The organism is Saccharothrix sp. 6-C (genome assembly GCF_016695385.1).
GTDB classification, from domain to species: Bacteria; Actinomycetota; Actinomycetes; order Mycobacteriales; family Pseudonocardiaceae; genus Actinosynnema; species Actinosynnema texasense.
Window position 1 is genome coordinate 1,709,819 of the sequence record NZ_CP064192.1, and the last position, 115,343, is coordinate 1,825,161.

Annotated in this window: 103 protein-coding genes and 3 pseudogenes (2 of these 106 running past the window's edge); 64 read left to right on the top strand and 42 right to left on the bottom strand. The window is 72.3% G+C overall.

Annotated elements, in window-relative coordinates:
• Positions 1–112, top strand: the end of a protein-coding gene (locus tag IOD16_RS07950; protein WP_236594816.1) for an ABC transporter permease. 1,187 nt of this gene lie to the left of the window's left edge; the window shows 112 of its 1,299 coding nt (coding positions 1,188–1,299); its start codon lies beyond the left edge, outside the window; its stop codon occupies positions 110–112.
• Between the two features lie 39 nt (positions 113–151).
• On the opposite strand, the gene IOD16_RS39985 is transcribed toward IOD16_RS07950, so the two are convergent.
• Entirely contained in the window at positions 152–694 is a 543-nt protein-coding gene (locus IOD16_RS39985) for a DUF4232 domain-containing protein (RefSeq protein WP_236594817.1), read from the bottom strand.
• A gap of 409 nt (positions 695–1,103) precedes the next feature.
• On the opposite strand from IOD16_RS39985, the gene IOD16_RS07960 reads away from it, so the two are divergent.
• Both IOD16_RS07960 and IOD16_RS07965 read left to right on the top strand, forming a co-directional pair.
• Positions 1,104–1,916 carry a nitroreductase/quinone reductase family protein gene (locus tag IOD16_RS07960; protein WP_201439511.1) on the top strand — a complete coding sequence of 271 codons (813 nt, stop codon included), beginning with the start codon at positions 1,104–1,106 and terminating at the stop codon, positions 1,914–1,916.
• Positions 1,917–2,030: 114 nt separating this feature from the next.
• Positions 2,031–3,500: a hypothetical protein gene (locus IOD16_RS07965; protein ID WP_201439512.1), complete on the top strand. Its 1,470-nt coding sequence runs from the start codon at positions 2,031–2,033 to the stop codon at positions 3,498–3,500.
• Here IOD16_RS07965 and IOD16_RS07970 read toward each other — a convergent pair.
• A complete protein-coding gene (locus tag IOD16_RS07970; protein ID WP_236594818.1) occupies positions 3,481–4,404 on the bottom strand; it encodes a glycoside hydrolase family 16 protein in 924 nt (307 codons plus the stop codon). The two genes, IOD16_RS07965 and IOD16_RS07970, sit on opposite strands and share 20 nt — an antisense overlap.
• A 165-nt stretch (positions 4,405–4,569) precedes the next feature.
• Positions 4,570–5,142, bottom strand: a complete 573-nt coding sequence (locus IOD16_RS07975; RefSeq protein WP_236594819.1) for a TetR/AcrR family transcriptional regulator — start codon at positions 5,140–5,142, stop codon at positions 4,570–4,572.
• Between the two features lie 73 nt (positions 5,143–5,215).
• Between IOD16_RS07975 and IOD16_RS07980 the strand changes: the two genes are divergently transcribed.
• The 12 genes and pseudogenes from IOD16_RS07980 (at position 5,216) to IOD16_RS08030 (ending at position 16,938) form a co-directional block, all read left to right on the top strand.
• Positions 5,216–6,352: a hypothetical protein gene (locus IOD16_RS07980; protein ID WP_201439514.1), complete on the top strand. Its 1,137-nt coding sequence runs from the start codon at positions 5,216–5,218 to the stop codon at positions 6,350–6,352.
• Positions 6,353–6,538: 186 nt separating this feature from the next.
• Positions 6,539–7,339: pseudogene (locus tag IOD16_RS07985) on the top strand (S1 family peptidase); the annotation flags it as partial.
• 90 nt (positions 7,340–7,429) lie between these two features.
• Positions 7,430–7,702, top strand: a complete 273-nt coding sequence (locus IOD16_RS41395; RefSeq protein WP_425471340.1) for a proprotein convertase P-domain-containing protein — start codon at positions 7,430–7,432, stop codon at positions 7,700–7,702.
• Positions 7,703–7,819: 117 nt separating this feature from the next.
• On the top strand, positions 7,820–9,118 hold the full coding sequence (locus tag IOD16_RS07990; protein WP_201439515.1) for an FAD-dependent oxidoreductase: 1,299 nt from the start codon (positions 7,820–7,822) through the stop codon (positions 9,116–9,118).
• A 35-nt stretch (positions 9,119–9,153) separates the two neighbouring features.
• Positions 9,154–10,683 carry a sensor histidine kinase gene (locus tag IOD16_RS07995; protein WP_201439516.1) on the top strand — a complete coding sequence of 510 codons (1,530 nt, stop codon included), beginning with the start codon at positions 9,154–9,156 and terminating at the stop codon, positions 10,681–10,683.
• Positions 10,671–11,312 (top strand): response regulator transcription factor, encoded by a 642-nt coding sequence (locus tag IOD16_RS08000; RefSeq protein ID WP_201439517.1) that lies wholly within the window; start codon positions 10,671–10,673, stop codon positions 11,310–11,312. Before IOD16_RS07995 ends, IOD16_RS08000 begins: the two co-directional genes overlap by 13 nt.
• A gap of 76 nt (positions 11,313–11,388) precedes the next feature.
• Complete coding sequence (locus tag IOD16_RS08005) at positions 11,389–12,459, top strand: hypothetical protein (protein ID WP_236594821.1); 1,071 nt, start codon at positions 11,389–11,391, stop codon at positions 12,457–12,459.
• A complete protein-coding gene (locus IOD16_RS08010; RefSeq protein ID WP_201439518.1) occupies positions 12,456–13,253 on the top strand; it encodes a hypothetical protein in 798 nt (265 codons plus the stop codon). Before IOD16_RS08005 ends, IOD16_RS08010 begins: the two co-directional genes overlap by 4 nt.
• The gene (locus tag IOD16_RS08015) at positions 13,250–13,582 is read left to right on the top strand and encodes a hypothetical protein (protein WP_201439519.1); all 333 of its coding nucleotides are present in this window, start codon (positions 13,250–13,252) and stop codon (positions 13,580–13,582) included. Before IOD16_RS08010 ends, IOD16_RS08015 begins: the two co-directional genes overlap by 4 nt.
• The gene (locus IOD16_RS08020) at positions 13,579–14,670 is read left to right on the top strand and encodes a hypothetical protein (protein ID WP_201439520.1); all 1,092 of its coding nucleotides are present in this window, start codon (positions 13,579–13,581) and stop codon (positions 14,668–14,670) included. The genes IOD16_RS08015 and IOD16_RS08020 overlap by 4 nt, the downstream gene beginning before the upstream one ends.
• Positions 14,671–14,938: 268 nt before the next feature.
• The gene (locus tag IOD16_RS08025; protein WP_201439521.1) at positions 14,939–15,697 is read left to right on the top strand and encodes a bestrophin-like domain; all 759 of its coding nucleotides are present in this window, start codon (positions 14,939–14,941) and stop codon (positions 15,695–15,697) included.
• A complete protein-coding gene (locus IOD16_RS08030; protein WP_201439522.1) occupies positions 15,694–16,938 on the top strand; it encodes a hypothetical protein in 1,245 nt (414 codons plus the stop codon). The genes IOD16_RS08025 and IOD16_RS08030 overlap by 4 nt, the downstream gene beginning before the upstream one ends.
• A gap of 1 nt (position 16,939) precedes the next feature.
• Here IOD16_RS08030 and urtE read toward each other — a convergent pair whose 3' ends face one another.
• From urtE to urtA, 5 genes are read right to left on the bottom strand one after another with little or no spacing between them, the layout of a single operon-like run.
• Positions 16,940–17,635 carry an urea ABC transporter ATP-binding subunit UrtE gene (gene urtE, locus IOD16_RS08035; protein WP_123747942.1) on the bottom strand — a complete coding sequence of 232 codons (696 nt, stop codon included), beginning with the start codon at positions 17,633–17,635 and terminating at the stop codon, positions 16,940–16,942.
• Positions 17,635–18,384, bottom strand: a complete 750-nt coding sequence (urtD, locus tag IOD16_RS08040; protein ID WP_201439523.1) for an urea ABC transporter ATP-binding protein UrtD — start codon at positions 18,382–18,384, stop codon at positions 17,635–17,637. The genes urtE and urtD overlap by 1 nt, the downstream gene beginning before the upstream one ends.
• Positions 18,381–19,439 carry an urea ABC transporter permease subunit UrtC gene (gene urtC / locus IOD16_RS08045; RefSeq protein WP_201439524.1) on the bottom strand — a complete coding sequence of 353 codons (1,059 nt, stop codon included), beginning with the start codon at positions 19,437–19,439 and terminating at the stop codon, positions 18,381–18,383. The genes urtD and urtC overlap by 4 nt, the downstream gene beginning before the upstream one ends.
• Positions 19,436–20,311 carry an urea ABC transporter permease subunit UrtB gene (gene urtB / locus IOD16_RS08050; RefSeq protein WP_201439525.1) on the bottom strand — a complete coding sequence of 292 codons (876 nt, stop codon included), beginning with the start codon at positions 20,309–20,311 and terminating at the stop codon, positions 19,436–19,438. Before urtB ends, urtC begins: the two co-directional genes overlap by 4 nt.
• A 36-nt stretch (positions 20,312–20,347) precedes the next feature.
• A complete protein-coding gene (urtA, locus tag IOD16_RS08055; protein ID WP_201439526.1) occupies positions 20,348–21,565 on the bottom strand; it encodes an urea ABC transporter substrate-binding protein in 1,218 nt (405 codons plus the stop codon).
• Between the two features lie 260 nt (positions 21,566–21,825).
• Here urtA and IOD16_RS08060 point away from each other — a divergent pair, with 260 nt between their 5' ends.
• Together IOD16_RS08060 and IOD16_RS08065 are read left to right on the top strand one after the other, a co-directional pair.
• Positions 21,826–22,956: a DUF418 domain-containing protein gene (locus tag IOD16_RS08060; protein ID WP_201439527.1), complete on the top strand. Its 1,131-nt coding sequence runs from the start codon at positions 21,826–21,828 to the stop codon at positions 22,954–22,956.
• 72 nt (positions 22,957–23,028) lie between these two features.
• Positions 23,029–23,889, top strand: a complete 861-nt coding sequence (locus tag IOD16_RS08065) for a maleylpyruvate isomerase family mycothiol-dependent enzyme (RefSeq protein ID WP_201439528.1) — start codon at positions 23,029–23,031, stop codon at positions 23,887–23,889.
• Positions 23,890–24,089: 200 nt separating this feature from the next.
• On the opposite strand, the gene IOD16_RS08070 is transcribed toward IOD16_RS08065, so the two are convergent.
• Both IOD16_RS08070 and IOD16_RS08075 read right to left on the bottom strand, forming a co-directional pair.
• Entirely contained in the window at positions 24,090–26,294 is a 2,205-nt protein-coding gene (locus IOD16_RS08070; protein ID WP_201439529.1) for a discoidin domain-containing protein, read from the bottom strand.
• Positions 26,295–26,417: 123 nt separating this feature from the next.
• Positions 26,418–27,461 carry a LacI family DNA-binding transcriptional regulator gene (locus tag IOD16_RS08075; RefSeq protein WP_201439530.1) on the bottom strand — a complete coding sequence of 348 codons (1,044 nt, stop codon included), beginning with the start codon at positions 27,459–27,461 and terminating at the stop codon, positions 26,418–26,420.
• A gap of 416 nt (positions 27,462–27,877) precedes the next feature.
• On the opposite strand from IOD16_RS08075, the gene IOD16_RS08080 reads away from it, so the two are divergent.
• Positions 27,878–28,701, top strand: a protein-coding gene (locus IOD16_RS08080; RefSeq protein ID WP_201441186.1) for an IS5 family transposase whose coding sequence is annotated in 2 segments (ribosomal slippage) — positions 27,878–28,232 and positions 28,232–28,701 — 825 coding nt in all. Because the reading frame shifts where the segments join, the coding sequence is not laid out codon by codon here.
• Positions 28,702–28,773: 72 nt separating this feature from the next.
• Here IOD16_RS08080 and IOD16_RS08085 read toward each other — a convergent pair.
• Positions 28,774–31,140, bottom strand: coding sequence for a glycoside hydrolase family 3 C-terminal domain-containing protein (locus IOD16_RS08085; protein ID WP_201439531.1), 2,367 nt, complete (start codon positions 31,138–31,140; stop codon positions 28,774–28,776).
• Between the two features lie 158 nt (positions 31,141–31,298).
• Entirely contained in the window at positions 31,299–32,561 is a 1,263-nt protein-coding gene (locus IOD16_RS08090; RefSeq protein WP_123742822.1) for an ROK family transcriptional regulator, read from the bottom strand.
• A 187-nt stretch (positions 32,562–32,748) separates the two neighbouring features.
• On the opposite strand from IOD16_RS08090, the gene IOD16_RS08095 reads away from it, so the two are divergent.
• The 6 genes from IOD16_RS08095 to IOD16_RS08120 are packed head-to-tail and all read left to right on the top strand — an operon-like array spanning position 32,749 to position 39,940.
• Positions 32,749–34,407 carry an ABC transporter substrate-binding protein gene (locus tag IOD16_RS08095; RefSeq protein WP_123742821.1) on the top strand — a complete coding sequence of 553 codons (1,659 nt, stop codon included), beginning with the start codon at positions 32,749–32,751 and terminating at the stop codon, positions 34,405–34,407.
• A complete protein-coding gene (locus IOD16_RS41400; protein WP_201439532.1) occupies positions 34,404–35,486 on the top strand; it encodes an ABC transporter ATP-binding protein in 1,083 nt (360 codons plus the stop codon). Before IOD16_RS08095 ends, IOD16_RS41400 begins: the two co-directional genes overlap by 4 nt.
• On the top strand, positions 35,483–36,463 hold the full coding sequence (locus tag IOD16_RS08105; RefSeq protein WP_201439533.1) for an ABC transporter permease: 981 nt from the start codon (positions 35,483–35,485) through the stop codon (positions 36,461–36,463). The genes IOD16_RS41400 and IOD16_RS08105 overlap by 4 nt, the downstream gene beginning before the upstream one ends.
• A 3-nt stretch (positions 36,464–36,466) precedes the next feature.
• A complete protein-coding gene (locus IOD16_RS08110) occupies positions 36,467–37,459 on the top strand; it encodes an ABC transporter permease (RefSeq protein WP_123742818.1) in 993 nt (330 codons plus the stop codon).
• Entirely contained in the window at positions 37,456–38,481 is a 1,026-nt protein-coding gene (locus tag IOD16_RS08115; RefSeq protein WP_201439534.1) for an ABC transporter ATP-binding protein, read from the top strand. The genes IOD16_RS08110 and IOD16_RS08115 overlap by 4 nt, the downstream gene beginning before the upstream one ends.
• 46 nt (positions 38,482–38,527) lie before the next feature.
• On the top strand, positions 38,528–39,940 hold the full coding sequence (locus IOD16_RS08120) for a GH1 family beta-glucosidase (RefSeq protein ID WP_236594822.1): 1,413 nt from the start codon (positions 38,528–38,530) through the stop codon (positions 39,938–39,940).
• Between the two features lie 309 nt (positions 39,941–40,249).
• On the opposite strand, the gene IOD16_RS08125 is transcribed toward IOD16_RS08120, so the two are convergent.
• The gene (locus IOD16_RS08125) at positions 40,250–42,385 is read right to left on the bottom strand and encodes a discoidin domain-containing protein (protein ID WP_201439535.1); all 2,136 of its coding nucleotides are present in this window, start codon (positions 42,383–42,385) and stop codon (positions 40,250–40,252) included.
• 186 nt (positions 42,386–42,571) lie between these two features.
• On the opposite strand from IOD16_RS08125, the gene IOD16_RS08130 reads away from it, so the two are divergent.
• Entirely contained in the window at positions 42,572–43,486 is a 915-nt protein-coding gene (locus tag IOD16_RS08130) for a DUF1996 domain-containing protein (protein ID WP_123742814.1), read from the top strand.
• Positions 43,483–44,013, top strand: a complete 531-nt coding sequence (locus IOD16_RS08135; RefSeq protein WP_201439536.1) for a DUF305 domain-containing protein — start codon at positions 43,483–43,485, stop codon at positions 44,011–44,013. Before IOD16_RS08130 ends, IOD16_RS08135 begins: the two co-directional genes overlap by 4 nt.
• A gap of 3 nt (positions 44,014–44,016) precedes the next feature.
• Here IOD16_RS08135 and IOD16_RS08140 read toward each other — a convergent pair whose 3' ends face one another.
• The gene (locus IOD16_RS08140; protein WP_201439537.1) at positions 44,017–44,682 is read right to left on the bottom strand and encodes an HAD family hydrolase; all 666 of its coding nucleotides are present in this window, start codon (positions 44,680–44,682) and stop codon (positions 44,017–44,019) included.
• 184 nt (positions 44,683–44,866) lie between these two features.
• Here IOD16_RS08140 and IOD16_RS08145 point away from each other — a divergent pair, with 184 nt between their 5' ends.
• From IOD16_RS08145 to IOD16_RS08155, 3 genes are all read left to right on the top strand, one after another.
• Positions 44,867–45,619, top strand: a complete 753-nt coding sequence (locus IOD16_RS08145) for a DUF427 domain-containing protein (RefSeq protein ID WP_123742811.1) — start codon at positions 44,867–44,869, stop codon at positions 45,617–45,619.
• 136 nt (positions 45,620–45,755) lie between these two features.
• The gene (locus IOD16_RS08150; protein ID WP_170185026.1) at positions 45,756–46,298 is read left to right on the top strand and encodes a uracil-DNA glycosylase; all 543 of its coding nucleotides are present in this window, start codon (positions 45,756–45,758) and stop codon (positions 46,296–46,298) included.
• Between the two features lie 90 nt (positions 46,299–46,388).
• On the top strand, positions 46,389–46,862 hold the full coding sequence (locus IOD16_RS08155; protein ID WP_201439538.1) for a TspO/MBR family protein: 474 nt from the start codon (positions 46,389–46,391) through the stop codon (positions 46,860–46,862).
• On the opposite strand, the gene IOD16_RS08160 is transcribed toward IOD16_RS08155, so the two are convergent.
• Entirely contained in the window at positions 46,849–47,808 is a 960-nt protein-coding gene (locus IOD16_RS08160) for a helix-turn-helix transcriptional regulator (RefSeq protein ID WP_201439539.1), read from the bottom strand. The two genes, IOD16_RS08155 and IOD16_RS08160, sit on opposite strands and share 14 nt — an antisense overlap.
• 60 nt (positions 47,809–47,868) lie before the next feature.
• Positions 47,869–48,921: an ATP-dependent DNA ligase gene (locus tag IOD16_RS08165; protein ID WP_201439540.1), complete on the bottom strand. Its 1,053-nt coding sequence runs from the start codon at positions 48,919–48,921 to the stop codon at positions 47,869–47,871.
• 114 nt (positions 48,922–49,035) lie between these two features.
• On the opposite strand from IOD16_RS08165, the gene IOD16_RS08170 reads away from it, so the two are divergent.
• Positions 49,036–49,539, top strand: a complete 504-nt coding sequence (locus IOD16_RS08170) for a DinB family protein (RefSeq protein WP_123742808.1) — start codon at positions 49,036–49,038, stop codon at positions 49,537–49,539.
• A gap of 60 nt (positions 49,540–49,599) precedes the next feature.
• Here the strand turns inward: IOD16_RS08170 and IOD16_RS08175 are convergent, their stop codons facing one another.
• Together IOD16_RS08175 and IOD16_RS08180 are read right to left on the bottom strand one after the other, a co-directional pair.
• A complete protein-coding gene (locus IOD16_RS08175; protein ID WP_123742807.1) occupies positions 49,600–50,046 on the bottom strand; it encodes a cupin domain-containing protein in 447 nt (148 codons plus the stop codon).
• Complete coding sequence (locus IOD16_RS08180; protein WP_201439541.1) at positions 50,043–51,566, bottom strand: GGDEF domain-containing protein; 1,524 nt, start codon at positions 51,564–51,566, stop codon at positions 50,043–50,045. Before IOD16_RS08180 ends, IOD16_RS08175 begins: the two co-directional genes overlap by 4 nt.
• A 246-nt stretch (positions 51,567–51,812) precedes the next feature.
• Between IOD16_RS08180 and ruvC the strand changes: the two are divergent.
• The 7 genes and pseudogenes from ruvC to IOD16_RS08215 form a co-directional block, all read left to right on the top strand.
• A pseudogene (ruvC, locus tag IOD16_RS08185) lies at positions 51,813–52,391 on the top strand (crossover junction endodeoxyribonuclease RuvC); the annotation flags it as partial.
• 239 nt (positions 52,392–52,630) lie between these two features.
• On the top strand, positions 52,631–53,224 hold the full coding sequence (gene ruvA / locus IOD16_RS08190; protein ID WP_123742805.1) for a Holliday junction branch migration protein RuvA: 594 nt from the start codon (positions 52,631–52,633) through the stop codon (positions 53,222–53,224).
• Positions 53,221–54,276: a Holliday junction branch migration DNA helicase RuvB gene (gene ruvB, locus IOD16_RS08195; protein ID WP_201439542.1), complete on the top strand. Its 1,056-nt coding sequence runs from the start codon at positions 53,221–53,223 to the stop codon at positions 54,274–54,276. The genes ruvA and ruvB overlap by 4 nt, the downstream gene beginning before the upstream one ends.
• Positions 54,277–54,374: 98 nt before the next feature.
• Positions 54,375–54,740 carry a preprotein translocase subunit YajC gene (yajC, locus tag IOD16_RS08200; RefSeq protein WP_201439543.1) on the top strand — a complete coding sequence of 122 codons (366 nt, stop codon included), beginning with the start codon at positions 54,375–54,377 and terminating at the stop codon, positions 54,738–54,740.
• Positions 54,741–54,879: 139 nt separating this feature from the next.
• Positions 54,880–56,730, top strand: a complete 1,851-nt coding sequence (gene secD / locus IOD16_RS08205; RefSeq protein WP_201439544.1) for a protein translocase subunit SecD — start codon at positions 54,880–54,882, stop codon at positions 56,728–56,730.
• A gap of 1 nt (position 56,731) precedes the next feature.
• Complete coding sequence (gene secF / locus IOD16_RS08210; protein ID WP_201439545.1) at positions 56,732–57,928, top strand: protein translocase subunit SecF; 1,197 nt, start codon at positions 56,732–56,734, stop codon at positions 57,926–57,928.
• Positions 57,925–58,443, top strand: coding sequence for an adenine phosphoribosyltransferase (locus IOD16_RS08215; RefSeq protein WP_170185025.1), 519 nt, complete (start codon positions 57,925–57,927; stop codon positions 58,441–58,443). The genes secF and IOD16_RS08215 overlap by 4 nt, the downstream gene beginning before the upstream one ends.
• On the opposite strand, the gene IOD16_RS08220 is transcribed toward IOD16_RS08215, so the two are convergent.
• From IOD16_RS08220 to IOD16_RS08235, 4 genes are read right to left on the bottom strand one after another with little or no spacing between them, the layout of a single operon-like run.
• Complete coding sequence (locus IOD16_RS08220; RefSeq protein ID WP_201439546.1) at positions 58,421–59,299, bottom strand: methionyl-tRNA formyltransferase; 879 nt, start codon at positions 59,297–59,299, stop codon at positions 58,421–58,423. The two genes, IOD16_RS08215 and IOD16_RS08220, sit on opposite strands and share 23 nt — an antisense overlap.
• A gap of 24 nt (positions 59,300–59,323) precedes the next feature.
• Positions 59,324–61,729, bottom strand: a complete 2,406-nt coding sequence (locus tag IOD16_RS08225) for an ATP-binding protein (protein ID WP_201439547.1) — start codon at positions 61,727–61,729, stop codon at positions 59,324–59,326.
• Between the two features lie 9 nt (positions 61,730–61,738).
• Positions 61,739–62,341: a DUF6879 family protein gene (locus tag IOD16_RS08230; RefSeq protein ID WP_201439548.1), complete on the bottom strand. Its 603-nt coding sequence runs from the start codon at positions 62,339–62,341 to the stop codon at positions 61,739–61,741.
• 4 nt (positions 62,342–62,345) lie between these two features.
• A complete protein-coding gene (locus IOD16_RS08235; RefSeq protein ID WP_236594823.1) occupies positions 62,346–62,540 on the bottom strand; it encodes a hypothetical protein in 195 nt (64 codons plus the stop codon).
• 947 nt (positions 62,541–63,487) lie between these two features.
• Here IOD16_RS08235 and IOD16_RS08240 point away from each other — a divergent pair.
• The 3 genes from IOD16_RS08240 (at position 63,488) to IOD16_RS08250 (ending at position 67,549) form a co-directional block, all read left to right on the top strand.
• Positions 63,488–65,788, top strand: coding sequence for a RelA/SpoT family protein (locus tag IOD16_RS08240; protein WP_123742801.1), 2,301 nt, complete (start codon positions 63,488–63,490; stop codon positions 65,786–65,788).
• A 108-nt stretch (positions 65,789–65,896) separates the two neighbouring features.
• A complete protein-coding gene (locus IOD16_RS08245) occupies positions 65,897–66,331 on the top strand; it encodes a hypothetical protein (RefSeq protein ID WP_201439550.1) in 435 nt (144 codons plus the stop codon).
• Between the two features lie 423 nt (positions 66,332–66,754).
• Positions 66,755–67,549 carry a hypothetical protein gene (locus IOD16_RS08250; protein WP_201439551.1) on the top strand — a complete coding sequence of 265 codons (795 nt, stop codon included), beginning with the start codon at positions 66,755–66,757 and terminating at the stop codon, positions 67,547–67,549.
• 3 nt (positions 67,550–67,552) lie between these two features.
• Here the strand turns inward: IOD16_RS08250 and IOD16_RS08255 are convergent, their stop codons facing one another.
• The 3 genes from IOD16_RS08255 to IOD16_RS08265 are packed head-to-tail and all read right to left on the bottom strand — an operon-like array spanning position 67,553 to position 70,155.
• Positions 67,553–68,182, bottom strand: a complete 630-nt coding sequence (locus tag IOD16_RS08255; protein ID WP_201439552.1) for a hypothetical protein — start codon at positions 68,180–68,182, stop codon at positions 67,553–67,555.
• Complete coding sequence (gene hisS / locus IOD16_RS08260; RefSeq protein ID WP_201439553.1) at positions 68,179–69,444, bottom strand: histidine--tRNA ligase; 1,266 nt, start codon at positions 69,442–69,444, stop codon at positions 68,179–68,181. The genes IOD16_RS08255 and hisS overlap by 4 nt, the downstream gene beginning before the upstream one ends.
• Positions 69,445–69,450: 6 nt before the next feature.
• Positions 69,451–70,155, bottom strand: coding sequence for an MBL fold metallo-hydrolase (locus IOD16_RS08265; protein WP_201439554.1), 705 nt, complete (start codon positions 70,153–70,155; stop codon positions 69,451–69,453).
• Between the two features lie 145 nt (positions 70,156–70,300).
• On the opposite strand from IOD16_RS08265, the gene IOD16_RS08270 reads away from it, so the two are divergent.
• Positions 70,301–71,161 (top strand): peptidylprolyl isomerase, encoded by an 861-nt coding sequence (locus IOD16_RS08270; protein ID WP_201439555.1) that lies wholly within the window; start codon positions 70,301–70,303, stop codon positions 71,159–71,161.
• A gap of 527 nt (positions 71,162–71,688) precedes the next feature.
• Positions 71,689–71,928, top strand: a complete 240-nt coding sequence (locus IOD16_RS08275) for an SCO4402 family protein (protein ID WP_442978113.1) — start codon at positions 71,689–71,691, stop codon at positions 71,926–71,928.
• Positions 71,929–71,952: 24 nt separating this feature from the next.
• Here the strand turns inward: IOD16_RS08275 and IOD16_RS08280 are convergent, their stop codons facing one another.
• Positions 71,953–72,816, bottom strand: a complete 864-nt coding sequence (locus IOD16_RS08280; RefSeq protein ID WP_201439557.1) for a spermidine synthase — start codon at positions 72,814–72,816, stop codon at positions 71,953–71,955.
• A gap of 83 nt (positions 72,817–72,899) precedes the next feature.
• Between IOD16_RS08280 and IOD16_RS08285 the strand changes: the two genes are divergently transcribed.
• Complete coding sequence (locus IOD16_RS08285) at positions 72,900–73,262, top strand: DUF1304 domain-containing protein (RefSeq protein ID WP_201439558.1); 363 nt, start codon at positions 72,900–72,902, stop codon at positions 73,260–73,262.
• Here IOD16_RS08285 and IOD16_RS08290 read toward each other — a convergent pair.
• Positions 73,189–74,685 (bottom strand): YibE/F family protein, encoded by a 1,497-nt coding sequence (locus tag IOD16_RS08290; RefSeq protein ID WP_201439559.1) that lies wholly within the window; start codon positions 74,683–74,685, stop codon positions 73,189–73,191. The two genes, IOD16_RS08285 and IOD16_RS08290, sit on opposite strands and share 74 nt — an antisense overlap.
• 136 nt (positions 74,686–74,821) lie before the next feature.
• On the opposite strand from IOD16_RS08290, the gene IOD16_RS08295 reads away from it, so the two are divergent.
• Complete coding sequence (locus IOD16_RS08295; protein WP_236595134.1) at positions 74,822–75,448, top strand: nitroreductase family protein; 627 nt, start codon at positions 74,822–74,824, stop codon at positions 75,446–75,448.
• A 52-nt stretch (positions 75,449–75,500) separates the two neighbouring features.
• Here IOD16_RS08295 and IOD16_RS08300 read toward each other — a convergent pair whose 3' ends face one another.
• Together IOD16_RS08300 and pnuC are read right to left on the bottom strand one after the other, a co-directional pair.
• A complete protein-coding gene (locus tag IOD16_RS08300; RefSeq protein ID WP_201439561.1) occupies positions 75,501–76,586 on the bottom strand; it encodes an AAA family ATPase in 1,086 nt (361 codons plus the stop codon).
• Positions 76,583–77,224: a nicotinamide riboside transporter PnuC gene (gene pnuC, locus IOD16_RS08305; RefSeq protein WP_201439562.1), complete on the bottom strand. Its 642-nt coding sequence runs from the start codon at positions 77,222–77,224 to the stop codon at positions 76,583–76,585. Before pnuC ends, IOD16_RS08300 begins: the two co-directional genes overlap by 4 nt.
• Before the next feature lie 46 nt (positions 77,225–77,270).
• Between pnuC and IOD16_RS08310 the strand changes: the two genes are divergently transcribed.
• Positions 77,271–79,175 (top strand): intein-containing Rv2578c family radical SAM protein, encoded by a 1,905-nt coding sequence (locus tag IOD16_RS08310; RefSeq protein WP_201439563.1) that lies wholly within the window; start codon positions 77,271–77,273, stop codon positions 79,173–79,175.
• Positions 79,176–79,190: 15 nt separating this feature from the next.
• Positions 79,191–79,841: an epimerase gene (locus IOD16_RS08315; protein WP_236594824.1), complete on the top strand. Its 651-nt coding sequence runs from the start codon at positions 79,191–79,193 to the stop codon at positions 79,839–79,841.
• Here the strand turns inward: IOD16_RS08315 and IOD16_RS08320 are convergent.
• Positions 79,828–81,237, bottom strand: coding sequence for an FAD-binding oxidoreductase (locus IOD16_RS08320; protein WP_236594825.1), 1,410 nt, complete (start codon positions 81,235–81,237; stop codon positions 79,828–79,830). The two genes, IOD16_RS08315 and IOD16_RS08320, sit on opposite strands and share 14 nt — an antisense overlap.
• 153 nt (positions 81,238–81,390) lie before the next feature.
• Positions 81,391–82,176 (bottom strand): SDR family oxidoreductase, encoded by a 786-nt coding sequence (locus tag IOD16_RS08325; protein WP_201439564.1) that lies wholly within the window; start codon positions 82,174–82,176, stop codon positions 81,391–81,393.
• A 108-nt stretch (positions 82,177–82,284) separates the two neighbouring features.
• On the opposite strand from IOD16_RS08325, the gene IOD16_RS08330 reads away from it, so the two are divergent.
• From IOD16_RS08330 to IOD16_RS08370, 9 genes and pseudogenes are all read left to right on the top strand, one after another.
• Complete coding sequence (locus IOD16_RS08330; RefSeq protein ID WP_201439565.1) at positions 82,285–82,872, top strand: TetR/AcrR family transcriptional regulator; 588 nt, start codon at positions 82,285–82,287, stop codon at positions 82,870–82,872.
• A gap of 79 nt (positions 82,873–82,951) precedes the next feature.
• Entirely contained in the window at positions 82,952–83,353 is a 402-nt protein-coding gene (locus tag IOD16_RS08335; protein WP_201439566.1) for a nuclear transport factor 2 family protein, read from the top strand.
• Between the two features lie 117 nt (positions 83,354–83,470).
• Positions 83,471–84,085, top strand: a complete 615-nt coding sequence (locus tag IOD16_RS08340; RefSeq protein WP_123742787.1) for a TetR/AcrR family transcriptional regulator — start codon at positions 83,471–83,473, stop codon at positions 84,083–84,085.
• A complete protein-coding gene (locus tag IOD16_RS08345) occupies positions 84,082–84,834 on the top strand; it encodes a TIGR03084 family metal-binding protein (protein WP_201439567.1) in 753 nt (250 codons plus the stop codon). Before IOD16_RS08340 ends, IOD16_RS08345 begins: the two co-directional genes overlap by 4 nt.
• Before the next feature lie 56 nt (positions 84,835–84,890).
• Positions 84,891–86,419 (top strand): annotated as a pseudogene (locus IOD16_RS08350) (acyclic terpene utilization AtuA family protein).
• Positions 86,416–87,570, top strand: coding sequence for an acyl-CoA dehydrogenase family protein (locus tag IOD16_RS08355; RefSeq protein ID WP_201439568.1), 1,155 nt, complete (start codon positions 86,416–86,418; stop codon positions 87,568–87,570). The pseudogene IOD16_RS08350 and the gene IOD16_RS08355 overlap by 4 nt, the downstream one beginning before the upstream one ends.
• On the top strand, positions 87,567–89,162 hold the full coding sequence (locus IOD16_RS08360) for an acyl-CoA carboxylase subunit beta (protein WP_123742784.1): 1,596 nt from the start codon (positions 87,567–87,569) through the stop codon (positions 89,160–89,162). The genes IOD16_RS08355 and IOD16_RS08360 overlap by 4 nt, the downstream gene beginning before the upstream one ends.
• Before the next feature lie 8 nt (positions 89,163–89,170).
• Positions 89,171–91,072 (top strand): acetyl/propionyl/methylcrotonyl-CoA carboxylase subunit alpha, encoded by a 1,902-nt coding sequence (locus IOD16_RS08365; RefSeq protein ID WP_201439569.1) that lies wholly within the window; start codon positions 89,171–89,173, stop codon positions 91,070–91,072.
• Complete coding sequence (locus IOD16_RS08370; protein ID WP_201439570.1) at positions 91,069–92,232, top strand: acyl-CoA dehydrogenase family protein; 1,164 nt, start codon at positions 91,069–91,071, stop codon at positions 92,230–92,232. The genes IOD16_RS08365 and IOD16_RS08370 overlap by 4 nt, the downstream gene beginning before the upstream one ends.
• Position 92,233: 1 nt before the next feature.
• On the opposite strand, the gene IOD16_RS08375 is transcribed toward IOD16_RS08370, so the two are convergent.
• A complete protein-coding gene (locus tag IOD16_RS08375; protein WP_123742783.1) occupies positions 92,234–93,196 on the bottom strand; it encodes a hypothetical protein in 963 nt (320 codons plus the stop codon).
• A 393-nt stretch (positions 93,197–93,589) separates the two neighbouring features.
• Here IOD16_RS08375 and IOD16_RS08380 point away from each other — a divergent pair, with 393 nt between their 5' ends.
• From IOD16_RS08380 to IOD16_RS08390, 3 genes are all read left to right on the top strand, one after another.
• Positions 93,590–93,823: a hypothetical protein gene (locus tag IOD16_RS08380; RefSeq protein WP_201439571.1), complete on the top strand. Its 234-nt coding sequence runs from the start codon at positions 93,590–93,592 to the stop codon at positions 93,821–93,823.
• A 159-nt stretch (positions 93,824–93,982) separates the two neighbouring features.
• Entirely contained in the window at positions 93,983–95,107 is a 1,125-nt protein-coding gene (locus IOD16_RS08385) for a S8 family peptidase (RefSeq protein WP_201439572.1), read from the top strand.
• Positions 95,108–95,142: 35 nt separating this feature from the next.
• The gene (locus IOD16_RS08390; RefSeq protein ID WP_201439573.1) at positions 95,143–96,267 is read left to right on the top strand and encodes a S8 family peptidase; all 1,125 of its coding nucleotides are present in this window, start codon (positions 95,143–95,145) and stop codon (positions 96,265–96,267) included.
• A gap of 1 nt (position 96,268) precedes the next feature.
• Here the strand turns inward: IOD16_RS08390 and IOD16_RS08395 are convergent, their stop codons facing one another.
• Positions 96,269–96,733, bottom strand: coding sequence for a GNAT family N-acetyltransferase (locus IOD16_RS08395; RefSeq protein ID WP_201439574.1), 465 nt, complete (start codon positions 96,731–96,733; stop codon positions 96,269–96,271).
• A gap of 233 nt (positions 96,734–96,966) precedes the next feature.
• Between IOD16_RS08395 and IOD16_RS08400 the strand changes: the two genes are divergently transcribed.
• Positions 96,967–98,154, top strand: coding sequence for a S8 family peptidase (locus IOD16_RS08400; protein ID WP_123742779.1), 1,188 nt, complete (start codon positions 96,967–96,969; stop codon positions 98,152–98,154).
• Positions 98,155–98,221: 67 nt separating this feature from the next.
• Here the strand turns inward: IOD16_RS08400 and IOD16_RS08405 are convergent, their stop codons facing one another.
• The 5 genes from IOD16_RS08405 to IOD16_RS08425 form a co-directional block, all read right to left on the bottom strand.
• Positions 98,222–99,121 (bottom strand): decaprenyl-phosphate phosphoribosyltransferase, encoded by a 900-nt coding sequence (locus IOD16_RS08405; protein ID WP_201439575.1) that lies wholly within the window; start codon positions 99,119–99,121, stop codon positions 98,222–98,224.
• The gene (locus IOD16_RS08410; RefSeq protein WP_236594826.1) at positions 99,118–99,624 is read right to left on the bottom strand and encodes a phosphatase PAP2 family protein; all 507 of its coding nucleotides are present in this window, start codon (positions 99,622–99,624) and stop codon (positions 99,118–99,120) included. Before IOD16_RS08410 ends, IOD16_RS08405 begins: the two co-directional genes overlap by 4 nt.
• A 131-nt stretch (positions 99,625–99,755) precedes the next feature.
• Positions 99,756–101,456: a hypothetical protein gene (locus IOD16_RS08415; RefSeq protein ID WP_201439577.1), complete on the bottom strand. Its 1,701-nt coding sequence runs from the start codon at positions 101,454–101,456 to the stop codon at positions 99,756–99,758.
• Complete coding sequence (locus tag IOD16_RS08420) at positions 101,453–102,208, bottom strand: decaprenylphospho-beta-D-erythro-pentofuranosid-2-ulose 2-reductase (protein ID WP_201439578.1); 756 nt, start codon at positions 102,206–102,208, stop codon at positions 101,453–101,455. Before IOD16_RS08420 ends, IOD16_RS08415 begins: the two co-directional genes overlap by 4 nt.
• Positions 102,205–103,548: an FAD-binding oxidoreductase gene (locus tag IOD16_RS08425; protein ID WP_201439579.1), complete on the bottom strand. Its 1,344-nt coding sequence runs from the start codon at positions 103,546–103,548 to the stop codon at positions 102,205–102,207. Before IOD16_RS08425 ends, IOD16_RS08420 begins: the two co-directional genes overlap by 4 nt.
• Before the next feature lie 49 nt (positions 103,549–103,597).
• On the opposite strand from IOD16_RS08425, the gene IOD16_RS08430 reads away from it, so the two are divergent.
• The 5 genes from IOD16_RS08430 (at position 103,598) to IOD16_RS08450 (ending at position 109,099) form a co-directional block, all read left to right on the top strand.
• Entirely contained in the window at positions 103,598–104,029 is a 432-nt protein-coding gene (locus tag IOD16_RS08430) for a GtrA family protein (RefSeq protein ID WP_236594827.1), read from the top strand.
• A gap of 80 nt (positions 104,030–104,109) precedes the next feature.
• Positions 104,110–105,954, top strand: a complete 1,845-nt coding sequence (aspS, locus tag IOD16_RS08435) for an aspartate--tRNA ligase (protein ID WP_201439580.1) — start codon at positions 104,110–104,112, stop codon at positions 105,952–105,954.
• A gap of 4 nt (positions 105,955–105,958) precedes the next feature.
• A complete protein-coding gene (locus IOD16_RS08440) occupies positions 105,959–106,900 on the top strand; it encodes a DUF389 domain-containing protein (RefSeq protein ID WP_201439581.1) in 942 nt (313 codons plus the stop codon).
• Positions 106,901–107,011: 111 nt separating this feature from the next.
• Entirely contained in the window at positions 107,012–108,211 is a 1,200-nt protein-coding gene (locus IOD16_RS08445) for a hypothetical protein (RefSeq protein WP_201439582.1), read from the top strand.
• A gap of 51 nt (positions 108,212–108,262) precedes the next feature.
• A complete protein-coding gene (locus IOD16_RS08450) occupies positions 108,263–109,099 on the top strand; it encodes an SGNH/GDSL hydrolase family protein (RefSeq protein WP_201439583.1) in 837 nt (278 codons plus the stop codon).
• On the opposite strand, the gene IOD16_RS08455 is transcribed toward IOD16_RS08450, so the two are convergent.
• The 4 genes from IOD16_RS08455 to IOD16_RS08470 form a co-directional block, all read right to left on the bottom strand.
• Positions 109,084–110,883, bottom strand: coding sequence for an ArnT family glycosyltransferase (locus tag IOD16_RS08455; RefSeq protein WP_201439584.1), 1,800 nt, complete (start codon positions 110,881–110,883; stop codon positions 109,084–109,086). The two genes, IOD16_RS08450 and IOD16_RS08455, sit on opposite strands and share 16 nt — an antisense overlap.
• Positions 110,884–110,912: 29 nt before the next feature.
• A complete protein-coding gene (locus IOD16_RS08460; protein ID WP_201439585.1) occupies positions 110,913–112,163 on the bottom strand; it encodes a bifunctional glycosyltransferase family 2/GtrA family protein in 1,251 nt (416 codons plus the stop codon).
• Complete coding sequence (locus IOD16_RS08465) at positions 112,160–113,953, bottom strand: ArnT family glycosyltransferase (protein ID WP_201439586.1); 1,794 nt, start codon at positions 113,951–113,953, stop codon at positions 112,160–112,162. Before IOD16_RS08465 ends, IOD16_RS08460 begins: the two co-directional genes overlap by 4 nt.
• Positions 113,954–114,019: 66 nt before the next feature.
• Positions 114,020–115,343, bottom strand: partial view of a sensor histidine kinase gene (locus tag IOD16_RS08470; protein ID WP_442978097.1) — the 3' portion only. The gene runs 74 nt beyond the window's last position; the window shows 1,324 of its 1,398 coding nt (coding positions 75–1,398); its start codon lies beyond the right edge, outside the window; the stop codon is at positions 114,020–114,022.

Below are 115,343 nucleotides of genomic sequence, written 5' to 3' on the forward strand. Positions count from 1 at the left end.
GCAGGCCGGCGTGGCCGGTGTGATCGCGGGCCTGGTCGCCGGCGTCCTGGGCGGCCTGGTCCCCGCCCTGCGCGCCGCGCGAATCCCGATCTCCACCGTCATGCGGGCCTGACGCGGCGCTTCGGGAACTCGGGCGTTCGCACCGCGGAGGTCAGGGTGCGGCGGTCCAGGGGCGCAGGCCCAGTTCGCCCGTGCTGCCGAGGTCGATGGTGAGGGCGGTGCCGTCCCCTTCCCGGGTCGGGGTGAACACCTGTGACGGTCCGCCGGCGGTGAGGGCGAGTTCCAGGTGTTCGCCCACCACCGGCGGGGTGGAGGTGTCCGTGTAGGTGTTGCGCCACAGCAACCCGGTCACCGCCGACTCGCCGGGGCCCACCGTCACCGGCAGGGGGGTGGTGTCGAACGCTTCGACCGCGGAGATCCCGGACGACCCGTTGCCGACCGCGATCGGCAGCGGCGCGTGGTCGGCGTCCAGGACCGTGACGGACGGGTAGCCCTCCAGCTCCAACGCCTCCGTGCCGCAGTTCGTCAGCTCCAGCGTCAGCACCCGCAGGCCCGAGGCCGCGTCCTCACCCGCCACCGCGTACTCCACGCCGGTCGGGCAGGCGGACGGGGACGGGGACGGGGTCGGGGGAGCCGGCGGGGCGGCGGTGCACGCGGACACGACGAACAACAGCAGGAAAAGAAGTCGGGGCACGCCGCCGATCGTCGCACAATGCGGCCGGTTGCCCGACCGCGCATTCACGGGATAAGCTCGCACCCGTGACTGCCGGGTCGGCCTTGAGCCACGAGCGAGAGAGTCACCCGGCCAAGGTTTGACCGCCGGGTGGGCCAGAGGCCCGCCGCACGCCGGGGTTCCCCCGGGTTTCCGCGCACGTGGTTCCACGGAGCAGCGACGCACCCGGTTCCTCCTCGCACCAGCACATCCAGCGCATCGGCGCGTGCCTGCCCGCGGGCACGCACGCCGCCGCACGCGCGGAAGTGCTGCACACCTCATCGCGCGGGACGGCTGTGCCCGCGCGCCTCCACAAAACCTTCACCGAAAACCACGGCGCTATTCACCCGTGGTGATCCGGTCATGCCCAAAATCAGGAGACGAACCGCAGATGGATTTCAACCAGCAGGTGATCGACGAGTTCCGCGCCAACGCGGGCCGCGTCGGCGGACCCTTCGAAGGAGGCAGGCTCATCCTGCTGACCACCACCGGCGCGCGGACCGGCGCACGCCGCACGAACCCCGTCGGCTACCTGCCGGACGGCGACCGGATCGTCGTCATCGCGTCCGCCGGCGGCTCGCCGCGCCACCCCGACTGGTTCCACAACCTGGTGGCGAACCCCGTGGTGCAGGTCGAGGACGGCGTCTTCACCTACGACGCCAAGGCCACCGTCCTGGCCGGCCCGGAACGCGACGAGCTGTGGGCGCGGGCGGTCGAGACCGACCGGGGTTGGGCCGACTACCAGGCCAAGACGTCCCGACAGCTCCCCGTGGTGGCGTTGACGCAGGTCGCCGGCGGCCCGCCGAACGCGTCGAGCTGGGGCGCGGCGCTCAAGCTCGTGCACGGCGCGTTCCGCCGGGAGCTCGCCACCATCCGCCGCGAGGTCGCCGCGTCGAAGCCGACGCTGGGCGCGCAGCTCAAGGTCAACTGCCTGACCGCGTGCCAGGGCCTGAGCTTCCACCACACGTCGGAGGACAGCGGCATGTTCCCGATGCTGCGGGACCGGTTCCCGGAGCTCGCGCCGACCCTCGACCGGCTGGCCGAGGAGCACGGCGCCATCGCCGCGTTGCTGGCGCGGCTGCGGGAGACCCTCGACCGCGGCGACGTGGCGACCCTGCGCGGGGACGTCGACCAGCTGATCGGCGAGCTGGAAGCCCACCTGGACTACGAGGAGGAGCAGTTGATCCCCTTCCTCGACGTCTGACCGGGTTTCCCCGACTTCGTGGCTCGTCACGAGCCACGACCGGGCTTCACCGGGGTGGGCAGGTCCACGTCGGGTTGAATGCCCGTGTTCCCATCCACCGAGCAAGGAGATGTTGTGGGTAGAGCAAGGGGCTTGGGGGCCCTGTTCGCCTCGCTGGTCGTCGCGGCGACCGTGGTGAGCGCGACTGGAGGAGCCACCGCCGCGCCGTCGGCACGTGCCGCGCTGGACCCGGCGGTGGTCGCGGAGTCCGTGCGGTACCTCGTCGACAACTACGGCGTCAGCGAACGGGAGGCGCTGCGCCGGCTCGACCTCCAGCAGGAGTCGGTCCGCTTGGACGGCGTGCTGCGCCGGGAGAACCCGGCCGAGTACGGCGGCATGTGGCTCGACCAGACCTCCGGTGAGCTGGTGGTCGCCCTGACCGACCCGGCCGCCGCGAACCGGCGCCTGGCCGAGTCGCCGGACCGGGCGCGCGTCCGGACCCGGGTCGTGCGACACTCGTTGGCCGACCTGACCGCCGCCAAGGACCGGCTCGCCGCGAAGGTGGGCGCCGGGGCCGACGCGGTGTACCTGCCCGCGGTCGACGAGCGGGCCAACGAGGTCGTCCTGTGGGAGCGCGAGTGGGTTGCGCGTGAGAAGGCCTCCATCGGGGCCGCGGTCGCCCGGGAAGGCGACGTGGCACGACGGGCCGTGGCCGACGAGTCCGGCGTGACCGTGCGGACCAGGGTGCTGCCCAAGCCGAACCCGCTGGCGGCCACGTACCCCGACCAGGGCGTCTGCCACCCGCTCGCGTGCCAGGATTACGGGCCGATGCGCGGTGGTCTGCGGCTGGACATGAAGCGGGACGACGGCACGTGGGGCGGCTGCACGGCCGGCTTCAACCTGCGCTCCACCGGTGGCGGGCACCCCGGCAAGGCGTGGGTGCTGACCGCGGGGCACTGCATGGCGACCAAGACCAACAACACGCCGACGCAGCACAACGGCGTGCCCGTGCTCCAGCAGCACGGCATCGAGCGCAACGCCTACCCGTACGACTACGCGGCCCTGCTGTACGTCGACACCCCGACCCGCGAGACGTGGCTGGAGAACCACACGGGCCGCAACCGGGTCCTGAAGTACTGCCGCAACGGCGGCACGGACAGCAACTCCGACACGCCGTGCGGCGAGCAGGCCACGTCCGCTGACGAGCACATCACCGGCACCCACGCGTTGGCCCAGGTCAAGGCGGGCTGGGTGGTGTGCGCCACCGGTTCCGGCTCCAACGCGGCCGACGACCCGGGCGCGATCGACAGCGGAGCCGGGAAGGGCTACCTCGTGGGCACCCGCTGCGGCCGGGTCCTGTCCACCGACGTCGGCATCAACACCGACCTCTGCGCCCGCCCGGGTGACAGCGGCGGACCGCTGTTCAGCCAGGTCGACCACACCGCGCTGGGCATCCTGGAAGGCAACCAGCAGTCCCGCACGGGCGCCTGCGCCTCCGGCGAGCTGAACAACTACGTGCCGATCGACACCATCCTGACCGACATCCAGGCGCGCTACGCGAGCCTGCGGTCGACCTTCGCGGTGATCACCACCCCGAACGGCTGACCACCGGACCCGGCCCGTCTTCCCCGGCGCGGGGGAGGCGGGCCGGGCGCGCCGCCCACCTCATCCGGTCGCCGCGGGCGAGCGACCCGAGCCAGGCCCGGGTGCGGCCCACGTAGACGTCGCGGGCCCGGTAGTAGGTGTCGGTGGTCGGGCCGGAGGCGCCGGACGAACCCTCCGTCTGGAGGTTGATGATGATCCACATCGGTTTGCCGGCGAAGTTGGCGCCCCGGTGCTGCCCGACCCAGGTGCCGTCGAGGTAGTAGTGGATGTCCACGTCCGTCGCGCCGACCTTCGCGATCCACGCCTTGTAGGTGTGCCACGACCCGGGCGACGAGACCGACCGGATGGTGTTCGACCAGCCGCCCGAGGCGTTCTTGTAGGTGTTGAACCAGTTCCGCGCGTCACCCTTGTACTCCAGGATGTCGCTCTCCGGCGGCCACGAATTGACGCCCGTGAGCCAGAACGCGGGCCACGTGCCGCGTGCGGACGGGGCCTGGAAGTCGCCGCGCACCTCCCAGTTCGGGAACTGGTCGTCGACCAGCACCTGCTGCCGGGCGTGCACCGCGCCGGAGTGGTAGCGGATCGGCAGGTGCGGGTCGGCCGAGCTGGTGCCCTCGTCCCAGGTGATCCGGGTCGCCTTGACGACCAGCGTCGACCCTTCGAGGTAGACGTGGTTGTGGTCGGAGGGTCCGGCGTACATCCGGGCCGTGCCGTTGTGGTCCGAACCCCACGGGTAGCGGTAGTTCCAGGCCGATTCCAACGTGCTGTAGTTCGCGAACGAACCGTCGATGACGGTTTCCCAGGCGGCGGCCCGCCCGACCCCGGACGCGCGGAGGCCGGAGGTGCCGAGGGCGGCCAGGCCGGCGCCGCCGGCCACCAGGAGATCACGTCGACTCAGTGTCACGGAAAGCCCTTTCCTCGACGACGTTGACGAGGCGGTGTCGTTCCCGAACGTAGGGATGGCGGTCGTCCCGGTCAACGGTGGCGCGGGAGAAGGCCGCGGAAAGGGTGTCTGTTGTGGACGGTCAGGGCCCTGACTGGTCGATCGCACACCGGAGGGTGGAGCGGCTCAGTAGTGGCGGATGCCGTTCGACAGGGTCCGGGCCCACGGCGCGTCGACGTCGTCCGCGCGCGTCGCCATCACCAGGTGGCACAGCATGCCCGTGGCGAAGAACCGCTGCACCTGCTCCTCGCTGCCGCCCGACACCCCGCGCACGTACTCGACCGTCCGCGCGACCCCGCGCTGGAAGACCTCGCGCACGGACGGCTCGGAGATCGCCGCGCACTGGGCGTGCATCTGGACCAGCAGGAGCGTGCTCTCCTCGGAGATCAGGTGCGCGTAGGCGTCGCCCATCGCGGACAGGACGGCCTCGGGCGTGCTCCCCTTTGCCTCGGCGACCCCGTCCGCGAACCGTTCCCGGACCCGCGCGAAGCTGTGCTCCACCACGGCCAGGAACAGGGCCTCCTTGTCGGGGAACAACCGGTAGACGTAGGCCTGGGAGATGCCGGCCGACTTCGCGACCTCGCCGGTGGTGGTGCCGTAGTAGCCGCGGGCGGCGAACGCGCCGATGGCGGTGCGCAGGACCGTCTCGCGACGCTCCTCGGCGGTCGACAGTCGACGTTCGCTCGCTGCGGCTGGCACGAGTGTAATCAACCACTCACACCTGTCGGAAGTCAAGTCGGTCCCGGTGTCGGCGCACGTTAAGGTCGCCTCCATGTCCCGTGGTGTGTTAGTGCTGGTCTTCCTGCTGGCCGCGTGCACGTCGGCACCCCCGTTCGCCGCGTCGCCGAGCACCGATCCGCCCACCGCCACGTCACCGACGACCACCACGACGACGACCGCCGCCGTGACCACCACCGTCACCACCACGACCCGGTTCACGCCCCCGCCCGCCGGCAACCCGGACGGCGGCGTGCCGGTGCCGCCCGAGGCCGCGGCCGCGGACACGTCCCACCCCACCCGGGTGATCGGCGACGGCACACCGGCCGGGTGCACGTCCCAGGCCGTGGTCGCGGCGGTGGCGGCCGGCGGGGTCATCACCTTCGAGTGCGGCCCGGAGCCGGTCACCATCACCATGACCGTGACCGCGCAGGTCCGCAACGACGCCGTACCCGAAGTCGTGCTGGACGGCGGGGGACTGGTCACGCTCAGCGGCGCGGGACAGCGGCGGATCCTCTACCAGAACACGTGCGACGAGGCGTTGGGCATCACGACGTCCCACTGCCAGGACCAGGACCACCCCCGGCTGATCATCCAGAACCTCACGCTCGCGGACGGCAACGCGGCCGGCGCGGCGGAGGGCGGTGGCGCGGTGTTCGTGCGCGGCGGTCGGGTGAAGGTGGTGAACTCGACGTTCCTGCGCAACCGGTGCGGCGCGACCGGGCCGGACCTCGGCGGCGCGGGGCTGCGCGTGCTCAGCCAGTCGGCGGGCCGGCCGGTGTTCGTGGTCGGCAGCACGTTCGAGGGCGGCACGTGCGCCAACGGCGGCGCGTTGAGCAGCATCGGCGTGTCCTGGGTCGTGCTGAACAGCCTGCTGCGCAACAACTCCGCCACCGGCGACGGCGCGAACCCGGCCCGCCCCGGCACCCCGGGCGGTGGCAGCGGCGGCGCGGTCTACGCGGACGGCAACGCGTTCACCGTCCGCATCGCCGGCAGCGTCTTGGAGGACAACAAAGCCAACGAGGGCGGCGGCGCGGTCTTCTTCGTCAGCAACGACCGCTCCGGCACGCTGGCGGTCGAGTCCTCCACGCTGCGCCGCAACCCGAGCGCCGGCTTCGAGACGCCGGGCTACCGGGGCATCTTCTTCCTCGGCGCGGCCGAGCCGGTCGTCACCGGCTCCACCATCCGGTAGCGCGGCAGAACCACGCCTTACCACGGGCCACACCGCAAGAAGTCCCGTCGATCGACGGATTGTGAGCAGGCCGTCCGCCGCGCACGATGAGTCGCCGGCAGAGGGGCCGGCTGGATAGTTCCCTGCGATCTCGACGTCCGGCCACCCTGCGAGCACGACCCCGGCCGGGCGCGGGAAGGACCAACCGTGCGCGACACCTTGAGAAAGACGCTCGCCCTCGGCGTGGGCGTCGTCGCCGCCCTGGCCGCCTTCGGGGGCCAGGCGCTCGCCGCTCCACCGCAACCGGACACCGGCACACCCACGCCCATGGTCGTCGGCGGCACCCAGGCCGCCAAGGGCGAGTTCCCCTGGATGGTCCGCCTGTCCATGGGCTGCGGCGGCTCGATGCTGACCGACCAGCTGGTGCTGACGGCGGCGCACTGCGTCAGCCGCACCGGCAACAACACCTCCATCACCGCCACCTACGGCGTGGCGGACCTGCAGGACACGACCCGCGTCACCCGCACGTCCACCTACGTGCACCGCTCGGCCACCTACGACACGGCCACCGGCGGCGACTGGGCGATCATCAAGCTGGCCAGTCCCATCACCGGCGCGGCGCTGCTGCCCATCGCCACCACCGCCACCTACAACACCGGCGTGTTCACCGTGGCCGGCTGGGGCGCCACGCGGGAGGGCGGCGGCCAGTCCCGCTACCTGCTCAAGGCGAACGTCGACTACATCGACGACACCACGTGCAAGAACTCCGACCCGTACTACGCGGACCTGATCCCGGCCGCCGAGCTGTGCGCGGGCAAGCTCGCGGGCGGCGTCGACACCTGCCAGGGCGACTCGGGCGGCCCCATGTTCCGCCGCGACAACAACGGCGCGTGGGTGCAGGTCGGCATCGTCAGCCACGGCAACGGGTGCGCGCGGGCGGAGAACCCGGGCGTCTACACCGAGGTGAGCACGTTCGCGGCGGCCATCAACCAGGCGGCGGCCAACCTCGGCGGCACGCAGCCCCCCGGCAAGGTCTTCGAGAACCTCGACAACGTCACCATCCCCGACGCGGGCGCGGCGGTCTACAGCAACGTCACCGTGAGCGGCATCGCGGGCAACGCGCCGTCCACCCTCAAGGTCGGCGTGGACATCAAGCACAGCTACAGCGGCGACCTGGTGATCGACCTGGTCGCGCCGGACGGCTCCACCTACCGGGTCAAGAGCTCCAGCAGCTCCAGCACGCCCGACGTGGTCGCCACCTACACCGTGAACGCCTCGTCCGAGGTCGCCAACGGCACGTGGCGGCTCAAGGTCCAGGACGTCTACAGCGCGGACACCGGCTACGTGGACGCCTGGCGGCTCACCTTCTGACCGACCGCCGCACGACCCCGGCAGGCGGCCCCGCCCGGAGCACCCGGGCGGGGCCGCTCGTCGAGGTCCGCACAGCGGAAGAAGCCCCCGGGCGGCCGGCGCTGTCACAGTCGCCGGATGACGCATGCGGTGGTGTTGGGCGCGAGCATGGGCGGGCTGCTGGCAGCGCGCGCGTTGGTCGGCTCCTACGACCGGATCACGGTGGTCGACCGCGACCCGCTCCCGGAGGACGGCGGGCACCGGCGCGGTGTGCCGCAGGCCAAGCACTTCCACACGATCCTGTTGCGCGGCGAGCAGGCACTCGACGGGATGTTCCCCGGCCTGACCGACGAGCTGGTCGCCGCGGGAGCGCTGCGCGTCGGGTTCAACGTCGACGCGCGGTTCGTCCTCGCGGGCCACCCCATGGTGCGCGCGGACACCGGCGCGTCCGACATCCAGACGACCCGGCCCGTGCTGGAGGGCGCGGTCCGGGCGAAGGTCGCGCAGCACCCCGGCGTGCGGCTCCTGCCGGACCACGACGTGGTCGGCCCGGTGTTCGAGAACGGGCGGGTGGTCGGCGTGAAGGTCGCCCGGGACGGCGCGGAGGAGGTGCTGGCCGCCGACCTGGTGATCGACGCGATGGGCCGGTCGGGTCGGGCACGGGCCTGGTTGGCGTCCCTGGGCCTGCCGACGCCCGCCGAGGACCGGATCGAGGTCGACATGATGTACGCGAGCCGGCTGGTGCGCCCGCCCGTGCCGTTCCCGGACAAGCTGGTGCTCGTCGGCCCGGTGCCCGGCCGGCCGACCGGGTTCGCGTTCGCCGCGCAGGAGCACGGCCAGTGGATGGTCACCCAGGTCGGCATGGCCGGCGACCACCCGCCCACCGACGAGGCGGGTTTCCTGGCGTTCCTCGAGCGGTCCGCGCCGCCGGACGTGCTGGACGCCGTCGCCGCTTCGGCGCCGCTGACCGGGATCCGCACGCACCGGTTCCCGGCCAGCCTGCGCCGCCGGTACGAGCGGCTGCGGCAGTTCCCGCCCGGCCTGCTGGTCTTCGGTGACGCGATGTGCAGCTTCAACCCGATCTACGGCCAGGGCATGACCGTCGCGGCGATGGAGTCCGAGGCGCTGCGGAAGTGCCTGCGGGACGGCGAGGCGGACCTGGCGGGCCGGTTCTTCCGCGCCGCGGCCAAGATCATCGACCCGGTGTGGCAGCTCAACGCGCTCGGCGACCTGGCGCTGCCGGAGATCACCGGCCACCGGTCGCTGTCCACCAAGGCGCTGAACCGGTACGTCGCCCGGCTGCAACGCGTCGCCACGCACGACCCGGTGGCCGCCACCGCGTTCATCCGCACCATCGGGCTGCTCCAGCCGCCGTCGTCGATCCTGCGCCCGGACGTGCTGGCGCGCGTCGTGGTCGGGGGTGTGCGCCGGAGCTGAGCCGGCCGGTCCGCCGGCCCGGCTACCTTGGGCACATGCTGCTGCCGTTCGCGATGTTCGCGGTGAGCGCGGTCTACGTGATCGCGGGTGTGCTCAGCCGCCGTGCGCAGCCGCGCAACCGGATCGGGCTGCTGTTCGTGCTCGTCGGGGTCGGCTGGCTGCTCGACTACCTCGTCGGCGACGGTTCGATGCTGCTGATGCTGGCCGCCAAGGGGTGGCCCTCGCTGCTCGGGCACGCGCTGGTCGCGTTCCCGACGGGCAGGCTGCGCACGCTGCCGCGCCGGCTGGTCGTCGGCGCCGGGTACGCGGAGAGCGTGGTGCTGACCGTGGCCGCGGAGTACCAGAGCCGGCCGTGGGCCGCCGGGATCGTCGAGTCCGAGACGATGATGACCGGTGTCGTCGGCATCTCCATGCTGGTGCTGCAACTGCACCGCTGGCGGTGCAGCAGCATCGCGCAGCGGCGGACCCTGACCGCGATGCTCGGCGCGACCGCGGTCGCGATCCTCGCGTTCGTGGTGTGGGAGCCGGTGGAACGCGCCGGCCTCGAACCGCCGTACGTGGTGCTGACGCTGGCGCTGAGCGGCATCCCGTTCGCCTACCTGGCCGGGCTGCTGCGCCGCCGGATGGACCGCGGCGAGGTGGCCGACCTGGTGGTGCGGCTCAGCGGCGACAACCGGCGCGACGGCGTGCAGGAGGCGCTGGCCGCCACCCTGCACGACCCCGGCCTGCGCGTGGCGTACTGGGTGGCCGAGCAGGAGCGGTACGTGGACGTGGACGGGCGGCCGGTCGCGCCGGACTCCGCGCACACCAGGGTGGACCGGGCCGGCGCGCCGGTCGCCGTGCTGCTGCACGACCCGGTGCTGGACCTGGAGCTCGTGGACGCCGCGTGCGCCGCCGTCGGCCTGGCGCTGGAGAACGAGCGGCTCACCGCCGAGCTGCGGGCCAAGGTCCGGCAGCTGGCCGAGTCGCGCGCGAAGGTGCTGCGGGCGGTCGAGGACGGGCGCCGGCGGCTGGAGCGCGACCTGCACGACGGCGTCCAGCAGCGGCTGCTGTCGGCGGCGATGACGTTGGGGCTGGCCGAGACCGTGCCGCCGGAGCGCGCCAGGGCGCTCGCCGCCGAGGCCAAGCAGGCGGTGCTGGCGACCATCGACGACGTGCGCGCGGTGTGCCACGGCATCCACCCGCCGGTGCTGACCGAACGCGGCCTGCACGGCGCGGTGCGCGAGCTGACCGCGCTGGCCGACCCGCGGGTCGACCTGACCCTGGACCTGCCGGACACCGTGCCGCCGCTGGTGGAGACGACCGCGTACTACGTCGTCGCCGAGGCGTTGGCGAACATCGCCAAGCACGCCGAGGCGTCCCGGACGAAGGTCGTGATCAGCGGCGGGGGCGGGCGGCTGGTGGTGGAGGTCGACGACGACGGGCGCGGGGGAGCGGACCCGGTGCTCGGCTCGGGGCTGCGCGGCTTGAGCGAACGGGTGGAAGCGAACGGGGGCACGATGCGGGTGGTCAGCGCGGAGGCGACGGGCACGAGCCTGCGGGTGGTGCTGCCGTGCGGGTCGTGATCGCGGAGGACTCGACGTTGCTGCGCGAGGGGTTGGCGCGGCTGCTCGCCGAGGCCGGGTTCGACGTGGTGGCGGCGGTGGAGGACGCGCCGGCGCTGATGGCGGCGGTGGACGGGCACCGGCCGGACGTGGCCGTCGTGGACATCCGGATGCCGCCGACGCACACCGACGAAGGCCTGCGGGCGGCGGTGGCGCTGCGCCGCCGCTACCCCGGGACGGGCGTGCTCGTGCTGTCGCAGTACGTCCGGGTGAGCTACGCGGCCGAGCTGCTGGACGCGGGCGCGGACGGCGTCGGCTACCTGCTCAAGGACCGGGTGTCGGACCTCGCCGAGTTCGCCGCCGCGATCCGGCGGGTGGGCGCGGGCGGCTCGGCGTTCGACCCGGACGTGGTGAGCCGGTTGCTGGTGCGGCGGCGCGACGACAGCGACGACCGGCTCACCGACCGGGAACGGGCCGTGCTCGCGCTGATGGCGGAAGGGCGCACCAACCAGGCCATCGCGCAGCGGCTGTTCATCGCGGAGCGGACCGTGGAGAAGCACTGCACCGGCATCTTCACCAAGCTGGAGCTGACCGCGAGCCCGCACGACCACCGCCGCGTGCTCGCCGTCCTGCGCTACCTCAACGCCTGAAAGGTGCGGTTAGCCGCACCACGCGGTGGGGGTGGCACGATTCCGGGCAGACCCCCGGCGCGAGCAGGCTCGTCCCATGACACCGGGGCGCGAAGCAGAAGTTGACGAACCGGCGGGGAGCCTCACCACGAGCAGGCGTCCCCGCGCCGACTACCGCACGGACCTGGTCACGGTGCTGCTCGGCACCTGGTTCTCGATCGGGTTGTTCCTCGACGCGTGGGCGCACTCCAACGTGCCCGAGCTCGAGTCGTTCTTCACGCCGTGGCACGCGGTGTTCTACTCGGGGTTCGCGGCGACCGGCGCGTGGATCCTCTGGGTGCTGTGGCGCAACCACCAGCAGGGCCTGCGCGGCCTGGACGCGGTGCCGGTCGGCTACGGCCCGGCGGTGGTGGCGCTGCCGCTGTTCGCCGCGGCGGGTGTCGGCGACTACCTGTGGCACACGTTCATCGGTATCGAGCAGGGCATCGACATCCTGTTCAGCCCGACCCACCTGGTGCTGATCACGTCGATGGTGCTGATCCTGACCGCGCCGCTGCGCACGCTGTGGAGCGACCGGGACGTGGTGAGCCCGTCCCTGAAGCGGTTCCTGCCCGCCGGGCTGGCGCTGTCCTTCACCACCTCGCTGGTGCTGCTGTTCGCCGGGTACGCCGACGCGACCGTGTTCACCGGCGAGCAGGTGATCAGAGCGTTCAGCTTCGAGAAGGGCGCCAACGGCATCGGCCGGGCCGCCGAGCTGGCCGCCTCGGTCATGGTCACCAACCTGATCATGATCGTGCCGCTGCTGCTGGCCGTGCGCCGGTTCCGGCTGCCGTTCGGCGCGGCGACCCTGCTCGCGTTCGTGGTGATGCTGCTCAGCACCGCGGTGGCCGACTACGAGAACATCAGCACCGCGATCGGGTTCATCGTCTCCGGCGTCCTCATCGACGTGCTGGTGCTGAAGCTGCGCCCGTCGGAGGACCGGGTCAAGGAGTACCGGATCTTCGCCGGTGCGGCCTCCTTCGCCACGTGGGCGGTGTTCTTCGCGACGGCGATCATCGACCAGGGCACGACGCCGAGCGTCACCGAGATGTGGACCGGCGCGCCGGTCATGGCCGCGCTGCACGCCGTGCTGATGGCGGTGGTGCTCGTGCCGACCGCCCGTCGGTGAGGGCGCTGCTGGCGGCGCTCGTCCTGCTGACCGCCACCGCCGGCCCGGCTCACGCGCACGCGGGCGGCCTCACGCCGCAGGACCACCTGAGCCGGGTCACCGGGATCGCACCGCCGCTGCCCGGCGTCACGGCGGCGATGGTCAACCACGGCTCGCAGCTCGAAGTCCGCAACGGGGGCGACGTCCCGGTCACCGTCGGCGGCGGCGACCGGGCGGCCGACCACGTGATCGGGCCGGGCGAGACCTACCGCTTCCGCGACGAGCGCACCACCGCGTCGCGGTGGGAAGTGCCGCTCGACCGGTCGGTGATCGAGGGCCGGGTCGACGTCGCACCGGGGCCGAACCCGTTGTGGTGGCTGCTGATCACGGTCGCGCTCGCCGCGGGCGGCCACCTCCTGGGCCGCAGGCGGGCGCTGCTCGGCGCGGGCGTCGTCGTGGTGACGGCCGCGCACGCGTGGCACGCGGTCGGCTCGGCGCTCGCCGTGACGGGCGGGTCGTTCGTGCCGCTGCTGCTCGGCGCGAGCGGCGTCGGCCTGGTGGCGTGGCCGCTGAGCGCGGTCGCCGCGGTGGCGGCGGTGCGGCGCAGGCCCGCGACGGCGTTCGTGGCGGCCGTCGTGGGCGCGATGCTGGTGGTGGCGGGCATACCGGACTTCGACAGCTTCCGGTTCTCCCAGCTGCCGTTCGCCGGTCCGGCCGACCTGGACCGGTTGCTCGTGGCACTCACCCTGGGCGGCGGGCTCGGCCTCGCCGCCGGCGGGTTCGACTACCTGAGAAGGACTGGCCCGACCACATGAAGACCGTTCACGCCCTGGTGCTCGCGCTGCTCGTGCTGGCGGGCTGCTCGTCCGGGCCCGAAGCCGCACCGCCCGCCGCCGACCCGCTGGTGCTCGCCCTGTCGGTCGACCAGGCCTCGCCGCAGACGGTGGAAGCGGTGCGCGGGCAGGCCGTCGAGCTGACCGTCACCAGCGAGGAGCCGGTGGACGTGCACGTGCACGGCGTCGACGTGCTGGCCAGGGCGGAGCGGGGGAAACCCGCCGTGCTGGCGTTCACCCTGGCGCGGACCGGCACGTTCGACGTGGAGGCGCACCCCGACACGCTGCTCGTGCGACTGGTCGTGCGGTGACGGTCCTCGCCCACGGGGTCGGCGCTCGGCACGACCTGCCGCTCCCCCTCGACCTGGTGCTGCAGGGCGCGGCGGTCGCGCTGCTGGCCTCGTTCCTGGCCCTGGGCCTGCTGTGGACGAAGCCCCGGTTCGACGCCGCCGAGCCGCGTCCCGACCGCGACCGGTGGCCGGTGCGGCTGCTGGTCGCGGCCGGGTTGGCGCTCGTGCCCGCGCCGGCGTGGCCGCACCTGGTGTTCGTGCTGCTGTGGGTGGGCGTGCCGGTGCTGTCGGTGCTGTTCGGCCCGGTGTGGCGGGCGGTCAACCCGCTGCGCCTGGCCGCCCGCGTCACGCTCGGCCGCGCGTACCCCGAACGGCTCGGCCACTGGCCCGCCGCGCTCGGCCTGCTCGCGTTCACCTGGGTGGAGCTGGTGTCACCGGCCGCGCTGCCGTGGTTCCTGGTGGTCCACGCGGTGGTGAACGCGGCCGGCGGCGTGGTGTTCGGCGGCACGTGGTTCGAGCGGGCCGACGGGTTCGAGGTGTTCTCGACGCTGGTGGGCCGGCTGTCGCCGCTGCGAGGCAACCCGTTCCGCGCGCTCGTCGCCACGCCCGTCCGGCCCGGCCTGGTCGCGGTGGTGGCGGTGCTGCTCGGCTCGACCGCGTTCGACAGCCTCGGCTCCACCCCCGCCTGGGAACGCCTGTCCGTGCCGGACTCGGCGGGGCTGGCGGCGACCGTGGCGCTGGTCGCGGGCAGCTACCTGTGGGCCTGCCGCCCGTTCGGCGGGCAGCTCGCCCACTCGATGGCGCCGATCGTCGCCGGGTACGTGGTGGCGCACTACTTCTCGCTGCTGGCCGTGGAGGGGCAGCGGGCCGTCGCACTGCTGTTCGGGGTCGGCGGCTTCACGCCCGACGACACGCTCGCGGCGCCGGCCCTGGTGGCGTCGGTGCAGCTCGGGGCGGTGCTCGCCGGGCACCTGCTGGCCGTGGTGGCCGCGCACGACCGCGCGTTGCGGCTGCTGCCGCCCGCCCGGCACCTGACCGGCCAGGCGCCGCTGTTGGCGCTCATGGTCGCCTACACCTCGGGTGGCTTGGCACTGCTGTTCGCCGGCTGAGCGGAGGATTTCCCATCCCGCGACTGACAGTCGCGATCCAAACAACTCGATCGGGCTAGCCAATTAACTCGATGAGCTGGATTTCGCCGCATTTTCGCGGCTTCCGACTGGCGACGCTGGTGGTAAGGGGTGACCGTGTCACCTGACAGCTTGGGGTTTGCCGGCACTCGGATGAACGCACTTCTCACCGGATCGGGTCGATCACTAGCTTTCTGATGAGTGAATCGGCGGATCTGTGGAATTCATCCCGAGTGACGAAAGGGTGTCGATGAGCATTTACCTCACAGGTCTGCTGTGGGTCGGCGGCGCCGCCGTCGTGGCCGCCGTCATGGCGTACCTGATCCGCAAGTACGGCGAGCTGGAAGGTCGCTCGGCGAACAACGAGTCCGCGGGTCAGGTCTTCACGATCGTGGGCGGCCTGCACGCGGTCCTGGTGGCGTTCGTGCTCATCGCCCTGTTCGACGCCGTCACGCAGGCCGGTGACGCCTCCTACCGCGAGGCGGACGGCCTGGTGGCCGCCACCTGGGCGAGCGACTCGCTGTCCCCGGAGATCGGCGCGAAGGTGCGCGACCTGTCCCGCGACTACGCCGTCACGGTGATCGACGACGAGTGGCCGGGCATGACGGCGGGCACCTCGTTCGAGTCGGCGGGCTGGTCGCAGCTCGACGAGCTGCGCCGGGTCGTGGCCGAGGCGCCCACCACCGACGAGTGGCAGGTCGACCGCAAGGTCGAGGCCGCGAACCAGCTCTGGCAGGTGTACCAGGCCAGGCAGGAGCGGCTGGACGCGGCGGGCGGCGGGGTCAGCTCGGTGGTCTGGTTCGTGCTGATCGCGGGCAGCGTGCTCGCCGTGTGCCTGCCGCTGCTGTTCGGCGGGGCGCGCATCCGCACGCACGTGCTCATCGTGGCGACCCTGGCCGCGACCATCACGCTGCTGCTGTACGCCACCTACCAGCTGCAGAACCCGTTCGGCGGTGGCGCCGGGGTCAGTCCCGCGGCGTTCGAGGCCGCCGTGGAGCGATTCGGATGATCGAGGCGTTCGCGCAGGTCGTGTGCACCGTCATCCAGGTGGAGGCCGGGGCCCACGGCCCGTCGACCGTCTTCCAGGTGCGGCTGCCGTCCGGTGAGACGACCTCGTTGAACGCGCTCGACGTGCGGTTGAACGCCATCGGCTTCTCGGCGGAGCAGAACCTCGTGTACGGGTTGGACGACCGGGGCCGGCTCGTCGCCCTCGACCGCGCCGGTCGGGTGGTCGGCGAGCCGACGTCGCCGTCACCGCTGCTGCGGCACGCGACCGCGGGCGTGGTGGTGGACGAGCAGCTGGTCGTGCGGGCCGGTCCGTGGCTGCGCTCGATCGACATCGACCCGGGCAGCCCCACGTTCGGCCGCGTCGTGCACGACGCGTGGCTGTGGCCGTGGGAGGGGGTGACGGTCGACGACTTCGACGTCAACCCGGACGACGGCCTGCTCTACGGCGTCGCCACGCACGAGCACGGCCGCGGCGTGGTGGTCACCATCGACCCGCGCACCGGCAGGACGGAGGCCGTCCCCGGCGCGGGCCGGCTGCCCGGCGGCAGCGGCTACGGCGCGGTGACCCTGGCCCCGGACGGCGCGCTGTACGCCACGAACAACAGCAACGGCGGCCGGAGCACGTTGTGGCGGGTGGCGCTGGACGGCTCGGGCGTGGTCACGGAGATCTCGTCCAGGACGGCCCTGCACACCATCGACTCCTCGGGCTGCCTGACGACCCTCCCCATCCCCACGACCACCACGACCCCGCCCACGACGACCACCACGACCCCGCCCACGACGACCACGACGACACCGCCCACCACCACGACGACCACACCGCCCACGACGACGACCACACCGCCCACGACGAAGACGACGACGACCATCCCGCAGACGACGACCACCATCCCGCAGACCACCACCACGACGACCACGACCCCGCCGCCGACCACCACCATCGCCCGGACGACGACCACCACGGTCCCTCCCGAGCCCGCGGCGCCCCCGAACATCCCGCCGCCCCCGCCGGAGAACCCACCGCCGCCGGAGAACCCGCCGCCGGAGAACCCGCCACCCCCGCAGCCGCCGCCTCCGCCGCCCCCACCACCGGCCGACATCGAGGTGCCGGACCGGCGGGTGGAGACGTTGGCGCCGACCAACAACGTCCTGCGCGACCAACGGCGCTGGGGCCTGGTGGCGATCATCCTGATCCTGGCCGCGGGCGCGCTCGCCCGCCAGGCCGCGAGCAGGCGGCGGTAGGTCAGACGGCCAGCATCCGGCGCACCTCCTCGTCGTGCAGCTCCCGCGCCGCGCCCGCGTGCACGACCTCGCCCGCGTCCAGCACCACGAAGCTGTCGGCCAGCCGCAACGCGAAGTCCAGGTACTGCTCCACCAGCAGCACGGTCACGCCCGCCTCCCGGTGCAGCCGTTCGATCGCCGCCTCGATCTCGTCGATCACGGACGGCTGGACGCCCTCCGTCGGCTCGTCGAGCAGCAGCAGCCGGGGCCGGGTGATCAACGCCCGCGCGATCGCCAACTGCTGCCGCTGACCGCCGGACAGGAAACCGGCCGGGCGCTTGAGCAACTCCCGCAGCGCCGGGAACACGTCCAGCGCCTCGTCCACCGCCGCCGGGTCGCGGTGCCCGGTGGCCTCCAACGTCACCCGCAGGTTCTCCCAGGCGGTCAGCTGCGGGAACGAGACGTGGCCCTGCGGCACGTACGCCATGCCCGCGCGCACCCGCAGGTGCGTCGGCAGCCGGGTGATGTCCTGCCCGTCGAACGTGATCCGGCCGGCCGTGGGCGTGAGCGTGCCCATCACGGTCTTGAGCAACGTCGTCTTGCCGACCCCGTTGCGCCCCATCACGCACACCAGCGACCCCGCGGGCACCTCCAGCCCCACGCCGAACAGCACCCGCGCCCGCCCGTAGGCGGCGTCCACCTCGGACACCGACAGCATCACGTCACCGCCTTCCCCTTGGCCCGACCCAGGTACACCTCGCGCACCCGGGGGTCCTCCTGCACCTCGGTGACGGAACCCTCGCGCAGCACGTGGCCCTGGTGCAGCACGGTGACCTTGCGCGCGTACTTGCGCAGGAACTCCATGTCGTGCTCCACCACGACCACCGTGTGCGTCGACGCGATCCGGTGCAGCAGCTCGCCGGTGCGCTCACGCTCCGACCGGCTCATGCCCGCCACCGGCTCGTCCAACAGCAGCAGCTTCGGCTGCTGCACCAGCAGCATCCCGATCTCCAGCCACTGCCGCTGCCCGTGCGAGAGCACACCGGCGGGCTTGTCGGCCAACGCGGTCAGCTCCGCCGTCTCCAACGCCGAGGCCACCGCGTCGGACACCCCGCGCCGCCGGCGCAGCAACGACCGCAGCGGCAGCCGGAAGCTGTCCGCGAGGTCGAGGTTCTCCACCACGGTCAGCTCCTCGAACACGGTGGCGGTCTGGAACGTGCGGCCGACGCCCATCCGCACGATCCGGTGCTCCCGCCGGCCCACCAGCTCCTGGCCGCCGAACCGCACGCTGCCCGCCGCCGGTCTGGTCAGCCCGGTGACCACGTCGATCAACGTCGTCTTGCCCGCGCCGTTCGGCCCGATCAGGAACCGCAGCTCGCCCTCCTCGACGGTGAGGTCCAGCCCGTCGATCGCCGCGAAACCGTCGAACACCACGCGCAGGCCGCGCACCTCCAGCAACGCCGTCACGCCGCCACCTCCACCGGGGTCGGAGCGGCGCTTCCGCGGGAGGACCAGCGGTGTCGCAGCGAGTCGACGACACCGGCCAGGCCCTTGGGCGCGAACACCAGCACGAGCACGAACAGCCCGCCCTGCAGGTACAGCCAGCCCTCGGCGAAGTCCTCGCTGAACAGCGTCTTGGCGTAGTTGACCGCGATGGCCCCGGCGATGGCGCCCGCCAGCACGAACCGGCCGCCGACCGCGACACCGACCAGCAGCTCCAGCGACGGCACGATGCCGAGCAGGGCGGGGGAGATGATCCCGACCACCGGCACGAACAACGCGCCCGCCAGCCCCGCCATCACCGCCGAGACGGTGAACGTGACCGTCTTGACCACGGCCGGGTCGTAGCCGAGGAAGCGCACCCGGTCCTCGCCGTCGCGCACGGCCACCAGCAGCCGCCCGAACCGGCTGCGCACCAGCAGCTTCGCCACCAGGAACATCGCGCCCAGCAGGAGCGCCGTGATCGCGTACACCGCGCGCTGCCCGTTCGGGTCGGTGAGGTCCAGCCCGAAGAACCGGCTGAAGTTCGTCATCCCGTTCGTGCCGCCGGTCAGCCCCTGCTGCCCGATCAGCAGGATCACGAACGCCGCCGCCAACGCCTGGGACAGGATCGCGAAGTACGCGCCGCGCACCCGCTGCCGGAACACCAGCAGCCCCAGCAGGAACGCGACCAGACCCGGCACGAGCACCACCGCCGCCAGCGCGAACACCGGGTTGCCGAACGGCTTCCACAGCGCGGGCAGCTCCTCGACCCCGCTCCACACCATGAAGTCCGGCAACCCGCCCGGCCCGGCTTCCTCCAGCTTCAGGTACATGGCCATGGCGTAGCCGCCCAGGCCGAAGAACACGCCCTGCCCGAGCGTCAGCATCCCGCCCCGGCCCCAGGCCAGCGCGATGCCGACCGCGACGATCGCGAAGCACAGGTACTTCGCCAGCAGCCCGAGCCGGAACGGCGAGAGCGCCAACGGCGCCACCGCCAGCAGCACCACGCACGCCACGAGGGAGATCCGACCCCACGTCATACCAACGCCCTCCCCTTCAGCACGAACATGCCCTGCGGCCGGACCTGGAGGAACGCGATGATCGCCACGAACACCAGCACCTTGGCCAGGCTCGCGTCCGTCCAGAACTCCAGGTAGCTGTTGAGGAACCCGAGGGCGAGCGCCGCCAGCACCGCGCCGCGCAGCTGGCCGAGCCCACCCGCGACCACGACCAGGAACGCGTCCACGATGTAGAAGGTGCCCAGGCTCGGGCCGACCGGGCCGACGAGCGTCAGCGCGACGCCCGCCACCCCGGCCAGCCCCGAGCCGAGCAGGAACGTGAACCGGTCGACCCGCCCGGTGGCGATGCCGCTGTAGGCGGCCAGCTCCCGGTCCTGCACCACCGCCCGCATCCGGCGCCCGGCGGGCAGCCTGGTCAGGTACAGCCACACCCCGACCACGCACACCGCGGCCAGCACGATGATGAACACCCGGTTGTAGGGCAGCCGCACGCCGAGCACGTCGACGCCGCCGACCAGCCAGCCCGGCGCTGTCACCTGCACGTTCGGCGCGCCGAAGACGTCACGCGCGAGCTGTTGCAGCACCAGGCTCACACCCCAGGTCAGCAACAGCGTGTCCAGCGGCCGGCCGTAGAACCGCCGGACCAGCGACCACTCCAGCAGCAGCCCCATCACCCCGGCCACGGCGAACGCGACCGGCAGCGCGACGAGGAACGACTGGCTGGTCAAGCCCTGCAACAGGTACGCGGTGTACGCGCCCGCCATGATGAACTCGCCGTGCGCCATGTTGATCACGCCCATCTGGCCGAACGTGAACGTCAGCCCGAGCGCGATGAGCAGCAGCACCGCGGCGATGCTCAGCCCGATGGGCAGCTGGTTCGCCAATGCCCCCATGTGTCCCCTCGCCTCCCGTCCGTGCCGGTCGCCGGCTCAGCCCAGGCCGCCGGCCCAGTCGTAGCCCTTCAGGTACGGGTCCGGCTTGATCGGGCCGGGGGAGGACCACACCTCCTTGATCTGCCCGTCCGCCTGTACCAGGCCGATCCGGGCGGTCTTGGCGACGTGCTGGTTGTCGCCGTCGATGGTGGTGGTGCCCTCGGGCGCCTCGATCGTGATGCCGCCCGCGGCCTTCCTCACCGCCTCGACCTCCGTCGTGCCCGCCTTCTTCACCGCCTCCGCCCACAGGTACACGGCGTTGTAGCCGGCTTCCATCGGGTCGGACGTCACCTTGTCCGCGCCGTACTTCGCCTTGAACGCCTTGACGAACGCGTCGTTCGCGGGCGTGGTGGTGGTCTGGTAGTAGTTCCACGCCACCAGGTGCCCGGCCACGTTCTCCGGCCCGATGCCCTTGACCTCTTCCTCCGCGACGCTCACCGACACCACCGGCGTGGTCTGCGGCGTGAGGCCGGAACCGCGCAGCTGCTTGAAGAACGCCACGTTGCTGTCGCCGTTGAGGGTGTTGAACACCGCGTCCGGACCGGCGTCGGCGATCTTGTTGACCAGGGTGCTGTACTCGGTGTGGCCCAGCGGCGTGTACTCCTCGCCCAGCACCTCGATGCCCTTGGCGGCGGCGTACGCCTTGATGATCTTGTTGGCGGTGCGCGGGAAGACGTAGTCGCTGCCCACCAGGAACATCTTCTTCTTGCCCTGCGAAGCCAGGTAGTCCAGCGCGGGCACGATCTGCTGGTTCGTCGTCGCGCCGGTGTAGAAGATGTACGGCGAGCTCTCCAGCCCCTCGTACTGCACCGGGTACCACAGCAGCGCCTTGTTGCGCTCGAACACCGGCAGCATCGCCTTGCGGCTGGCGGAGGTCCAGCCGCCGAACACCGTCGCCACCCGGTCCTGCGAGATCAGCTTCTGCGCCTTCTCGGCGAACGTGGGCCAGTCCGACGCGCCGTCCTCGGTGACCGGCACGACCTTCTTGCCCAGCACACCGCCCTTGGCGTTGATCTCCTCGACGGCCAGCAGCTCCGCGTCGCGCACGGTCACCTCGCTGATGGCCATCGTCCCGCTCAAGGAGTGCAGGAGGCCGACCTTGATCTCGTCACCGGAGGCCCCCGCGCCGCCGCCGGGCTCGTCGACGCAGGCCGTCGCGAGGAGGGCGGGCAGCAGGAGGACGAGCAGTCCGCGGCTGAGGGTTCTGGAACGCACCGGCGGCTCCTTTCGGGCAGGTGGAACCGAGAAGGTATGAACCGCGTGTTGCGTGCCGGGCGCGCGAGGTTACGTTCGCGTGGCCAAATGCGCACGGTATGCACTTGTGACCTACCGGGCTCACCATCCGCTGTCGCCGTGTCATCCGTTCGGCCGCCGCCATCGTCCGAAGGTGCGACGGGGTCGGGCACCTTCGGCCGACGACCGCGGACCGCCCCCCGTCCTACGTTCGGACGGCGAGCAGTTCGGGGAGGAGGGTCATGGGCGGGCGAATCGTGGCGCTGGACGTGCTGCGCGGTGTGGCGATCCTGGGGACGTTCGGGACCAACGTGTGGGCCTTCACGCACCCGCGGGGCGTGACGGGCTTCCTGGCCGACTTCGGCTCGGGAGCGGGCGACACCGCGACGGCGTTGCTCCAGGTGGTCAGCAACGGGAAGTTCCTGGGCCTGCTGTCGATCATGTTCGGCATCGGCCTGGCGATCCAGCACCGCTCGGCCGTGCGGCGGGGTCGGCGCTGGCCCGGCTGGTACCTGTGGCGCTCGGCGCTGCTGCTGGTCGAGGGCGTGCTGCACTACGTGCTGGTCTTCGAGTTCGACGTGCTGATGTTCTACGCGGTGGTGTCCGTGCTGGTCGCCTACCTGGTGGGGCGCGGCGGCCGGGTCCAGGTCGGCTGGATGGTCGCGATGGGCGCGCTGAACGCGGCGGTCGTCGGGCTGATCACGGCAGCGCTGCTGAGCGGCGCCACGACCGTCGGCGACCCGGGGTTCGCGGTGGCCACGGACAGCTGGTGGGGCGGCGTGCAGGCGCGGGTCGAGCACTTCGCGGTCTTCCGGGCCGAGGGTTTCCTGGTGCTGCCGTTGAGCGCCCTGCTGTTCCTGGCGGGCGCGCGGCTGTTCGCGGCGGGCGCGTTGGAGGACTCCGCGCGCGGCGCCGGCATCCGCCGGCGGCTGGTGGCGTGGGGCCTCGGGGTCGGCGTGCCGGCGAACGTCGCCACCACGCTGGCCGGCGCGGACTGGTTCGCCGTCGACCGGTACGTGTGCGCGCCGCTGGTCGCGTTCGGGCTGCTCGGCGGGATCGCGTCGCTGGTGCACCGGATGCGGGCCGAGGCGGGGCCGGTGCGTCGTGGCCTCACCGCGGTCGGCCGGTCGGCGTTGAGCTGCTACGTCGGGCAGAACGTGCTCGCGTCCGCGCTCTGCTACGACTGGGGCCTCGGCCTGGCCCGCCGCTGGGGACACCTCGGCCCGTGGTTCACCGGGGCCGTGTGGCTGCTGGTCGCCGCCTTGCTGCTGGGGGGCGCGTCGTGGTGGATGGGGCGGTTCGAGCGGGGACCGGTGGAGACGGTGTGGGACTGGGCCTACCGGGCGCCGCAACGACGGTCGGCCCCGGTGTAGCCGGCTCGGGCGATCGGTAGCCGGCAGCGTTGAAACGCTGTTATCGTCCGGTCGAGCGACTTGGGGGGTGCCGTGGTTTCCCAGCAGTGGCCGGTGGTGCGGGACGTGCTGTCCGACGTGACGGGGCGGTTCGCGGACCTCGTCGCCGCGTCGGACCCGGACGCGCTCGCCACCCCCGACTGGACGGTGGCCGACACGGCGGCGCACGTCGTCGCCATCGCCTCGATCTACACCACGTTGCTGGTGCCGGGCGGCGCCGAGCTGACCGACCCGGCGCTGGCCGCGCGCATCCCCACCGTCACGGTGGACACCGTCGCCGACCTGAACGACCTGGCGCTGCGGCGGTTCACCGAGCGCGACCCCGCCGCCCTGGCCGCGATGCTGCGGTCGATGGTGGCCACGATCCTGGACCGGACGGCGGGGACCGACCCGGAGCGGACGGTGCCGTGGCTGGGCGCGTCCAAGGTGCCGGTCGCGGGCGTGCTGGCCCACCTCGTCAACGAACTGCTGATCCACGGCTGGGACATCGCGCGCGGCGTCGGCACGCCGTGGTCCGTCCCGCCGGGCGAGGCCGCGCTGTTCTTCGAGCTGTTCCTGGTCGGCATGATGCGCAACGACGTGGGCAGCGTGCTCGACGGCCAACCGCCCGGCGACCGCCGGATCGCCGTCGCCTTCCGGTCCCCCCACACGACCCCGGTGACGATCGTCCTGCACCGGGGCCGGGTCACGGTCGGCGAGCCGGGCGAACCGGTCGACGTGCGCCTGAGCTTCGACCCGGCCGTGCTGAACCTGGTCCTGTTCGGCCGCGTCAGCCGCGCCCGCGCCGTCCTGACGGGCAAACTGCGCATCACCGGCCGCCGCCCGTGGCTGCTGCCCGCGTTCCTGCGCACGGTGCGCCTACCGACGAACTCCGTGCCGCTGTCGGCCGGCTAGCGCCTCGCGTCGGCCCGGTCCCCGGTGCGACGCGTCACGTTACGTTCCAGCACGGCGCCCGCGGCCTCTTCGCGCGACGCGGACCGCTCGCGCGAGCGACACCCTTCAGCTGAAAGCGGACCGCCCCGCCGAGGACGAGGGCCTCGACGGGGCGGTCCGGTCACGCGGTCACGCGGTCACCGGGTCACGGGGTCACGGGGTCACGGGTAGTTGACCACGTAACGCTGCTGCGTGGCCATGTTCGCCGCGCCGCCGATGCCGTTCACGACGTTGTCGATCGTGCCGACACCGCCGAGCGAGACCGTCACCAGGTCGTGCAACCGCACGCCGGGCTTGTTGGGCACCTCGAAGCCGTTGGCCGTGCGGATGCTCGGGTCGGCCTGGTTGAACGAGTACACGCCCATGCCCCACGCCTCGTGGGTCGTCACGCTGTCGGCGACCTTGTAGCCGGCCCAGCCGAGCTGCGAGCCGTTCATCCACGCGGCCTGGTTCGGCGGGTCGTACGGCAGCTCGTTCTGGTAGAAGTACGTGCGGCCGCCGTTGCCGTTCCACACCGTGTTGTACTGCTGGTAGTGCTCGACGAACAACCCGTACGCCGTCACGTTGTCACCGTTGACGACGACGCCGTTGCGGCCGGTGTTGGCGGTCCAGCCCGTGGGGCCCGTGCCGTGGTCGGCGCGCCACACCCACGTGTGGTCGATGATCACGTTGTCGGAGTTGACCTCCAGCGACACCGTCGCCTTGCCCGCCTGGGGACCGCCGACGCGCAGGTACACGTCGTGCATCGAGGTGGGGTTGGCGGCGTGCGAGGCCGACGAGTTCGTCGGGCCCAGCTGCAGCAGCACGGGGGAGTTCTGCACACCGGCGTCGATCAGGAAGCCGGCCAGCTTGACGCCGTCCACATCGGACACGGCCATCGCGGCCTTGCCGGTGTCGGGGGACAGGGTCGCCAGACCCAGGCCCAGCACCACCGTGTTCGGCCGGGTCACGTTGATCGTGTCGGTCAGGTGGTGCACGCCGGGCGTCAGCAGCAGGTGCTTGCCCTGCGCCAGCGCCGCGTTCGTCGTCGCCACCGGCGTGCCGGGCTTGACGATGAAGAAGTCGGCCAGCGAGATCGACTGGCCGGCCGGGGTGCCCGACTCCCAGCTCGTGCCGCGGGCGTTCTGCCGCAGCGCCGGGACGAACACCTTGTACTCGCCGTTCTCGAAGTACAGGAACGGCTTCTCGCGCACGACCGGGCTGGTGTCGACGGTGGTGTGCGACGGGTTCGGGAAGTGCTGCGCGGGCGCGCCCTGCGTGCCGACGAACACCATGTTCCACACCGAGCCGCTCCAGCCGCCCGCGAGGTTGCTGTTGCGGGTCAGGAACTGCTGCTGCGAACCGGACACCGCGACACCGTCGATCTTGCTGTCCACGATCAGGCCGCCCGACGCCCAGCCGTCGCCGCCGTTCCACAGGTGGATCTGGCCGCTGAGGTGCATCCGCCGGTAGGACGCGGCCTGCGACACGGCCCACCGCTCGATCTGCCCGGCAGGCAGGTTGACGTTCAGGTTCTCGGCCTGGCGCCAGAAGTTCTGCGTCGCGTTGCCGAGGTTGTTCGGGTTGTCGCCCTGCTGGAGCCAGTCGGCCTCGACGCGCACGTGGCCGTTGAGGCGCACGTCGTCCGGCCGCAGGCCGAGGCCCGCGACCTGGGTGTAGAAGCGGAGGTTGACGTCCGCGTCGTACACACCCGGCTTGTACAGCACGGCGTAGCGCTCGCTGCCGAACTGGTTGGTCTTCATCTGGGTGGCGATCTGGTCCAACCGCGTCTGCATGGCGGCGCGGTCGTAACCCGGGCCGTAGACGAGCACGTTCGGGCCGAAGTCCGGGTTGCGCGGGTCGGTCGGCGGCACGACGGGCCCGCCGGTGGTCTCGGTGTTGACGGCGAGCTCCCACAACGAGTAGCCGTAGCCGGTGGCGCGAGCCGTGCCGTAGACCCGCACGTAACGGCCGGTGCCCGTGACGGTCAGGTTCTGCACGCCACCGGTGCTGGTGGTGGTGGAGTAGACGGTGTTCCAAGTGGACGCGTTGTCCGACAGCTGCACCTGGAACGCCCGGCCGTACGCGGCCTCCCAGGTCAGCGTCACCCGGCACACCTGCTGCGAGGAGCCGAGGTCCACCTGGACCCACTGCGGGTCGGTGAACGCGCTGGACCAGCGGGTGCCGGTGTTGCCGTCGACCGCGGCGGCGGCAGGGGTGCCGCCGTTCTCGACGGAGGACGCGGTGGCCGGGCGGTTCAGCGCGGCGTTGGTCGTGCCGCACTCGGCGGCCTGCGCGGACTGGGTGATCACGGGGCTGAGCACCGCGGCGAGGCCGAGTGCCAGCGCGGCGGTCAGGACCCGTGACAGGGAACGGGGAGAACTCATTGTCCTACCTGACGAGGTAAGGGCCGCGAGAAGGCCCGGAGCTGTGCCTCCGTGGCACCGGAGGCGCTGAGAGAGCGCTCTCTCGGAGCGTAACGCCGATGTTGCGAAGACGTCAACGACGGTTCAGGCGGAGTCCCGCACCACGAGAGCCGGTTCGAAGATGACGGACCTGGGGCGCAGTCCCGGTTCCTCGACGTGGTCCAGCAGCAACCGGGACATCCCGGCCGCCATGTCCTCCACCGGCTGCCGCACCGTGGTCAACCGCGGTCGGCAGGCCAGCGCCGGGCCGCTGTCGTCGAAACCCACCAGCGCGACCTCCTCCGGCACGAGCCGGCGGTGCTTGTGCAGCACCATCAACGCGCCCTGCGCCATCAGGTCGTTGGCCGCGAACACGCCGTCGATGCCGGGGTGCTCGGCCAGCAGCCGTTCCATCGCGGCCTCGCCGCTGCCCGAGGTGAACCCGCCCTCGGCGATCGGGACGTACGGGAAACCGTGCCGCGCCATGGCGTCGCGGAACCCGGTCAGCCGATCCTGGGACGCGGGCACGTCCAACGGGCCGGCGATCGTCGCGACCTGCGTGCAGCCGCGACCCACCAGGTGGTCGGCGGCGAGCTTCGCGCCGGCCTGGTGGTCGAGGTCGACGTAGCTGATCGGCACCGGCCGGGCCGGGCGCGCGAACAGCACGGCCGGCAGCTCGGCTTCGACCAGGCGGGCGGGCAGCGGGTCCTCGGCGTGGGTCGAGACGAGCAGCGCCCCGTCCGCGCTGCCCTGGCGGAGGAACGACAGGACGTCCTCACGGGCCGCTTCCGTGTCGGCGACCATGAGCACGGGGTGCACGCCACGCGTGCGCAGGAAGCCCAGCACGCCGCTGGCCACACGCCCGAAGAACGGGTCGGAGAACACGCGGGCGGCGAACGCGTCCTCGTCACCCGGCTCGCCCGCGCCGGAGACCACCAAGGCGATCGTCCCCGCGCGCTTCGTGACCAGGGAGCGGGCGGCGCGGTTGGGCGCGTAGCCCGTCTGGTCGATGGCGGCGCGGACGACCTCCTGGATCTTGCGGTCGACGTTGCGGGTGCCGTTGATGACGCGGGAGACGGTGGCGCGGGACACGCCGGCGACCCGCGCCACGTCTTCCAACGTCGGCGGGGTCGTCGGCGATCTGCTCATGCTCCTCATTCTGCCACGTCCCGGAGAGCGCTCTCCTCGCGCGTGTCCTACCTTCCGAACGCGCGTGTCCTACGTCCAGAACGTGCGTGTCCTACGTTCCGGTTGGTCGAGTTGAGCGTTGAGGGTGGCGAGAGTCCAACGGTGAGGGTGCGAGAGTCCAACGTTGGTGAGAGGTGAGTTCAACGTTGGTGAGGGGTGAGTTCGACGTTGGGCACCTGTGGTGCGGCTCGGTGGTGGGGTTCGATTTGACATGGGGCCCTTACGGGTGCTCCAGGCAGGACGAAGCCGGCAGGCCCGGCGGGGTAAAGCGTCCCGCCGGGCCTGCCGGCTTCGTCCAGCCTAAGAACTCCTAACAGAATGATCTTGGGTATGCTGTGATCTTGTCGGATGTGGTGTTGGTCCGGTGGGAGGTTGGTGTGGCCCGGCGTCGGCCGTGGGAGGTCGAGGACGAGCTGTGGGAGTTGATCGAACCGCTGTTGCCGAAGGTCGAGCGGCGGTTCCGGTATCCCGGTCGTAGGCGGTTGGACGATCGCAAGGCGTTGTGCGGCATCCTGTTCGTGCTCTACACGGGCATCCAGTGGGAGTTCCTGCCCCAGGAGCTGGGCTACGGGTCGGGCATGACGTGTTGGCGGCGGTTGCGGGACTGGAACGCCGCAGGGGTGTGGTCCCGGCTGCACGAGCTGCTGTTGGCGAGGTTGCAGGCCGCGGGGGCGTTGGACTGGTCTCGGGCGGTGGTGGACTCCTCGTCGATCAGGGCGGTGAAGGGCGGCCCAAAACCGGGCCGAGCCCGGTCGACCGTGCCCGGGCGGGCTCCAAGCACCACGTGATCACCGACGGCGGCGGCGTGCCCTTGGCGGTGACGTTGACCGGCGCGAACCGTAACGACATCACCCAGTTGATGCCGCTGATCCACGCCGTCCCGCCCGTGCGTGGACGGGTGGGACGACCGCGGCGTAGGCCCGGCCGGTTGTTCGCCGACCGGGCCTACGACCACGACAAGTACCGCCGCCAACTCCGCGCCCAGGGCATCCGGCCGGTCATCGCCCGCCGCGGCGTCGAACACGGCTCGGGTCTGGGCGTCCACCGCTGGGTGGTCGAACAGACCCTCGCGCTGCTGCACTGGTTCCGCCGCCTGCGCGTCCGCTGGGAGATCCGCGACGACATCCACGAGGCCTTCCTCAGCATCGCCTGCTCGATCATCTGCTGGCGACGCCTCCAACGCCACCACTCATTGCGTTAGGAGTTCTAAAGCACCCGAACCCATGTCAAATCGGGCCTGGGTGGGGTTGTGGCGGGTCTGATGGGGTGGGGGTCAGGGGTGGTGTTGGAGGGTGAGGGGTGTGGTGGCGGAGGAGGGGCCGACGAGGAGGGTGAAGTGGCCTGGTTCGGTGGTCCAGCCGGTGGTGGTCCAGTGTTGGTAGGCGCGTTCGGGGATGTCGATGTCGGCCTCGACGGTTTCGCCGGGGGCGGCGGTGGTGGTGGTCCAGGCGGCCAGCCAGCGGTGGGGGCGGTCGATCGTGCTGGTCGGCCGCGTCACGTAGACCTGCACGACCTCGCGGCCCGGGCGGTTGCCCGTGTTGCGGAGGCGGACGCGGACGCCGGACTCGGTGGCGGTGACGGTTTCGTAGGCCCACGTGGTGTAGCCGAGGCCGTGGCCGAACCAGTAGGCCGGGGCGGTCCCGGCACGGTGCCAGGCGCGGTAGCCCACGTGGAGGCCCTCGTCGTAACGGAGGACGCCGTGGTCCGGTCGGACGTTCGACACCGGCACGTCCTGCTGCGCGGCGGGCCAGGTCGTCGGTAGCCGGCCGCCCGGTTCGCGGACGCCGAGCAGCACGTCGGCGAGGCCGTGGCCGGCTTCCTGGCCCGGGAACCAGGTCAGCAGCACGGCGGCCACCTCGTCGCGCCACGGCAGCTCGACCGGGCCGCCGGAGTTGACGACGACCACCGTCCGGTCGTTCACCGCGCGGACCGCGCGCACCAGCTCGTCCTGGCGTCCCGGCAGGGCCAGTGACGTGCGGTCGAAGCCCTCGCTCTCGATCTCGTCCGTGGTGCCGACGACGACCACGGCGACGTCGCTGGTGCGGGCCAGGCCGACGGCGCGGGCCAGTTCGTCGGCGTCGCTCAGGCGTGGCGGGTCGGCCGCGAGGACGGTCGCGGTGCCGGTGTTCTCACGCAGCTCACGGCGGGCGACGAGGTCGACCGAGGTGCCCGCTTCGAGGTGCGCGGTGGCCTGCCGGTACGGCGGGGTCAGGTGGATGACGGCCGGGTCGTCGGTGTCGAGCGGGACGTCTTCGTCCACCAGGCGGGTGCCGTCCAGGTCGACGGTGAGGCGGCCGAAGCCGGCGACGGAGATCGTCCACTCGCCGGTCACGTCCACGTCGAGCTTGGCGTGGACCTCGATGGCGCGGGCGCCGTCGACCAGCGGCACCTCCAGGACGCGGCCGAGGAAGCGGTGCTCGGCGGACACCTCCGCGCCGTCGGCGTCGAGGAGGCGGACCAGCACGCCGGGCTCGCCGTGGTGCGGGTGCCGGGCGTTGGCGGTGGTCAGGGGCGCGGGGCGGTCCTGGAGGCGGACGCCGGCGGTGTGCACGACCTCGGCGACCTCTTTCAGGCCGTCCACGAACGACACGACCGACTCGGGGTAGACGCCCGCGCTGCCGCCGCCCTGGATGCGGGCGGTGGCGGCGTTGGGGCCGAGGACGGCGATCTTCACGCCGGGCGCCAACGGGAGTACGCCGTCGTTGCTCAGCAGCACGGTGCCGGCGGCGACGGCTTCGCGCAGCAGGTCCAAGGGGGCGTCGACCTGGGGTTTCCGGGCGGTGCCGCCGTTGAGGGCGCCGACCCTGGAGGCCAGGCGGAGCAGTCGTTCGACCTTCAGGTCCAGCGCGCTCTCCGGCACCTCGCCGTTCTCGACGGCGGTGGCCAGGTCGTTCCACGGGCTCTCGGGGCCGGGCATGGCGAGGTCCTGGGCGGCGAGCGCGGACGGCGCGGTGGACCGGATCGCGCCCCAGTCGGAGACGACCAGGCCGTCGAAGCCCCAGGAGCCCTTCAACGGCTCGTCGAGCAGCGGGTTCTCCGACATGGTGACGCCGTTGACGCCGTTGTAGGCCGACATCACGACCCACACGCCGGCTTCGACGGCGGCCTCGAACGGGACCAGGTACACCTCGTGCAGGGTGCGTTCGTCGACGTGGGCGTCCAGCGTCATGCGTTCGGTCTCGGAGTCGTTGGCCACGTAGTGCTTGGCGGTGGCGGCCACCCCGCCGCTCTGCACGCCGGTGATGTAGGCGGCGCCGATGCGCGCGGTGAGCAGCGGGTCTTCGGAGTAGCACTCGAAGTGCCGGCCGGCGAACGGCGAGCGGTGCAGGTTGAGGGTGGGCGCGAGCAGCACGTCGACGCCCTTGCGCCGCGCCTCGGCCGCCAGCAGCACGCCCAGCCGGCGCACCAGGTCGACGTCCCAGGTGGCGGCCAGCGCGGTGGGGGAGGGCAGGGCCAGCGACGTGCTGCGCTCGTCCCACCTCTGGCCGCGCACGCCGATCGGCCCGTCCGACACCACGACGGACCGCAGGCCGATGTCCGGTTCGTCGTGCGTCCGCCACCCCGCGGCGCCGGTCAGCAGCCGGACCTTGCGCGTCACGTCCAACTTGTCGACCAGCAGACCCAGATCCGGCTCGTCCACACCCAACCCCTTGCCTCGGAGAGCGCTCTCCCGGCTAGCGTCAGGCCACACGGGTCGCCGTGTCAACCACCTGAGTGTTCAACTCGGGTGTTCTGAACGTAGGACACGGGTGTTCTGAACGTAGGACTCGCGCGGGGTGGGGGTTGGACTCTCGAGGGTCAGAAGGCGCGGGTGCGGCGGTCGGGCAGGCCGAAGTCGACCGCCAGGTCGGGCGCGGCCGGCTTGCGCGGGTCGGCGGCGCGGTCCAAGAGGGCGGCGACGGGCAGGGTGGCGGCGCCCACGGCGACGGCGTCCGGGCCCAGCCGGCCCAGTTCGATCGAGATCTGCTCGTACGGGTGGCGCAGGGCGTGGGCGCGGGTGGCGGCGACGATCCGGTCCAGCTGGTGGGAGCCGAGGGCCAGGCCCGCCCACCCGCCGAGCACGATGCGCTCGGGGTTGAACAGGTTCACCAGGTTCGCGATGCCCGCGCCCAGGTAGCCGGCGGTCTCGTCGAGCACGCGGGCCGCGGTCTTCGAGCGGGACGCGGCGTCGATCAGGGCCGCCACGGTCGACTGCTCGTCGCCGTCCGGCAGCTCGCGCCCGCGCGCCTTGCGGTACCGGTCGAGGATGCCCTCGGCCCCCACGTAGGCCTCCAGGCAGCCCAGAGCCCCGCACCGGCACGGCCGGCCGCCGTAGACGATGGTCGTGTGCCCCCACTCGCCGGCCGAGCTGGTGGCGCCCCGGTACACCCCGCCGTCGGTGACGACGGCCGCGCCGACGCCGGAGCCGATGAGGGCTATGACGACGTGCTTGGCGCCCTGTCCCGCGCCGAACCACATCTCGGCCTGCCCCTGCGTCTTCGCCCCGTTCTCCACGTACAGCGGCCAGGCGGACTCCGACGCGGCGGCGACCAGCTCCTCGAGCCGCACGCCGTCCCAGCCGATGGTGGGCGCGTGCACGACCGCCGTGGGGCCCTGCTCCACCGTGCCCGGAACACCGATCCCGACCCCGAGCACGGTCGACGCCGGCACGCCCGCCGCGGCGACCACGTCCCGGACCGACGACGCGATCAACGACGCGACGGCCGCGGGCGAGGACGGCGACAGGGCGTGGTCGAGGGCGGCCACCTGGGTCAGCGCCAGGTCGAACAGCTCGACCTTGATCCCGGTCTCGCCGACGTCGACCCCGACGACGTGCGCGAACGCGGGGTTGACGCGCAGCAGCACGCGCGGCCGGCCACCGTCCGAGTCCACCGAGCCGGCTTCGACCACGAGCCCGTCGTCGACCAGCTCGCCGGTCACGTTGGACACCGTCGCCGCCGACAGCCCGGACAGCCGGGACAGCTCGAACCTGCTCAGAGGCCCGTCGAAGAACAGCGTCGACAGGAGGGTCGAGCGGTTCTGCCGACGCAGGTCGCGGACGGTGGTGCGCTTCGGTGCCACGCCACGGACCTTAGTTTGCGACTTAAAATTAGTCTAAGTTTGTAACCTGTTCGTGATTGACGTGACTTGGCTCACCGGGGTTGAGTCTGCAACGACACGAGGACGCCCCCCGGCGTCCCAGCCGCGATGGCACCCGCGGCCCGCACTCCCGAGCGCTCGCCCTTCCCCCGCCCGACAAGGAGAACCCATGCGACTCAGGCGAACGTCCGCCCTCGCCGTCGCGGCAGCACTGCTGTTCTCGGCAGCCTGTTCGACCTCGAACCCCGGCGCGAACAGCACGAACGAAGGCGTGCTGAACGTCGGCATGCCGAACGGTCCGCAGACCGAGAACAACAACCCGTTCCTGAACACGTCCGCGGCCAGCTCGCTCGGCTACCGCCGGCTGCTCTTCGAGCCGCTGGCCATGGTCAACGAGACCAAGCCGGCGGACAAGGCCAAGCCGTGGCTGGCGACGGAGTGGGAGTGGTCGGACAACTTCCACAAATTGAGCCTGACCATCCGCGACGGCGCGACGTGGTCGGACGGCAAGCCGCTGACCGCCGAGGACGTGGCGTTCACCTTCGAGCTGCTGAAGAAGAACCCCGGCCTGAACGTCGACTCCGTGCCCTACGACACGATCACCGCGTCGGGCAGCAAGGTCGAGGTCGGCTTCCCGAGGTCGCAGTTCGTCAACCAGAAGAAGATCCTCGAGCAGCTGATCGTGCCCAAGCACATCTGGTCGACGATCGAGAACCCGAGCACGGACACGCTCAAGAACCCCGTCGGCAGCGGCCCGTACACGCTCAAGACGTTCACGCCGCAGACCGTCACGCTGACCGTGCGCGACTCGTACTGGCAGGAACTGCCGAAGGTCAAGGAGGTCCGCTACACCTCCTACAGCGACAACAACGCGCAGACCACCGCGCTGGCCACCGGCGCGGCCGAGTGGAGCTTCGTGTTCATCCCGAACTACGAGGCCGTCTACACCTCGAAGGACCCGGAGCACTACAAGCTCTACTTCCCGCCGGTGCTCGGCATCCACGGCCTGTGGTTCAACACCAAGGTCGCGCCGTGGGACAACGCCGCGCTGCGCCGCGCGGTCAACATGGTGATCAACCGCGACGACATCTTCACCCAGGGCGAGGCCGGGTACTTCTACCCGAAGGTCGACAACATCACCGGCATCCCGACGCCCGCCGGCGACTCCTACATCGCGCCGGAGTTCAAGAGCAAGATCGTCAACGTCGACGTCGACGGCGCGAAGAAGGAACTGGCCGCGGCCGGCTTCACGTTCCAGGGCGAGAAGCTGGTGGACCCGACGGGCAAGCCCGTCACGTTGAAGATGACCGTGCCGTCCGGCTGGTCGGACTACGTGACGAACCTCGAGATCATCAAGGACAACGTGTCCAAGATCGGCATCGAGGCGACCGTCGACCTGCCGAACGCCGACGCGTGGAGCAAGGCGCTGGACACCGGTGACTTCCAGGCCGCGCTGCACTGGACCAACAACGGTCCGACGCCGTACGACATCTACGAGAACATCATGAACGGCGCGCTGTACAAGCCGATCGGCGAGGGCGGCATCAACGGCAACTACGGCCGTTACGAGAACCCCGAGGCGACCGCGCTGCTCAACGAGTACGCCAACGCCGCCGACGACGCGGCGCGCACCGCGGCGCTGCACAAGATCCAGCAGATCCACGTGCGCGACATGCCGGTCGCCATCACCTCCGCGGCCAACGCGGGCGGCCAGTACAGCACGAAGAACTGGGTGGGCTGGCCCGACGAGTCCAACCAGTACGCGCCGCTGCAGCCCACGCTGGAGAACGCGCTCGACGTCGTCCTGCACCTGAAGCCGGCCGCATGACGACGAGCACTCCACCGTCGGCCTCCGGGACCACTGAAGTGGTCCTGGAGGCCGATGGCCTGACCAAGCACTTCCCGGTCCGCAAGCGCGGGCGAGAGCTGCTGTCCCGGACCGCGCGCTCGGTGCGCGCGGTCGAGGACGTGACGCTCAGGCTGCACCGCGGCCGGGTCACCGCGCTGGTCGGCGAGTCCGGTTCGGGCAAGTCGACGGTGGCCCGCCTGCTGGCGCAGCTCTACCCCCAGACCGCCGGCTCGATCCGGCTGCGCGGCGAGCCGGTCGACGCCAAGGGCGGCAGGCGCTTCCGGGCGTACAGCAAGCGCGTCCAGATGATCTTCCAGGACCCGTTCGCCTCGCTGAACCCCGTGCACACCGTGCGCTACCACCTCACCCGCGCGCTGAAGATCCACGGCAACGCGGGCAAGACGCCGCAGGAGCTGGAGGAGGCGCTGGCCCACCTGCTCACCCGCGTGCAGCTCACCCCGCCCGAGCGGTACGTGGACAAGTTCCCGCACGAGCTGTCCGGCGGCCAGCGCCAGCGCGTGGCCATCGCGCGCGCCCTCGGCGCCGACCCCGAGGTGCTGCTGGCCGACGAGCCCGTGTCGATGCTGGACGTCTCCATCCGGCTCGGCGTGCTGAACCTGTTGCGCGACCTCAAGGAACGCCTGCACCTCGCGATCCTCTACATCACCCACGACATCGCGTCGGCCCGCTACTTCGCCGACGAGACGTTCGTGATGTACGCCGGGCGGGTGGTCGAGGGCGGCGACAGCGAGACCGTCACCCAACGGCCCGCGCACCCGTACACCCAACTCCTGATCGACTCCGCGCCGGACCCCGACCGGCCCGCCGCTCAGGAGAAGGACGGCGGCACGGGCGAGCCGCCGTCGCTGATCAACCCGCCGACGGGCTGCCGGTTCAACCCGCGGTGCCCGTACGCGATGGAGGTCTGCGCGCGGAAGGTGCCGCCGCGGTTCGCCATCGGCGACGGCGACGGGCACTTCGCGGCGTGCTGGCTCTACGACGCCGGCCTGTCGGACGAGGACAAGGCGAAGCTGCGCCCGGTCGAGGAGGTGTCGTGAGCTACCTCCTCAAGCGGATCGCGTTCTACCTGTTCACCGCGTGGGCCGCGATCACCATCAACTTCTTCATCCCGCGCGTCATCCCCGGCGACCCGGTGCAGGCGCTGATCACCCGGTCGCGCGGCCAGATGACCAGCGAGGCCGTGCAGTCGCTGTACGTGCTGTTCGGGCTCGACAAGGACGCGAGCCTGGTGGAGCAGTACTTCAGCTACCTGGGCCAGCTGCTCAGCGGCGACCTCGGCCTGTCGTTCACCTACTTCCCGTCACCGGTGTCGCAGGTGCTCGGCGACGGCCTGCCGTGGACGCTGGGCCTGGTCGGCATCACCACCGTCCTGGGGTTCCTCATCGGCACGGCCCTGGGCACGGGCATCGGCTGGCGGCGCGGCTCCTGGGCCGACGCGCTCATCCCGGTGACCACGTTCGTGTCGTCCATCCCGTACTTCTGGCTCGGCCTGATCGCCATCGCGCTGCTGACCGGCCCGGACAGCTTCTTCCCGGCCTCCGGCGCCTACGACAACGGCCTGGTGCCCAACCCGGACCTGCAGTTCATCGGCAGCGTGCTGCGGCACGGCATCCTGCCCGCGTTCACCATCCTGATCTCGTCCATGGCGGGCTGGATCCTGTCCATGCGCAACATGATGGTGACGGTGGCCTCCGAGGACTACGTGACCGTCGCGCACGCCAAGGGCCTGTCCGACCGGCGCGTGATGGTGTCCTACGCGGCGCGCAACGCGCTGCTGCCCAACGTCTCCGGTTTCGCGCTGTCGCTCGGCTTCATCGTCGGCGGCACGCTGCTGGTGGAGATCGTGTTCTCCTACCCGGGTCTCGGCTTGCAGCTGTTCCAGGCCGTCGGCGCCAAGGACTACCCGCTCATGCAGGGGATCTTCCTGATCATCACGCTGTCCGTGCTGCTGGCGAACTTCCTCGCCGACGTGGCCTACCTCGCGCTCGACCCGCGCACCCGACGGGAGGGCTGAGCCGTGACCGTGGTACCCACCACCGGGACCGCCACCCCGGTCGCGGCGCCGGTGAAGCGCCGCAGGCTGCGGTTCGTGGCCAACCCCAAGGCCACCGTCGGCCTGGTCATCCTGGGCTTCTTCGCCCTGGTCGCGGTCATCGGGCCGTGGATCGCGCCGTACGACCCGTCGGGGCGCAGCAACGACCTGCTCCAAGGGCCGTCGGCCGCGCACTGGTTCGGCACCACCCACCTCGGCCAGGACATCTTCAGCCAGGTCCTGGTCGGCACGCGCAGCGTCATGGTCGTCGGGTTCGTCGCGGGCATCGTGGCCACGATCCTGTCGATCCTGGTCGGCGTCACGTCCGGTTACCTGGCCGGCGCGGGCAGCGAGGTGCTCTCCGCGCTGTCGAACGTGTTCCTGGTGCTCCCGGCGCTGCCACTGATGATCATCATCACGTCGACCCTGCCGGAGACCGGCACGCTCACCATCGCCCTGGTCATCGGCCTCACGTCGTGGGCCTGGGGCGCCCGGGTGCTGCGCGCGCAAACGCTGTCGTTGCGCGGGCGCGACTACGTGGAGGCCGCGCGGGCGACCGGCGAGAAGTCGTCGCGGATCATCCTGTTCGAGATCCTGCCGAACCTCACCGCGGTCATCGCCTCCGGCTTCGTCGGCACGGTCATCTTCGCGGTGACCCTGGAGATCACGCTGGCGTTCATCGGCATCGGCGCGGGCGGCGACTGGAACTGGGGCACGGTCCTGTACTGGGCGCAGAGCCAGCAGGCCCTCGCGCAGGGCGCGTGGTGGTGGTTCGTCCCCGCGGGCCTGGCCATCGCGCTGCTGGGCACCGCGCTGTCGCTGGTGAACTTCGGCATCGACGAGTTCGTCAGCCCGCGGCTGCGCGGCGGCGGCAAGACCAACGTCAAGACCGCCGACGGCCACACGGTCCGGATGCGCGTCGGCTTCACGCCGGTGCTCGCGACGAAGGCCCGGTCCGAGGGAAGGGAGACGCCGTGACCGACGCGGTGCTGGAGATCCGCGGCCTGAACGTGGACTACGGGCTCGGCGACGAGGCCGTGCACGCCATCCGCGACGTGGACCTCACGCTGCACCGGGGCGAAGTCCTCGGCCTCGCGGGCGAGAGCGGCAGCGGCAAGTCCACCCTGGCCTACGGCCTCACCAGGCTCCTCCCGCCGCCGGGCGTGATCACCGGCGGCGAGGTGCGGTACCACCCCGACGGCGGCGACCCGGTGGACGTGCTCCGGATGACCCACCCGGAGCTGCGCAGGTTCCGGTGGGCGGAGACGGCGATCGTCTTCCAGGGCGCGATGAACTCGCTCAACCCGGTGCACCGGATCTCCACCCAGCTCACCGACGTGATCAAGGCGCACGACCCGCGCGGCAGCAGCGCGTCCCGGCTGGCCCGGGCCCGCGAGCTGCTGCACCTGGTCGGCATCTCCGCCGACCGGCTGGACAGCTACCCGCACCAGCTCTCCGGCGGCATGCGGCAGCGCGTGATGATCGGCATGGCGCTGGCGCTGGAGCCGAAGGTCGTCATCATGGACGAGCCGACCACCGCGCTGGACGTGGTGGTGCAGCGGCAGATCCTGCGCCAGCTCGTCGAGCTGCGCGAGCGCCTCGGGTTCTCGGTCGTCTTCATCACCCACGACCTGTCGCTGCTGGTCGAGTTCTCCGACCGGATCGCGATCATGTACGGCGGCCGGATCGTGGAGGAGGCGGCCTCGGCCGACCTCTACCGGGACCCGCTGCACCCCTACAGCCACGGCCTGCTCAACTCGTTCCCCGCGCTGCGCGGGCCGAAGCGCGAGCTGACCGGCATCCCCGGCTCACCGCCCGACCTGCGCGCCATGCCCGCGGGCTGCGCGTTCCACCCACGTTGTCCGCACGCAATGGAGCGTTGCGGTGTGGAGGTCCCGGTGCTCGGCGTTCCCCCCGAGAAGAACCACACGACCCACGAGGGGCCCGCCGACCGCACCGTGGCCTGCTGGCTGCACCCCGTTCACGACCACGGGCTGTGATCCCGTTCACGACAACGGGTTCCGACCTCCAGAGGAGTTTCCCCAAGTGGAGAGTTCAACCGACACCACGGCGTCGACCGTCGGGCTCGACCCCGCGATCGACACCCTGCCCGCCTCGTTCCGCTGGGGCGTGGCGACTTCCGCGTACCAGATCGAGGGAGCTCATGAGGAGGACGGTCGCGGACCGTCCATCTGGGACACCTACTGCCGCACGCCCGGCATGGTGCACAACGGCGACAACGGCGACGTCGCGTGCGACCACTACCACCGGATGCCCGAGGACGTCGCGCTGATCGGCTCCCTCGGCGTGGACACCTACCGGTTCTCCGTCGCCTGGCCGCGCGTGCAGCCGGGCGGCAAGGGCCCGGTCAACGCGCCCGGCATGGCGTTCTACGACCGGCTGGTGGACGAGCTGCTGGCCAAGGGCATCGACCCGTGGGTCACGCTCTACCACTGGGACCTGCCGCAGGAGCTGGAGGACGCGGGCGGCTGGCCGGTCCGCGACACCGCCTACCGGTTCGCCGACTACTCGATGCTCGTGTTCGACGCGCTGTCGGACCGGGTGCGCAACTGGACCACGCTCAACGAGCCGTGGTGCTCGGCGATGCTCGGCTACTACGAGGGCCGCCAGGCGCCCGGCAGGCAGGACTTCGGCGCCGCCATCCACGCCGTGCACCACCTGCTGCTCGGCCACGGCCTGGCCACGCAGCGGATGCGCGAGGCGGCCGGGGAGCCCATGGAGTTCGGCATCACGCTGAACATGAGCCACGCCAGCCCCGCCACCGACAGCGCGGCCGACCACGACGCGGCCCGCCGGGCGGACGGCCTGTCCCGCCGGATCTACCTCGACCCGCTGGTGCGCGGCGAGTACCCGGCCGACGTGGTGGCGGACCTGTCCGCGCGCGGGGTGGAGATCCCCGTGGAGCCGGGCGACCTGGAGATCATCAAGCAGCCGATCGACGTGCTGGGCGTGAACTACTACTCCAGCTCCAAGTTCTCCGGCGTGGACGAGGCGGGCAACACCGAGGACGCCGACGGCGTGCCGGTCTGCCGGGAGGTCCGCTACGGCCGCCCGGTCACCGCGATGGACTGGGAGATCGTCCCCGAGGGCTTCACCAACCTGCTGGTGCAGATCGGCGAGGACTACCCCGGCGTGCCGATGGTCATCACGGAGAACGGCGCGGCGTTCGACGACGAGGCCGGCGAGTCCGGGTTCGTCCGGGACGACGACCGCACCGCGTACCTGGACTCGCACATCGCGGCCGTGGCCAAGGCGCGGACGGCGGGCGCGGACGTGCGCGGCTACTTCGCGTGGTCCCTGATGGACAACTTCGAGTGGTCCTACGGCTACGACAAGCGGTTCGGCCTGGTGCACGTGGACTACGACACCCAGGTCCGCACCCTGAAGAGCAGCGCGCTGTGGTACCGGGACACGATTCGCCGCGTCCGCGGCAGCTGATCGGGCGGCTGGGGGGGGCGTGCGGCGGGACTCCCGCGGCACGCCCTTCGGCCGCGCACCGTCGCCGGAGTGGCCGCACCCGGTGGCGCGACGGCCGAAGGGCCGGGGGACGTGAGCCCTCCGGCCCTTCGGTCTTGCCCGTCTGCGTCTGTCTGTACGTCCGCGCCGGTGCCGGTGTGCGGCTTGTCGGCTGAGGGGGAGGGGAGCGTGCCCGCTTCGACCCCGTGGCCTTGCCGGCGGGTGTCGGCGCACGAGCCGACGGCGGAAGGGCCGGGGGACGTGCTCCCGCCGGCCCTCCGCCCTTCCCCGTCAGCGCCGGTAGACGCCGAGCTCGTAGAGCGAGTAACCCCACCCGGTGCCGCGCTGCGTGGCGTGCAGCCGCACGTACCGGCCGGTCGCGGTGACGTCGATCGAGTCGACGCCCCCGTTGCCGGTCGTGGTGCCGTACACCGAGCGCCAGGTCGTGCCGTCGTCGGACACCTGGATCTCGTACGCCCGGCCGTACGCGCCCTCCCACACCAGCTGCACGTGCTGGAACGTGGTCACCGCGCCCAGGTCGACCCGCAGCCACTGCGGGTCGGACCAGTCGGTGGCCCAGCGGGTGCCCGCGTTGCCGTCCACCGCGTTCGAGGGCGGGAACGGCGCGCCGTCGCCCACCTGCTGGTAGGACGAGGCCGTGGTCGCCTTGCCCCGGGCCACGTTCACGCCCGCCGGCTGCGGCGCGACGACCCGCACCGACTTCGTCTCGATGCCGATGTTGCCCCGGCCGTCCTCGGCCATCACGTACACCTTCCACACCCCGAGCCGGTCGGGCGCGGTGACGGTGAGCCGGTTGCCGTTGACCTGCACGGGCGTGAAGCCCAGGCCGCCGCTGTTGTCGATGTACTTGCTGTTGAACGCCGCCGACCAGGCGATCGCGTCGCCGTTCGGGTCGCTCGCGGCCACGTCGATGCTCAGCTGCGCGCCCGCCGCGACGCTGGTGGGCAGGTTCATCGCGCTGATCACCGGCGGGGTGTTGGCGGGCGTCGCGCCGCCGAACGCCCGCTGCACCGCGTAGAACGAGAGCCGCTTCTTGCCCGCCGGGGTCAGGTTGAACCACACCGCGCCGAAGTCGTACTCCGTGCCGTAGTGGAACAACGTGCCGCCGAACGACACGCCGGTGTGGCCGGTGATGCACTCCCACGCCCGCGTGTAGCCGTCCCGCTTCTGCACGTCCGTCGGCTCGCTCGGCACGCCGTTGACGTCGTTGGGCACCTCCCACTCGCCGGCCGGACCGGCCTCGGTGAGGATGTAGGGCTTGGTGTGGCCGCCGTTGACCCAGTCCTGCCGGACCTGGCACACGTTGCCGTAGGAGTTCACCGAGTACAGGTCGAGGTCGGGCGCGTGCGCCTTGAGGTAGGTCCAGGCGCCGGTCCACGCGTCGGTGTTGGTGACCGGGTGGTTGGTGTCGATGGCGTGGATGGCGCGCGCGGCCTCGTTGACGTACTTGGCGTACGCGACGCGCTGATTCTCCAGCTCGGCGCCGGAGTAGCAGTTCTGCAGGCCGAGGATGGACTCGTTGCCGACGTTCCACATGAGCACGCCGGGGTGGTCCTTGTAGGTGGTGACCCACTGCTTGATCGTGGTCATCATGTCGTTCTTGTAGGTGGCGTCGGTGACGTAGTTGACGCAGCCGCCCGAGCCGGGGCCGCCGCCCGGCTGCAACCAGAACCCGGCCATCACCTTGATGCCGTTGGCCGCCGAGGCGTCCAGCAGCGGCTTGGTGGTGGCGTCGGTGCCCCAGGTGCGCAACGTGTTGACGCCCATGGACTTCAGCTCCGGCATGTACCGGGCCGCGTCCGCCGCCGGCGGGCCCCAGGTGAGGCCCTTCACCGTCCACGGCCGGCCGTCCACCATGAGCTGCCAGTTGCCCTGGGAGCCGGTGACGTGCACGCCCGTGCCGGGCGGGGGAGTGTCGCCCTGGGTGCCGTAGACGCGGAACTCCCACAGCGAGTAGCCGTAGCCGTTGGCGCGCTGGGTGCCGTGCACGCGGACGTACCGGCCGGAGCCGGTGACGGTGAAGCCCTGCTTGCCGCCGGTGCCGGCGGTCGTGGTGTGGACCGGGGTCCAGGTGGCGCCGTCGTCGGAGACCTGGACCTGGAACGAGGTCGCGTACGCGGCCTCCCAGTCCAGCTCGACGCGGCTGAGGGTCGAGGTGGCGCCGAGGTCCACCCGCAGCCACTGCGGGTCGCTCCACGCGCTGGCCCACCGGGTGCCGGCGTTGCCGTCCACGGCCGCCGACGCGGGCGTGCCCGCGCCTTCGGTCGAGGACGCCGTGGCCGGCTTGCCCTGGGAGAGCAGCACGGGTGCGGCGTTCGCGGTGCCGGGGACGACTGCGAGTCCCACGAGCAGCGCGGACCCCAGCAGCGTGACGAGCACTCTGCTGGCGGATCGGAGGCGGTACATGGCGTCTCCTGCCGGGATTGTCGGATCGAGGTGCGGGAGAGCGCTCTCTCAACCCGGCTCGAAGTGTTACGAACCGACTACGGATCTGTCAATGACCGTCCTCTTGACACCTCGGTCACGGGCGGGCAACCTCATTTGGGAGAGCGCTCTCCCAGCCACGTTCCCCACGTCGGCAGGAGGACAAAGGTGTCCCGAAAACTCCGCGCGCTGGCCGCGACCGCTGCGGTCGGCCTACTGACGAGCGTCCTGGCGGTCGTCACCCAACCGGCCCAGGCCGATGAGCTGGTCACGCACCACGAGTTCCAGGCCAACTGCTCGGTCACGGTGCACCGGCCGGACGACCCGATCGTCTTCCCCGGGTTGCCCGGCGCGTCGCACATGCACACGTTCCTGGGCAACAACTCCACCAACGCGAGCAGCACCAACGCGTCGCTGAAGACCGGGCAGACCAACTGCAAGACCCCGGACGACAAGTCGGCGTACTGGTTCCCGTCGCTCTACAACGGCGACCAGCTGATCGTGCCCGACTTCCCGCAGGTCATCTACTACAAGTCCGGCATCCTGAAGTACCAGGAGGTCCGGTCGTTCCCGGCCGGGATCCGGTTCGTGGTGGGCAGCCCCACCGCGACGCAGGACCAGTTCCGCACCGCGCCCGGCGCGGTCGAGGGCTGGGAGTGCGGCAACAGCTCCCACAACTGGGACTTCCCGTCCTACTGCCCGCCGGGCACCCAGCTCAACGTCCGCTACCAGGCGCCGAGCTGCTGGAACGGGCGCGACCTCGACTCGGCGGACCACAAGTCGCACATGGCGTACCCGGACCGGGCGACGCTGGTGTGCCCGTCCACGCACCCGGTGCCCGTGCCGATGCTGGAGTTCAAGATCGCGTTCCCGGTGTCGGGCGACATGTCGCGCGTGCGGCTGGCCAGCGGGCGCGGCTACACCTGGCACTACGACTTCATGAACGCGTGGGACGCGCCCACGTTGCAGGCGTTGGTCAGCCACTGCGTCAACGGCGGCCTGCAGTGCGACCCGCGCGGGTACGACCAGTACAAGCCGCAACGGGGCGCCGCCCTCGGGCCGGACTACCGGCTGCCGCGGTGACGACGATCCCGTCCACCCCGGGGCGCCTTCGGGCGCTCTGGGGTGCCGCGCTGCTGATCCTGGCCGCGTGCGCGCCGGCTCCGACCCCGGCGCCACCGGCGGAGGCGTCCCCGTTCAACGCCACCGACACCGCGTGGATCCAGCTGATGATCCCGATGAACGAGCAGCTGCTGCCCGCGCTCGCCCTCGCGCCACCCGGGCTCGCGCCGCTCGCGGCGGAGCTGAAGGTGTCGCACGAGGAGGAACTGGTCCAGCTCAAGCGGTTGCGCGCGCGGGCCGGGCTGTCGGACGAGAACCCGCACGCCGGGCACCAGATGCCCGGCCTGGTGTCGGAGGTGGACCTGGCGGGCCTGCGCCTGGACCCGACCGGCCTGCCCGCGAAGCTGCGCGAGCACCTGGATCAGTCGGCGCTGCTGGCCCGCGGCGAGCAGGACAGCGGCGCGGACCCGGAGACCCGTGACCTGGCGGCGTCGATCGCCGCGGCCCGCGCCGAGCAGACCTCGCGACTGGGGGCGGTGTCGCCTTAGGACTCACCCCGAGGAGAGGAGCCCGACGAGGTGGTCGACCGCCGCCGGCAGGTCGGCCGGTCCGTCGACCGCGATCCCCGCCCCGCCCAGCTCGCGCAGCGGCTTGATGTCGATGTCGTGGCGGTCGCCCACGCCCCACGCGTGGCGGGCGTCGACGCCGAACCGCTCCAGCACCACGCGGAACGCGCCGGGGTCGGGCTTCGGCCTGCCTCCCACGTCGTCCGCGCTCACCACGGCGGTGAAGCCGCGCGCGCCGACACCGATCCGGTCGAGGATCGCCTCCGCCGCACCGCTGGTGTTGTTGGTGAGCAACGCGATGGGCACCACCGCGCGCAGCCGCGCCAGCTCGCGCACCACCCGCTCGTCGGGCCGGACGCCGTCCGCGATCGACAGGTGCGCGTCGCGGTACTCGCGCCACTGGTCCACGCCGACGCCGTGGGCGAGGACGAACGCGGTGGCCGAGGTGCGCGACCAGTCGGTGCGCATCAGCTCGCGCAGCTCCGCCACCTCGCGCGCGGCGCGGTCGGGCGGCTCGCCCCGCAGCTCCACGAGCATCGCGCCGATCACGTCCAGCACCAGCCCGGTGTACAGCTCGCGCGGGTAGAGCGTCCCGTCCAGGTCGAAGACGACCAGACGCGGCGCCGACCCGTTGTCGACCACCTCGATCACCGGCCGAGCCTAGCCGGCCGCACCGCCGGCGAGCGGGCGAACCGGCGCTCGGCCGCCCGGCGCAACGGGTTCGGCGGTCGCGCCGGGTCCACGGCCCGGGTCGGGCGACACCGCGGGACGTTCGGCAACACCGGAGAAACGGGTCGCCTCCCGGCGTGCCGCGCTCGGGCGTACTTTCGGAATCATGAGTGCTGCGGAACGCGGACGCGTGCGGGTGGAGACCGGGACCAAGCGGGTCCGGGCCTACCTGGCGGGCGAACTGGTCGTGGACACCACACGACCGGTGCTGGTGTGGGAGAAGCCGTACTACCCCACGTACTACTTCCCGGCGGAGGACGTGCGGGCCGACCTGGCGCCCACGGGCGAGGTGAAGCGCTCGCCCAGCCGGGGCAACGGCGAGCTGCTCGACGTGAAGACCGGCTCGGCGTCGGCGGCGGGCGCGGGGCTGCGGTACCCGGACTCGCCGCTGGAGGCGCTGCGCGACCTGGTCCGGCTGGACTGGGACGCGATGGACGAGTGGTTCGAGGAGGACGAGCCGGTCTACGTCCACCCGCGCGACCCGTACACCAGGGTCGACGCGCTGCCCAGCAGCAGGCACATCCGGGTGGAGGTCGGCGGCGTCGAGGTCGCGAACTCGCACCGGCCGGTGATCCTGTTCGAGACCGGGCTGCCCGCCCGCTACTACCTGCCGATGACCGACGTCCGGCTGGACCTGCTGCGGCCGACGGACCTGCGGACCAGCTGCCCGTACAAGGGGACCGCCGAGTACTGGTCGGTGGTGGTCGGCGAGCAGACGCACGAGAACGTCGTCTGGGGCTACCGCAACCCGCTGCCGGAGAGCCGGCAGGTCACGGGCCTGGTCGCGTTCTACAACGAGAAGGTCGACACCTACGTCGACGGCGTGCTGGAGGAGCGGCCCCGCACCCACTTCGCCTGACGCCGGCGCGATCCTCCCGGTGCGCCGCCCGGACGGCGGATGGTAGTGCCTGATCAAGACGGGAACGCTAGCGCCCATGGACGTCTTCCCCTCCACCCCGAGGGCACACCGGAACCCCGTGGTCGTCGCTCGGAAGATGGCTCTGCTCAAAGCGCCCCACCTGGCGAAGTTGACGGAGTTCGCGCAGCGCATCGCCACCGAGCGCAAGGCCGACGTGCCGCTGTTCGACCCGGCGAGCGGCGGCGTGAACGCCAAGGTCCTGCTGCTGCTGGAGTCGCCCGGGTCCGCGTCGTCGGGCTCGGGCCTCAACTCGCCGGACAACGACGACCCGACCGCCGCCAACGTGTTCGCCGCGATGGCCGAAGCGGGCCTGTCCCGGCGGGTGAGCCTGAGCTGGAACGTGGTGCCCTGGTACCTCGCCAACCGCGAGCCGTCGCCCGCCGACCTGCGCGCGGCGGTGCCGTACCTGGTGGAGCTGCTGCGGATGCTGACCGCGCTCAAGGCGGTCGTCGTGCTGGGCAGGCCCGCCGGCACCGGCTGGACGCTGTCCGGCCGCGGCCACAAGCTGAAGGTGTTCAACGCGCCCCACCCGTCGCCGCTGTCCATCAACCGGGACCGGGCGGGCCGGTGGCCGCAGCTCGTCGCCGCCTGCCGGCAGGCGGCCGAGGCGGCCGACTGAGCACCGGCGCCCCGCCCTCGCGGCCCGGCGAGGCCGACCCGGGCCGCGATCCGTCATGCGGACCGCGCCCGCCCTTCCTAGCCTTGGCACATGGCACACCTGTCGGTACGACGACCCCTGGCCGGACTGGCGGTGTTCGCCGCCGCCGTCGCCGCGACCGCCGTCATCGGCTCCCTGGCGGCGGTCTCCTCCTCGGCGGAGTACGAGGCGCTGCGCACGCCGTCGTGGGCGCCGCCGTCCTGGCTGTTCGGCCCGGTGTGGACGGCGCTGTACGTGATGATCGCGCTGTCCGGCTGGCTGTTCTGGAAGCGGCACGGCGCGAGCCGGGAACTCGTCCTGTTCGCCGTCCAACTGGTCCTCAACGCCGCCTGGACGCCGTTGTTCTTCGCCGCCGGGCGCTACGGCCTGGCGCTGGCCGACATCATCGCGCTGCTCGTCTCGATCGTCGCGCTGATCGTCGTGTTCGGCCGCAGGCACCGGCTCGCCGCGGTGCTGCTCGTGCCGTACCTGGCCTGGGTGGGCTTCGCGACCGCGTTGAACGCGAGCATCCTCAGCCTGAACTGACCGCCCGGCCGATCCGGTCGCGCAGCTCGCGCAGGTGCCGGACCAGCTCGGGCGGCTCGTGCACCTGGAACTCGCCGCCCAGCTGCACCAGGTGGAACGCCAGGTACTCGACGGTGTCGGTGAGGTCCCTGATCACGCAGGTCCGCTCGTCGACGACCTCGACGGCCACGCCCGGGAACCGGGCCCGCACGTCCCCGGCGGGCAGGTGGACCGTCGCGACGAGCCGGTAGGTGGGCGCTCGGCTGAGCATGTGCTCCGCCAGGTAGGCCGCCGGGTCGTCGGAGGGCAGCGCGCGCGGCGCGAACCGCGCCCCGGTGGGCGCCGGCGAGGTCATCCGGTCGACCCGGAAGAACCGCCAGTCGTCGCGGTCCGGGTCGAACGCCACCAGGTACCAGCGCCGCCCGGACGGCACCAGGTGCAGCGGCTCGACGTGCCGCCCGCTCTCCGCGCCGTCCGCCGCCGCGTACCGGAACCGCAGCCGTTCCCGGTTCGCGATGGCGGACGCCAGCACGGTCAGGTGCCCGGGGTCCACGGTGACCCCGTCGGCTCCCAGCACCACCGGCAACGTCGCCGCGCCCAGCGCGCCCACCCGCCGCCGCAGCCGGGCCGGCAGCACCTGCTCCAGCTTCGCCAAGGCCCGCACCGACGCCTCCTCGATGCCGGCCACGGTCTGCCGCGCCGCCGTGCGCAACCCGACCGCGATGGCCACGGCCTCCTCGTCGTCCAGCAGCAACGGCGGCATGGCCGCGCCCGCGACCAGCCGGTAACCGCCCTCGGCGCCCATCGACGCCTCCACCGGGTAGCCGAGCTCGCGCAGCCGGTCGACGTCGCGGCGGATCGTGCGCGGGCTGACCTCCAGCCGCCGCGCCAACTCGCTGCCCGGCCACTCGCGCGGTAGCTGGAGCAGGGACAACAGGGAGAGCAGCCGGCCCGCGGTGTCGGTCACGCGGCCAAGGATGCCCGACGGGTGGGACAGGTCCCGTCCTACTTCCCGACCGGCCCCGTCCTACTTCCCGAACAGCTCCCGCAGCTCCGCGGGCGCGACTTCTTCGAGCTGCGCGTACGTGCACGACTCGGGGGTGCGGTCCGGGCGGAAGCGGACCAGCCTGCTCGTGTGCCGGAACCGCCGTGCCTGGAGGTGCTCGTAGCGCACCTCGGCGACCAGCTCCGGCCGCAGGGGCTCCCAGGTCAGCGTCTTGGTCGGGTTCCACCGGCTCTGCGCGCCCGGCGTGGCCGCGTCGATCGAGGCCCACTCCGCCCACGGGTGCCCGACCAGCGCGTCCCGCCGGTAGGGCGCCAACTCCTCCACCAGCTCATGGCGGCGCGCGGCGGTGAAGCTGCTGGCCACGCCGACGTGGTGCAGCGCCCCGGCGTCGTCGAACAGCCCGAGCAGCAGCGAGCCGACCCCGACCCCGTCCTTGTGCGGCCGGTACCCGGCCACCACGCAGTCGGCCGTCCGCTCGTGCTTGACCTTCCACATCACCCGCTTGTCCTGCTCGTAGGCCAGGTCGGTCCGCTTGGCCACCACCCCGTCGAACCCCGCGCCCTCGAACCGGGTGAACCAGTCCTCGGCCTGGTCGGGGTCGTCCGTCGCGGGCGTCAGGTACAGCCCCGGCACGTCGGCCAGCACGCCTTCGAGCAGCCGCCGCCGTTCGCCGAACGGCGTGCCGGTCAGGTCCCGGTCGCCCAGCGCGAGCAGGTCGAACGCGACGAACCCGGCGGGCGTGTCGACGGCCAGCTTGCGCACCCGCGACGCGGCCGGGTGCAGCCGCAGTTGCAGCAGGTCGAAGCTCAACCCCTCGGGCGTGACGATGACGATCTCGCCGTCCACCACGCACCGCGGCGGCAACCCCGCCGACAGCGCCTCCACCACCTCGGGGAAGTACCTGGTCAACGGCCGGTCGTTGCGCGAGCCGAGCTCCAGCTCGTCGCCGTCGCGGAACACCACGCACCGGAACCCGTCCCACTTCGGCTCGAAGACGAGCCCGGGCTCGCGCGGCACCGCGTGCACGGCCTTGGCGAGCATCGGCCGCACCGGCGGCATCACGGGGAGGTCCACGGGCCGAGCGTAATTCGAAGGAGTGGACTTCACCGTGGAGCGGCATCGAGGGCGGAAGTTGTCCGCAATGCCTCATAGGGTGGTCTCATCACCGCAACGGAAGGCAGAACCACCATGAGCACCACCGCGACCCTCTCGACCGAACTCACCGACCTGCGGTCGAGCCTGACCAGGCACCGCGAGTTCCTCCGCGTCACGGTGCGCGGGATGAGCGACGAGCAGGCGCGGCAGACGCCCACGGCGAGCGAGCTCTCCCTCGGTGGCCTCATCAAGCACGTCCGCACCGTGGAAGAGGCGTGGATGCGCTTCGCGGTCGGCGGCGCGGAGCTGATGGAGAGCGTCCAGTCGGACTGGGTGAACGGCTTCCGGATGCTCGAGCACGAGACGCTGGCCGGGCTGCTCGCGGACTACGAGGAGACGGCGGCGAAGACCGAGCGGCTGCTGGAGGAGCTGGACCTGGACACCGCCCACCCGCTGCCCGTCGCGCCGTGGTTCGAGCAGGGCGCCACGTGGACCGTCCGCCGCGTGGTGCTGCACCTGATCGCCGAGACGTCGCAGCACGCCGGCCACGCGGACATCATCCGCGAGACCATCGACGGCCAGAAGACGATGGGCTGACCGGCCCCCGGTCGGACATCGGTCGGTGGTCGGTCGACGGGCCGACCCCGGGCCGGCCGGTCAGCGGCGGCAGAGCCGGCGGACCAGGTCGGCGTGCGAAGGGTAGCGCGGCGCGAGGGTGTCGGCCTCGCCGAAGGTGACCACGTCGTCGGTGTAGGGCGGCACCACGACCGTGCCGGCCAACGACCACTCGCCGGCCGGCTCACTGGCCTGCCACACCCCGGCGGGCACCACCACCTGCGGTCGCTGGCCCGCCGCGAGGTCCGGCCCCAGCACGGGCGTGGTCACCGCGCCGTCCGGGTGCAGCAGCAGCATCCGCAGCGGCGCGCCGCGGTGGTAGGCGTAGACCTCCAGGTGGTCGAGCTTGTGCACGCCGGAGAACTCGCCCTCCCGCAGCAGGTAGTAGATCGCGGAGGCCTCGGGCGACCGCCAGGACTGCCCGAACCACCCGCCTTCCACCGGCAGCTCGACCAGGCCCAGCGCCGCGATGACGTCCTCGGCGTTCACGTCAGTTCCGCCTCCACCGATCCGTGCACCACGACCATGCCCTTGCCGAGCCGCTTCGCCGTGTACATCGCCGCGTCCGCCGAGCCGAGCAGGTCGTCGGCGCTCAACGACGGGTCGAACCCCTCGCGGTGCGAGATGCCGATCGACGCGCGGATCACGTGCGTGCCGTTCGCCGTGCGGTGCGGCTCGTCCAGCGCGTCGAGCACCCGCCGCCCGATCTCCTCCGGCGGCTGCGGGTAGCCGTCGACCAGCACGCCGAACTCGTCGCCGCCCAGCCGCGCCACCACGTCCTGCGACCGCACGCACGCCTGCAACCGCGACGCCACGATCCGCAGCACCGCGTCGCCCTCGGCGTGCCCGAAGTTGTCGTTGACGTCCTTGAACCCGTCCACGTCGATGAACAGCACCACCACCGGCGACGTCCCGGCCAGCGCCGCGTCCAGCCGTTCCCGGAACAGCGCCCGGTTCGGCACGCCGGTCAACGGGTCGTGGTAGGCCTGGTGCCGCAGCCGTTCGCGGCTGTCCCGCAGCTGCTCCAGCAGCTTCACGTTGTCGATCAGGGTCAGCAGCTGCCGCGCGATCACCAGCAGCACCACGCCGAGCCCGACGTAGATCTCCAGCGGGTTGAGCCGCACGCCCGTCGCCGTGCCGACCACGATGAACAGGCCCGTGACCAGCATCGGCAGGTACGGCACCAGCAGGTGCAGCAGCTCGCCCGCGCGCAGCCGGGCCGCGCCGACCCGTTCCCGCGCGGCGTTGCCCGGCGCGATCGAGCTGAGGAAGAACAACGCCGGGCACACCATGAACCCGATGTCGGCGGCCGTCGGGATGGCGGTCGCGCCCTTGCTCACCAGGTACGCGAACACCCAGCCCGACCCGGACTGCGCCAGGCCCGCCAGCGCGATGAACAGCACCGGCAGCTGCCGCACCGACCGGTGCGTCCACGAGGACACCAGCAGCACGACCAGCATCACCAGGTACGCCGCCGGGTGCGCCACCACGGTCGCGAAACCGGGGCCGGAGGTGGCCCAGGCGCGGACCATCGACTCCAGCAGCGACACCCACGTGAGCACGAACAGCGAGCCGACCACGATCAGCCCGTCCAGCGCGACGACCAGCCTGCTGCGGTGGCCCGGCAGCTTGCCCGACCCGCCGTGGGCCAGCACCAGGATCGCGCACAGCGTCAGCCCCGGCACGAGCATGAACCCGATCGGCGCCAGCGTGGACGAGGGCAGCGCCACCCCGAGGATCACCTGGCCCCAGATCCACACGGCCAGCCCGACGGCCAGGCTCGCCATGGCCGCGACCATCCACAGCCGCCAGCGCCGCGCCACGCCCTGCCGCACCCGCGCGGCCCGCCAGTACGACACCATCGCGGCGGACGCGGCGAGCAGCTGGGTGAGCTTGTCGATCGCGACGGACGTCGGCCGGTCGAACACCCCGGAGACGACGAGGCAGACGAGGCCGAAGACCAGGGCGCAGACGGCACCGGAGACGACGCCGAACCGCCTCAGGGTCATGGCACCCCGCTCATGCCGCCACTGGAGTCGATCAGTTGACCGAGCCACTGTAATGACCCCGTGACGCTGTGTCGATCTGGGGGTGCCTCTTCGTCACCGTCCGCGTGGTCACCGAGCCGGGCGGTGCGCCTGTCGGCGGACCGGGCTGTGCGCGTGTCACCGGGCCGGTCGTCGTGATCACCCTCTAAGGTTTCGAACTGGTGTTCGTCGGCGTCGACCGGCGGTTGAGCGGCTGAGAGGACCAGCGTGCGCGTGTTCGGAGTCGACCCCGGCCTGACCCGGTGCGGGTTCGGGGTGGTCGACGGCGGTCCGGGCCGGACGGTGCGGCCGATCGCGGTGGACGTGGTGCGCACGCCGGCGGACGAGGACCTGGCGCTGCGGCTGCTCCAGCTCTCCGACGCGGTCGAGCGGTGGCTCGATCGCTACGAGCCGCAGGTGGTGGCCATCGAGCGGGTGTTCAGCCAGCACAACGTGCGCACCGCGATGGGCACCGCGCAGGCGGGCGGCGTGGTGGCGCTGTCGGCGGCCCGCCGCGGCCTGCCGGTCGTGTTCCACACGCCGAGCGAGGTCAAGGCCGCCGTCACCGGCTCCGGCCGGGCGGACAAGGCCCAGGTCACCGCCATGGTCACCAAGCTGCTCGGGCTGAAGACCGCGCCGAAGCCCGCCGACGCCGCCGACGCGCTCGCGCTGGCCATCTGCCACCTGTGGCGCGCACCCATGCGGTCACGCCTGGAGGAGGCGCAGGCGAGGGCGGCTGAGATCGCCCGGACGCACCGCGCGAGACTGGCGCAGGCGGGTGCGAAGGCACCGGCCACGCCGACGGCCACCCGGCCGACGGCGCGGGCCAAGGCCGCGGCGGCCACGCCGACCGGGGCCGCGTCGGCCAAGGCCCTCTCGACCAGGACCGTCTCGACCAGGGCCGCGTCGACCGGAGCCACGTCGGCCAAGGCCGTCTCGGGCGAGGCCGTCTCGACCGAAGCCGTCCCGGCCGAGGCCGCGGCGGCGGAGGTCGCCTCGACCGACGTCGCGTCGGCCGAGGCCGCGAACACCGGAGGGAAGACCCAGTGATCTCGTCACTGCGCGGGCAGGTGCTGTCCATCGGGCTCGACCACGTCGTCGTCGAGGTCGGCGGCATCGGCTACGCCGTGCAGGCCACCCCCGCCACGCTGGCCACGCTGCGCCGCGGCGAAGAGACCCAACTGGCCACGGCGCTCGTGGTGCGCGAGGACTCGCTGACCCTGTTCGGCTTCGCCGACACCGACGCCCGCGAGCTGTTCGGCCTGCTCCAGACCGTGTCCGGGATCGGGCCGCGGCTGGCGCTGGCGACGCTGGCCGTGCTGGAGCCGGACAAGCTGCGCGCCGCCCTCGCCGAGGGCAACATCACCGTGCTCACCCAGGTGCCCGGCATCGGCCGCAAGGGCGCCGAGCGCCTGATCATCGAGCTGCGCGACAAGGTCGGCCAACTCGCCGCCGCCCCGACCGCCGCCGGCGACACCGGCCAGGTCGTCCGGACCCAGGTCACCGAGGCGCTGCTCGGCCTCGGCTTCCCGGCCAAGCAGGCCGAGCAGGCCGTGGACGCCGTGCTGGCCGCCGACGGCGCGCTGGGCACGTCCGAGGTCCTCCGCCGCTCCCTGGCCACCCTGGGCCGCAAGCGATGAACTTCGACGAGGACGACACCCTCAACCCGCTGCCCGACCCGACCGAGCGGGACCTCGAGACCACGCTGCGGCCGAAGGACCTGCACGAGTTCGTCGGCCAGCCGAAGGTTCGCGAACAGCTCGAACTCGTCCTGCAGGGCGCGATGCAACGCGGCTCGCCCCCCGACCACGTGCTGCTGTCCGGCCCTCCCGGGCTGGGCAAGACCAGCCTCGCCATGATCATCGCCGCCGAGCTGGGCGCGTCGCTGCGCATCACCTCCGGCCCCGCCCTCGAACGCGCGGGCGACCTGGCCGCGATGCTGTCGAACCTGGTCGAGGGCGACGTGCTGTTCATCGACGAGATCCACCGGATGGCCCGGCCCGCCGAGGAGATGCTGTACCTGGCGATGGAGGACTTCCGGGTCGACGTGGTCGTCGGCAAGGGGCCGGGAGCGACCAGCATCCCGCTCGACATCGCCCCGTTCACGCTGGTCGGCGCCACCACCCGGTCCGGCGCGCTGACCGGGCCGCTGCGCGACCGGTTCGGCTTCACCGGGCACATGGAGTTCTACAGCCCCGGAGAGCTGGAACTGATCATCCGCCGGTCCGCCGGCATCCTCGGCGTCGACCTGCGCGAGGACGGCGGCCGGGAGATCGCGGGCCGGTCGCGCGGCACGCCCCGCATCGCGAACCGCCTGCTCCGGCGGGTTCGGGACTACGCAGAGGTGCGCGCGGACGGCGCGGTGACCCTGGAGGTCGCCCGCGACGCCCTGAAGGTCTACGACGTGGACGAGCTGGGCCTGGACCGGTTGGACCGGGCGGTCCTGGACGCGTTGGTCCGTTCGTTCGGCGGCGGACCCGTCGGCGTCTCCACGCTGGCCGTCGCGGTGGGTGAGGAACCCACCACGGTCGAGGAGGTCTGCGAGCCGTACCTGGTCCGGGCGGGCATGCTGGCGCGCACGCCGCGTGGCCGGGTCGCCACCGCGACGGCCTGGTTGCACCTCGGCCTGCAGCCGCCGCCCCGGGCGCCGGGGGAGGCGACCCGATCCCTGTTCGACGACGCCACCGAGTGATCGGGATGACTCACCTGGCACAATCGGCGGAGGCATCCCAGAAATTCGGACGTACCGGGCGCTGATCGCGCCCGCCCCGTCCGGTTGATCGGAGAATGATGGACCTGTCCTCCTTGATGTTCCCGCTGCTGCTCGTGCTGCTCGCGGTGCCGCTGTTCCTCAGCGCCCGCAAGCAGAAGCGGGCCGTCGCCGAACAGCAGGCGCTGCTGAACTCGCTGGAGCCGGGTGACCGGGTCATGACCACCTCCGGGCTGTACGCGACGGTGGCCGGCGTGAACGACGACGACAACACGATCGAGCTCGAGATCGCCGACGGTGTCATCACCACTTGGCTGCGCCAGGCCATCCGCGAGAAGGTTGTCGTGGACACCGAGTCCGACGCGGTCGTGGACGACGTCGAGGACGTCGACGTCGTGGACGAGACCGCGGACGTCGAACGCGCACAGCAGGAGAGCAAGAAGTAACCAGAAGTAACCAGCGGAGGCCTCGCCTGGAGCCGGCAACTGTCAACGTGCCGACTCCAGGCAGTGACGCGCAGCTCACACCATCAGGGGTACGCTGCGGCCTCGCTGACCTTGTCAACTATCAGGAGACGGACGGACCGTGGCACCTCCGGCCGGGCAAATCCGCCCCGCGAAGTACCTGGGCGCATTTGTCCTCATCGTGGTCGCGCTGTACTCCCTGGTGTTCTTCACCGGGAACGGCAAGGCGACCCCCAAGCTCGGCATCGACCTGCAGGGTGGCACCCGTGTCACGCTGACCGCCCGGGCTCCTGATGGGAAAACGCCCTCGGAGGAGTCCCTCAACCAGGCACGTACCCTCATCGAGACCCGGGTAAACGGTCTCGGTGTGGCCGGCCCCGAGGTCATCCGGGACGGCACCAACCTGGTGATCACGGTCCCCGGCTCCGACAGCGAGGGCGCCAAGCGCCTCGGCCAGACGGCGAAGCTCAACTTCCGCAAGGTCATCGGCTCGCCGGTGCCCAACGCGCCGGAGCCCGCGCCGTCCGACAGCGCGACGCCGTCCGTGTCGGGCTCGGCCGTGCCGACCACGACCGGTTCGGCCGCGCCGACCGAGTCCGCCGGCTCCGCCGCGCCGACCACGACCGCCCAGGGCCGCCCCGCCCCGGCGTTCGAGGCCCAGCCGGAGACGACGACCCCGCCGGCCGCGGACCCGAACGCGCCGGTGGACCCGAACGCGCCCGCCGGTGAGCAGCCGCCCGCCGAGTCGCAGGTCGACTGCCGCGCGGTCTTCCAGGGCCAGTACTCCGACGACCCCACCAAGGCGATCGAGGAGTCCCGCACCTGCCGGCAGGACCCGCAGCTGACCACGCTGGACGCGCAGACCGTGTCCCAGGCGCTCGCCGCGTTCACCTGCCCCGCGGTCGACCCGCTGATCGGCAACGACGACCCGGCGCTGCCGCTGCTGACCTGCGACCAGGACCGCACCGAGAAGTACGTGCTGGCCCCGGTCACCCCGCCGACCGACGGCAGCGTCAAGGACGACGACTTCAGCCTGTACTCGCGGCTGAGCGGCGAGGACATCGACAACGCGGTGTCCGGCACCGACCCGCAGGGCGCGGGCTTCGTGGTCGACCTGACCTTCAAGGGCGAGGGCGGCGACAAGTGGGGCAAGTTCACCTCGGCGAACGTCTCGCAGCAGGTCGCCGTCGTGCTCGACACCCAGGTCGTGTCCGCGCCGAACATCAACGAGCCCATCCTCGGCGGTTCGACGCAGATCAGCGGCAAGTTCACCCAGGCCGAGGCGAACAGCCTCGCCAACGTGCTCAAGTACGGCTCGCTGCCGCTGTCGTTCGAGGCCTCCGAGGCTGAGACCGTGTCCGCGACGCTGGGCCTCGCCTCGCTGGAGGCCGGCCTGATCGCGGGCGGCATCGGCCTCGCGCTGGTGTTCGTGTACTGCCTGTTCTACTACCGCCTGCTCGGCGTGCTGACGATCCTGTCGCTCGTCCTGTCCGGCGTGATCGTCTACGCGGTGCTGGTGCTGCTCGGCCGCTGGATCGGGTTCACCCTCGACCTCGCGGGCATCGCCGGTTTCATCGTGTCGATCGGTATCACCGCGGACTCGTTCGTCGTGTTCTTCGAACGGTTGAAGGACGAGATGCGCGAGGGCCGGTCGTTCCGGTCCGCGGTGCCGCGCGCCTGGGTCCGCTCGCGGCGCACGATCCTGTCCGCGGACATGGTCAGCTTCCTCGCCGCGGCCATCCTGTACGTGCTCGCCGTCGGCCAGGTGAAGGGCTTCGCGTTCACCCTCGGCATGTCGACCGTGCTGGACCTGGTCGTGGTCTTCCTGGTCACCCACCCGCTGGTCAGCATGATCTCGAAGTCGAAGCGCCTGTCCAACCCGAAGCTCTCGGGCCTCGGCGGCGCCGTCCAGGCCTCGGTCGACGACCGCGCGCTGTCGGGTGCGAAGAGCACCGCTGTGAAGGAGGTCTGACGTGGCCGAGACGAAGAAGCGCAACGTTTTCCAGCGGCTCTACGTCGGCAACGGCGCGTTCGACATCGTCGGCAAGCGCAAGCGCTGGTACCTGGTGTTCGGCCTGATCCTGCTGATCTGCATCGGGTCGATCGTGTTCCGGGGCTTCAACCTGGGCATCGACTTCACCGGCGGCACGCGCATCCAGATGCCCGCGATCAGCTCCTCCGGGACGATCGGCGTCGAAGAGGCCAAGGCGTCGTTCGAGAAGGCCGTCGGCAAGGAGCCGGCCGCCACGCAGACCGTCGGCACCGGTGACGCGGCGACCATCCAGATCCGGTCGGAGACGCTGAACGCCGACGAGGTCCTGAAGCTCAAGACCACGCTGAACGACGACCTCCAGCCCAACGGCGGCGTCGACGCCATCAGCGACAGCGCCGTGTCCGCCTCGTGGGGCGGTGAGATCACCAGCCAGGCGCTGATCGCGCTCATCGTGTTCTTCATCGCGGTGATGATCTTCCTGGCGCTGTACTTCGAGCTGTCGATGGCGATCGCCGCGCTCGTCGCGGTGCTGCACGACGTGCTGATCACGGCCGGCGTGTACTCCATCGTCGGCTTCGAGGTCTCGCCGGCGACGGTGATCGGCCTGCTCACCATCCTCGGTTTCTCGCTGTACGACACGGTGGTGGTGTTCGACAAGGTCCGGGAGAACACCCGCGGCCTGCTCGGCCTCACCCGCCGCACCTACGGCGAGGCCGCGAACCTGGCGGTCAACCAGACCCTGATGCGCTCGATCAACACGTCGTTGATCGCGGTGCTGCCGGTGCTGGGCCTGCTGGCGATCGGCGTCGGGCTGCTCGGCGTCGGCACCCTGAAGGACCTGGCGCTGGTGCAGCTCACCGGCATCATCATCGGCGCGCTGTCGTCCATCTACATCGCGACCCCGGTCGCGGTGGACCTGAAGATGCGCGACGCCCGGTACAAGGCGCAGGCCGCCCGGGTGCAGGCGCGTCGGGACAACCTGGCCCGCAAGGCCGCCGCCGGCGAGGCGACCGCCGAGGTGCTCAGCGGTGGCGACATCGTCGAGTCGACCGACGACGAGTCGTTGCAGGCCGAGCTGCGCAAGGAGAAGGCCATGGCGGCCGCGGCGGGTGTGCCCGCGCGCACCGGCAAGTCGACCGACACGCGTCGCCGCCCGACGGGCAAGAAGCACCGTTGAAGCTCGACCGCGCCCTAGGGCTGCTGCGTGAGGTCCCGGACTTCCCCCTGCCGGGGGTCGTCTTCCGGGACCTCACGCCGGTCCTCGCCGACCCGGACGCGCTGCGCGCCGTGGTCGACGCCCTGCAGGACAAGATCCACCCCGACACCCAGGTAGTGGCCGCGATCGAGTCGCGGGGATTCCTGCTGGGCGCCGCTCTGGGGTACGGCTGGCACTACGGCGTCGTGCCGTTGCGGAAGCCGGGCAAGCTGCCCGCGGTGGCCCACCGGGTGACCTACGACCTGGAGTACGGCACGGCCACGCTGGAGCTGCCGGCGGAGGCCGTGGTGCCCGGTCAGCACGTGGTCGTGGTGGACGACGTGCTGGCGACCGGCGGCACGGCCGCCGCGGCGTGCGAGCTGGTCGAACGGGCCGGCGGTGTCGTGACGGGCGTGTCGGTGGTGCTGGAGATCCCGGGCCTGGGCGGCCGTGAGCGGCTGGTCGGCCACGAGGTCAACGCCCTGCTGACGGTGTGACCTGATCGGCGGACCGCGGCGCGTCCTCCCACTCGGTCAGCCAGATCGAGCCACCCGCGCAGGCGACTTCGATGCCGCGCTCGTCCTCGGTGAGACTGGTCTTCAACACCCTGACGACCCGGCCGTCGACCTGTGCGAGAGGCCCCGGTCCGGTGGCCATGCCGTAGCGGAAGGTGCGCACTTGGTTGTGGATCCTCGTCGGCGTCCAAGACCAGTCGACCGACGAGAACTCGGGCTCCATCCAGCCCGCGTGCGAGGCGAGGCGCTCGTCCTGAGGCTCGCCCGGATCCCCGTCGGCAACGCGTGCCAACGCTGTGCCGAGCAGTTCACGCGCGGCTGACTCGATCTTCGTCGACGCGTCGACGAACGTCTGGTCCTCGGCGAGGGCGATCCCGTGCTTGGCTGCCAGGACGTTGCCGCTGTCGAACGCCTCGGTCATCCGGTGGATGGTCACCCCGAAGTCGGGGTCGCCGTTGCGGATCGCCCAGTGCACCGGGATGGGGCCTCGGTACTTCGGCAGGGATGAAGCGTGGACGTTGACGGCGCCGTGGCGGGGTATTTCCAGGACGGGGCGCGGCAGCCGCCACGGCAGCCCGTACACCACGATGAGGTCCAGGTCGTAGCCGGAAAGCGCCTTGGTGATCCCGGCAGTCTTGCCGGGCAGGATGACGTCCATGCCCGGAGGGCTGGACTCGACTATTTCGGAGATCCTCGTCGTGGCAATGGGTGAGTGCGGAGAACCGGGGCGCGCGGAGCGCGCGTAAACGTATGCGACGGGGGTGTGGCCCGATTGCACGCAAGTGGTGTGGAGGGTGTGGAAGACCTGTGCCCTCGCGGCGATCAACGCTATCCGCATGAAATGTCGCTTCCGGGTCGAGGGCTAATTCGGCAGCAGGGGATCGATCCTGGCGCGTATCTCGGCAGCCTGCGCATTCTGGTACGGATCGAGAAGTCTTCGTGCCTCGCCCCAGTGGCGCAGCGCCGCCTGCCGGTCCCCGTCGGCGTCCAACGTGACCGCCAGTTGGTCGAGCGCGAGCGCCAATTGCCACTGGTCGTTCGAATCCCGGTGCAACTGCACAGCCCGTCGGTGGAAGTCGAGGGCCTCCGCCGGGCGCCCGAGTTCCCGATAGGCGCGCCCGGTGCCGTCGAAGGCTTGAGCCTCGCGGTTGCGGTCGCGGAGCTGTCGCAGCAGCACGGCCGCCCGCTGGAACGTCACGAGGGCGTCCTCGGGGCGACCGACCTCTATTTCGAGCTGACCGAGGTGCAGGAGACCGAAGCTCTCCCGTGCCGAACTCTTGAGCTCCCGGCTGATCTCGACCGCGGATCGGACGTCGGCGAGCGCTTGGTGGTGGTTGCCCAGCGCCTGGTTGATCGCGCCCAGCACGATGAGGGAGCCGCCTTCGCTGACCCTGTTCCCGGTCTCACGATGGATCTCGAGCGCCTGCTCGACCAGGGGCAGGGCTTCGTCGGTCCGTCCCAGGTACTGCAAGGTGTTGCCGATGTTGCCGAGGGCGATCCCCTCCCAACGGCGGTCACGCAGCTGCCGCACGAGGTCGAGGCAGCTCGTGAAGTGGTCGTTGGCCTGATGCAGTCGACGGGCGCGCAGGTGGATCAGGCCTATGGAGTTGTGGCACACGGCTTGGCCGTGCGGGTCCGCCACCGCGCTCCACAACTCCAAGGCGGCGAGGTGCAGGTCCAGGCCCCGGTCCGGCTTCCCGGACTGCGCGTAGGCCATGCCGAGGCTGTCCAGGTTGTCCGCCTCGCCGGCCGGGTCCCCGCTCTTCCTCGCTGCGGAGAGGCCGATCGTGGCGACGGTGATCCAGTCCTCGACGGGATTGTGGAAGGCGTAGATCTTGCGCAGGACCGCGGACAACCGCCAGGCGAGGTCGTACTCCTCGATCCGGGCCGCTGCCTTGGTGACGGCGACGAGGTTGGGCGCCTCTGAGTGGTACCAGTCGATTGCGTCGTCCAGGTCGCGGAAGGTCCGCGCGTGGACGGTGAAGGGGAACTCGGGAAGTGCGGGGGAGCGGAAGTGGGAGTCTATGGCGGAAGCCGCCGCGTGGGCGGACCGCAGGAACCACGCCAGGAGCCGGTGCAAGGCAGCCGCGCGTTCTTCGGGTGTCTCGTCCCGGTTGGCCTCGCTGACCGCGTAGACCTTCAGCAAGTCGTGGAACTGGTACCGGTCGCTCCCCGTCTGCTCGACCAGGTGCGCGCCGACCAGGACGTCCATCAACTGCCGCACGTGGTCCGGCGAGAAGCCCGACAAGGCGGCTGCGGAGGACGAGTCGAAATCCAGGCCGGGATGCATGCCCAGTGACCTGAAGAGCTTGGCGACATCGGCGGGAAGGGCGCGGTAGGACCAGGCGAAGACACTTCGGATCGTTTCCCCCGCTCCGTCGTCGGTGGCGAGCGCGTCCCACAGGGTCGACTCGTTGCGCAGGTCCCTGACCAGCTCACCCAACGGCATGCGCGGCCGGCTCGCGGCCCGCTCGGCCGCGATGCGGAGCGCGAGCGGGAGGCGAGCGCAGAGCCTCGCCAGCTGGACCAGGTCGCCGACGCTGTCGTGGCTGCGGTGATCGCTGGTGGTGGTGACCAGGAGGTTGACCGCCTCGTCCTCCGGGAAGACGTCCACGAACACCTTCTGGGCGCCGCTCCAGACCGCGAGGCCGGAGAGCCGGCTGCGGCTGGTCACCAGGACGAGGCAGGACGCGGTGCCGGGCAGCAGGGGCCGCACCTGGGCGAGGTTGGCCGCGTTGTCGAGGACGATGAGGATGCGCTGGTCGGCGATGATCGACCGGTACGCCTCGGCGGCGGTCTCCACATCGGTGGGAATGGCGGAGGCGGGCACGCCCAGGGCCCGGAGGAACCTGTCGAGCGCTTGCCCCGGGGTGATGGGTTGTCCCGGGTCGTAACCACGCAGGTTGACGTAGAGCTGACCATCGGGGAACTGGTCGCGGACTTGATGTGCCCAGTGCAGCGCCAGCGAAGTCTTGCCTACGCCCGCTGTCCCGGTGATGACTATGACGGAGACGGCCCCGTGGGCGTTCGTCCGGCTTTCGGAGGTCGCGAACTGGTTGAGCTTGGTGATTTCCGCGCCTCGGTTGACGAAGTAGTGCACATCACCGGGCAGCTGTTTCGGCACGGGCGAATTCCGCCCTGGTCGCCGAGTGCTGTGGAAGTGCACGCCGCCGTGCACGTCGCGGGCCTGCACGACATCGTTCGCAGATCCGGAAAGATCCGGGTTGGTCGAGTTGTCCGGGTTATCGCGGTGCTCGTGAGTGGACACGTCGAACGCTCACTGCTGCCCGGTCGGCGGGGGGAGGTGCTTGATCTCTCTGTCGAAATAGTCCAGGAGCGGCTCGCCCGAGTCGTACAGCGATCTGATGTGGTCGACCCAGTTCGTCACCGCATCGCGATCAGCCACCCACATGCCTCCGGTGAGGATGCCGTCCGAGTCGTAGAGTATCTCGAAGAAACCGTCGACCCCGATGGTGATGATCTCCGGCAGGGGGTGGCTCTCTTCGAGGTGTCGGAAAGAATCCGGTGGAGCGACGCGTATGTGTTCGCCGCACTGGGCGCGGATGCGCAGTGAATGAAGTTCCCAGTGCAGGTACGGGCTGATCGGCTTTTCGACGATCCTGACCCGGTGGAGGGCGGACCCGCGAGCTGACAGGCCGTCGAACATCTTGGTCAGTCTCGGGCGGTTGGCTTCGAGCAGCCGCACCGCCTCGGCCCAGTCGCCGACGGAGAACGCGGTCCAGCTCGGGCTGGAGGGCTGTCTGAAGGTCTGCTGCCGTTCGAACTTCCACGAGATCGAGTCGGTCATCCGCTCGAACCGCCGGTTGAACTCGTGCTGGTAGGAGGCGAGGTCGAAGGTCTCGCCCTCGACTCTGTCCACGCGGTCAGGCATCGGGCAGGTCCGGTTTCGTCGACAGCAGCATGGCGCGAGGTATCACGACCAGTCGCTCATCGGGTGCGATGGTCACGTCGTCGGGCAGGTTGTGGCGGTACGTCGCCGACAGGTCGCGGCCGATGACGGCGATATCACCATTGCTGAGTTCCCAGATGTCCGGACAGCCATTGGCTTCGTCGGTCATTCCGAGAGTTTTCGCAGATTTGCCCAGTCGTCGTGATAGCGTTGCTCGAGGATCGGCTTCCCATCGTGTGGACATGGCGCGCCACCTGCCTCCCCGGTAACGTGAATGGTAGTCCGCCAGCTTACTGGCAGGAGATGTATTCGGGCAACCATAGTCCAAGGCGAGCGGAACTGTCGGTCGAGGTGGCCGGGTGTGAAGGCAAGTCCCGATGATACGTGACATGGCGTAGTGGTGTACCCCCGGATGGACCACCGCTTTGGATGGCGCTTGATGCCTTGGTGAACGCTCTGTCGAAGGCGTGGTATGCCGTCAGTCGAATGGCTCGGTGGACGGGCGACCGGGAAGTGCGAACTCCTCATAATTCGGATGCTCTTGGCCGGTGGTCCCGCTTGTCCAGTTTTCGTCCTGTTTCCGTCCTGTCGGTCAGGTCGCCCGTTCGCCGTGCAGACAGTGATGCGAAGTCACGACGGTGAGGATGTCCGTTCGAGCCGTTGCGGTGCCGCCGCGGTTTCCGGCTTGCGCGCCCGGTTCGCTGCCAAGCGCCCACGGCTGCCATGCGCGGGCTCGGTCGACACGCCGAAGCGGTCGCGGTCGCCTCGACCGCCATCCTGATCGCCAGGAGCACTGGGCGGCCGCGGCAGGTGGCCGCCGGACAGCAGCCGGTTGACCGTGTCCATCGACGTCTTGACCGGTCAGGGACGGCAAGCGACCGGAAGCGGGGCGGATGAGTGCCCCGGACGGGGTTCGCGTGAGGCCCCCAGGAGAGGTTCGCGGCGTTCTTGACGGCCATCGAGAACGACCAGCCGTCGGGTTGAGCCTGGTGGAACCGATTGGTCCAGGTGAATCACAGGTGCTGCTCACCGTGTGAACTGCACCGCTCATCGGCTCGCCGCCGGAGTGAGGCCGCCAACGGAGTTATCCTCGGTTCCTAGACCCGAGGAGCGTGGTTGAGCCAGGACACCGAACCCGCCCAGACGTCGCAGCCCGTGCCCGCACGGCCGCCGTCGGCGACGAGGCGCGTGCGCGCGCGGCTGGCACGTCGGATCACCGCCCAGCGCGCCGCGCCGGTCAAACAGGTCCTCGAACCGCTGGCGGCCGTCCACCGCGACCTGCACCCCAAGGCCGACTTGGCGCTGCTCCAGCACGCCTACGACGTGGCGGAGGAGAAGCACCGCCCCCAGCGGCGCAAGTCCGGCGACCCCTACATCACGCACCCGCTCGCCGTGGCGACGATCCTGGCCGAGCTGGGCATGGACACGACCACCCTGGTCGCGGCCCTCCTGCACGACACGGTGGAGGACACCGACTACTCGCTCGACCAGCTGCGGGTCGACTTCGGCACCGAGGTCTCGCTCCTCGTGGACGGCGTCACCAAGCTCGACAAGGTCAAGCTCGGCGCGGCGGCCGAGGCGGAGACCATCCGCAAGATGGTCATCGCCATGGCCAAGGACCCGCGAGTGCTGGTCATCAAGCTCGCCGACCGGCTGCACAACATGCGCACCATGCGGTTCCTCCCGCCGGAGAAGCAGGCCCGCAAGGCGCGCGAGACGCTGGAGGTGCTGGCCCCGCTGGCGCACCGCCTCGGCATGGCCACGGTCAAGTGGGAGCTGGAGGACCTGGCGTTCGCGATCCTCCAGCCCAAGAAGTACGACGAGATCGTGCGCCTGGTGGCCAACCGCGCGCCGTCCCGGGACACGTACCTGGGCGGTGTCATCACGGAGCTGTCCCAGCAGCTGGAGGGCGCCCGGATCACCGCCAAGGTCGAGGGCAGGCCCAAGCACTACTACTCGATCCACCAGAAGATGATCGTGCGCGGTCGGGACTTCGACGACATCCACGACCTGGTGGGCGTGCGCATCCAGGTGGACGAGGTCCGCGACTGCTACGCGGCGATGGGCGTCGTGCACGCGCTGTGGCAGCCGATGCCGGGCCGGTTCAAGGACTACATCGCGCAGCCCCGCTTCGGGGTCTACCAGTCGTTGCACACGACGGTCATCGGACCGGACGGCAAGCCGCTGGAAGTGCAGATCCGGACCTACGACATGCACCGGACCGCCGAGTACGGCATCGCGGCGCACTGGCGGTACAAGGAGACCCGGGGCACGCACACCGGCAAGGGCGTCGAGGTCGACGAGATGGCGTGGATGCGCCAGCTGCTCGACTGGCAGCGCGAGGCCGCCGACCCGGGCGAGTTCCTGGAGTCGCTGCGGTTCGACCTGGCCGCCCGGGAGATCTTCGTCTTCACGCCGAAGGGCGACGTGGTGACGTTGCCGACCGGGTCCACGCCGGTCGACTTCGCGTACGCCGTGCACACCGAGGTGGGGCACCGGTGCATCGGCGCCAGGGTCAACGGTCGGCTCGTCGCGCTCGAGCGCAAGCTCGAGAACGGCGAGGTCATCGAGATCTTCACCTCGAAGGCGGAGGGCGCGGGCCCGTCGCGCGACTGGCTGTCGTTCGCGGCCTCGCCCAGGGCCAAGGCCAAGATCAAGCAGTGGTTCGCGAAGGAGCGCAAGGAAGAGGCCATCGAGGTCGGCAAGGACGCCATCGCGAAGGAGGTCCGACGCGTCGGGCTGCCGCTGCAGAGGCTCGTCTCGGCCGATTCGATGGGCGCGCTGTCGAAGGAACTGCACTACCCCGACGTGTCGGCGCTGTACGCGGCCGTGGGGGAGGGGCACACCTCCGCGCGGCACGTCGTGCAGCGGCTGGTCGCGCAGCTCGGCGGCGTCGAGCACGCCGAGGACGAGCTGGCGGAGCGGTCCACGCCGTCCACCGTGGCGCGGCGCCGGGTCACCGGCGACGCGGGTGTCATCGTCAAGGACGCGGCCGACGTGTGGGTCAAGCTGGCGCGCTGCTGCACGCCCGTGCCCGGTGACGACATCCTCGGCTTCGTGACCCGCGGTGGCGGGGTGTCGGTGCACCGGACCGACTGCACCAACGCGGACGAGCTGCTCAGGACCCCCGAACGGCTGCTGGACGTCGAGTGGGCGCCGTCGTCGTCCTCGGTGTTCCTGGTGGCGATCCAGGTGGAGGCCCTGGACCGGCACCGGCTGCTGTCGGACGTGACGAAGGTGCTGGCCGACGAGAAGGTGAACATCCTGTCGGCTTCGGTGACGACGTCGCGGGACCGGGTCGCGGTGTCGCGGTTCTCGTTCGAGATGGGCGACCCGAAGCACCTCGGCCACGTGCTGAAGGCCGTGCGGAGCGTGGAGGGCGTGTACGACGTGTACCGGGTGACGTCGGCGTCGTGATCGGCTGACAGCGCCGGCTCCAGGGCCGATGTCGACGTCGGTGTCGACAGCGCGCTGCCGCCGTGCTGCTCGGACTGGGGGTCGGACTGGGGTCGGACTGGGGGGTCGATGGGAGCCAAAGCCGGAGCCAAGTCCGGGGCAGGATCGAGGGCCGAGTCCGAGGCTGAGGAGGCCAAGGCCGGGGCGTCGATGAAGGTCGACCAGGTGGCGCTGCTGGCCGCCGCGCTCGCCGCCGTGCTGAGCACCTCGTCCGCCGAAGGCGCGTGGGAGCCCTTCGAGTGCGTCGTCGGCGGCGTCCTGCTGTTGATCGTCTTCGCCTTCCACGACTTCACCGTCGCCCGGCGGAACCGGCGTGCGAGGGCCGCCGTGTCGGGCGTCTTGGCGCTCCTGTGGTGCCTCGCCCTGGCCTGGCCGGTGCAGGAGTTCGTGGCCCGCGACGAGTCGCACGTGCCGGGACTGCTCACCGGGCTCTGGGTAGTGCTGTTCGGGGCGCACGCCGCTTACTTGAGCTGGGGTGTCGGCTTCCGGAAGGCTCGGGGTTGAAGGTCGGAGAGTGCTGACCGGGGTTTGAAGATGAAGGTCGGGAAGTCCTGACCGGGGTTTGAAGATGAAGGTCAGGAAGTCCTGACCGGGGTTTGAATAAAAGATAAAAGAGTCCTCGCCGGACGGGCAGATCAGCAGGATGACCGGGTTCGTGGTGATGCGCCGGGTCCGTTGTGGGTCGGGTTTCGTGTCATCCCACCGACCTCCCTACGGGCTACCACACGTATCAAGGGGGCGGCCCTCGGTGAATGCCGCGGGTAGAGGTGAACCGGCCCCCTTGACACGCGCGGTAGGGCGGAGCCAGGTCGGCGGGATGACACGAAGCCCTTTCACTGGGGAAAGAGAGGTGGGGTCGGCGGGGGGTTGTCGGGTGTGACCCGTTCGGTTGCTGACGGCGGGTCGAGTGGTCACGACGATGGCGCTGTGGGGCTCTTCGGGCTGGTCTTGGGCGTGGTCGGGTACGGCTTGGTCGTGGCGGTCGCGTTGGGGCCGTTGCTGTGGGTGTGGTGCCGGGAGCGGTGGCGGCGGGTGCGGGCGCGGCGGCGGCCGCTCGTGCTGCCGGACGGGTTGCCGGTCGACTACGCCGTCGCGGTGATGGCGGCCGGGGTTCAGCGGACGTGGGCCGTGGCCGTGGCCAGGCTGCACGCGCGTGGGGCGATCACCTTGGCCGAGGGCGAGGACTCCGTCGAGATCACGCCGGTGCCGGGAGCGCAGGCGCGGGACGACTTCGAGTCCCGGGTCATCGGGAGGCGTCGGGACACCGGTGACCTGGACCGGCTGGTGCGGGCGCTGGTGGACTCGGATCTGCTCCGCCGCCGCGATCTCTACACGGGGCTCCGGTGGGCTCCGCGGGCGATGGTGGCGGCCATCGCCGTCACGGTGGGCTCGGCCGCCGTGCTCATCGCCTTCACACCCTGCCTGGCCACTGCCTTCGGGGCGTTGTTCCCGGTGATCTTCACGGCCGGGCGGCCCTACGGCCTCAAGGACCTGGTCCGGAGGCGGCACGGGTCGGATCGCTACGAGACCACTGCTCTCGGCCGGGAGCGTGCACGTGCCCTCGCCGAGGGCGGTGGTGCGGGTGCGGCGGTCGCGTTGCACGACTTGTTCGCCGGTTATCCGGACCGCCAGGTGGCCGGGTTGTTCCGGCCGCCGCCCATCCCGACGAGGCCACCCAGGGGTGAGCCGGACAACATGGGCGGGATCGGGATGGGGATGTGACGGTCAGGGCTGGTCGAGGGTGGAGACGAAGCGGGAGATGGCGTCCGGGTTCAGCTTCTGCGCCAGGCGACCGGTCGGGGCCATGGAGCCCAGTTGGTAGAGGGGGCGGTCGGCGGCGGCGAGGCCCCGGGCTTCGGCGCGGAGCTGGGCGACCAGCAGTTCGGAGAAGACGAGGCCCGGCGCGTCACCCCGGCCGGCCAGGACGTCGGCCAGGTTGCGCAGCGGGAGGATGCCCTGCTCACGGCCGCCGGTGCCGGCGTAGATGGCCAGGGCGAGGTTGATCGCCTTGCCGCCGCCGCGGACGAAGAGGCCCACGGTGCGGGCGCCTCGGACGTCGGTCACCAGCAGGTCCAGCTGGTCGGCGGTGTGCAGGTCCACCGAACGCGTGCCGAAGGCCCGGACGGAGAGGACGTGGCCTTCCAGCCACACCCTGCGGCGGGCCTCCGACCAGGCCAGCAGGAGAAGGGGGACGGCGAAGACCGCCGCCGTGACCAGGCCGGCCGTCCGGCCCGCGAGCAGCCCCAGCAACCCGCCGAACGCGGCGGCGACGATCAGCGCGCCGATGGCCACCGTGCGTGCGCGCTTGCGCACCGCTTTGGGGTCGAGCAGGTCAAGGGCAATCCGCTCGCTCACCGGCCCAACGCCTCCAGTACCGAGGTCACCACGTCCACCAGCGGCACCTCGCGCTGGTCGCCCGACGACAGCTCCTTCACCTGCACGACGCCGGCCTCGATGTCGCGTTCGCCCAGCACCAGCGCGAAACGCGCACCGGAGCGGTCGGCGCCCTTCATCGCGCCCTTGAGGCCCTTGCCACCGTAAGCCAGGTCGAACCGGACGCCGGCGGCGCGCAGCGGCGCGGACAACGCGACCAGCCGCGACTTCGCCGCCTCGCCCAACGGCACGCCGTAGACGTCGCAGCGGGTCACGTCACCCGGGGAGACGCCCTCGGCCTGGCACGCGAGCAGCGCCCGGTCCACGCCGAGGCCGAAACCGACGCCGGACAGCGGCTGCCCGCCGAGCTGCTCCATCAGGCCGTCGTAACGCCCGCCGCCGCCGATGCCGGACTGCGCGCCCAGCCCGTCGTGCACGAACTCGAACGTCGTCTTCGTGTAGTAGTCCAGCCCGCGCACCATCCGCGGGTTCTCCACGAACTTCACGCCCAGGTCGTTCAGGTAGCCCTTGACCTGCTCGTAGTGGGCCAGCGACTCGGCGGACAGGTTGTCCACCATGAGGGGCGCGTCGGCGACGAGCGCGCGCACCTCCGGCCGCTTGTCGTCCAGCACGCGCAGCGGGTTCAGCTCGGCACGCCGGCGCGTCTCCTCGTCCAGGGGCAGCTTCGCCAGGAACTCCTGGAGCTTCTCCCGGTACTGCGGGCGGCACGTCGAGTCGCCCAGCGACGTCAGCTCCAACCGGAAACCGGTCAACCCGAGCGCCCGGAACCCGGCGTCGGCCACGGCGATGACCTCGGCGTCCAAGGCCGGGTCGTCGACGCCCACGGCTTCGATGCCGACCTGGTGGAACTGCCGGTAGCGGCCCGCCTGGGGCTGCTCGGCGCGGAAGAACTGCCCCGCGTACGCGAGCTTCACGGGCAGCTGGCCGCGGTCCAGGCCGTGTTCGATGACGGCCCGCATGACGCCCGCGGTGCCTTCGGGCCGCAGCGTGATGGACCGCCCGCCCCGGTCGGTGAACGTGTACATCTCCTTGCTGACCACGTCGGTCGACTCGCCGACACCCCGCGCGAACAACGCGGTGTCCTCGAAGACGGGCAGCTCGATGTAGCCGTAGCCGGCGCGGCGGGCCGACTCCACCAGCGTGTCGCGCACCGCCAGGAACGACGCCGAGGTGGGCGGGAAGTAGTCGGGAACGCCCTTGGGGGCGGCGAAGGGGGTCGTCACTGTTCTCTACAGTCCTCGGTGCGGTGCGTCCGGCGCGCCCGGTGAGCCCAGCTCCAGCAGGAACGGGTTGCTCACGCGCTCGCGACCGATGGTCGTCGTCGGTCCGTGGCCGGGCAGCACCACCGTGTCGTCGGCCAACGTCAGCACCTTCGTGCGCAGTGACGTCAGCATCTCGCGGTGGTCGCCGCCCGGCAGGTCGGTGCGTCCGATGGAGCCGGCGAAGAGGGTGTCGCCGGACAGCACGAGCCGTCCGCCCTCTTCGGTGCCGGCGCGGAACATCACCGACCCGCCGGTATGGCCGGGTGTGTGGTCGACGGTCAGCCGGAGACCGGCCAGGTCCAGCTCGGCCCCGTCGGCCAGCTCGCGCACCTCGCGCGGCTCCCGCATCTCCAGCTTGCCGCCGAAGAAGGCCGCCCGTGACTGCGCGCTCATGCCCTTGAGCGGGTCGGACAGCATCTCGCGGTCGTCGGGGTGGATCCACGCCGGGACGTCGTTGCCGTCGCAGACGGGCGCGACGGAGAACGTGTGGTCGAAGTGCCCGTGCGTCAGCAGCACCGCGACCGGCGAGAGCCGGTGCTCGCGCAACGCCTCGGTGACCGGCTCGGCCGCGTCCTGGCCGGGGTCGACCACCACGCACGGCCCGCCCGCGCCCGTGGCCAGCACGAAGCAGTTGGCCTGGAGAGCGCCGGTCGGGAACCCGATCACCAGCACGGGATCACCTCTCGACGGCAACGGATCGACAACGGATCGCTGTGGACCACGTCAAGCAGCCTATCCGGCATACACCAGTCACATACGTGCCCCCTAGACTGCTGACCGATCGTCGCCGTCGACGCAGAGATCAGGGAGGTTGCAGGTGCCGACCAACGTGCAGCGCCGCGAGCAGGCCAAGCGGAAGCTGGAACGCCAGCTCGTCCGCAGGGCGGAGCGCGCGAAGCGGCGCCGGGTGATCGCAGTCGTCGCGACGGCGGTCATCGTCGTCGTGATCGCGGGCGGTGTTTACTTCCTCGCCACGACCGACTTCAGCAGCACCGGCGACGATGCCGCCGCCAGCTCGACCACCCCGGCACCGATCGAGATCCCGACCGAGGTGAAGGCGCTCCCGACGCGCCCGACGCCCATCGCGGACCCGGCCACGTGCGAGTACCGCGCGTCGACGGAGCCCGCCTCCAAGGAGGGCACCAAGGCCCCCGAGGCGAGCGCCTCCGCGACCGGCACCGCCACCGCCACCATCAAGGCCAACATCGGCGAGCTGAAGCTGACCCTGGACCGCGCCCTCGCGCCGTGCGCCGTCAACAGCTTCGTCAGCCTGGTCAAGCAGGGCTACTACGACGGCAGCACGTGCCACCGCATCGGCACCGAAGGCCTCCAGATGCTCCAGTGCGGTGACCCGACGGGCACCGGCACCGGCGGCCCCGGCTACACGTTCGACAACGAGACCTGGCCGGAACTGACCTACGGCCGCGGCTACCTGGCCATGGCGAACGCCGGTCTCGACCAGGCGACGCAGAAGGGCACGAACGGCAGCCAGTTCTTCATCGTCTACGGCGATGCCCAGCTGTCGCCCGACTACACCGTCTTCGGCAGCATCGACGAGGCGGGCCTGAAGCTGATCGACGACGTGGCCCGCGCGGGCCACGACGGCTCGTTCGACCCGAGCCCGGGCGGTGGCAAGCCGAACAAGGAAGTCAAGTTCGAGTCGGTCGCGGTCGCCTGACCCACCCGCACGAACACGCAGGGGCCCGCTACTCGGGAGAGGAGTAGCGGGCCCCTGCGTCTTCCCCGTCGGCCCGGACGAGAACCGCGCAGGCCGACATCCCGGATAATCCCATCAGCCTCTTACGTATCGCTGACGCCACCACCCCGCCGATCGCCCACTGGCCCGCTCTTCCCACGATCGCCCACTGGCCTGCTCTCCCCAGTGGAAGGGCTTCGTGTCATCCCGCCGACCTGGCTCCGCCCTACCGCGCGTGTCAAGGGGGCCGGTTCACCTCTGCCCGCGGCATTCACCGGGGGCCGCCCCCTTGATACGTGTGGTAGCCCGTAGGGAGGTCGGTGGGATGACACGAAACCCGACCCACAACGGACCCGGCACATCACCACGAACCCGGTCATCCTGCTGATCTGCCCGTCCGGCGAGGACTCTTTTATCTTTCCTCCACCCGGAGCCACCATGACCACCAGGACCGCCATGACCACCATCGAATACCCCGGAATCCGAACCCAGGTCCTGGCCGCCGTCGAATCGCTCTCCGAATCCTGTTCGACGACTCCGCGGTGCTGCCCGACCCGGCGTCAGCCGTGGGGAGCGTCCTCCACCCCGACGAGGTCGAACCACTGGCCGAACTGGGCGAGTTGTTCTCCGCGCTGATCGACGACCTGGGCGCCCAGTCGGACGCGGCCTACCTCGCCGACCCCAGGTGGGACGACGTCGTCCGCGCCGCCGCCAAAGCCAACCGGATCATGCGGTCCCACGAACCTTGAAACGTCTTGGTCCTGACGTCCGGTTCAATCGTCCGGCAGACCCCACGTGCCCTTCGGCGGGGCGGGGGACTGGGTCGCCGTCGCGTCCGTGGTGGCCGGCGCGCCGCCGATGAACCGGATCAGCGAATCGTCGTGCTCCACCCGCCCGGGGAACGGGTCGCCGGCCGTCAGCCGGGTCAGCGCCGCCACCGGCAGTTCGACGTGCGACCCGACCAGCACGAAGTTGCCGAACCGCCGCCCCTTGAACACGGCCGGTTCGGCCAGCACGCACACGTGCGGGAACACCGCCCGGACCGTCGCGGCCTGGGCCCTGGCGAACGCCAGCTTCCCTCCGTCACCGATGTTGGCCGCGTAGACACCCCCGGCCCGCAGCGCCCGCGACGCCAACGCCACGAACTCCACCGACGTCAGGTGCGCCGGTGTCCGCGACCCGGCGAACACGTCCGTCACCACCAGGTCGAACGCCGCCTCGGGCGCCTTCTCCAGCACCGCCCGGGCGTCGCCGTTGCGGATCCGCAGCCGCCAGTTCCGGTCCAGCGGCAGCACGCCGCGCACCAGGTCGACCAGCGCCGCGTCGATCTCCACCACCTGCTGGCTGGACCGCGGTCGGGTCACCGCGATGTACCGGGGCAGGGTGAGCGCGCCGCCGCCCAGGTGCAACGCCCGGATCGGCTCGCTGCCCGGCGCGACCAGATCGGCCACGTGACCCAACCGGCGCAGGTACTCGAACTCCAGGTGTCCCGGGTCGTCCAGGTCGACGTGGGACTGGGGCGTGCCGTTGAGGCGGAGCATCCACGCCCTCGGCACGTCGGGGTCCGGGATCAGTTCCGCGATGCCCGAGTCGACCTCCCGGCTGATGGTGTCGTCGGCTTTCCGGATCCGTCCCACCCGGTGATTATCCCGGTAACGACCGCGTGCGCCGCTCCCGGTCCTCCAGCACGGTTCGCGGCAGGCCGGTACGGTACCCATCCGTGCAGCTCGCCGCAGACGTACTCACCGCGCTCGTCGCGGCCATCCACCTCTACATCGTCGTGCTGGAGATGTTCCTCTGGAACACCCCGCGCGGCCGTGCCGCGTTCGGCACCACGCCCGAGTTCGCCGCCGAGTCGAAGGTGCTGGCCGCCAACCAGGGCCTGTACAACGGCTTCCTGGCGGCCGGGCTGATCTTCGCGCTGATCGCGCGCGGCACGACCGGGTTCGCGTTCGCGGTGTTCTTCCTGATCTGCGTGATCATCGCGGGCCTGTACGGGGCGGCGACGGTCAGCCGTCGGATCCTCCTCGTGCAGTCCGTGCCCGCCGCGATCGCGTTGTCGCTGGTCCTGCTGGCGAGGTAGCCGGGCGACGCCACGGTCCCTTCGCCGGGTCGTAGCCGGTGCGCAGGTCGCCTCGCACGTGCTTGCGCCACAGCGGATCAGCGACAGCCCGCTCGCGCACCGGCTCAACCAAGTCCTCCGACCCACCCGAGCCACCCGCCCCACCCGAGCCACCCGAGCCACCCGCCCCACCCGAGCCGGGCTCACCCACCGGTTCACGACCGGCCACCCACGCCGCCAACGCGGTCGTGATCGGCACCGCCGCCACGAGCCCGATGCTGCCCACCAGGGTCCGCACGACCTCCTGCGCCACTTCCTGCGCGGTCAGGATCTCGCCCAGGGTCCGCCCCGACAGCATGAACGCCAGCAGCAACGGCAGCGCCGCGCCCGCGTAGGCCATGACCAGCGTGTTCACCACGGACGACAGGTGGTCGCGGCCGATCCGCGACCCCGCCGCGTACAGCTCCCGGAACCCCAGCGCCGGGTTGGCCCGCCGCAGCTCCCACACCGAGCTGGTCTGCGTCACGGTCACGTCGTCCAGCACGCCGAGCGCGCCGATGATCGTGCCCGCCAGCAGCAGCCCGCGCGTGTCGATGCCGTGGCCGAGCAGCGACACCAGGTTCGCCGTCTCCTGGTCGAGCCCGGTCAGCTTGGCGAAGGCCGAGAACAGCGCGCCCAGCACGCCGATCAACGCGAGGCTGACCAACGTGCCCAGCACCGCCGTGGACGTCCGCGCGGACAGCCCGTGCGTCAGGTACAGCACCACGAACATGATCAGCCCCGCGCCGACCACGGCCACGGCGAGCGGGCTCTCCCCGGCCAGGATGGCGGGCAGCACGAACAGCACCAGCACCACGAAGCTCAACGCCAGCGCGCCCAGCGCCGCCAGGCCCTGCCAGCGGCCCAGCAGCAGCACGGCCGCCGCGAACAGCACGCCCAGCAGCAGCAACGGCGCTCCGCGCTGGAAGTCGGCCAGCTGGTAGGACGTGCTGTCGTTCGGGTCGCCCCCGCCGAAGGAGAGCACCACGGCGTCGCCGACGGTGAACGTCGGCGTGCCCGGCTGGTCCGGCACCGGGACCCGGACCTCCCGGCCCGTCGCCACGCCGTCGCTCATCTTCACGGTCACCAGCACGCACCCGGTGCCGCCGACCTCGCCCGCGTCCGGGCCGCACCCGCCCTTCGCCACGGCCGTCACGTCGCCGCGCACGGGCACCTGCGCGAGCCCCGCCTCCGCGCCCGTGCGCTGCTCGTGCCCGAACGGGTACAGCAGCAGCGCGCCGACCACGGTCGCGAGCACGAGCGGCAGCAGCAGGACCAGCAGCAGTTTCCGCACGGGTCGGGAAGCCGGCTCGACGGGGCCGTGCCCGTGGCCGTGTCCATGGGCGGCGATGAGGTCCTTGGCGCGCACGCGCACATACTGCCCGCCCACCCCAGTCGTCCGCATGTCGGACAGTTCGGTGCGAATTTCGGGGCGAACCCTTCAACCGGGACCTCGTGGGTGCCACGCTCGCCGCGTGACCACGAACTGGACACCCATCCACGGCCGGTCCTTCGAGCCGGTCCCGTACCGACCGGCCAGGATGCCGGTCGACGAGTCCCTGCGCACGGCCGCCGACCTGCGCGCCCGCATGAGGGACCGCCGCACGGTGCGCATGTTCTCCTCCGACCCGGTTCCCGACCAGGTGGTGCGCGACGCCATCGAGGTCGCCTCCACCGCGCCCAGCGGCGCCCACCAGCAACCCTGGACGTTCGTGCTCGTCAAGGACCCCGCGGTGCGTCGCCGCATCCGCGAGGCCGCCGAGCACGAGGAACGCGTCTCCTACGGGGGCAGGCTCGGCGACGAGTGGCTGGACGCGCTGCGCCCGCTCGGCACCGACGACGTCAAGCCGCACCTGACCGACGCGCCGGAGCTGGTCGTCGTGTTCCAGCAGCGGTACCACCTGGAGCCCGACGGGGGCCGACGCAAGCACTACTACGTGGACGAGTCGGTCGGCATCGCGGTCGGGATGCTGCTGACCGCCCTGCACCTGTCCGGGCTCGCCGCGCTGACCCACACGCCGTCGCCGATGAAGTTCCTCGGCGACGTGCTGGGCCGCCCGCGCAACGAGAAGGCGTTCGCGGTGATCCCGATCGGCTACCCGGCCGACGACTGCGTGGTGCCGAACCTGGTCCGCAAGTCCCTGGACCAAGTCCTCACCACCATCTGAGCGGACCCCCGCACCACCCCACCTCACCCACGGCCCACCTCACCCCACCGCCTCACGTCACCGGCGTCAGAGGATCAGCGAACCGGAAGTGCGCCGCCACCGCCTCCTCGCACGCCGCCAGCGCCTGCCGCAGCCGCTGCTCCGGCGACCCCGTCACCAGCCGCCACGGCACGCCCCTCCCCACCAACCCGACCCGGAACAGGCCCGTCATCCACGGCCGCAGGTGCTCACCGTCCCGCCACCCGTCCTGCTCGAACGGCACGCCGACGTGATCGGTCAGCAGGTACAGGGCGGGCCGGTGGGCGTCCGGCGCGATGTCCGTGCGCGGCGCGCCGAGGTACCGGTGGCCCCACACGGTCGCCGCCCACGAGTCGTTGTCGCACACCAGGATCGGCCCGTCGACCGCCGCGTCGGCCAGCTCCCGCTGCCTGCGCGCCACGTCCTGGAAGTCGCCGACCGTCCACACCAGACCGTCGACGCCCGCGCCGGGGTCGAACGCCCGTGCGGCGGCCAGCTTCAGCTCGGTGTGCTCCCGCCCGTACTCGGGCACCCACGGTGCGCCCAACGCCTCCGCCAACTGCCGCGACAACGTCGTCGTGCCCGTGCTCTCGGCCCCCACCACCACGATCCGGGCGCACAGCCCGACCTGGGTGGCCCGCCCGAGCCGGCCCCACTGCCCGCGCGGATCGGCCCGCACCGCCGTCCCCGACACGGGAACGGCGCCGCGGTCGAGGTCCACCAGCACGTGCCGGGCGCCCAGCCGCTTGGCCATCTCGTCGCCGTAGCGCTCGCTGGAGAACACCGCGTCGACCGCCGCGGACGCCGGGTCGCCGTCCAGGATGGCCCGCCGCGCGAGCACCGCCCGCGCCACGCCCATGTGCAGTTCCCACACCGCGTCGCTGTGGAAGTCCATCTCGTGGTCGTCCACGTCGCCGAGCACGACGAGACCGGGCGTGCCCGCGTGCTCGGCGCGCAGCCACGACACGCGGTCGGCGACCGGAATGGACTCCGCGCCCGATGCCAACACGGTCACGGTCGTGCGTCGGCTCCGCGCGGCGGCCGTGCGGATGAGATGGTGGTGGCCGGCGTGCGGGGGGTAGAACTTGCCGAGCACCAGCGCGTGGTCGAAGTCGGTCACGCGGGCACCGACTCGTCCTGGCGCAACGCCTTCGTCCAGTTGCGCAGGCCGAGCACGCACAGAGCCATGAAGCCGACGTAGAGGATCGCGGTCAGCCACAGGTCTTTGTAGGCGTACAAAGGAACGTAGATCACGTCCGCGGCGATCCACAGCCACCAGCACTCGACCTTCTTGCGAGTCTGGCCCCACGTGGCCAGCAGGGAGAGCACGGTGGTCACGGAATCCGCCCACGGCACGGTCGAGTTGCTGACCGAGGTGAGCAGCCACACCAGCAGCAGGGTGCCCGCCACGCCGGCCGCGAGCAGCCACCACCACTGCTCGCGCGTGGTCCGGCTGACCGGCAGCGGGGTGTGCTCGACGCCGCCGCGCAGCCAGGCCCACCAGCCGTACAGCGCGAGCACCACGTAGACGACCTGGAGGCCGGAGTCCGCGTAGAGGCCGCTGGTCGCGAACAACACGAGGAAGGCGAGGTTGTTGAGGATGCCGATCGGCCAGTTGAGCGCGTTCTGCCGGGCCACCAGCCAGACGCAGAGCGCGCCGGTCACGAAACCGGCCACCTCGCCCCAGCTCGTGGGGGCGCCGGCGAAGGTGAACGCGGCGTTGTTGAAGGGCCACAGGATGACGTCCAGCACAGACACGGGCACTCCGATTGACCGTTGTTCGAACACGTGTTCGAATGTGGACATGCGATGGGACGGGCAGAAGGACGGGGCGGACCGGCAGCAGGCTCTGCCGGGGTTGCCGGGGCTGGTGCGCAGCGTACGAACTCCCGACTTCGCCGACGTCGTGTTCCACGAGGTGAACGCCAAGTCCGTGCTCAACAAAGTGCCTGGCGGCGGTCTCCCGTTCGGCTGGACGGTCAATCCCTACCGAGGGTGCACGCACGGTTGCACGTACTGCCTGACGGGTGACACGCCGGTGCTGCTGGCGAACGGCCGCACCAAGCCCATCGCCGACCTGGCCGTCGGCGAGGAGGTGTTCGGCACGTCGCAGGGCCGGTTCGCGGTGACCCGAGTGCAGGCGCACTGGAAGACCTCCAAGCCCGCCTACCGGGTCACGTTGAGCGACGGCACGCAGGTCGTGGCGGGCGGCGACCACCGGTTCCTCACCGACGAGGGCTGGAAGCACGTCACACCCGGCCGGTGCGACGACTTCGAGGAGCGGCCGTTCCTGGTCAAGGGCTCCCGGCTGGTCGGGACGGGCCGGTTCGCCACGCCGCCCGCGCAGGGCGGGGAGTACCGCGTGGGCTACCTGTGGGGCGCGGTGCGCGGCGGCCTGCCCAGCGACCCGGACGTGCTGCGCCGCGTGCGCGAGTTCGCCGGCGGCGGGGTGCCGCGCGAGAGCGAGCTGGTGGACCGACCGGTCGAGCCGGGGGAGGAGTGGTCGAAGGGCTTCCTGGCGGGCTTGTTCGACGGGCGGGGCAGCTCCAGCGGCGGCGAGCTGGTGATGTCCAGTTCGGACAGCGCGGTGTTCGAGGCGGCGGTGCTGGCGCTGATGCGGCTGCGAGTGCCGCACGTGGTCGAGGTGCGCGGGGTGCGGATCACCGGCGGGCTGGCCGAGCGGTTGCGGTTCCTGCACCTGGTGGGCCCGGCGGTGTCGTGCGGCAACGCGGTGGAGGGCGTGGCGGTGCCCGCGACGCCCGACCTGGCGGTGGTGTCGGTGGAGTCGCTGGGCGTGACGCGGACGTTGTACGACATCACCACCGGCACCGGCGACTTCGTGGCCAACGGCCTGGTCAGCCACAACTGCTTCGCCCGCAACACGCACACCTACCTCGACCTCGACGCTGGGCACGACTTCGACACGCAGGTCGTGGTGAAGGTCAACGCGGTCGAGGTGCTCGAAGGCCAGCTGCGGTCCAAGCGGTGGCGGCGCGAGCACGTGGCGATGGGCACGAACACCGACCCGTACCAGCGGGCCGAGGGCCGGTACGCGTTGATGCCGGGCATCATCCGGGCGCTGGCCGACTCCGGCACGCCGTTCTCGATCCTCACCAAGGGGACGGTGCTGTCGCGGGACATCCCGCTGTTGGCGCGGGCGGCGACCTCGGTGTCGGTGGGCATCGGGGTGTCGTTGGCGTTGCTGGACCGCGAGCTGCAGTCCGGGCTGGAACCGGGCACGCCCAGCCCGCAGGCGAGGCTGGAGCTGGTGCGCCGCGTCCGGGACGCCGGGTTGCCGTGCGGGGTGTTCGTCGCGCCCGTGCTGCCCCGGCTGACCGACTCGGTGGAGCAGCTGGACGAGCTGCTGGCCTCGATCGCCGAGGCGGGCGCCACGGGCGTGACGGTCCTGCCGCTGCACCTGCGGCCGGGCGCGCGCGAGTGGTTCGCCCGGTGGCTGGCGCGCGAGCGGCCGGACCTGGTGGACGTCTACCGGCGGCTGTACGCGCGCGGGTCCTATGTGGACGTCCGGTACCGGCGGTGGCTGGCGGAGCGCCTCCAGCCGTTGCTGCGGCGGCACGGCCTGGACGCGCGCGGCGGCCGCGACGCGGTCGGCGTGCCGGGCGACGACGAGGGCGTGTGGCCCGAGGGCAGCCTGCCCGCCTCGACCCCGACCGCCCCGGTCGTGCAGGAGCAGCTGACCCTCCTCTAGAGCTACGCTCGCCGCATGAAGGTGATCGTGTTCGGCGCCACCGGCATGGTGGGGCAGGGCGTGCTGCGCGAGTGCCTGCTCGACCCGGACGTGACGGCCGTGCTCGCGGTGGGCCGCGGCGGCACCGGCGTGTCCGACCCGAAGCTGACCGGGCTGACCCACCGGGACTTCACCGACTTCACCGGGGTGGCCGACCGGCTCACCGGTTACGACGCGTGCTTCTACTGCCTGGGCGTGTCGTCCGTCGGCAGGCCGCCGCGCGAGTACGAGCACATCACCTACGACTACACGCTGGCCGCCGCCCGCGTGCTCGCCGAGGTGAACCCGGGGTCGACGTTCGTCTACGTCTCCGGCGCGGGCACCGACCCGCACGGCCGCGCCAGGTGGGCGCGGGTCAAGGGCCGCACCGAGGACGACGTGATCGCCCTGCCGCTCCAGGGGTACGCGTTCCGGCCCGGCTTCATCCAGCCGCTGCACGGCGTCGAGTCGAAGGTCCGCTGGTACCGGGGCCTGTACGCGGTGGCGCGGCGGCTGTACCCGGTGCTGTCCCGACTGCTGCCCGGGCACACCACGACCACCGAGCAGCTCGGTCGGGCGATGCTGGCGGTGGCGAAGCGCGGCGCGCCCGTCCGACGCCTGGGCAGCGTCGAGATCAACGCCCTCTGACCGCCTGCGGGAACCGCAGCACGCGGTCCGGGTCGTAGCGGCGGGCGACGGCGCGCAGCCGGGGCAGGTTGTGCCGGTAGGCCGTCTGCGCCCAGTCCTCCTGCTCCGGGTCCAGGTAGTTGATGTAGGTGCCGGCGCCGATCAGGCCCGCCAGCTCCGCCTGCGCGTCGTCCACCTCCCGGGTGACCTGCTCGCGCGGCAGGTCGCCGACGGTGCCGAAGACCTCGACGGACGTCGGCGCGCCGCGGTGGGGGTAGGCCGTGTCGGTGGGGCCGAGCCGGTCGATCGCGCCACCGAGCGCGCCCACGATGAGCAGCGCGCTGCCCTTGTCCCGCACCGTGCCCGCCACGGCCGCCGGGTCGTCCCACAGGCCGTCCGCGATGCGTGAGGACGCGCGGAAGGCGTTGCGGGGCGGGTGGCCCTGGGTCATGATCGCCGTCGCGGTCGGGTAGTCGACCTCGGCGTGCTCGAGCGGCGCGTCCAGGCCCAGGCGGGCCAGTTCCGCGAGCAGCGGTCCTCCTGGTCCGGTCGAGCAGCCGGTGAGGTCGACCGACCCGTCGGGCAGGACCACGCAGGTGCTGGACACGTGGTCGGGCGCGCCGGAGCTCCACGGCTGCCACGCGCCGAGCACGTCGGCCGCCGACCCGGCCGGGAACCGCAGCCGGAACACGGTGAGCACCTCCGGGGCGGGCGCGGTGGCGAACTCGAAGGACGTGACCACGCCGAAGTTGCCGCCACCGCCTCCGCGCAACGCCCAGAACAGGTCGGGTTCGCGGTCCGCCGAGGCGGTGACCCGGCGGCTGTCGACGGTGACCACGCGGGCGGCCCGCAGCCAGTCGCACGTGAGGCCGTACGCGCGGTCCACCCAGCCGAGGCCGCCGCCCAGGGTGAGGCCGGCGATGCCGACCGACGGGCAGTTGCCCAGCGGCAGGCACCGGCCGGCCGCCGCCAGCGCCGCGTAGACGTCGCCGAGGCGTGCGCCCGCGCCGATCACGGCGGTGCCGTCGGGCCGCACCTCGACGCCGTTCATCGGCCCGAGGTCGACCACCAGGCCGTCGTGCGGGGTCGAGTAGGCGGCGTAGCTGTGCCCGCCGCCGCGCGCCGCCACCCGGACCCCGCCGCGCCGGGCCTCCTCCAGGCACCGCTGCACGTCCTCCACGCGCACGCAGCGGGCGATCGCGGCCGGCCGGTGGTGGTCGAACAGCGAGTTGAACGGCAGCCGCGCGGCGTCGTAGCCGCCGTCACCGGGGAGCAGCAGCTCGCCGGCCAGGTGGGCGCGCAACCGCGCCCACCTCCCGCGCCCGGCCGCCGCCGGTGCGCCCCCCGCTGCCACCGCGCCGCCCGCGGCCACCGCCGCGCCCGTCCACCACAACACGTCCCGCCGCGACACCGCCACTGCGACCTCCTCGTCGGCCCTCGTCGGCCCGCACCCATCGAACAAGGCGGCCGATCACCGCGGCACCGCTGTTCGGACCGCTGCCGGCACCGCCGCGGGCGAGCCGCCGGGGGTCGGACCGTCGAGGGCCGGTCGAGCGCCGGTCGACGCGGGCTACGCGGCCTTGAGGGTGCCGCCGTCGATGACGTAGTCCGCCCCGGTGATCCAGGACGCCTCGTCGGACACCAGGAACGCCACCAGGTTGGCGATGTCCTCCGGCGTGCCGGTGTGACCCATCGGGATGCCGCCGATCAGCTCGACCAACTCGGCGCGGGCGGCGTCGTGGTCGCCGCTCGCGCTCGCGGCGAGGTCGCCGATCACCGCGGCCACCGCCGAGGTCTCGGTCATGCCGGGGGAGACCCGGTTGACCCGCACGCCCCGGGCGGCCACCTGCTCGGCCAGTCCCTTGCTGTAGTTCGACAGCGCCGCCTTGGCGGCCGAGTAGTGCAGCAGCGGGCCGACGGGCACGTGCGCCGAGGACGACGAGATGTGGATGATCACGCCCGAGCCGCGCTCGACCATCCCCGGCAGGATCGCGCGGTCGAGCCGGACCGCGCCGAGCAGGTTCGTCTCCAGGACCTCCTGCCACGCCTTGTCGTCGATGTCGCCGTAGCCGCCGGGCTTCGCCTGGCCGCCGCCGGCGTTGTCCACCAGGATGTCCACCCCGCCGAGCTGCCTGACCGCCTCGTCGGCCAGGCGCGGCGCGGAGTCCGGGTCGGCCGCGTCCGCGGTGGTGAAGAGCACCCCCGCGGGCAGTTCCGCGTCGCCGGCCGAACGGGCCGTGGTCAGCACGACCGCGCCCTCGGCGGCCAGTTTCCGCACGATCCCCGCACCGATGCCCCGCGTGCCGCCGGTGACGAGCGCACGCCGTCCGGCCAGCCTGCCCGAGTTATTTACCATGAGGTACACAATTGAGGTTCTGTACTGATCGGTCAAGAACGTGTGGCGGCCCTCACCAGGCCCGATCGAGTACCGTGCGGACAAGGGCTGGAGCGAGGTGATGGGTCGATGGCCGGCGGTCGTCCGCGTGAGTTCGACGTCGACGAGGCACTGGACCAGGCCGTGCGCGTCTTCTGGCGGCGCGGCTACGAGGGCGCGGCCCTGTCGGACCTGACCGAGGCGATGGGCATCAACCGCCCCAGTCTGTACGCGGCCTTCGGCAACAAGGAATCGCTGTTCCGCAAGGCGTTGCAGCACTACACCGACCGCAAGGCGGTCCACGTGCGGGACGCGCTCGACCGGCCGACCGCCCGGGCCGCCGCCGAGCGCATGTTGCGCGGCGCGGTCGAGGTGTCGACCACGCCCGGCTGTCCCGCCGGTTGCCTGAGCCTGCAAGGCGGTCTCGCCATGGGCGCGGACGCCGAGGCGACCCGCGAGCGGCTCGCCGACTGGCGGCGCGACGGCGAGGCCGGGCTGCGGGACCGCTTCGAGCGGGCCCAGGCCGAGGGCGACCTCCCCGCCGGGGCGGACGCGGCGGACCTGGCGAAGTTCGTGGTGCTGGTCGCGCAGGGGATCTCGGTGCAGGCGGCGGACGGCGTCGACGCCGGGCGGCTGCACCGGATGGTCGACCTCGCCCTGGCCGCCTGGCCCGCCTGACCTGCGCCGCCACTCCCGTGAAGGCCTCTCGGCGGTCGAGCGCGGTCGTCGCCGTACAGCGTACGGTACAATGTACGACATGAGTGCTGTGCCGGGTAGTGGAGCGGGGTTCGTGCCGACCGACGAAGACGTGGCGGGCGTGCTCGCGTGGTTCGAGAAGTGGGACGCCCTGGCCGAGGCCAAGGACGTCGAGGCGATGGCCGACATGGCGTTGTTCCCGGTCAACGCGGTGACCGACGGGTCGGCGCAGTCGTGGGACCGGGCGCGGTTCCTCGCCGACATGGGGGCCACGCTCGGCGACGGCGACGTGCGGATGGAGTCGGTCCGGACCCCGGTGTTCGTCAACGCGGACCTGGTGTTCGTGATCACCGACGCGACCATCACCGCCGGTGAGTTCTCCCAGGTCGTGCGATACGGCGACCTGCTGGTGAAGGCCGACGGCACGTGGCGGTTCCAGACCATGGTCCAGGGCGGCTGGTAGTCGGGAGGGGAGTGCCCACGCCGCGCCCGCCCCGGACCGGTCCGGGGCGGGCGCGTTCGCCGCCCAACTAACAATCAGTCTTGACTGTTTGTTAGTGGGGGCGCGACACTCGGCCGCATGTCCACCGAAACCGGCCAGCGGGACACCAGGCGCCAGGCCGACCGCAGCCGCGAGACCCGGCGCAAGCTCATGGAGGCCACGGTCGAGTGCCTGGTCGAGCGCGGCTGGGCGGGCACGACGACGACGGAGGTGGCCGAACGCGCCGGTGTGTCGCGCGGCGCCCAGCTGCACCACTTCCGCACCCGCGGCGAGCTGGTCGCCGCCGCGGTCGAGCACCTCGGCGCGGAGAGCGTCCTCGACCTGAAGGAGCGCGCGAGCCGGGTCAACGGCAGCACGGTCGCCGTGGTCGAGCTGATCGCCGACTTCTACGCCAGCGACCTGTTCACCGCCGCGCTGGAGCTGTGGGTCGCCGCGCGCACCGATCCCGACCTCAAGACCGTGGTGGTGCCGCTGGAGGTCCGCCTCGGCCGCGAGACGCACCGCCTCGCCGTCGAGCTGCTGGGCGCCGACGAGGCCAAGCCGGGCGTCCGCGAGACGGTGCAGCTCACCCTGGACCTGGTGCGCGGCCTCGCGCTGGCCAACCAGCTCACCGACGACGGCAAGCGGCGCAGCCGCATCGTCCGGCACTGGGCGCGGGTGCTGGAGGAACTCCTCGAAGGGCAGGCACCGTGATCACCGAACTCCTGGACGACCTGCGGGCCGAGAGCCGGGTGCTGGACGACCTGGTCGCGCCGCTCGACGACTGGACCGTCCCGACGCCCGCCGAGGGGTGGACGATCGCCAACCAGATCAGCCACCTGCGCTGGACCGACCGGGTGGCCGCGCTCGCCGCCCGCGACCCGGAGGCCTTCGCCGAGGCGTTGAGGGGCGCCAGTCCGGACGCGGTGGACGAGGGCGCACGGGAGCCGGTCACGTTGGCGCAGTGGCGGGCGGGCCGCGTCGAGCTGGCCGAAGCCCTCGCGGCGCTGCCGCCGGGCGTCAAGATGCCGTGGTTCGGTCCGCCGATGAGCGCGACGTCCATGGCCACCGCCCGGCTGATGGAGACGTGGGCGCACGGCCAGGACGTGGCCGACGCGCTCGGCGTCACCCGCGAGCCCACCCACCGCCTCAGGCACGTCGCGCACATCGCGGTCCGCACGTTCGGCTGGTCGTTCGTGGTCAACGGGCTGACCGCGCCGCGGGTCCCGGTCCGGGTGGAGCTGGTCGCGCCGGACGGCGAGGCGTGGACGTGGGGCCCGGAGGACGCCGAGGACCGGATCACCGGTCCCGCCCTGGACTTCTGCCTGCTCGCCACCCAGCGGCGGCACCGCGACGACCTGGACGTCACCGTGGTCGGCGAGGCCGCGGGCGCCTGGGCGCCGATCGCGCAGGCGTTCGCCGGCGCTCCCGGCGCGGGCCGCGCTCCCCGGCGGCGGCCGTGATCCGCATCGGCAACGCCTCGGGCTTCTACGGCGACCGGTTCTCCGCCGTCCGCGAGATGCTGACCGACGGCGAGCTGGACGTCCTCACCGGCGACTACCTGGCCGAGCTCACCATGCTCATCCTGGGCCGCGACCGCGTGAAGGACGCCCACCTCGGCTACGCCCGCACGTTCCTGCGCCAGTTGGAGGAGAACCTGGCCGACGCGCTGGCCCGCGGCGTCAAGATCGTCTCCAACGCGGGCGGGCTGAACCCGGAAGGGCTGGCCGAGGCGATCGACCGGCTCGGGCTCGGCGCGAAGGTCGCCCACGTGACCGGCGACGACGTGCGCGAGCGGTTCCCGGAGGCGTTGACCGCCAACGCCTACCTCGGCGCGTGGGGCATCGCCGAGTGCCTGGCCGCGGGGGCGGACGTCGTGGTCACCGGCCGGGTCACCGACGCGTCGCTGGTCGTCGGGCCGGCCGCCGCGCACTTCGGCTGGGGCCGGGAGGACTTCGACGCGCTGGCCGGCGCGACGGTCGCCGGCCACGTGCTGGAGTGCGGCACGCAGGCCACCGGCGGCAACTACTCGTTCTTCACCTCGATCGACGCGGCCAGGCCCGGTTTCCCGATCGCGGAGGTCGAGGCGGACGGCTCGTCGCTCATCACCAAGCACGACGGCACGGGCGGCGCGGTCACCGTCGACACCGTCACCGCGCAGCTGCTCTACGAGATCGGCGCGCCCGCCTACCTCGGACCGGACGTGGTCAGCCACTTCGACACGATCCGGCTCGACCCGCACGAGCGGGGCGTGCGGATCTCGGGGGTGAAGGGCTCCGCGCCGCCGGACACGCTCAAGGTCTGCCTCAACGCGCTGGGCGGGTTCCGCAACTCCACCACGTTCGTGCTGACCGGGCTGGACGTCGAGGCCAAGGCGGACCTGGTCCGGCGCCAGCTCGAGTCGGCGATCGGGCCCGCGGACCTGACGTGGACGCTGGCCCGGACCGATCACGCCGACGCGGCCACCGAGGAGACGGCGAGCGCGCTGCTGCACGTGACCGTCAAGACGGCGGACCCGAAGCGGGCCAAGGCGTTCTCGCGGGCGGGGATCGAGCTGGCGCTGGCGTCGTACCCCGGGTTCCACGTCACCGCGCCGCCCGGCGACGGCACGCCGTTCGGCGTCTACCGGGCCGCGTACGTGCCGCGGTCGTCGGTGCCGCACCGGGCCGTGCTGCCGGACGGGAAGGTGGTCGAGGTATGAGCGTTTCCCCGAAGAAGGTCTCCCCGAAGAAGATGCCGCTGGGTCTGGTCGCCGGAGCGCGCTCGGGGGACAAGGGCGGTGACGCCAACCTCGGCGTGTGGGTCCGCACGGACGCGCAGTACGAGTGGCTGCGGGCGGAACTGACCGTCGAACGGCTGAAGGAGCTGCTGCCGGAGGCGGGCGAGGTCGACCGGCACGAGCTGCCGAACCTGCGCGCGCTGAACTTCGTGCTGCACGGCCTGCTCGGTGACGGCGTGGCGTCGTCCACCCGCTTCGACCCGCAGGCCAAGGGGCTGGGCGAGTGGCTGCGCTCCCGGCACGTGGAGATCCCGGAGGCGCTGCTGTGACGACCACGTCGGAGTTGTTCGACACGCCCGAGCGGCGCGACCTGCGCGCGGTGGTGCGGAAGTTCACCGAGCGGGAGGTCGTGCCGCACCTGTCCGACTGGGAGCGCGCCGGCGAGCTGCCCCGGTCGCTGCACCGCGCGGCGGCGGAGATCGGGTTGCTCGGCCTCGGGTTCCCCGAGGCCGTCGGCGGCGCGGGCGACCTGCTGGACACCGTCGTGGCCACCGAGGAGCTGATCCAGGCCGGCGGGTCGTCCGGGCTGGTCGCGGGGCTGCTCACGCACGGCATCGCGGTACCGCACATCGTGGACTCCGGCGACGCGTCGTTGATCGACCGGTTCGTGCGGCCGACGTTGGTGGGAGAGCTGATCGGGGCGCTCGCCATCACCGAACCGGGTGGTGGTTCGGACGTGGCGGCCCTGCGCACCACGGCCCGTCGCGACGGTGACCACTACGTGGTGAACGGGACGAAGGCGTTCATCACCTCGGGTGGCCGGGCGGACTTCGTGACGACGGCCGTGCGCACCGGCGGGCCGGGCTACCAGGGCATCAGCCTGCTGGTGGTCGAGAAGGGCACGCCGGGGTTCGCGGTGGACCGGCGGCTGGAGAAGATGGGCTGGCACTGCTCCGACACCGCCGAGCTGTCCTTCGTGGACGCCCGGGTGCCGGTGGCGAACCTGGTCGGCGTCGAGCACGCCGGGTTCGCGCTGGTCATGCGGCAGTTCCAGGTGGAGCGGATCTCGCTGGCCGTGCAGGCCTACGCCACCGCCCAGCGGTGCCTCGACCTGGCGTTGGCCCACGCGCGGCGGCGCGAGACGTTCGGCAAGCCGCTCATCGCGCGGCAGGTGGTCCGGCACCGGCTGGTGGAGATGGCGCAGCGCGTCGACCTCGTCCGCGCGTACACGCGGGAGGTGGCGGCGAAGGTGCTGGCCGGCGAGGAGGTCGTGGCGCAGGTGTGCTTCGCGAAGAACGCGGCCGTGGAGGCGTGCTCGTTCGTCGTGGACGCGGCGGTGCAGCTGCACGGCGGCGCGGGCTACCTCCGCGGGGTCGAGGTCGAGCGGCACTACCGGGACGCGCGGATCCTCGGCATCGGGGGCGGCGCGACCGAGGTGATGACGGAGCTGGCGGCACGGCGATTGGGGTACACGGCATGAGTGTGTTGCGCACGGCGGTGGACCGCCGGTCGCCGGGGTACGCCGAGAACCGGGAGGCGTTGCTGGCCAGGATCGCCGAGCTGGACGTCGAGCAGGCCAAGGCGTTGGCGGGCGGCGGGCCGAAGTACACCGAGCGGCACCACCGGCGCGGCAAGCTGCTGGCCCGCGAGCGGATCGAGCTGCTGGTGGACCCGGACAGCCCGTTCCTGGAGCTGTCGCCGCTGGCCGCGTGGGGCACCGACTACCCCGTGGGCGCGAGCGTGGTCACCGGGATCGGGGTGGTCGAGGGCGTCGAGTGCGTCATCGTGGCCAACGACCCGACCGTGCGGGGCGGCGCGAGCAACCCGTGGACGTTGCGCAAGACGTTCCGGGCCAACGACATCGCCCTGCAGAACCGGCTGCCGCTGATCGGGCTGGTCGAGTCCGGCGGCGCGGACCTGCCGAGCCAGAGCGAGATCTTCATCCCGGGCGGTCGGGCGTTCCGGGACCTGACCCGGCTGTCGGCGGCGGGCATCCCGACGATCAGCGCGGTGTTCGGCAACGCGACCGCAGGCGGGGCGTACGTGCCGGGCATGTCGGACTACGTGGTGATGATCAAGGACCGCTCGAAGGTGTTCCTCGGCGGGCCGCCGCTGGTGAAGATGGCCACGGGCGAGGAGTCCGACGACGAGTCGCTCGGCGGCGCGCGGATGCACGGCACGACGTCCGGGCTGGCCGACTTCGTGGCCGAGGACGAGGTGGACGCGCTCCGGCTGACCCGCCGCGTGGTGGCCCGGCTCAACTGGCGCAAGCGCGGTCCCGCGCCGAAGGCCGTCGAGCCGCCGCGGCACGACGAGGAGGACCTGCTCGGGCTGGTGCCGGCGGACCTGCGCGTCCCGTTCGACCCGCGCGAGGTGATCGCCCGGATCGTGGACGGGTCGCGGTTCGACGAGTTCAAGCCCGACTACGGCGGCAGCCTCGTGACGGGGTGGGCCGATCTGCACGGGTACCCGATCGGGGTGCTGGCCAACGCGCGCGGCGTGCTGTTCAGCGAAGAGGCGCAGAAGGCCGCGCAGTTCATCCAGCTGGCGAACGCGAGCGACACGCCGCTGCTGTTCCTGCAGAACACGACCGGGTACATGGTCGGCGCGCGGTACGAGCAGGGCGGGATCATCAAGCACGGCGCGATGATGATCAACGCCGTGTCGAACAGCCGCGTGCCCCACCTGACCGTGGTGATGGGCGCGTCGTACGGCGCGGGCAACTACGGCATGTGCGGTCGGGCCTACGACCCGAGGTTCCTGTTCACCTGGCCGAACGCCAAGTCGGCCGTGATGGGCCCGAAGCAGCTGGCCGGGGTGCTGTCGATCGTGGCCCGCCAGGCGGCCGCCGCGAAGGGCCAGGACTACCGCGAGGAGCACGACGCGGCCATGCGCGAGATGGTCGAGGGCCAGATCGAGCAGCAGTCCCTGGCCGCCTTCCTGTCCGGCCGCCTCTACGACGACGGCGTGATCGACCCCCGCGACACCCGCACCGTGCTGGGCCTGTGCCTGTCGGCCATCCACAGCGGACCGGTCGAGGGCGCGGACCGCTACGGCGTCTTCCGGATGTGAGGGACACGATGATCCGCAAGCTGTTGATCGCCAACCGGGGCGAGATCGCCCGCCGGGTGATCCGCACGTGCCGCGAGGTCGGCATCTCGCCGGTCGCCGTGTTCTCCGACCCCGACGAGCGCTCGCCGCACGTCCGGGAGGCGGACGCGGCGGTCCGGCTGCCCGGCGCGGCCCCGGCCGACACCTACCTGCGCGCCGACCTGCTGGTGGCCGCCGCGCTCGCGGCCGGCACGGACGCGGTGCACCCCGGGTACGGGTTCCTGTCCGAGAACGCCTCCTTCGCCCGCGCCGTCCTCGCCGCCGGGCTGACGTGGGTCGGGCCCGACCCCGAGGTCATCGACGCGATGGGGTCGAAGGTCGCGGCGAAGAAGAGGCTGGCGGCGGCGGGCGTGCCGGTGCTGCCCGAGCTGGACCCCGGGTCGGCCGACGAGTTCCCCCTGCTCGTCAAGGCCTCCGCCGGCGGCGGCGGGCGCGGGATGCGCGTGGTGCGGTCCGCGTCCGAGCTGGCGGAGCAGGTGGCCGCCGCCCGCCGCGAGGCCGAGTCGGCGTTCGGCGACGGCACCGTCTTCTGCGAACCCCTGCTGGAGCACGCGCGGCACGTCGAGGTGCAGATCCTCGCCGACGCGCACGGCACGGTGTGGGCGCTGGGCGAGCGGGAGTGCTCCATCCAGCGCCGCCACCAGAAGATCATCGAGGAGACGCCGAGCCCGGCCGTGACACCGCAGGCCCGCGAGCGGCTGTTCGCCGCCGCCACCAGCGCCGCCGAGGCCATCGGGTACGTCGGCGCGGGCACGGTGGAGTTCCTCTTCACCGACGACGGCTCGTTCCACTTCCTGGAGGTCAACACCCGCCTGCAGGTGGAGCACCCGGTCACCGAGGAGGTGTTCGGCGTCGACCTGGTCGCCTGGCAGCTCGCCGTCGCCGAAGGCGCCCGCCTGCCCGCCGAACTGCCCGCCCCGAACGGCCACGCCGTCGAAGCCCGCCTCTACGCCGAGGACCCCGCGCACGACTGGCGGCCCGCGAGCGGCACCCTGCACCGGTTCGCCGTGCCGGGCGGCGTGCGCGTGGACAGCGGCGTGGAGGACGGCAGCGAGGTCGGCGTGCACTACGACCCCATGCTGGCCAAGGTGATCGCCTGGGCGCCGACCCGGCACGCGGCGGTCCGCAAGCTGGCCGCCGCCCTCGACCGCGCCGAGCTGCACGGCCTGGTCACCAACCGCGACCTGCTGGTCCGCACGCTGCGGCACCCCGCGTTCGGCGCGGGCGCCACGCACACCGGGTTCCTCGACGAGCACGGCCTCACCACCCCCGGACCGGTCGACGTCCGGCCCGCCGCGCTCGCCGCCGCCCTCGCGCTCGCCGAACGGCGGCGCACCAGCCTCCCGCCGGGCTGGCGCAACCTCGCGTCCCAGCCGCAGCGAGCCGTGTTCGCGCACGGCGACGACCAGGTCGAGGTCGACTACCGGCACACCCGCGAGGGCGTGCGGACGAGCCTGGACCTGGCGGTCGTCGCCGCTTCGCCCGACGCGGTGACGTTCGAGCGCGACGGCGTGCGCACGACGTACCCCGTGGCGGTGTACGGCGACCGGGTCGAGGTGGGTCCGGTGTCGCTCGACCTCCTGCCCCGGTTCCCGGAGCCGCGGGCCACCCTCGCCGAAGGCGCGACCGTCGCGCCGATGCCCGGCACGGTGGTGCGGGTCGCGGTCGAGCCGGGGCAACGGGTCGAGGCCGGCGCGGAGCTGCTGGTGCTGGAAGCGATGAAGATGGAGCACCGCGTGCTCGCCACCACCGGCGGCGCGGTCGCGGAAGTGCTCGTGCAGGCGGGGCAACAGGTCGACGCGGGCGACGTGCTCGCGGTCGTGGCCGGAGAGCCGCGCGAGGGGTCGACCGGGAGGACGGGCGGGTCATGACGATCAACTTCACCGAGAGCGAGGAGCGGCAGGCGTTGCGCAGGGCCGTCGCCGACCTCGCCGGCAAGTACGGCCACGAGTACTTCACCGCCAAGGCCAAGGCGGGGGAGAAGACCGACGAGCTGTGGGCCGAGGCGGGCGAGCTGGGCTACCTCGGCGTGGCCGTGCCCGAGGAGTACGGCGGCGGTGGCGGCGGGATCGGCGACCTGGCCGCGGTGTGCGAGGAGCTGGCCAGGGCGGGCTGCCCGCTGCTGCTGACGGTCGTCTCGCCCGCCATCTGCGCCACGATCATCTCCCGGTTCGGCACCGCCGAGCAGAAGCGGCGGTGGCTGCCCGGGTTCGCCGACGGCACCACCAAGATGGCCTTCGCCATCACCGAGTCCGACGCGGGCTCCAACTCGCACAAGCTCGCCACCGCCGTCCACCGCGACGGCGACGAGTGGGTCCTCGGCGGCGGCAAGTCCTACATCTCCGGCGTCGACGAGGTCGAGGCGGTCATGGTCGTCGCCCGGCACGTCGACGCCACCGGCCAGCGGCTGCTCCCCTCCTTGATGATCGTGCCGACCGACGCGCCCGGCTTCACCTACCAGCACATCCCGATGGAGGTGCTCTCGCCCGAGAAGCAGTTCACCTGCTTCTTCGACGACGTGCGCCTGCCGGCGGACGCGCTGGTCGGCTCCGAGGACGCGGGGTTGGCCCAGCTGTTCGCCGGGCTGAACCCGGAGCGGATCATGGCGGCGTCCTTCGCCACCGGCATGGCCCGCCGCGCACTCGACCAGGCGAGCGAGTACGCCCGCACCAGGACGGTCTGGGACACGCCGATCGGCGCGCACCAGGGCATCGCGCACCCGTTGGCGCAGTGCGCGATCCAGGTCGAGCTGGCGAGGCTGATGACCCAGAAGGCCGCGGCTCTCTACGACGCTGGGGAGGACCGGGCTGCTGGTGAGGCGGCCAACATGGCCAAGTACGCGGCGGGGGAGGCGGTGGCGGGTGCGGTGGACCAGGCCATCCAGGTCCACGGCGGCAACGGGCTGTCGTCCGACTACGGACTCGGCGCCATGCTGGCCGCGTCCCGGTTGTCCCGCATCGCCCCGGTCAGCCGGGAGATGATCCTCAACTTCGTGGCGCAGCACACGCTGAGGTTGCCGCGCTCCTACTGAGTCAGGTCCATTCCCAGCGCAGGCCGACTACGCCGGGACCGAAGTCCAGCGCGACCGCGTACGCGTAGCCCCAGGTGTCCACCGGGGTCTCGCGCACGTCGGTCGGTCCTTCACCGGTCAAACCGGTCGTGAACTGTTCACAACGCGCGGGTCGGCACCGTGAGTCGTACCGGACCTCCAGGACGTACTCGCGCACGGGGTGGCGGAACCGCCGCGAGTGCGTGTTGTCGAACGTGGGGTGGTGCGGCGCCACGTGGATCAGCTCGTACTCGACGGCCGTCCGCTCGCCCCGGCGCAGCGGGCGGTCGAGCAGCAGTTCGGCGACCATCAGGCCGTTGCGCGGGTCGGCGGAAACCCGCCCGAGTCTGCACGAGCGCAGCGTGCCGATGACCGGCAGCGGGTCGCCGGGCAGCCGGGTGTCGTAGCCGAGCAGGACCCGGTCGACGCCCGAGCGCTCGGCGCGCAGCACCTGGCGCGACCGCACCCGGCGCGTGCTGCCGTCCATCGCGAGCTCCACCTGGTCGCGCAGGCTGAGCCGGGTGAGGTCCTGGTCGGTGCTGGTGTCGACGTCGGCCAGCAGTTCCGCGATGGTCGCGTAGTCGCTCTCGCCGACCCACCCCTCGGGGCCGGACACGCGGGTGCGCGGTCGGGCCTTGCCGCGTGGCCGCGGTGGTCCGAGCAGGGAGCTCAACCCGCCCGCGCCGACGTCCAGGATCTCCTCCAGGTGGCTGACGGCGGTGAGCGAGTCCGGTCGTTCCGGCCGCCTGCGGCCGGACTGCCAGTAGCTCAGCGCGGCGATGCTGACCGCCACGCCGCGCGCCCGCAGCTTGTGCTGGATGCGTTCCAGGCTGAGCCCTTTGGCGCGGATCGCCGCACGCAATGCGTCCGCGAAGGGGTCGGCCCCCGCTTCGATCCGTCGGGGATCGCGCGTCCGCGATTCCGGTCCGACGACTGGCGTAGGCATCTTCGCTCCGTTCTCCCAAGGACAAGGCGAGCGACGTTATCGTGCGAAATCGCCGGCGCGGTACAGCCGATCGGGTTTCCCGCCCCGAATTTGACCGAAACGGACCGTAAATCCGGTTGGCTGTGGAATGTTTGAATTCTCATTAACAGCTGGTGGGAGCGGGGGTGTGAAGGCGTCCGCTACCGCGATCGCCGCACCGCGCTCGGGCATCCGGTCGCTTCCCGGTAGCCGACCCGGCCCATAACCTCGGGTACGTGGGGTGACGCCTGGCACACCCCGCGTGACCGCGGCCTCCGACCACTGGCCCGACCGGTGCCGGCGACCGTGCGCGACCAGGACGGAAACGCCTATGCCCAAGCTCACGTTGACCGTCGGGACAATACTCGCGGCCCGGTGTCGCCGCTGGTGGTGGACCTCGCGCCGATCGTCGGGGTGGTGACCCGCGCCGCCCCGGCCGCGGATCGCCGGCCCAACCGATGCGCGGTCATCCCGAAGAACTTCTCCGCAGTGGGCCCGGAGACGCTCGCCTCTCGTTTCGGCGGACCCTTCGGCCGTATTTTCTCCACAGCGTTGAATCGCTTCTCAATCACGTTGTCCGAGTTCGCCGCGCGCGCTTCTCCGCCGTAGTGCGGTCCCGTCCCGGCGATCTCGCGCCGACGATCCCGGTCGGTGGTTCCCCGAACCGACCCGCCTCCCGGACGGGCCTCCGCCGCGCCGGGTTCGGCACACTGGCAGCCCCGCGCGTGATCCGCGCCGGGGATCCCTTACCCCGCAAAGGAAAGCCGTATGCGAAAGCTCTTACCGGGCGTCGCCGTGGCCGCGCTGACCCTCACCCTGCTCCCCGCGCCCTCGTACGCCGAGGGCGCCGTCCTGCACGCGGGCTCGGCCACCGCCGTGCCGGGCAGCTACATCGTCAAGCTCGCGGACCTCGCCGCGGCCGGCGCCGTGACGAGTCGCCTCGCCGGGCGGGTGACCCGCGAGTACGCCGCGTTCGGCGGCTTCGCCGCGTCGCTCACCCCGGAGCAGGCCCGCCGGCTCGCCGCCGACCCGGCGGTGGCCTACGTCGAGCAGGACCAGGTCGTGCGGGCGCACACCACCCAGACCGGCGCGCCGTGGGGCCTGGACCGCGTCGACCAGGCCGCCCTGCCGCTGGACACCACCTACAGCTACGCCACCACCGGCGCCGGCGTCACCGCCTACGTGATCGACACCGGCATCCGGGTCACGCACGTCGAGTTCGGCGGCCGGGCCGTGCACGGCTACGACGCGGTGGACAACGACCCCGTCGCCCAGGACGACAACGGCCACGGCACGCACGTCGCGGGCATCATCGCCGGCCGCACGCACGGCGTGGCGAAGGGCGCGCGGGTGGCGGGCGTGCGCGTGCTCGACGGCCAGGGCAGCGGCACGGTCGCCGGCGTCATCGCGGGCGTGGACTGGGTGCGGCTGAACGCGAGCCGGCCCGCCGTGGCGAACTTCAGCCTGGGCGGCGGCGCGTCCACCGCGCTGGACGACGCGGTGCGCCGGCTGATCGCCTCGGGCATCACCGCGTCGGTCACCGCGGGCGGCGGCAACACCGGTGTCGGCAGCACCTCGCCCGCCCGGGTCGCCGAGGCGATCACGTCGGGCGCCCACGCGCAGACCGACGCCAGGGCCTCGTTCTCGAACCACGGCGCGGGCGTGGACCTGTACGCGGCCGGCGTCGGCATCACGTCGGCGTGGCACACCGGCGACACCGCCACGAACACGCTCAGCGGCACCTCCATGGCGACCGGGTTCGTCACCGGTGTCGCCGCCCGGTACCTCCAGTCCGCTCCCACCGCGCCACCCGCCCTGGTGCACACCGAGCTGACCGGCCCGCAACCGCAACCGTGGGGCGGCCGGATCCTGCACTGGTCGCCCACCCGGTGACCGCCCGCCCTCCTCACCCTGCGAAGGAACCCGCCATGCGAGCACTGCTGTCCGGCCTGGGCGTCGCCGCTCTCGCCGCCGTCACCCTCACCGCGCCCGCCCAAGCGGAAGGCGCCGTCCTGCACGCCGGCTCGGCCACCGCCGTGCCCGGCAGCTACATCGTCAAGCTCGCGGACACGGCCGCCGCCGGCGCGGTCGCCGCCCGGCTCGACGGCCGGGTCTCCCGCGAGTTCCCGTCGCTGCACGGCTTCGCCGCGACGTTGACCGCGAAGCAGGCCCGCCGGCTCGCCGCCGACCCGGCGGTGGCCTACGTCGAGCAGGACCAGGTCGTGCGGGCGCACACCACCCAGCCCAACGCGCCGTTCGGCCTCGACCGGATCGACCAGCGCGCGCTGCCCGTCGACGGCGGCTACAGCTACACCTCGACCGGGCTGCGCACCCGCGCGTACGTGATCGACACGGGCATCCGGACCACGCACGCCGAGTTCTCGGGCCGCACGTGCCCGGGCTACGACGTGATCGACAACGACACCGTGCCGCAGGACGACAACGGCCACGGCACGGCCGTCGCGTCCCTCATCGCGGGCAGCGTGAACGGCGTCGCGAAGCAGGCGGCGGTGTGCGGCGTCCGGGTGCTCAACGGCTCCGGCAGCGGCACGACCGCGGGCGTGCTGGCGGGCATCGACTGGGTGGCGCGCAACCACGTCAAGCCCGCCTCGGCCAACCTCAGCCTGGGCGGCGGCGCGTCCACCGCGATGGACGACGCGGTGCGCCGGCTGATCGCCGCGGGCGTCACGGCATCGGTCACGGCGGGCGGCAGCAACGCCGACGCGGCCAACTTCTCGCCCGCCCGCGTGCGGGAGGCGCTCACCTCCGGCGCGGCCACCAGGACCGACACCCGGGCCACGTTCTCCAACTACGGCTCGGTGGTCGACGTCTACGCGCCCGGCGTGAGCGTCACCGTGGCGTGGAACTCCGGCGACACCGCCACGAACACGCTCAGCGGCACGTCGCTGTCCACCGCGTACGTCACCGGCGTGACGCTGCGCTTCCTCCAGCTCAACCCGACCGCCACCCCCGCGCAGGTGCACTCGGCGGTCGTCTCCGAGGCGACGCCGCTGTCGTGGGGCCGACTGCTGTACTGGTCGCCCGTCCGGTGACCTACTGCTCGGCGAGGTGAGCCGACGGGGTCGACGGGGCGAGCTCGTGGCGCATCACGAGCTCGCCGCCGTCCACCTCGCCGGTGTCGGTGAAGCCGAACGCCGCGTACAGGCCGCGGGCCACCGCGTTGCCGGGCACGACGCTCAGCACCAGCTCGGTGCGGCCCTCGGCGCGCGCCACGTCGGCGATCGCGGCCAGGCCCTTGCGGCCCAGCCCGCGGCCCTGCGCGCGTCGGTCGACCATGAACCGGACGATGTGCAGCACCTCGGGCCGGTCGCGCTCCAGGAGGGTGAAGCCGACGAGCTCCGCTGCGCCGTACAGCGCAAGGGGTTGCAGCTTCGGGCGGTAGATCCAGGCGTCCGCGATCGACTTGAGGTTCGTCGCGACGAACGCCCGCTGCTCCTCGTGGACCTCCAGGCCGATGACGGCCCGGTAGTTGTCCTCGGTGACCGGTTCCAAACGCATGTCCGGACGGTAGCGCCGCGCTCACCCGACCGCGCCCGGATTATGGGAAGACGCAGGTCAGGCGGTTTATTGACGGTGACCGCTCAACTGGCAAATGTTCACACTTCCGAGTTAACGCGTCGGTTGCCTACGGTGATGACTGTCAGCGAGGGCAAGGTGGCCCAACGTCACCCCCGAGCCCTGCACAGCTCCTCGGGGTGAGTTGGGGTCACCGTTCAAGAACGGAATCCCGCATGCGACAGTCACGACAGGTCCGGGTCCTGGCCGGGGTCGGGGTCACGGCGCTCGCCGTCACCGCGTCCTCCCTGTTGGCCGCCCCGGCGCAGGCCGCCGAGGGCGAGATCCGCGCCGCCGACGCGGCGAACAAGGTCCAGAACCACTTCGTCGTCAAGCTCAAGGACGGCGCCTCCGCGTCCCCGCAGAGCCTGGCGAACCAGTACGGCGGCCAGGTCGACACCGTGTACCGCACCGTGTTGAACGGCTTCGCCGTCTCGCTGCCGGAGAAGGCGGCCAAGCGGCTCGCGGCCAACCCGGCCGTCGAGTACGTCGAGCAGGACCAGGTCTTCACCACGCAGGCGACGCAGACCAACCCGCCGTCGTGGGGCCTGGACCGCATCGACCAGCGCAACCTGCCGCTGAACTCGTCCTACAGCTACACCTCGACCGGCACCGGCGTGAACGTCTACGTCATCGACACCGGCGTCCGCATCTCCCACAGCACGTTCGGCGGTCGGGCCCGCAACGGCTACGACGCGGTCGACAACGACAGCGTCGCCCAGGACGGCAACGGCCACGGCACGCACGTCGCCGGCACCATCGCGGGCAGCCAGTACGGCGTCGCCAAGGGCGCGACGATCTACGGCGTGCGCGTGCTGAACAACGCCGGCAGCGGCACCCTCGCCGACGTGATCGAGGGCATCGACTGGGTGACCAACAACCACGTCAAGCCGGCCGTCGCGAACATGAGCCTCGGCGGCGGCGTCTCCACCACGATCGACTCGGCCGTCAGCCGCTCGATCTCGGCGGGCGTCACCTACGCCATCGCGGCGGGCAACAGCAACGCCAACGCGTCCAGCTTCTCGCCGGCCCGCGTCGCCGCCGCCATCACGGTGGGCGCGACCACCAACACCGACGCCCGCGCCAGCTACTCGAACTACGGCTCGGTGCTGGACATCTTCGCGCCCGGCACGTCGATCACCTCGGCGTGGAACACCAGCGACTCGGCCACCAACACCATCAGCGGCACCTCGATGGCGACGCCGCACGTCGCCGGCGCGGCGGCCCGCTACCTGCAGAACAACCGGTCGGCCACCCCGGCCCAGGTGGCCAGCTACCTGACCGGTCAGGCCACCCCGAGCGTGGTGGGCAGCCCGGGCACCGGTTCCCCGAACCGCCTGCTCTACCTGGCGCCCACCGCCTGATCACCTCGTCACCGATCACCACGACCGGGGCCGTCCCTCCTGCGAGGGGCGGCCCCGGCCGCGTCCGTCACGCGTAGATCGACAGCGCGAGCGAGACCACCCAGCAGGCCCCGATCACCTGGAGCACGTGGTCGCGCAGGGCGATGCGCTCGGGCTCGCCCGCGCCGCCGTCGTCCACGTCGACCGCGTACCGCAGCACGGCCACCACGAACGGCACGATCGACAGCATCGCCCAGCCGGCGTCGTAGTCGGCCCGCTCCCGCATCTCGAACGCCCACAGCGCGTAGGCCAGGATCATGATCGCGGCGGCGGTGGCCCACACGAACCGCAGGTAGCTGGCCGAGTAGCGGCGCAGCGACGCGCGGATCTCCGCGCCCGTCCGCTCGAACAGCACGATCTCGGCGTACCTCTTGCCCGCCACCATGAACAGCGAGCCGAACGCCGTCACCAGCAGGAACCACTGCGACAGCGGGATGCCGGCCGCGATGCCGCCCGCGATGGCGCGCAGCAGGAACCCCGACGCGACGATGCACAGGTCGATCACCGGCTGGTGCTTCCACCCGAGGCAGTAGCCCAGTTGCGCGGCGCAGTAGACGCCGATCACCACGACCAGCGGCGGGCCGGAGCACAGGGCGACACCGACGGCCGCGGCGAACAGCGCCGCCGCCGTGACGCACGCCGTGCGCGCCGAGACCGCGCCGGCCGCGATCGGGCGGTGCCGCTTGGTCGGGTGGGCGCGGTCGGCGTCCACGTCGATCGCGTCGTTGACGAGGTACACCGCGGAAGCCGCGAGGCAGAACGCGACCAGGGCCAGCCCGGTGTCCAGCAGCACGGCCGGCTCACCGAGCCGGTTCGCCGCGAACGGCGCGGCCAGCACGAGGAAGTTCTTCACCCACTGGTGCGGCCGGGCCGCGTGGAGCAGCCCGACGGCCGCGCCGGCGGGTCGGGTGGCGGTGGCGCCGCTCATCCGGCCGCACCGCCGTCGAGCCGGCGGCGGACGAGCCCGCCGAGCACCGCGCCCAACGCCGCGCCCGCCACCACGTCGGTGGGGTAGTGCACGCCGAGCACCAGCCGGGACACCAGCATGGGCGGCACGAGCACCGGTTCCAGCCGCCGCCCGGTGAGCCCGGAGAACAGCACCGCGGCGGCGGCGGTCGACACGGCGTGCGCGGACGGGAAGCTCAGCCGGCTGGGCGTCCGGACCAGCACGGCGACCGACCCGTGGTCCGGCCGCCGCCGCCGGACCACCCGCTTGACCGCGACGGCGACCGCGTGCGACCCGGCGACCCCGGCGGTCGCCACCAACCAGTCCCGCCGCCGCCCCCGATCCACCGCCGCGCCCGCGAGCCCCAGCGCCAACCACCCGGCGCCGTGCTCGCCGAACCACGACAGCCCTCGCGCCGACGCCACCACCAGCCGGTGGCCGAGCGCGCTCTGCACCTGGCTCAGGACGGTGATCTCGGCAGACATGGCGGCTCTCCTGCGGTCGGTGGCGCGACGTGCGGGCGGACGTGGTGCGGGCGGGTGCCGGTGGTGCGGTGCGGCCGGTCGTGCCGGCTGTGGTGGCGGTGGCGGGTCGGCGGGACGGGTGGCCGGCCGGGTCATCGGCCGAGTCGTTGACCGGGGCGGAGGGTCGGGCCGCACCGGCTCCGCGGCGCGTCCAGCCCGGCACGGGTGGCGGCGGCCAGCTCGGTCCGGACGTAGTCGCGCAGCTCGGCCAGCCGCGCACCGTCCGCGACCGCGTCCCGGCGCACCCAGTCCTGCGCGGTCCGGCCCGCCGAGAGCACGTAGTAGTCCGCCGCCATCCTCGGGTCGTCCGCGATGCCGGTGGTCTGCGACCACCCCTCGTGCGAGTGGATGAACGTCGGCTTGACCCGGTCGAACACGTAGTCCCGCAGCCCGGCCACGTCGCGGGCGCCCCACAGGTCCGCCAGCCTCGGCTCGGCCAGGCCGGCGAGGTCGACCAGGGCGAGCCGGGACGTCAGCGCGGCGCCGCCGACGTCCGGCAGCAGCAGGCTGCCGCGCTCGACCCCGAGGACGTCCGCCAGACCGTTGAAGCCGCGCCCGTACATCTCGACCACCAGGCACATCGGCACGGTCGGCGCGGCGCGGAACTCGCGGGCGGCGGCGGTGAAGCGGGCCGCCGACGGCAGCAGCGCGACGGCGAGGAGCACCGACAGCACCGCGCGCCGCCGCGCGGTGCCACGTCCCAGCACCCGCGCCACGGCGAAGACCGCGACCAGCGCGCCCAGCACCCACACCGGCGTGGCGAACCGCAGCTCGCCCATCCAGTCGTGCGCCAGTACCGCGAACGCCACCGACGACAACCCCAGCGGCACCAGCAGCGCGACCAGCGCCGAACCCAGCCGGGAACCCCGCGCCAGCGCCATCCCCGCGCACGCCGCCACCACCAGCACGGCCAACGCCCCCGCGTACTGCACCAGCTCGCCCACCCGGGTGAACTGCGCGAGGTCGGGCGGGTCCTGGCTCTTCGCCGACGCGGGCAGCGCCAGCCACCGGCCGAACTCCACCCGCCGCCACAGCACGTAAGCGCCGAACGGCACCAGGAACGCCGCCGTGGACAACGCCACCGACCGCGCCGCCGCCGCGAGCCCCGCCCGGCGCGCCGTCAGCAGCACCAGCAACGGGTACGCCCCGGCGTAGACCAGCCCGTCCGGCCGGGTCAGCGCGGCCACCGCGACCAGCGCCCCGACCAGGACGGCGACCCGCCCGGACAGCAGCCGGTCGTCCAGCACCGCCCCCGACAGCACCACCGCCGGCCAGCACGTCACCAGCGCGTACAGCGGGTTCTCCAACCCGGAGAACACCCAGATGACGAACGAGGGCACCGCCGCCAGCACCGCGCCGAACGCCACCGTCACCAGCCCCGGCCGGCGGAACACCCGGCGCGCGGCGGTGTGGCACGCCAGCAGCACGCCCGCGCAGCACAGCACCGCGAGCGCCTTCGGGAACAGCACGTAGTCCGGCACGCCGAAGATCGAGCCGCGGTCGAACAGGCCCACCACCCGGCCCAGCGCCAGCAACGCCAACCAGGCCGGGTTCGAGTACGCCTCCGCCGGCTCGGCGCCCGGTTGCAGCACCGCGCCCGCGCCGTCGGTGATCGTGCGCGCGTACGCGAAGGTGATCGCCGCGTCGTCCACCAGCCAGTTGCCGTACAGCGCGCCGTGCGCCGCGATCAGCGCCGTGCCGCCGGCCACCGGGGCGACCCACCGCCCGCGGCGCGCCCGACCCGCCGGCGGGACGTCGGCGGCGCGCTGCTCCGGAACGGTCGTCGCGGTCATGCCGGCAACCTCCGGAACACGGCGCGGGGCAGGTGCCGCAGCGCCGACATCACCAGGCGCAGCGGCGCGGGCGCCCACACCAGCTCGCGCCGGTCGCGGACCGCGTGCACGACCACCTCGGCCACCTGCTCGGCGGTGCTCGACAACGGCGCCGGCCGCAGGCCCTCGGTCATCCGGGTGCGCACGAACCCCGGCCGCACCACCGTGACGGTGACGCCGTGCGGGCGCAGCGCCTCGCCCAGCCCCAGGTAGAACGCGTCCATCCCGGCCTTGGTCGACCCGTAGACGAAGTTCGACCGCCGCACCCGCTCGCCCGCCACCGAGGACAGCGCCACGATCACGCCGTGCCCCTGCTCGCGCAGCCGTTCGGCGAGCCCGACGCCGACCGACACCGCGCCGGTGTAGTTGACCTCGGCCAGCTCGACCGCCGCCGCCGGGTCCTGCCAGGCGCGCTCGGCGTCGCCCAGCACCCCGAACGCCACCAGCGCCACGTCGATCCCGCCGTCGGCGAAGGCCTTGTCCAGCGCGGCGGGGTGCCCGGCGACGTCACGCGCGTCGAAGTCCACCGCCGTCACCGGCACGCCCGCCGCCGCCAGCTCGGCCACCGCCGCGTCCCGGCGGGGCGAGGGCCGGGCGGCCAGGACCACGCGCGGCTTGCGGGCGGCGGTGTAGCGCCGGACCACCGCCAGCGCGATCTCGGACGTGCCGCCCAGCACCAGCAGGGCCTGCGGATTGCCCACCGCGTCGATCACAGCTCCAACCTCCTGGACATGTCGGACGCGAAAACGCCGTCCGGGTCGACCGAAGCGCGCACCGCGCGCCACTCCGCGAATCGGGGGTAGCCGCGCCGGACGGCCTCGGCCGTGGTCCGCGACTCCTTGGCCAGGTAGTGCCGCCCGCCCGCGCCGAGCACCAGCTCGTCCAGCTCGTCGCACAGCTCGCCGAGGCCCGGCCGGACCGGCAGGTCCACGCACAGCGTCCAGCCCGGCGCGGGGAACGACAGCGGCGCGCGGTTGCCCGGCCCGAACCGCTTGAGCACGTTCAACGCCGACACGTGTCCGGACGAGGCGATCCGCCGCACCGCCCGCCGGATCACGTCGACCGCGGCGAACGGCACCGCGAACTGGTACTGGACGAACCCGCGCGGGCCGTAGCCCCGGTTCCACTCGCCGACCACGTCGAGCGGGTGCAGGAACTCCGTGATGTTCTGCACCTGCCCGTGCCGGGTCGGCGACCTGCGGTACCAGAGCTCGCTGAACGCCCGGCCGGTCGCCCGGTTGAGCAGCCCGGACGGCAGCACGTCCGGCACGGTGAACAGCCGCGGCGCGTCGAACGCCAGCGGGTCGCGCCGCAGCTTGGCCGGCAGGTCGTCGAGCCGGGCGTGGTTCGCCCTGGTCAGCACGCCCCGGCCCAGCCGCGACCCGGTGGCGGTGGCGTCGAACCACGACACCGACTCGGCGTACCGGTCGTCGTCGGCGGACTGGCGGGCCAGCAGGTCGTCCAGGTCGCCCGCGCGCTCGGTGTCCACCACGAAGTAGGAGGTCTCCACCGGGACGACGCGCAGCGTCGCGCGCAGCACCACGCCGGTCAGGCCCATGCCGCCGACGGTCGCCCAGAACAACGCCGAGCCGTCGCCGTCGGGGGTGAGCGTGCGGACCGAGCCGTCCGCGGTGAGCAGGTCGAGCGACCGCACGTGGTCGCCGAAGCTGCCCACGACGTGGTGGCCCTTGCCGTGCACGTCGGCGGCGATCGCGCCGCCCACCGTGACCTGGCGCGTCCCGGGCAGCACCGGCGGCCACAGCCCGAGCGGCAGCAGCGCCCGCACCAGGGCGTCCAGCGAAACGCCCGCCTCGACGTCGACGAGGCCGTCGTCCACCTCGACCCGGCGAATGCGGTCGAACCGGGTCATGTCCAGCACGACGCCGCCCGCGTTCTGCGCCGGGTCGCCGTAGCTGCGGCCGAGGCCGCGGGCGATCACGCCGCGCTCGCGCGATTGTTCCAGCACGTTCGCGAGGGTCTCGACATCGCGCGGTGAAACGACCCGGGCGACCGTCGGCGAGGTCCGGCCCCAGCCGGAGAGCCTGGTTAGCATCGGCGCGGGGAAACGGACATCGCTATTCCATCCAAGAAAGGTGACAACGGTGGCGCGAAACGGCGGCGTGACCCGGCAGGCGGTCACGTTCGGGCTGGTGGGCGGGTGTTGCATGGTGATCGACTACGGCGTGTACAGCGCTCTGCTCGCAGTCGACACCCCGGTGCACGCCGCCAAGGCGGCCAGTTTCGCGCTCGGCACGACGGCGGCGTTCTTCCTCAATCGGCGGTTCACGTTCGGTGTTCCGGCGGCAGGCGCCCGACAGGTCGCGGCCTTCGCCCTGCTGTACCTCACCACGTTCGTCGCCAACGTATTGGTCAACGCGCTCGCCCTGCACCTTTTGCCACCCTTTCGAGTGGAGTACGCGGTGGCGTGGCTGATGGCCCAGGGCGTGGCGACGGCCGTCAACTTCGCGGTGCTGCGCGGGGTGGTGTTCCGCGTCGGGAAACCTGGTGGCGTCGACCGGCGGGTCGTTGGCTAGCCTTGAGGGCCAGCCGTCGGTCGAGTCGACCGCAGCAGCGGCCCACCCAGCAGAAGCAAACCCTGAGGAGAGCAGTTCCCGTGATGCGCACGCACGAGGCCGGGAAGCTCCGCGCCGAGCACGCCGGGCAGTCCGTCACCCTGACCGGGTGGGTGGCACGCAGGCGCGATCACGGCGGCGTGATCTTCATCGACCTCCGGGACGCCTCCGGCGTGGCCCAGGTCGTCTTCCGCGAGGGCGAGATGGCCGAGCGCGCGCACAAGCTGCGCTCGGAGTACGTGGTCAAGGTCGTCGGCGAGGTGACCCGCCGCCCCGAGGGCAGCGAGAACCCGGAGCTGCCCACCGGTGACATCGAGGTCTACGCCGCCGAGCTGGTGGTGCTCAACGAGGCCGCGCCGCTGCCGTTCCAGCTGGACGAGCACCTGGAGGTCGGCGAGGAGGCGCGCCTGCGGCACCGCTACCTCGACCTGCGCCGCAGCGGCCCGGCCAAGGCCATGCGGCTGCGCAGCGAGGCCAACCGGATCGCCCGCGAGGTGCTGCACGCCGAGGACTTCGTCGAGGTCGAGACCCCGACCCTGACCCGCTCCACCCCCGAGGGCGCGCGCGACTTCCTGGTGCCCGCCCGCCTGCGCCCCGGCTCCTGGTACGCGCTGCCGCAGTCGCCGCAGCTGTTCAAGCAGCTGCTGATGGTCGGCGGCCTGGAGCGGTACTACCAGATCGCGCGCTGCTACCGCGACGAGGACTTCCGCGCCGACCGGCAGCCGGAGTTCACCCAGCTCGACATCGAGATGAGCTTCGTCGAGCAGGACGACGTGATCGCGCTCGGCGAGAAGATCGTCTCCGCGCTGTGGAAGGACCTGGCCGACCACGAGATCGCCCGGCCGTTCCGCCGCATCTCCTACGCCGAGGCGATGGCCAAGTACGGCACGGACAAGCCGGACCTGCGCTTCGACCTCGAGCTGACCGAGCTGACCGAGTACTTCAAGGACACCCCGTTCCGGGTGTTCCAGGCCGCCTACGTCGGCGCGGTCGTCATGCCCGGCGGCGCGTCGCAGCCCCGCCGCACGCTCGACGCCTGGCAGGAGTGGGCCAAGCAGCGCGGCGCCCGCGGCCTGGCGTACGTGCTGGTCAACGAGGACGGCACGCTCGGCGGCCCGGTCGCCAAGAACCTCTCCGACGCGGAGCGCGACGGCCTGGCCAAGGCCGTCGGCGCGAACCCGGGCGACTGCGTGTTCTTCGGCGCGGGCGACCCGGACGGCGCGCGCGCCCTGCTCGGCGCGGCCCGCGTGGAGATCGCGAACCGGGTCGGCCTGATCGACGAGAACGCCTGGTCGTTCGTCTGGGTCGTGGACTTCCCGATGTTCGAGGCCGTCGACAAGATCGGCGACGACGTGGCGGTGGGCAGCGGCAAGTGGACCGCGCTGCACCACGCGTTCACCTCGCCGACGCCGGAGTGGGTCGACCGGTTCGAGTCCGACCCGGGCAACGCCCTGGCCTACGCCTACGACATCGTCTGCAACGGCAACGAGATCGGCGGCGGGTCGATCCGTATCCACCGCGCGGACGTGCAGCAGCGCGCGTTCCAGGTCATGGGCATCACGCCCGAGGAGGCGCAGGAGAAGTTCGGCTTCCTGCTCGACGCCTTCTCCTACGGCGCGCCGCCGCACGGCGGCATCGCGTTCGGCTGGGACCGGATCGCCATGCTGCTCGGCGGGTACGACTCGATCCGCGAGGTCATCGCGTTCCCGAAGAGCGGCGGCGGTTACGACCCGCTGACCGCCGCGCCCGCGCCGATCACCGCGCAGCAGCGCAAGGAGGCGGGCGTCGACTTCAAGCCCGCGCCGGCGGAGAAGCCCGCCCAGGAGAAGACCGCCCAGGAGAAGCCCGGCTCGGAGCAGGCAGCTCAGCCGAAGGTCGCGCAGTAGCGCCGTGCTGCACCTGCGGGTCATCTGCCCGGTCGAACGCACCGACGCGGTCCTGGACCTGCTGAAGCGGGACACCGGCGTCACGCACGTCGTGCTCCTGCGCGGCGCGGCCGTCGACCCGGCGGGCGACGTGGTGGAAGCCGACCTCGCCCGGGAGGCCACCGACGAGGTGGTGGCCTCCCTGTGCGAGCTGGGCGTCGACCGGGACGGCGGCGTCACGCTCGAGCAGGTCGACACCGCCCTGTCCGACGCGGCCGACCGCGCCGAGGCGGCGGCGCCCGGTGACGGCGCGGACGCCGTGGTGTGGGAGGAGCTGCTGGCCCGCACGGGCGAGGAGTCCCGCCTCAACGTGACGTTCCTGGCGTTCCTGACCATCGCGTGCCTGCTCACCGCGGTCGCCGTGGTCACCGACTCGCCGGTGACGCTGGTCGGCGCGATGGTGGTCGGCCCGGAGTTCGGGCCGCTGGCCGCGGTCGCCGTGGGCCTGGTGCTGCGGCGCTGGGACCTGGTGCGGCGGGCGGCCCTCGCGCTGGCGGTCGGGTTCCCGGCCGCGATGCTGGTCACCGCGGTCGGCGCGTGGCTCGGTTCGCGCACCGGCCTGTTCGACCGGGACCTCGTGCTGGCCGGGCACGAGCTCGACTTCGTCTTCGAGGTCGGGCCGTTCTCGTTGATCGTGGCGCTGCTCGCGGGCGCGGCCGGGATGCTGTCGATGACGTCGGCGAAGTCGGCCGCGCTCGTCGGGGTGTTCATTTCGGTCACCACGGTGCCCGCCGCCGGCTACGCGGCGGTGGCCGGTGTTCTCGGCCAGTGGGACATATGTCTCCAGTCGATTGCACAGCTCGCGGTGAACCTCGGCGGCGTCGTGGCGGCGGCGGCGCTGGTCCTGGCGCTGCGCAACCGCCGCGCGCAGGTCCGCGACCTGGGACGACCGCTCGCCGGCGGTTGACCGCGCGCGGATTTCCACAAAAGGTGGAGGCGCGGGACCGTGAGCACTACCGTCACGGTGCCCGGACGGGTTCTGTCAGGCCGGTCGCCACCCGGAGTAGGGTCGGAGGGGATGAGCGTGGAGATCACCGCCGGCCCGCAGGACATCGACGACGCTGCACCCTCCGAGCTTGACGACGCGGTGGCAGCGGCCGAGTCGGTGTTGAGCAAGAGGTTCGGCGCACCGGTTCGGCTGGCCGACCCCGAGGACCTCGGGGGTGCCGGCCGGTCCGTGGTCGCGCGCGTCCGGGTGGCCCACACCCCGTTCTCGCTGCCGCGCACGCTCGTGGTCAAGCGCTACCCGTCGCCGGTGGCCGACCGCGACCCGTTCGCGCACGAGGTGGTGAGCCACAAGCTGCTCACCGCGCTGCCGTCCGAGGAGCGCCTCACGCCCGAGCTGGTCGCGCAGGACAACGCCAAGCGGCTGGTCGTGCTCGAAGACCTGGGCAAGGCGCCGCGGCTGGCGGAGAAGCTGCTCGGCTCCGACGCGCGGGCCGCCGAGCGCGGGCTGCTGTCGTGGGCGCACGCCATGGGGCGGCTGCACGCGACGACCGCCGGCCGGGACGCGGACTTCGACGCGTTGATGCGCCGCCAGGGCTCCCAGTGCTGCGCCGACCCGATCGTGGTGGACGTGCACACGGCGTTGGCGGGCCTGCCCGAGCTGCTCTTCGACGAGCTGGAGGTCGACACGCCCGACTCCGTGCGCACGTTCGCGGAGCAGGCGGTGCGGGGGTTCGTCACGTCCCGCCGGCGTGCGTTCAGCCCGTCCACGTCGTGCCCGGACAACCACCTGGTGACCAGCAAGGGCGTCCGGTTCCTCGACTTCGAGGGCGGGTGCGTGCGCGACATCGTGTTCGACGCGGCGTGCCTGCGGGTGCCGTTCCCGTCGTGCTGGTGCGCCTACGGGCTGCCCGCCGGCATGTCGGAGGCGATGGTCGCGGCGTGGCGGGCCGAGGTGTCGTCGGTGTGGCCGGACCTGGACGACGACGCGGTGTTCCTGCCCCGGCTGCTGGAGGCGCAGCTGCTGTGGGTGTGGCTCGGCACGTGGCGCGGGCTGCCCGGCCTGGACTCGTCGCTGCCGTCGGGGCACCGGCCGCTGGACTCGCCGCCGCGCGTGGTCGTGCTGACCGCGCGGTGGGTGCGGCTGCGGCAGGACGCGCTGGCGGCGGGCGCGAAGCACATCGCCGCGCACGCCGACGACGTCATCGCGGCGCTGGTGTCGCGGTACGGCGCGCGGGCCGCGGAACTGCCGCTGTACCCGGCATTCCGCTAGCGTTGGGCCGGTGGTCCCCGGCCCGTCACGTGGCCGCGCGATCGTTGCGGTGTGGCCAAGACGGTGCGCAGCCTGGTGGTCCTGGGTGACTCGACGACGGTGGGCGTGGGCGATCCCGTCCCCGGCGGGTGGCGTGGCGTCGGCCCGCTGCTCGCGGCGGCGCTGCCGCGGGCGCGCTACCTGAACGCCTCCGTCACGGGTGCGCGGGTGGCGTCGGTGCGGCACGAGCAGCTGCCGAAGGTCCTGCCCGCGCGGCCCGACGCGGCCGTGCTGCTGGTCGGGATGAACGACGTGCTGCGGTCCGACTTCGACGGCCGGCGGCTGCACGAGGACCTGGACGCGATCGTGGGCGCGCTGGTCTCGGCGGGCGCCGTCGTCGTCACGGTGCGGTTCCACGACCACAGCCGGGTGTTCCGGCTGCCGGGCGCGTTGCGGCGGGCGTTGCGGGCGCGGATCGCCGAGCTCAACGGGATCGTCGACGCGGTGGTGCGGCGGCACGGGATCGAGTGCGTCGACCTGGACCTGGTGGAGGGCGCCTACTCGCCGCGGACGTGGGCGGTGGACCGGCTGCACCCGTCGGAGGCGGGGCACCGCCGGCTCGCGGCGGCGTTCGCGGCGCGGTTGGCGCGAGCCGGGTGCGAGGTGCCGGGCCGGGTGTCGCCGGTCTGCACGGGCGGACTCGAGGTGAGGCCGTGGCACCACGCGGGGTGGCTGGTGGTGAAAGGGCTCCCGTGGCTGTGGCGACGTGGCCGCGACCTGGTGCCGTACGCGGCCACGATCGTGTACCGCTCGTGGGCCGGTCACCCGGAGCCCGCCCCGTACGTCGCGACGGAGGCGGTGGCCGGGCCGGCCACCGCCCCGTCCGGGTGGCGTCAGCCGAGGTCGTAGACGGTCGACCCGCCGACCGTGGTGGCCTCGTAGTTCGCCGCGACCCACTCGCCGATCTCGTTGCCGCCGCCCATGCCGCCGCCGGCGACGAAGTAGCCGATCCGGCCGTCCGCCACGTACTGCCGGAACTCGTCCAGCGTCGGCGCGGGGTCGCCGCCGCTCCAGCCGCCGATGCCGATCACGGCCTTGCCCGAGGCCAGCGACAGGCCCGCCGCGCCCTGCGCGCTCATCGTCGCCGCCGCCCACGTGCCGGTGGTGGCCTTCAGCAGGTCGACCAGCTCGGCGGACGGCTCGCCCATCGGCCCGCCGCCCACGCCGCCGTCGCCGGAGTAGGACGGGGGACCGGACATCGGGATCGACCCGGCGTGCGGCGTGGCGGCGGTGGCCACGCCGAAGGCCGCGGTGGCGAGGACCGAGGTGGTCAGCGCGAGCACGGCGACCCGGCGCACGCCCATCACGACCGCCGTGGCCACCAGCACGGTCAGCGCCGCCACCACCCAGCGCAGCGCGGGCAGCCACTCGCCGAAGCGCTGGAGCAGCGCGAAGCCCCAGAACCCGGCGGCGGCGACCATCGTCGCCAACGCCACGCGCGCCGGCGGGTGCTCCCGGCCGCGCCACAGCTCCCGACCGGCGATGGCGACGAGCGCGGCGACGCCCGGCGCGACGGCGACGGTGTAGTACGGGTGCGTGATGCCGCTCATGAAGCTGAACACGATCCCGTTGCCCAGCACCCACAGGCCCCACAGCACCAGGGCCGCGCGCGTGCGGTCGGTGCGCGGCAGCCGGCGGGTGAACCACAGCCCCGCCACCAGCCCGACGAGGGCGGCCGGGAGCAGCCAGGAGATCTCCGCGCCCATGCTCGCGCCGAACAGCCGGCCGATGCCGGTCTCGCCGCCGAAGCCGAGGTTCGCGTTGCCGCCGCCCCCGACGACCGCGCCGCCACCGCCGCCCCGGCCGCCGAAGATCCGGCCGAGCCCGTTGTAGCCCATGGCCAGCTCCCACAGCGAGTCGTCGTCCGACCCGCCGATGTACGGGCGGGACTCGCGCGGCCACAGCTCGACCAGCGCGATGAACCACCCGGCGGACACGACCGCGGCGAGACCCGCGCCCAGCAGGTGCAGGAACCGCTTGAGCAGGGTGGTCGGCGCGGCGAGGAGGTAGGCGGCGGTGAACGCGGGCAGCACCAGCAGCGCCTGCCCCATCTTGGCCAGGAACGCGAACCCGATCGCGACGCCCGCCAGCGCGAGCCACCGGCCGGACCCCCGCTCCACCGCGCGCACGGTGCAGTACGCGGCGGCGACCATCAGCAGCACCAGCAACGCGTCCGGCAGGTTGAACCGGAACATCAGCACCGCCACCGGCGTCACCGCGAGCGCCGCGCCCGCGATCAGCCCGGCCACCGCGCCGGACGTGCGCTTCACCGCGGCGTGCAGCAGCCACACCGCCAGCACGCCCTCGATGGCCTGCGGCGCCAGCACGGTCCAGCTGGAGAACCCGAAGGCGCGGGCGAACAGCCCGCTCACCCACAGCGCGGCCGGCGGCTTGTCGACCGTGATCACGCCGCCGGCGTCCAGGCCGCCGAACAGCCACGCGGTCCAGCTCTGCGCGCCGGCCTGGGTCGCGGCGGCGTAGTAGCCGTTGCCCCAGCCGGACGCGGTGGTGTTCCACAGGTACAGCACCGCCGTGCCGGCCAGCAGCACGACCAGCGCGGGCGTGGTCCAGTTCCGGCCCGACGGCGGCGACTCCGCGGTGGGTGCGGGCGCCGTCAGGGTTGCGGTGGTCATGGAAGGGTTCCCTAGGGTCGGCGGTGTGGTCATGAAGCGGTTCGCGCGGCGCGGCGTGGCCGGAAGACCCAGTTGCGCAGCAGCAGGAAGCGCAGCACGGTGGCGAGGAGGTTGGCCCCGACGACCGCGAGCAGCTCGGCCGGGCCGCCGGGTTCGGCGAACAGGTGCAGCAGGGCGAGCGAGCCGCTGGTCAGCGCGAGGCCGAGGCCGAACACGAGCAGCCCTTCGAACTGGTGGCGGCCCGCGCCGCGCCGGCCACGCACGCCGAACGTGAACCGGCGGTTGGCCGCGGTGTTGGCGACGGCGGTGACCAGCAGCGCCACCAGGTTCGCGCCCTGCGCGCCGAGCCCGCCGCGCAGCGACACGAACAGCAGCAGGTAGGCCAGCGTGCTGATCACGCCGACCGCGGCGAACCGGACCAGCTGCTTGAGCAACCCGGCGGGCACACCCGGCGTCTCCGGTTCCAACGGCTCCCTCTCCAGTTGCGCGCGCAGGTCGCCGATGGGGATCCGCCCGCTCACCAAACCGCGGGCCACCCGGGCGACGCCCTTCAGGTCGGCCACGGCGGTCGACACGACGTCCACCCGGCTGTCCGGGTCGTCGACCCAGTCCACCGGCACCTCGTGGATGCGCGCGCCGGCCCGTTCGGCGAGCACCAGCAGTTCGGTGTCGAAGAACCACCCGGTGTCCTCGACGTGCGGCAGCAGGCGCCGGGCGACGTCGGCCCGGATCGCCTTGAACCCGCACTGCGCGTCGGTGAACCGGGTGGCGAGCGCGCCGCGCAGGATCAGGTTGTAGCAGCGGGAGATGAGCTCGCGCTTCGGCCCGCGCACCACCCGCGCGCCGCGCGCCAGCCGGCTGCCGATCGCCAGGTCGGAGTGCCCGGAGGTCAACGACGCCACCAGCGGCGCCAGGGCGGCCAGGTCGGTGGACAGGTCGACGTCCATGTACGCCAGCACGGCGGCGTCCGACGCGGTCCAGACCGCTTTCAACGCCCGGCCGCGACCCTTCTCCGCCAGGTGCACCGCGGCCACCCCGGGCAGTTCGAGGGCCAGCTCGTCGGCGACCGCACGCGTGCCGTCCGTGCTCGCGTTGTTCGCGATGGTGATGCGGAACGGGTAGGGGAACGTCCGCGTGAGGTCGGCGTGCAGCTCGCGCACGCACGGCCCGAGGTCTCGTTCTTCGTTGTGCACCGGCACCACCACGTCGAGCACGGTGGTCGTCGTGAGCGTGGTCATGGGCCCACCCTCGGGCGCTCGGCTGGGCGGCTCGTGTGTCATCGCTGTGCGCCGGCTGTGAGGTCGTGGACGTCGACGCCGTCCACGGTCGTCGCGGTGAACGTCTCCGCCACCCAGTCGGCGATCCGCTCGGCCGCGTCGCTGCCCGTCTCCGCGGGCATCATGGCGCCGCCGAGGAAGTAGTGGATCCGTCCACTCCGGACCAGCTCCTGGAACTCCTCGAGGGTGGGCGCGGGATCGGTGCCGTTGAACCCGCCGACGGCCATCACCGGCGCGCCGCTGCCGAGCTGGTAGCCCGCCGCGTTGTTGGAGCCGACGGCCGCCGCCGCCCACGTGCGGCCCTCGCTGTCGCGCAGCAACGCCACCAGCTCGTCACCCGGCGTCGGCGCGCTGAGCAGACCGCCCATCCCGCCACCGCCGCCCCGGACGTTGCCCGTCGCGCCGCCCGGCCCGACGAGGACCGGCCCGCCCGGCCGGTTCGCCAGGGCGGGACCGGCGCTGGGGATCGCGCCGGAGTGCGGGGTCGCGGCCGTGGCCACCGAGTAGGCGCCCGGTCCGAGCAGCGCGGCGACGACGGCGACCGGCACGACCGCGGCGGCGGGCGCGGCGGCGGCCAGGAACAGCCCCACCGCGCCGACCAGGCCGAGGACCAGCACGACCGCGGCCAGCGGGGCGGACCAGTCGAGCAGCAGCAGGCAGCACTGCAACGCGGTGACGGCCAGCGCCCCGGACAACGCCGCCGCCGCGACGGGTTCCCGCCGCCTGCGCCACAGCGCGACCGCGCCGATCCCGGTCACCGCGCCGATCGCCGGGGCCAGCGCGACCGTGTAGTAGGCGTGGATGATGCCGTTCATGAAGCTGAACACCGCGGCGGTGACCGCCAGCCAGCCACCCCACAGCGCGAGCCCGATCCGCTCGGTCGCGCGCCCGGCCCACCAGCCGGCCGCCAGCAGCACCAGCGAGGTCGGCAGCAGCCAGGCGATCTGACCGCCCATCTCGGCGCCGAGCAGCCTGGCCCACCCGCTCGACCCCCGGCCGCCGCCGCCGACGCTGCCGACCTCCTCGCCGGTCAACCGGCCGAGACCGTTGTAGCCCAACGCCAGCTCCAGCACGCTGTCGCCCTGCGAGCCGCCCACGTAGGGCCGTGACCCGGCGGGCGTCAGCTCCACCGCCAGCACCCACCAGCCGCCGGCGACGACCACCGCGCCCAGCGCCGCGGCCAGGTGCCGGACCTTGCGCCACCACGTGGCCGGCGCGAACGCCAGGTACACCGACCCGAACGCGGGCAGCACCAGGAACGCCTGGAGCATCTTCGCCAGGAACGCGAACCCGACCGCCGCGCCGGCCAGGGCCAGCCAGCGCGCCGACGCCTCCTCGGTGGCGCGGACCGTGCCGTAGGCCCCTGCCACGAGCAGCAGCACCATCAGCGCGTCGGGGTTGTTGAACCGGAACATCAACACCGCCACCGGTGTCAGCGCCAGCACCGCGCCCGCGATCAGGCCGGCCGCCTCACCGGCCGTGCGGCGCACCGCCGCGTGCAGCAGCCACACGGAGGCGACGCCCATCAACGCCTGCGGCACCAGGACGCTCCAGGCGTTGACGCCGAACAGCCGGGCCGACAACCCCATGACCCAGGTCGCGGCGGGCGCCTTGTCGACGGTGATCGCGCCGGCCGGGTCGGTCGCGCCGAAGAACCACGCGTGCCAGCTCTCGGCGCCGGCCTGGGCGGCCGCGGAGTAGTAGGCGTTGGCCCAACCGGAGTCGCCCAACCGCCACAGGTACAGCACCGCCGTCCCGGCCGACAACAGCAACAGGGGGAGTCGCGCTCGCATGGGGTCGAGCCTGTCGGCGGACCCTGGGCGGTCCTTGTGCGCCGCCTGTGAGCCCGCTGTGCGCGGTCAGCGCGGCAGGTGGACGGTGAACGTGGTCCGGCCCGGCCTGCTGGCCAACCGCACGGAACCGTGGTGCGAGGCCACGACCGCGGCCACGATCGACAGGCCCAGCCCGGTGCTCCCGGCGGCCCGCGACCGCGACGTGTCGCCCCGGCTGAACCGCTCGAACACCTCGTCCTGCGACCCGGCGGGGATGCCCGGCCCGTCGTCGCTCACCGCCACCCGCACCCCGGCTTCCACAGTGGACAGCGACGTGGTGACCGTCGTGCCCGGCGGCGTGTGCGTGCGCGCGTTGGACAGCAGGTTCGCCAGCACCTGGTGCAGCTTGTGCGCGTCACCGGGCACCTGGACGGCGTCCGGCGGCAGCTCCAGCCGCCACTCGTGGTCGGGCCCGGCGATCCGGGCGTCGCTGACCGTGTCGATGACCAGCCGCGACAGGTCCACCCGGTCACGGGCCAGCGGACGTCCCGCGTCCAGCCGCGCCAACAACAACAGGTCCTCGACCAGCGACGTCATCCGCACCGCCTCCGACTCCACCCGCCGCATCGCGTGCGCGACCTGGGGCGGCACCTCCTCGGACGAGCGGCGGGTCAGCTCGGCGTACCCGCGGATCGCGGTCAGGGGCGTGCGCAGCTCGTGGCTCGCGTCGGCGACGAACTGCCGGACCCGCGTCTCGCTGGCGTGCCGGGCGGCCAGCGCGCCGCCGACGTGGCCGATCATCCGGTTCAGCGCGAGGCCGACCTGGCCGACCTCGGTGTCCGGGTCGGCGTACTCGTCGGGCACCCGTTCGGCCAGCGCCACCTCGCCCTGGTGCAGCGGCAGCTCGGCGACCCGGCTCGCGGTCGCGGCCACCCGCTCCAGCGGGCGCAGCGTGCGGCGCACGATCAGCGCCCCGGCCAGGCTCACGGCGACCAGCCCGGCCAGCGCCACGCCGCCGACGGTCCACGCCATCCGCGACACCGTGCTGTCGACGTCGGCCATCGGCAGCCCGGTGATCACCACCACGCCGATCGGCGTGGTGGTCGCGACGATCCGGTGGTCGCCCAGCTCGTCACCCAGCCACACGGTGCGCGGCCTGCCGTCCGCGGGCACGGCCTCGGCCCGCTGCGCCACGTCGGTCGACAGCCTGGTGCGGTCACCGCTGTCCCGGGTGATCCGCTCGGCGTCGACGCCGCCGTCGGGGTGCTTGATCAGCACCAGCGTGCCCGGCCCGAACCCCGGCCCGTCCAGCGGGTTGGCGGCCCGGCCGGGCATCGGCGGCGGCGGGACGTCCCGCCGCACCTTGACCGACGCCTCGGCCAGCTGGTCGTCCAACCGGGCGATCATGGTG

What these genes read in the sequence shown, in the direction of transcription:
- IOD16_RS08295 (WP_236595134.1), top strand. Translation starts at nt 74,822, where the DNA reads ATGCCGGTCGACGAGTCCCTGCGCACGGCCGCCGACCTGCGCGCCCGC.
- IOD16_RS08395 (WP_201439574.1), bottom strand. Translation starts at nt 96,733, where the DNA reads ATGCGTTTGGAACCGGTCACCGAGGACAACTACCGGGCCGTCATCGGC.
- IOD16_RS08145 (WP_123742811.1), top strand. Translation starts at nt 44,867, where the DNA reads ATGAGTGCTGCGGAACGCGGACGCGTGCGGGTGGAGACCGGGACCAAG.
- IOD16_RS08455 (WP_201439584.1), bottom strand. Translation starts at nt 110,883, where the DNA reads ATGACCACCGCAACCCTGACGGCGCCCGCACCCACCGCGGAGTCGCCG.
- IOD16_RS08060 (WP_201439527.1), top strand. Translation starts at nt 21,826, where the DNA reads ATGGGCGGGCGAATCGTGGCGCTGGACGTGCTGCGCGGTGTGGCGATC.
- IOD16_RS07960 (WP_201439511.1), top strand. Translation starts at nt 1,104, where the DNA reads ATGGATTTCAACCAGCAGGTGATCGACGAGTTCCGCGCCAACGCGGGC.
- IOD16_RS08220 (WP_201439546.1), bottom strand. Translation starts at nt 59,299, where the DNA reads ATGCGGATAGCGTTGATCGCCGCGAGGGCACAGGTCTTCCACACCCTC.
- IOD16_RS08025 (WP_201439521.1), top strand. Translation starts at nt 14,939, where the DNA reads ATGAGCATTTACCTCACAGGTCTGCTGTGGGTCGGCGGCGCCGCCGTC.
- IOD16_RS08245 (WP_201439550.1), top strand. Translation starts at nt 65,897, where the DNA reads ATGGGAGCCAAAGCCGGAGCCAAGTCCGGGGCAGGATCGAGGGCCGAG.
- IOD16_RS08425 (WP_201439579.1), bottom strand. Translation starts at nt 103,548, where the DNA reads ATGCTAACCAGGCTCTCCGGCTGGGGCCGGACCTCGCCGACGGTCGCC.
- IOD16_RS08335 (WP_201439566.1), top strand. Translation starts at nt 82,952, where the DNA reads ATGAGTGCTGTGCCGGGTAGTGGAGCGGGGTTCGTGCCGACCGACGAA.
- IOD16_RS08150 (WP_170185026.1), top strand. Translation starts at nt 45,756, where the DNA reads ATGGCTCTGCTCAAAGCGCCCCACCTGGCGAAGTTGACGGAGTTCGCG.
- ruvB (WP_201439542.1), top strand. Translation starts at nt 53,221, where the DNA reads ATGAACTTCGACGAGGACGACACCCTCAACCCGCTGCCCGACCCGACC.
- urtC (WP_201439524.1), bottom strand. Translation starts at nt 19,439, where the DNA reads ATGACGTGGGGTCGGATCTCCCTCGTGGCGTGCGTGGTGCTGCTGGCG.
- IOD16_RS08125 (WP_201439535.1), bottom strand. Translation starts at nt 42,385, where the DNA reads ATGTACCGCCTCCGATCCGCCAGCAGAGTGCTCGTCACGCTGCTGGGG.
- IOD16_RS08075 (WP_201439530.1), bottom strand. Translation starts at nt 27,461, where the DNA reads ATGAGCAGATCGCCGACGACCCCGCCGACGTTGGAAGACGTGGCGCGG.
- yajC (WP_201439543.1), top strand. Translation starts at nt 54,375, where the DNA reads ATGGACCTGTCCTCCTTGATGTTCCCGCTGCTGCTCGTGCTGCTCGCG.
- IOD16_RS08070 (WP_201439529.1), bottom strand. Translation starts at nt 26,294, where the DNA reads ATGAGTTCTCCCCGTTCCCTGTCACGGGTCCTGACCGCCGCGCTGGCA.
- IOD16_RS08030 (WP_201439522.1), top strand. Translation starts at nt 15,694, where the DNA reads ATGATCGAGGCGTTCGCGCAGGTCGTGTGCACCGTCATCCAGGTGGAG.
- IOD16_RS08310 (WP_201439563.1), top strand. Translation starts at nt 77,271, where the DNA reads ATGCGATGGGACGGGCAGAAGGACGGGGCGGACCGGCAGCAGGCTCTG.
- IOD16_RS08410 (WP_236594826.1), bottom strand. Translation starts at nt 99,624, where the DNA reads ATGTCTGCCGAGATCACCGTCCTGAGCCAGGTGCAGAGCGCGCTCGGC.
- IOD16_RS08155 (WP_201439538.1), top strand. Translation starts at nt 46,389, where the DNA reads ATGGCACACCTGTCGGTACGACGACCCCTGGCCGGACTGGCGGTGTTC.
- IOD16_RS08315 (WP_236594824.1), top strand. Translation starts at nt 79,191, where the DNA reads ATGAAGGTGATCGTGTTCGGCGCCACCGGCATGGTGGGGCAGGGCGTG.
- IOD16_RS08375 (WP_123742783.1), bottom strand. Translation starts at nt 93,196, where the DNA reads ATGCCTACGCCAGTCGTCGGACCGGAATCGCGGACGCGCGATCCCCGA.
- IOD16_RS08365 (WP_201439569.1), top strand. Translation starts at nt 89,171, where the DNA reads ATGATCCGCAAGCTGTTGATCGCCAACCGGGGCGAGATCGCCCGCCGG.
- IOD16_RS07980 (WP_201439514.1), top strand. Translation starts at nt 5,216, where the DNA reads ATGTCCCGTGGTGTGTTAGTGCTGGTCTTCCTGCTGGCCGCGTGCACG.
- IOD16_RS08400 (WP_123742779.1), top strand. Translation starts at nt 96,967, where the DNA reads ATGCGACAGTCACGACAGGTCCGGGTCCTGGCCGGGGTCGGGGTCACG.
- urtB (WP_201439525.1), bottom strand. Translation starts at nt 20,311, where the DNA reads ATGGGGGCATTGGCGAACCAGCTGCCCATCGGGCTGAGCATCGCCGCG.
- IOD16_RS08445 (WP_201439582.1), top strand. Translation starts at nt 107,012, where the DNA reads ATGAGCGTGGAGATCACCGCCGGCCCGCAGGACATCGACGACGCTGCA.
- IOD16_RS08330 (WP_201439565.1), top strand. Translation starts at nt 82,285, where the DNA reads ATGGCCGGCGGTCGTCCGCGTGAGTTCGACGTCGACGAGGCACTGGAC.
- IOD16_RS08460 (WP_201439585.1), bottom strand. Translation starts at nt 112,163, where the DNA reads ATGACACACGAGCCGCCCAGCCGAGCGCCCGAGGGTGGGCCCATGACC.
- IOD16_RS08340 (WP_123742787.1), top strand. Translation starts at nt 83,471, where the DNA reads ATGTCCACCGAAACCGGCCAGCGGGACACCAGGCGCCAGGCCGACCGC.
- IOD16_RS41400 (WP_201439532.1), top strand. Translation starts at nt 34,404, where the DNA reads ATGACGACGAGCACTCCACCGTCGGCCTCCGGGACCACTGAAGTGGTC.
- IOD16_RS08360 (WP_123742784.1), top strand. Translation starts at nt 87,567, where the DNA reads ATGAGTGTGTTGCGCACGGCGGTGGACCGCCGGTCGCCGGGGTACGCC.
- IOD16_RS08005 (WP_236594821.1), top strand. Translation starts at nt 11,389, where the DNA reads ATGACACCGGGGCGCGAAGCAGAAGTTGACGAACCGGCGGGGAGCCTC.
- urtE (WP_123747942.1), bottom strand. Translation starts at nt 17,635, where the DNA reads ATGCTGTCGGTGTCCGAGGTGGACGCCGCCTACGGGCGGGCGCGGGTG.
- IOD16_RS08290 (WP_201439559.1), bottom strand. Translation starts at nt 74,685, where the DNA reads ATGCGGACGACTGGGGTGGGCGGGCAGTATGTGCGCGTGCGCGCCAAG.
- IOD16_RS08405 (WP_201439575.1), bottom strand. Translation starts at nt 99,121, where the DNA reads ATGAGCGGCGCCACCGCCACCCGACCCGCCGGCGCGGCCGTCGGGCTG.
- IOD16_RS08465 (WP_201439586.1), bottom strand. Translation starts at nt 113,953, where the DNA reads ATGCGAGCGCGACTCCCCCTGTTGCTGTTGTCGGCCGGGACGGCGGTG.
- IOD16_RS07990 (WP_201439515.1), top strand. Translation starts at nt 7,820, where the DNA reads ATGACGCATGCGGTGGTGTTGGGCGCGAGCATGGGCGGGCTGCTGGCA.
- IOD16_RS08095 (WP_123742821.1), top strand. Translation starts at nt 32,749, where the DNA reads ATGCGACTCAGGCGAACGTCCGCCCTCGCCGTCGCGGCAGCACTGCTG.
- IOD16_RS08180 (WP_201439541.1), bottom strand. Translation starts at nt 51,566, where the DNA reads ATGACCCTGAGGCGGTTCGGCGTCGTCTCCGGTGCCGTCTGCGCCCTG.
- IOD16_RS08390 (WP_201439573.1), top strand. Translation starts at nt 95,143, where the DNA reads ATGCGAGCACTGCTGTCCGGCCTGGGCGTCGCCGCTCTCGCCGCCGTC.
- IOD16_RS08170 (WP_123742808.1), top strand. Translation starts at nt 49,036, where the DNA reads ATGAGCACCACCGCGACCCTCTCGACCGAACTCACCGACCTGCGGTCG.
- IOD16_RS08370 (WP_201439570.1), top strand. Translation starts at nt 91,069, where the DNA reads ATGACGATCAACTTCACCGAGAGCGAGGAGCGGCAGGCGTTGCGCAGG.
- IOD16_RS07995 (WP_201439516.1), top strand. Translation starts at nt 9,154, where the DNA reads ATGCTGCTGCCGTTCGCGATGTTCGCGGTGAGCGCGGTCTACGTGATC.
- IOD16_RS08325 (WP_201439564.1), bottom strand. Translation starts at nt 82,176, where the DNA reads ATGGTAAATAACTCGGGCAGGCTGGCCGGACGGCGTGCGCTCGTCACC.
- IOD16_RS08015 (WP_201439519.1), top strand. Translation starts at nt 13,250, where the DNA reads ATGAAGACCGTTCACGCCCTGGTGCTCGCGCTGCTCGTGCTGGCGGGC.
- IOD16_RS08385 (WP_201439572.1), top strand. Translation starts at nt 93,983, where the DNA reads ATGCGAAAGCTCTTACCGGGCGTCGCCGTGGCCGCGCTGACCCTCACC.
- IOD16_RS08415 (WP_201439577.1), bottom strand. Translation starts at nt 101,456, where the DNA reads ATGACCGCGACGACCGTTCCGGAGCAGCGCGCCGCCGACGTCCCGCCG.
- IOD16_RS08235 (WP_236594823.1), bottom strand. Translation starts at nt 62,540, where the DNA reads ATGACCGACGAAGCCAATGGCTGTCCGGACATCTGGGAACTCAGCAAT.